The following is a 115,343-nucleotide window of genomic DNA, read 5'->3' as shown; positions in this document are numbered from 1 at the left end:
GAACGCGTACCGGCCGAGAACCGCTTCGAGCGCGAGATGCTGGCGCAAGGCCTGAACGAACCCATCGCGATGGAAATTCTGCCCGACGACCGGATCGTCATCATCGAACGGCGCGGCGACATCAAGATGTACCATCCCGACACCAAGAAGATCAGCGTCATCGCCCACATTCCGGTTTTTAACGGCAAGTACCGCGACAACCGCGACGCCGAAGAAGGCCTTCTGGGCATTGCCCTTTCGCCGAATTACGCGCAGGACCATTACGTCTACCTGTACTACGCACCCGAAGGCGGCGCGGCGCGTAACGTACTGGCGCGCTACACCCTCGAAGGCGACAACCTGGACATGAATTCGAAGGTCGAGATGCTGGAAGTGAAAACGCAGCGCGACGAGTGCTGCCACACCGGCGGTTCCATCGCCTTCGATGCGCAGGGCAATCTGTACCTGTCCACGGGCGACAACACCAACCCGTTCGACAGCAAATCCATGAAGTACAACTCGAACGGGTACGGTCCGATGAACGGCACGCCCGGTCGCGAAGCCTGGGATGCACGCCGCTCGTCGGCCAACACGATGGACCTGCGCGGAAAAGTGATTCGCATCCACCCGGAGGCCGACGGCAGCTACACCATTCCCGACGGCAACCTATTTCCGAAAGATGCGAAAGACGCCCGCCCCGAAATCTACACGATGGGGCACCGCAATCCGTACAAAATCTCGGTCGACCAGAAAAACGGTTACCTCTACTGGGGGGACGTAGGCCCCGACGCCTCGACCGACAGCACCGGTCGCGGACCGCGGGGGTACGACGAACTCAACCAGGCCCGGAAACCCGGCTTCTTCGGCTGGCCGATGTTTGTGGGCAACAACCGCCCGTATAACCATTACGACTACCAGACGGGCGAATCGGGTGAGCCTTACGATCCGAAGAAACCCATCAACGATTCGCCCAACAACACCGGTCGCAAAGAACTGCCGCCTGTCTCGCCTGCTTTCCTCTACTACCCTTACGCCGAATCGCCCGAGTTTCCGATCGTCGGGAAAGGCGGCCGCAACGCCATGGCGGGTCCGGTATTTTACTCGGATCTGTACCAACACACGGAGGGCACGTTCCCGGCCTATTTCGATGGCAAACTGTTTGGGTACGACTGGATTCGGGGCTGGGTGTTGATCGTCACGATGGATGACGAGGGCAACCTGGAAAAGCTGGAGCCGTTCATGGGTTCGACCAAATTCAACAACCCGGTCGACATGAAGTTCGACAAAAATGGCACGCTCTACGTACTGGAATACGGCAACCCGCGCTGGTTTGCCGCCAACGACAACTCCGGCCTGTCGCACATCCGTTACAACGCCGGCAACCGTACGCCGGTGCTGGCCATGAGCGCCGACAAAACCGTAGGAGCTGCGCCGCTGACTGTGCAGTTTAACTCCGAAGGCACGAAAGACTACGACCAAGACGACCTGACGTACGAATGGTATTTTGGCAGTTCGAACGTCGCTTCGACCGAGCCGAATCCGAGCCACACGTTCGACAAGCCGGGGGTCTACAAAGCCATGTTGCAGGTAACCGATGCGCAGGGCGCTACTGCCACGATGGAAAAGGAGATCATGGTGGGCAACGCCCGGCCGGAGGTCACCATCACCGTCCCCAACGGCAACCAGACGTTCTACTGGGACAACCGTTCGCTGGCGTACGACGTGCAGGTGGCTGACAAAGAAGACGGCACCCTGGCCGACGGAAAAATCAACCCCGAAGACGTATACGTCACGGTCAATTATCTCCCGGACGGCTACCAGCCTGTGGCCGAAGGCGAGCAGGAAGAAGAAGCGCTGGGCCACGAGGCCATGATGGCGCAGAGTCAGTTTGCGGTCGGGAAACGCCTGCTGGAAGGCAGCGACTGCCGCGCCTGCCACAGCAACGACCAGAAATCGGTCGGTCCGGCTTACCTGGAGGTAGCCAAGAAATACGACGATAGCGAACAGGCCATCACGTTGCTGGCCAACAAAATCATCAAAGGTGGCTCGGGCGTCTGGGGCGAACAGGCCATGCCGGCCCACCCGCAACTGAGCGTCAGCGATGCTTCGCAGATCGTGCGCTACATCTTCTCGCTCGACCAGCAGGACAACGCGATGGCTCCGTCGAAACCGGCCAAGGGCACGCTGGTGCTGAACGATCATCAGAAGCGCGGCAACGCCGCCACCGGCGATTACGTGATCAGCGCTACCTACACGGACAAGGGTGCTAACCAGATTACCCCGCTGACCGGCAGCAACCAGCTGATCTTGCGCAATCCCAAACTGAAAGCGGCCAGCGCCGACGGGCCCGATAACCTGTTCCTCTACGACGTGCCGGGCATCGGCCAGATCGTGGTCGGGATGGGCGGTGGCTACATGGTCTTTAAAGACATCGACCTGACCGACGTGAACGGCATTACGGTGGGCGTGTCCGCACCGGCCGAACAGACCAAAGGTGGCGACCTGGAACTGCACCTCGACAAGCCCGACAGTCCGGCCATTGTCAAAGCGACGGTCAGCACCACCGAGCAGATGGGCATGCAACAAGTCAACCTGCCGCTTTCCGGCCAGAGTGGCAAGCACGACCTCTACTTCTCGTTTGTCGGCCCGGCCGGGCAAGGCCTCTACGCCGTCTCCACCGTCGAGTTCAAGGTGGGCACCGGCAATACGACGGCCATGCGGTAAACCGCCAGACACAAAACCTACTTAGTAACCAAAATCGCAACGCCGCCGCGGAGTCTCTCTGCGGCGGCGTTGTTTTTAACATTTCATTAACGGACGTTAACGTTTCGTTCACCCACGCACGCAACTGCTCCTCCTAGCTTTGCTGGTGTGAAAAAAGATCCCACTTCGTTCGTATTCGGGCGCCGCAATTACCAACTCCTCTTCCTGGGGCTGGCGCTGCTGATCATCGGCTACGTCGTAATGACGCTCGACCCGGAACCCTATGGCTTTGGCTTCCTGGGCCTGACGCTGGGACCACTCTTGGTCTTGGCGGGCTTCGTGGTGGAGTTCTTCGCGATTATGGTGAAAAAGAAATGAGTGATTGAGTGGATGATAGAATCACTGAATGAATAATAAGCGACCCTCTTCTGTCATCGCCCGTTGCCAAGGGGGCCCCGGCGACCCGACTTGACCATCGTCAGAGATCTCGTTCCAAAACTCGGAGGAGTTCTCACGCTGTTCGAAATGACAAAATGGTGTGCTTATAACCCGTGACTCGCCTCTGCCCTTCGAATCGGCTGTGGCCTGCCACCTTCGACCTGCAACTTTCAACCTCTGATATGAACCTTTCCACTTTCGTGACACGCCACCTCGTTGCTCTTTCCGGCTGGGGCGTGCTGCTGCTGTCCACAGGGGTGTACCTGCTCTCCCTGGAACCGACGGCCTCGTTCTGGGACTGCGGGGAGTTTATCGCCTGTGCGTACAAGTTGCAGGTGCCGCATCCGCCGGGAGCGCCTTTTTTCCTGCTGTTAGGACGGATGTTTTCACTGCTGGCCCTGGGTGACGTGACGCGGGTGGCGTTCTGGGTCAACGTCTTGTCGGCAATGGCGAGCGGACTGACCGTCTTTTTCTTATACGAATCGATTGTGCTGCTGGCGCGGAAGCTGTTGGCGACGCAGCCGGAAGGACGCGCGAAAGACCTGCTGCTGATCGGCAGCGGGGTGGTGGGGAGCCTGGCGTTCGCCTTTACGGATTCGTTCTGGTTTTCGGCGGTGGAGGCGGAAGTGTACGCGCTGTCGTCGTGCTTTACGGCCTTTGTGTTCTGGGCGATGCTGCGCTGGGAAACGAAGGCCGACCAGCCCGGTGCGGACCGCTGGCTCCTGCTGATCGCCTACGCCATCGGACTTTCGCTTGGCGTACACCTGCTGAACCTGCTGGCCATTCCGGCCCTGGCGTTCGTCTACTACTTCAAAAAATTCACTCCGACCCGCATGGGTGTGCTGCTGACGTTGGGTGCGGCCTGCCTGATCCTCGTCGCAGTGTTGTCGGGCATCATGACCGGCCTGCCCAGCCTGGCCGCGCAGGTCGAACTCTTTTTTGTCAATTCCTTGCGGCTGCCGTTCTACTCGGGCGTGCTGGTGGTCGCGCTCGTTGTGCTGGTCGGGTTGGTGTGGGGACTTGTGTGGGCGCAGCGGCACCGGAAGATTTGGGTGCATACCACACTGCTGGCCGTGGTGTTTATCCTGATTGGATACGGCTCCTACGGCATCACGCTCATCCGCGCCCATTACCATCCGCCCATCAACATGAGCGCCCCCGACGATCTGCTGCCCTTCATCTCCTACCTAAAGCGCGAGCAATACGGTGAACGGCCGCTGCTGAAAGGCCCCGATTTCAATGCACCTCTCCTGCGGCAGGAACGTGGTGCGCCCGTCTACGCGAAGAGAAAAGAAAGGTACGAGATTCAGGATTACCGCACCGAGCTGGTCTGGGACCCGAGCCATATGCGCTGGTTCCCCCGGCTGGCCAGCACCGAAAGTCGACACGCCAGTGCCTATCGCCAGTTTTTCGGAATTCCGACGGGACAGGACCTGTCGCAACGCCGCTTCCGGACGGGCGATAACCTGCAATTTTTCTTCCGGTACCAGCTGGGGCACATGTATGGGCGCTATTTCCTCTGGAATTTTGCCGGGCGGGCAGGCGGCGAACAGCACGCGGCGTCACTGTGGCCGTGGGAATGGGGGCTGGATTTGCCGGAGACACTGGCACACGACCGCGCCCGGAATCAGTATTTCGCGCTACCGCTGTTGCTGGGATTGCTGGGCCTGTGGTTTCACTTCCGCCGCCGTGCCCACGATGCCTGGGTGGTCACCCTCCTGTTTTTCTTTACGGGCGTGGCGGTGATCGTCTACCTGAACCAACCGCCAGTGGAACCGCGCGAGCGCGACTACGCCTTTGCCGGGTCGTTCTACGCCTTCGCGATCTGGATCGGGCTGGGGGTGATCGCGCTGGCGCAGCTGATCCAACGCTGGCTGCCCCGCGCTACCCTACGGGCGGGCGTCGCCGGAGCGGTAGGGCTGCTAGTGCCACTGGTACTGCTGGCCGAGAACTGGGACGATCACAACCGCGCCGGACGGTACTACTCGGTCGATTCGGCGCGGAACCTATTAAACTCCTGCGCGCCCCATGCCATCCTGTTTACGGGTGGCGACAACGACACCTATCCGCTGTGGTACGTGCAGTCGGTGGAAGGCTTCCGGACCGACGTGCGCGTCTGTCACCTGAGTCTGCTCGACGTCGATTGGTACGCGAACCAGATGAAAGAGCGGGCGTACCAATCGGCCCCGCTCCCGATTTCCTTTACGCCCGACCAGTTCCAGCGGGGCACAAACGATTACCTTCCCTACGTCGCCCATCCGCAGGCGAAAAACGGCGTCGATCTGGAACAGTACCTCAAGCTGGTGAAAGAAGAACACCCCGCCATTCAGGTCGGGTTGCAGGGCGGAGGCACGGCGAACGTGCTGCCTACCAAGACCCTCCGGCTGGCGGTAAATCGCGACGAAGTCGTCAGCTCCGGTACGTTGCCCGCTTCGGCCGACATTGCCCCCCAACTGGAGATTCAACTCACGCAGAACCACCTGACCAAAGCCGATCTGCTGGTGCTCGACATGATCGCCACCAACCACTGGCAACGCCCGATTTACTTTTCGGCCAGCATGGCGCGCGAGAATTACCTGAACCTGTGGGATTATCTGCAACTGGAAGGCGGGGCGTACCGGCTGGTGCCCGGCACGGCCTCACCGCGCATCGCCCTGGACCCCGTACCGGGTGCGTCCAGCGAAGGTCACGTCGCCGCTGACATCATGTACGACCGGATGATGCACCATTTTTTCTGGCGAAACCTGGACGACGCCACCCGCAACTACGACAGCGAATACCGGCGCAATGCCCTGATTCAGCGGGGAAATTTCCAGCGGCTGGCGACCCAGCTTCTGCAGGAAGGAAAAACGGAACAAGCGCGCGAGGCCATGGTGCGCTGCCTGGAGGTGATGCCCGACGCGGCCCTTCCCTACGATTTTTATTCGGTGCAATTGGTCGCCCCACTCTTGAACGTTGGTGAAGGGGAGCGGGCCACCCACATCGCCACCACCATGAGCCGCCGGGCCGAGGAAGAACTGGCGTATCAGGAGCGCCATCCGGACACCGATGCGATCAATCCGCAATTGCCGCTTTACATCCTCCAGCAACTGGCGCTGGCCTACCAGCAGCACGGCGACGCCACCCAGGCCGAACGCTACCGGCAACTGCTGGAGCGGTACGCGTCGCTGGCGCGGCGCTAATCTATGCGACATTGGTGATTCAGAACGTTTAACCAAGAATGAGAAAGTTACTCCCCCTCCTTTCCTTGTCTCTCAGCCTCACTTCATTCGGGCAATCCAACACCGAACCTTACATACCAGACACGAAGACGGGATGTCTTGTTGTTGCACAAAACTTTTTTCCGTTGGATAGCCTAACCATACGCTGGGACGGAGCATGTAAAAACAAAATGGCCCATGGAATCGGCACGCTAACTTATTTTATAAGCAACAAAGAAGTTGCTACCTACCAAGGCAATGTGGCGAACGGCAGTCCGAACGGTGCAGGAAAATTCTCTTCGCCTAACGGGTTCCGATGGGAAGGGAATTTTGTCAATGGCGTGTTAAATGGCAAAGGCAGGGTGCTGTTTCCGGACAGCACAAAAAAACTCGAAGGCAACTTTTATGATGGTGAAATTTTAGACTTGGAAGAGAAGTACTTACGGGCTCTCAAAAGAAATGTGGTTTCGTCAACCGATAGCACAGCTTTATACACCAACGATCGCAACCAGAACGAGTTATTTTATTATTCACTTATCCCGGAAGGGACCGTGGAGGGAGTGATTGTTTTACTTCCGGGCACCGGGGATAGAGTTGAATACACGCTGAGCAGCACAAAAGAGCTTTGTCAAAACGCATTTGATCACCATCTCGCTGTGATCTCACTATCGCTCAACCAGCGATTGACGCTAAACGACGAGGTGCTACGTTTTATAAATTTAGCGTTCGAAGACGCTATTCGGAATTATAGCGTACCAAAAGACAAATGGATCATCGGTGGATTTTCTATGGGTGGACTTTTCAGTTTACGCTACACTGAATTGTCCGTTCAGGACCGAAGCAAAACCACCGTTATCCCCCTAGCTGCCTTTAGTGTTGACGGACCTACTGACTTAGCGCGTATGTACCATACCTTTGAAGTGGCGTTGGAACGAAGCCCCAACAAAGCTGAACCCACGTACGCGTTGAACGAGTTTAATAAGTACATTGGAGGACCCCCCGAAACAAATAAGGAGAACTACATTTACTTTTCTACTTTTTCACACGCTCAAAAAGATGGCGGGAACGCTGCCTACCTCGCTGACCTTCCTGTCAGAATTTATAACGATGTCGACGTGACTTGGTGGCTAGATAACCGAAATACGGATTTGTACGGGATGAATGCACTAGACCAATCCGCTATGATCCGCTTGCTCAACAGCCTTGGCAATCAAGAAGCCGAGTTCATCAACTCTTTTGGAAAAGGTTATCGACTTGACGGATCGAGACACCCTCATTCATGGAGTATCGTTGACCCCACTGAATTTATTGCATGGATTCAACGCATACTCACTCACTCCCATTAGAAATGCATTGAGTCTGGTGTTCCTTAAAAATTGTACTGTGCCAGATACAGTGTCTGTAGTCAGTCATCATACGGTTTCCCTATATCCTATTCATCTGCGTCCAGGTACTCTTCCCCTTCCTTCGCCTCGTCGAACCGAGCCATCAACTCATCGAGTTTCAGGTAGCGGGATGCCGCCAGATAGGTATCGTCCTTGAAATACGCGAAAATGGCGGTGCGGTCTTTGATCGCTTCGATCACCTCCCGGTAGATGCCCTTGGGCAGCGCCGGACAGCCCTGGCTCCGACCCAGACGACCGTACTTCTTGATCCAGTCTTCGCTGACGTAATCGGCGTTGTGGACGACCACGCCCCGCCGCCGCAGGTTGTCGTTGATGCCCTTTTCCGTGCCGTCCAGCCGCATCGAATAGCCTTTGCTGCCCGTGTAGGTCTCGCCGGTCACATAAAAGCCCAGACTACTCAAATTGGAATTGACCGCATTCCCGAATTTCTCGGCTTTGTCGCCTCCGGTGTTGCGGCCGTGGCTGACGTACGTGTAGAAGAGTACCTTTTTCGTTTCCAGATCGAGGGTGTAGAACCGTTTCTCGCAACTGGATTTGGTAAAGTCGATGATCGACAGCAACGGCCGATCGCTCAAACGTCCTTCCTGTTGCAATCCCCAGAAGCCTATGGCTCCGTAGCGGAATACTTTGTAGTCCAGCTTCAGCTTCTCCAGTTGCAACGCTTCGTAGAGCGTTCGCAACGAATCCTCCAGCGTCACACGGTCGAGCAAACCTCCTTTGGTGGTCGCCTCCATCGTGAGCGAGTCCAGTTCGTGGGTGTCCATCTCGGCCAGTTCTTCTTCCGAAAGCGAGTTGTGAAAAAAGTCTTCCATTTGGCTTTCCAAACGGGCGGCCGTCTCTTCAGGAGTCTCCTGCCGCTCCTGCGTGCAGGCCGAATAACAGAAAGGCACAAGCCACAAAAGCCAGAAACGCATGCGCATAGGAGGTGAGGTGCGGTCTGAGGCCCGGGTCAGACCCTTCTTTTGGTGTTACTGATAGATGGCCGGACCAGCCACGGCGAGATGACGACGTTTTTAACGGAATCCGTTGCACATAAGTTTGTTCTTCACTACCCAGTTAGCGTGCTATCATCAACCCCGGCTCTCCCGTCAGGTGACCGGGGAGCCGGGGCCCAGAACTTACTGCTTCAGGAGGCGTTGGGCAGGCTGGCCCTCGACGTGCAGCATGTAGATCCCGGCCGGCAAGTGCGCCACCGAAAGCTGCACCCGTCCTTCAACCCGACGAGAGAGCACCTCCACCCCCAGTACGTTGTAGAGCCGCACGTGCGTCGGACCCGCCGATTCGACCGTCAGTTGCTCCCGCACCGGATTGGGATAAACCTGAAGCGGCGCCACCTCCAGTAGCGCGGCAGCGGGTAGGGGGGCGCGCGCGCCGTCGGGCGCACACCTGCCGGCCGCTTCACCAAAGCCCGTCGGTAGGCCCGGTTCGGTCGTGATGTACACTTTGTCCAGTTGGGTGTTGGGCTCCCGGAACGCAAAGAACAAGGTATAATTGCCAGGCATCAGTTCGGCTCCCGATAGCGGAAGCATGCTCCACTCGTAGGTCTCGCCGTAGGGTAGCCCATTCCACAGGGTCCACTCATTACCATTGCTCACCCAGAAGGAGTTGCTGTTGCTCGTCAGGCCTCGCACGCGGGCATAAAAGTAGAACGTATCGGCCGTGACGACTGTGTAAGGAAAACTCACGTACGAAGGGGTGCCCCCGTTGGGTTGATAGCCATACCCCCCTCGTCTGACCACAAAAGCGCCGTTGGAGGCCTGGGTGCTCCCCGACTGAATGGTCCAGGCACTGCCCACCTGGGCACATTCGGCCTCCAGCCAGAACGACTGCGCGGCGGGTGGGGGCGTCCCGTCCTGGCTGTACTTCAGCACCAGGGCGTTATAGATGTCACCGTCACCTTCTTCGCTCTTGCCGGTGATGAAAATATTTCCATCATGATCCACTATAATGTCATGACCTCGCTCGTCAGAGCCTTCTGTCTCTTCATCGTCTCGTTCAAATGTACTCAGGTAGGTTTTCTCCCAGCGGAAGGTGCCGTCCGCCTCGAAGGAAAGAATCAGGAGATCGTTCTGGGTCGTGGGGTCCGACTTACTCCCCAGGATGTAGACATTCCCGTCTTCATCGAGTGTTACGTCGTACACCGCGATGCTGAAATTGCCAAACTCATCCGTCTCAATCTCTGGCGCATACGTTTCTGTCCATACCGTATTGCCGTCGGTATCGTACTTAATCAGTTCGATCGTGGTTCTTGTGGCATACGACTTATAGCTTTGTCCGTTTTCACCGAGTACGAAGGCAGTTACGGGCCCAGGGTTGCTCCAGCGTTCTGTTCCATCAGACGCCAGCTTGGTCACTCCAAAGCCTGCGATCCAGATGTTACCCGTCATGTCCAGGGCGATGTCGTCTCCCCCGCCCTGGTATTCCCAGCGTTTGTTCCCGTACGTATCGTACTTCAAGGTGACGGCCGAATCCGAAACAGATCTGTAGTCTAAAATGCCCGTCACATGCACGTTACCGGCCTCATCAACGGCAAGCCCCTCCGGACGGTCGCTAGGCATCTGGCTATATACATCAGGCATGCCGTTATAGGATTGCGTCCATAGCTCGGTCCCATTGGGCGCGTACTTGAGGATGACAAGGTCGTTACGCTCCCCATACTCGTCCAGGCTGTCGGTCCGACTGCTCCCGGCAACGTACACATTGCCCATGCCGTCCAGGTCGATATGGGTGCCTATATCCTGGTAGCCAGGTCCGACGTAATGTTGTTCCCACACCAGCGTACCACCGGTCGTGTATTTGAGGGTCGTCAGGTTTCCGCCACTGCCCGTGTGGTCATCGTAGTAGTCGGGCGTTTGGTCACTGACACCGGTAACGTAGAGGTAGCCATGTTGCTCGTCCAGGACCAGAGCGTACGCTTCATCAATGCTGTACTGAACGGAACCGTTATAGTAGCGTTTCCACAATTCGGTTCCGTCGGGCGCCAGTTTGATGATGAGCATATCCACATTACCAGCCCCAAAACTCGGCTTGCCAGGTTCGATTTGGTGGGGGATGTATCCCACAGCATACGTATTACCGTCTCCATCGACGGCGATGTCTTCGATAGAGGCAGTTTTAAGGCCGATGAGGACAAATTGTTCCGCATAGATTCGTTCCCACACGAGGGAGGGCTGGGCAAGGAGCGACCCGCACATGGCGGCGTTCATCACCAGGAAGAGGGCGAAGGAGAAAAGCTTTTTCATAGGAGGAAAGAAGAGTTTTGAGAGAAGCAAAAAAAGATATAAGGGCACTGGCGCACGCCGAGCGTACTACTCAGGCATCGTGCAGGCACGACGATTTTGTAGCGCGATGCTTACCCAACCCTTTGCGTAATCGGAAGAGAGCGGGTGAGAAAAAGCGCGTCGCTAGAGGTAACCGCAGGGCGGTGCGCCTCCAAGGGTACTAACCTGAGCATTCGCACCCAGGGCCGGGTTGCAGATTCATGCAAGTCTTCTGTTTGCGCACGCTGCGTACCTGCGGCGTAAACGAAGAGAACACAAAAAGAAAAGGCATTTGTAACAGGGAAAGCGTGAGACTCCAATTAAGTCTAGTTTTCCGACAAAAATTACCAGAACCAAGGTAGCGCTTTCGGGGGCACGACGCAAGCGCTCCCGCACTTTATTTTCACACAACCACACTAATTGTCAGCACGTTAGCTTCTTTCTCTAGCTTCCCATAAAAAAGCCGGTCTTTGCAGACCGGCTCCCACGCAAATCAGCTCTGTTAGGGTTGGCTTGTCACTTGCTTGATCAGTGCGGCTTCTTCCTGACTATAGGGCGTGCCGTCTTTCCGGAAAATGTCGTGGAACCAGACGTCCGGCTCCGAGCCGTCGGCGATGGGGGTGTTCCAGGCGTAGATCGTGTTGGTTTTGCCGTTGACCAGTCCCCAGTTGTAGGCACTGATGTTTTCTTCTTTCAGCATGGGCAGGATGTCGGCAAACGTGCTGTTGCGCGTGCGGGCCATGTATTCGGTGCAGAGCATCGGGCGGCCCAGCGGCTTGAGGTCGGCAATCCATTTTTCGTGGTCGGCCTTGTCGCCGTAGTTGTGATAGGTGATCACGTCGGAATGGGCCTTCTGGTACTCGTTCAGGTCTTTCAGGTCCAGGTTCCAGACCCCGGCCGACAGCGGCTGCGACGGGTTCACCTCACGTCCCCACTGAAACATTTTTTCCAACAGCGGCATGCTCCGGTTTGCCCAGCCCGAGTTGCCCGGCTCGTTGTACAGATCCCAAAGCAACACGCGGTCGTCGTCTTTGAAGGTGGTCAGGATGTCTTTCACGTAGGTTTCGAGCAGGGCCGTGGTCGCCGCCGAATCGTCGTGAATCAACTGACCGGGGTCCTGAATCCAGCCGGAATTGTGCGTGCCGGGCTTGGGGTCGGGTTGCTTGCCCGCGGCATACGTGGGGCTCCACACGTCGTCCAGAATGCAGAACATGGTGGAGATGCCGTGTTGGTCGGCAAGGTCGAGGTACTGCGTCATGCGGTCTTTGAAGCCGGCCTTGTCGATTTCCCAGGCGAGGTGGTGCAGGTAGACGCGCACGGAGTTGAACCCGATGGATTCGGCGTAGCCCAGCTCCCGGTCGATGGTTTCCGGATCGAACGTCTCGGCCTGCCACATTTCCAGCTGGTTGATGGCCGTGCTGGGAATGAAGTCACAGCCGACCTGCCAGCCCTTTTCCTGGTACCACTGGTTGGCCCGCTCGGCGGTCCAGCGTTCCCCCGGCGCAGCTGCCTTTGTTGCCATCGCCGAAGTATCGGCCGCCGTGGAATCGGCGTCGGAGTCGGTCGTCGTCGACGTACAGGCGGCGGTCAGCAGAGTAGCGCTCAATAGGTACGAAGTAAGTCTCATATAAATTGGGGATAGTTAAAGGTCTTGATTGATAAGTTGGGTTCTTTTTTCCTTGTTTCTCTTCAATTGTCATCCGCTTTATTCGGTCATCGCCCGGCGACCCGGCTCGACGTTAGGAGAGATCTTCTGGCTTTGATGTTACTAGATTTCTCCCGTAGGTCGAAATGACAAAATAGAGGTTCTTATGACAAGGAAGAGGTTATTCTTCTCCCGAAGGGATGGGCAGTTTTTCGTCCAAAGATACGGGGGTGCCGAAATCGGGCAGTCCGTCGGCAGTCCAGGTAAAGGGCTGCATCCGGGGCGACCGATGCCCACCACACCCCTGCCCTGCCTCCGGATTGGCGTGGTAGAGAATCCAGTTTTCGGTGCCATCAGGTGACGTAAAGAAGGAGTTGTGACCGGCTGCATACGTGCCGTTTTGATTTTCGGCCCGAAACACCGGCTCCTCGTGCTTGTGCCAGGAAGCGGGGTCCATCAGGTCGGCATCCGCGTTGGCCGAAAGCATGCCCAGGGCGTAGTATTCGGTCCAGCACCCGCTCGCTGAGAAAATCACGAACACCCTGTCGCCGTGCAGCAGCGGTTGCGGGCCTTCGTTCACCAGAACTTCGGGCTTGTCGTCCGGTCCCGGATTCGGAATGGTGCCGTGGGTTTCCCAGTCGTACGTGGGGCGGGAGATGCGCACCCGCTCCCCTTCCACCGTCCAGGGGTTAGCGAGCTTCGCGAGGTACAAATCCTGTTCGCCATTTTCGTCGCCTTCCCACCCGGACCAGACGAAGTACATCTGCCCCCGGTGCTCGAACACCGAGCCGTCGATGGCCCAGCGGTCGTCAGGCGTTTTCAACTGCCCTTTGAGGCGAAATTCTCCCTCCAGCGGATCGGCCGACGGGTTTTCCAGGACCCACATGCGGTGATTCCGGTTGTGTCCGTCGTCGGCCGCGACGTAGATGTACCACGCTCCGTTGAGAAAATGGATTTCCGGTGCCCACACCTCTTTCGAGTAGGCTTCTCCCTCGGGCGGAGTCCAGACCACTTTGGAGGGGGCCTTTTCGAGCGCAGTCAGCGAACTTGTCTTCCAGAGGGTCACGTTCCGGCCCGTCGTATGGGTATAATAATAATAGCCCTCGTGGTAAATGCTCCACGGATCGGCCCCGGACGGCAACAGCGGATTGGTAAACGTAGCGGTTGCCGTCGTATCCACATCGGGTTGATCGGTCGTGGCCGGTTCCTGACAGCCAGCCGCCGTGGCGGCAAGCCCAAGACAGAGAAGAAGTTTTTTCATCGTGATTCGTTGGGGACGACCGGAAACGCCACGATCCGGACTTTCGTGCAGCCGTAGGGCACCAGCGTAATGTCTTCTGTTTCAGCGGCTACTTTGCCTTTGTAGATGCCTTCCCGCTCGGTGACGGGTTGGTGCGCAACGCCATTGACGGCCTGCCAGCCCGGAATTTTCTTCGCCGGAGCCGTGATCTCGACAGGCGCATGGGCCAGGTTCCAGACGAATGATTGGGGCATGGGCTTCACCGTCACGTCCAGATTTGCCTGCGGCTGTTCCACGACCTTTCGGAGTAAGCCGTAGTTCCAGTCCCCTTCGGGGAAGACGCTGAAGTAGTCACCTTCTTTTTCGTCGTGCCCTTTTTCCCAGCGCTCCTGAAGTTTCAGGGCGTAGACCAGCGGACCCCGCTCTACCGCTCGGGAATTTTTCGCCCAGTTCGACGTACGAACCGGCATAGGCAGTTGCAGCGTGACGCGATCTCCTTTCTTCCAGGTCCGGTCGAGGGTGATCACCTGGCCACCCGGTTCCCGACGCGCCTCTTGCCCGTTGATCGAAATGACGGCCTCGTCACACCACCCCGGAATGCGCAACTGCAACGGAAACTGTACGGCCTTTTTGGTTACTACCTCAAACTGAATCTGGTCTTCGAACGGATAATTCGTGGTTTCTTTGATGGTCACCGGCGTCTGTGACGTACCCATCTTAAGGGTCAGTTCGTTCGGACCGTATTCCAATGCGGCCAGTCCGCCGTCGGCCGTGGTGTACCAGAGGTGCTGCGCGTACTTGGTCCAGCCCTGGTGCATGTTGGCGAGGCAGCACGTGTAGCCGCTGCGCATCCCCAGCACGTTGTTCATTTCCCGGTTGAAGGGCAGCGAAAAGTCGAAGACGCCCCGGCTGATCTGCACCTGATTCGCCACCTGAAAGTATTGCTTCGCGTTGTAATCGTCAGTGGTTTGGGGCGGCAGGGCGTTGAAGGTCATCCGCTCCAGCGCGTCCATGTAGTGCACGTCGCCCGTGATGCCGATGATCTGCTCTAGCGAAAACATCGACTCTACGATGGCACACAGTTCGGTGCCCTGCGTCGGCTCGTTGCCGTGCAAATCTTCGTCGCCGGAAAAGACGCCCATCGGCAGGCCGTGCAACGTCATCAGGTCCTGAAATCCCGTCTCGATGTCTTTTAAAAACTTCTGGTCGCCGGTCCGCTGGTAATTCACCGCCGGAGATTTCAGCGCCATGCCTACGTTCACGGCGTGGCGGTGCATCCAGTTTTCGTCGGTCTGGTTGGCCGCCGCTGCAATCACCCAGTCGCGACTGCCCAGCCACTCGCTCCATGCAAACGACTGCGACTCAATCAGTGCGGCCAGTTCGAGCAGCTTCGGCTCTTTCGTGAGGCCGTAGAGCCACTGCGCCATCATCACGTTGTCGGCTCCACGCGACTGCGCCCACTCTGTCCACTTCCCGATCGGACACGCCTTCAGCGACTGCAACTGGTAGTCGAAATAGTGCTGCATAAACGGGATCACGCGCTTGTCCTCTGTGGCGGTATAGTATTGCTGAATCACCTTCAGCATCACCATCTTGGGCCACCAGTCCTCTCCCGCGTCACAGTTCGCCACGGTGATTTCCGCCCCCCGCTCCCGCTCCGCCGGGGTGATCGGCCCGAAGTAACCGGAAGGCCGTTGGTGGTCGATCGTCCAGTCGATGTATTTTTTCACCTTTTGCTGCAACTCCTTGTCGTCCAGCAGATACGCCAGCGGCACCGCGCCGTCCAGCCAGTAGGGCGTCTCTTCCCAGCCGTCGCCTTTGCCGCCCAGCCAGCCGTTGTCGTCCTTCACCTTCCCGTACACTTCATCGAGGTGGCCCGTCGTCCCGTTCCGCATGATCACCAGTTGGTCGCGCAGCCATCCCTCCGGCCGGATGCTTCCCAGCGGCACTTCCCCGTAGACCGGCGGCACATACGCCTCCGTTTCGGCCGGAGCGGGTAGATTGAGCGTGAAAGCAGTGAGGGAGAAAGCGGCGGCTCCCGAGAGGAGGGCTTTATAGTTCATGGGTTGGGATATCGGATGTCAATTGGTTGGTTGATAAAGACAGATGATTATTGTATTACCACTGGTTTCAGGCTAGGCCTGAAATCATGTACACAGGGAAGCTTGTAGCTTCCTGCGTAATTTTATTTTATTCAGGAAGCTACAAGCTTCCCTGTGTCTATCAGCTTCAGATATAATCTGAAGCTAGAATGGCTAAATTAAGCGCAGTGAGCGGTAAAAATTCAACGCCACAGGTGATCAGTATCAAAAGTTGAAGCTCAAATATCTTCTACTTTTCTTTCCCTCAAATTAATCATTTTGAATAGCTAATTTTTTCCATATTTACCATCAAACCTAATCTCCATAAATTTATCAAAGCACTCTTCTTTGAAGCCGTACTTCATCAATCTTACAATGATTATCGAATCTAATTGTGTATTGACACTCCCTATGTACTGCCTTCTGTAACTAACTCTGTACTTCTTATCCGATGAAGCAAGAATTCCTTCGGCTCTTCTTATATGAGCTTGATCTGGAGTAAATCTGTTTTGAGAAACTTGAAACGGCGGTTTATAAGAAGCTGGAAAGATGAACCCTTTGTATCCTTTTGCCTCTACATAGATAGAGGTATCGGATGAAAAATTATTCAAGTCAGTACATTCAATTTTTGGTCTTCCATTCACACATCCTCCTATTGATAAAATCCCGATGGCAATCCAAGTATTTCTCATTTTTTGTTGCATATAGCCAACCGCTATCCAAACCACACGTCTTTTATAGTCTCCGAATTCCAAACTTCCCGTTTTCACTTCCACGAAAAGCGCAACAGGGACACACCTTGCCGAGGCAACTGCATCTTGACTGAGACTTTTCCGTCTTTCGCCTTGACCCATTCCGGTGATGTCAACAACGTTAACTGTCCGGCGGCTTCCAGTTCCGTGATCTGTTCGGGGGCGGGGTTTTGCGGCGAGCCCATCGCCTGCCAGAGCGTGTAGGCATTGCTGTGTTCCTGATCGATGCGGTAGTGTTCCATCAGGAGGTTCCCTCCGGGTAGGCCCGTTATTTCCACGGTGACCGGGGCGTCGGGCGCGGGCAGGTTGTCGTCGTGGTAATTCCAGACCATGACCGTGGCGGTCCGCTCGTCTTTCGCGGCCAAGGCGTTGATGTCGTCCGCCTCACGGATGCTGGAGTCGCGCACGGCCATCGCGTCGTAGGCCAGGTCACCGCCGACCTGCACACGCTGCCCCGCCATGAGGCCGTACATGCGGAAGACGTTCAGGACCGGCTTGTCGACGCCGTTGGTCGCCAGGTCGCGGAAGCCGGCAAACCAGGGCTGATTTTCGAACTCGAACGCCCAGGTCACCGCCCCTTCGAAGTTCACGCCGTAATGATCGGCCAGCGCGTATTTCCGAGCGAACGCGGCCGCCGTGTAGCTCGAATACATCGTCCCGTTGCGGTAGGCGTTCTGCGGATTGAACTCGACCGAACAGGCCGCGCATCCTTCCGGGTCCGACTCGCCGATGATGATGGGCAGGTCTTTCCATTCGGGAAAGGAAGCCACAATCTCGAACCCTTTGTCGATGTCGCGAAGCTGCTGCCCCAGGTTCATCTGCACGTAGCCTTTGCCGCTGGCGTCTTCCACAATCTTGGGCGCTCCCTTGGCATGGAAGGTGATGAAGTCGAGCGGCGCGCCGGTTTCCCCGGTCGCATAGTTTTTGCCCCGGGCGCAATGTTCCAGAAACGTGCGCAGGAAATCGGCCGATTTGTCCCAGCCCGGCCCGGTCACTTCCGGTCCTCCGATGCGCGCGTTCGGCAGGGCGCGTTTCACGGCATCAGCGGTATAGTCGTACAGCTTGATGTACTCTTCCGTCGTGCCCATCCAGTAGTCGATGTTGGGCTCGTTCCAGAGCTCCCAGTACCATTGCAGCACTTCCTCCTCGCCGTAGCGTTCCATGCAGTGCTGCACCCACGCATGGACCAGCTTCGCCCATTTCTTGTAGCTTTTCGGCGGATAGGCCCAGCCGGTAAAGATCGTACCGTATTTCTGATCGGGTGTAAAATGGTGGCGGTACGGCTGAGGCTTTGTCGAGAGCGCCTCCGGCATAAACCCGATTTGCGCAAACGGCCGCATCCCCCGCTCCAGGTACGTATCGAAAATGCTGTCGACCAGCGTCCAGTCGTAGACGGGACGGCCGCGCTTGTCTTCCGTATAGGCATTGGTCGAGCCCCACTTCAGGGCGGCTTCGCCATCGCCGGTCGTCAGGAGGTTGTGCGCCCGCACCTGGACGGTCACCGGACTCAGTGCCGCGATTTCCGACAGCAACTTCCGCCCGTCTTTCATGTAGGTGTAGTTGGGCTCGTCGTAGCCGAACCACGCCCACACTGGCCGCATCGGTCCCACTTCTTTTGTCAGATCAACCTGAATCCGTACCGTATCGGCAGGTTGGGCGTACAATGCTACAGGCAAGAGAACTAACCAAAAACAACAAATTACTTTCTGCCGCAAGCTTGATAGCCGGGCCGCGCAGGATTGTGGTATACTTTTTTGCACGCCTGCGCGGCCCGGTTTTCCAACGTGCGTAAGCTGAAAGGCCGGGCCGCGTAGACTTACAACATTTTGACCACAAGCTACAAGCTTGCGGTAAGCTAGAGATAGAAGGTCAAAGCGGATAGTGGATGGCATGAGTGATGGTGGAGAGAAGGTTAAAGCCTCTTTTCCAGCAACTTAATAAAATACCCCCCGACTACCGAACGGGCCCGGAAACCGACCGATCGGGCGTTGGTCGTTTCGTGCCAGTCGCTCAGCGGAATGCGGTCAGGCGTTTCATTGGCGAACTTCCAGACCGGGTGCACCAGTGCCTTGAACTCTTCCGGAGAATCGGCCAAGGTAGCGGTCCAGAGAATCCAGTCCGACTTCGTGTAGGTCTTGCGGCTATCAAGCGGCAGGCCATACGGCTCCTGTTTCGTTTGGTAGTAGGCGAGCTCGGTCTGATGCACTTCCGGCGGGAAAATGTCGAGGCCCATCAGTTTGTCCCACACCAGGTTGTACTTCTGGCTCCAGGTGCCGGGCGAGCCGAACGCCAACACGTAATGGTCCTTGTCTTTGGCCATCTGCACCCACTTTTGTGCCATCTGTTTCGCCAGGGTGGTGTATTTGGTTTCCACGTCCGCTTTGCCGAGCATCCCGGCCAGTTTCCCGTAGGAGGCCAGGCCCATGATGGCCTTGATGGACAGGTTAGCGTTGCGTGCGAGGTGACCGGCGAAATCGTCGGTGCTCAACTGGTTGGCCGGATCGAACCCTTCTTTTTCGAGGAAGCCGGCCCAGGTTGTCAGCGTCTCCCAGTGTTCTTCGGCAAACGCCGCATCCTTTTCTTTTGCGGCGATGGCGGCGGTCAGGATCAGCATGTTCCCCGTCTCTTCCACCGGCATGTCTTCGCCGTAGGTCTGTCCGGTTGCCTGTGGATACGTGCCCACGTCGTGCGCGGCGAACGGTTTGGTCCAGCGCCCCGTCTCGGAGTAGTCGAAGATAAAGCGCAGCATCCCTTTCATCAATTCCGGATTATAACGGATGAACAGCGGGGCCGACGGGTAGGTCACGTCCACTGTGCCGATGGAACCGTTCGAGAAGTTTTCTTTGGAGAAGAAGAACAGGCTACCGTCGGTATTGGCCACGATCTTGTGCGCGGCCACTGCCTGCCGGTATGCCAGGGCACAAAGGTCCGCGTATTCCTTCCCTCCTGCCGCCTGGGCTTCCTGGTAGAGTTGCCGATCAAACGCCGTGCACTCCTTCATCAGCCGGGCGTAGTCGTTTTCGGCGGCGGCAATCATCGAGGTGGCCGTGGCTTTCCCATCGCGCCGCCACCACGGACGCAGGTTCTTGCCAAAGTAATGCACGGAATACAGGTCGTCGTACGCCATCAACACGTGCTCCGTGGTTTTCTGCCGCACCTGCCCCAGGTCCATCGTGACGCCCACAAAGCTTTCGGTCGCGGGTACCGCTGCCGTTTTGGGCGCAGGCATCGCCTTGCCGTTGGCAAAAACCATCATGTCCGTCAACGAATGGGTGGTCGCCGTTACATGCTTTTTCTGCGGAGCGGCCAGGTAGGCATAGCCCCAGTCGATGCGCACGTCGTCGCCCTTCGTTTCCAACACGTTCTGACTCGTTGTGCCGACCGATTGTACCAACAGGCCATTGTGGTTTTCCTGCTGAAACGCGACTTCCTGATAGGGCTGGTTGGTGCTCAACGTACCCGAAAAGCCGAACAGCAACTGCACGGCGTGGGCCGCCCCGTCGTTGGCTTGCACGTCGAACGTCACGTACGACGCCGGACGGGCCGCCACCTCCAGTTGGTCCAGCAGGAGCGGCGAGGTGAACGTTACGGTCACGTCGGCTTTCCCGGCCGACAGTTGGTAAACGGTCTGGGTCGCACTGACCCGTACCGATTGCTGGGTCGCAGCGGTGACTTGGGCCAGCTGGTGTTCGTCGATCAGTCCGGCGTCAATGTAGGCACCTCCCCGCGCGTTGGTGCAGTGCACGGCCAAGAGGTTCTTGCCTTTCTTCAGCGTTTTCTTGGCGGCCTCCGTCAGCGGACGCTGGGCATAATTCAGGACAAAATCCGGATTCTCGAACGCCTTCACGCCGTTGAGGAACACCTCGACCTGATCGTCGTGGCTGATGTACAGTTGCAGGTTTTCAAAATCGGTGTCCTGTAAGGTGAACTCCCGGCGGTACCAGATCTCCTGATCGTACTGCGAACGCGGCTTCATCGTGTTGCTGCCCGCCCCATCGCCAAACGGCGCAGGCCCGGTCTGCCAGCCCTTTGTTTTGAACTTCGGTTGTTCCCACCCGGCGGAGGGTTGTTCGTACGTATATGGCACGTCGTAGGCTTCGGTCGCGGCCGTGGGCAGCACGACTTCTACCTGCGTCGGGCCGGTGCCCAGAAACTGGTATGTCTGTCCGTCGACCCGCAGAAAACCCAGCATTGCTTGGTCCTGCCCGGTCCAGTGCTTCGTGGAGGACGTGTTGATGCCATCGGTAAACGACCAGAGGCTGAAGTACGGATCGTGGGTGATGAGCGGGTACGCGGGGGGCCGCAGGGGTTGCGCCCCGACCGAAAACGTGGCGCAGGCGCACAGGAGAAGGAAGAAAATTTTTTTCAAGATTCGTAAGTGTAAGTACAAACATTAGGCAACCCCAGATGGCAGGTTGGCGTCGGAGGGCTGGAACTTGAAAGGTTGCGCAGCCTTCCGACGACTGCTTCGCGCTTGCGCAGAGGCACTAGCCGTCGGACGGAGTTACAGATCGCCTTCCAACCGTCCGACGACTGGAGGCCGTTCTGGCATCAAGCGTGTTACGGTCGCAGTTGCACCAGCGAAGTATCGTAGAGCTTTTCGTGGACCTGTTTCAGTTTGGCTTCCGGTACTTTGATCACCTTCCGGTCGTAGGTCATCAGGCCATTCACCTCCACTTCCACGTCGGTCGTTTGGGTGTAGACGGCAGCCGAGAGCCCCCGTTTGATCAGGTTCTGCAGCTCGTCGACGAAGGACGAATACTGCGTAAACAGCTCGTCGGCGTTCGGGAAGCTACGGTAGCCCCAGTTGTCTTTCTGCTGCCAGGTGTGTCCTTCCAGTGGTAGGCCCAGCCCGCCGTATTCGCCCAGCACCAGAATCTGATCGTTGCCGAACAGGTCGTGGCGCGGCATGGCAGGCGACGGATAATGGTGCAGGTCGATGATGTGCCCGACGGGATGGAAGTTGCCGCCGCTGGCGCTGTTGACCAGTCGCGACGGATCTTTCTTCATCGTCCACTCCGTAATTTCCTGAGTTTTGAATTGCCCCCACGCTTCGTTGAAGGGCACCCACACGACGATGCTCGGAAAGGGTTGCAGGGCGTCCATGATCGCCTCCCATTCGGTGCGGTAGATGTGTTCCGACTCGGCCGAACGGTCCATGTCGTGGCCTTCGCCCTCGATGCCAGGATGGTTGCCCCAGCGCGCGCCCAGGTCGCCGCTCGGCATGTCCTGCCACACCAGCATGCCCATCTGATCGCAGTAGTAATACCAGCGGGCGGGCTCCACTTTCACGTGCTTGCGGATCATGTTAAAGCCCATCTCTTTGGTCTTTTCGATGTCGAATTTCAGGGCCGCATCGGTCGGAGCGGTGTAGAGGCCGTCGGGCCACCAGCCCTGGTCGAGCGGGCCAAACTGGAACACAAACTTGCCGTTCAGCATCATCCGCTGGATGCCGTCCGCGTCGGGCTTCATCTCGATGCTGCGCATTGCGGTGTAGCTCTTCACCTGATCCAGCACCTTTCCGTTGCGAAGCACAGCCACTTCTAGGTCGTACAAACGGGGATTTTCGGGCGACCACAGTTGCGGATCGGGAATGGTAACTGCGATTTCTCCGGACGCGTCGCCGGTTTGTTCTGCTAACCTGGTCTTACCTTCTGTTACCCGCACGCGGAGCTGATCGCCCTTCTGTGCGCCCTGCAATGTTGCAGCTACGGCCACGCTCCCGTTCTGCACGTTGGGTACTGTTTTCAGATGCTGAACGTAGGTCGGCGGTACGGCCTCCAGCCAGACGGTCTGCCAGATGCCCGTCACGGGCGTGTACCAGATGCCTTCGGGGTTCTTCACCTGCTTGCCGCGGGGCTGCGGACCTTCGTCGGTCGGGTCCCACACGCGCACGGTGATTTCCTGTGCACTGCCCTTTTTCAAAAGCGCCGTGATGTCGAACGAAAAGGGATCGTAACCGCCCCGGTGCGTCCCGGCCGACTGACCGTTCACCCACACTTCCGTTTCCCAATCGACCGCCCCGAAGTGTAGGAGCACTTTGTTTCGACGGAGTTTGGCGGGCACACTGACCATGGTGTGGTACCACAGCGCCTGGTCCTTTCCGACCGTTTTGCCGACGCCCGACAGCGCCGATTCCACCGCGAAGGGTACCAGAATTTTCCCCTGGTAGGCGGTCGGCTGGGGGGCCTCTTTCGCCTGGATGGCGTAGTCCCACAGGCCGTTCAGGTTCTGCCAGGTGTCGCGCGTCAGTTGCGGCCGGGGGTAATCGGGCAGCGGCTGCGCCGGATCGACCTGCCCGGCCCATTCGGTTTTGATCTTGTCGCCCGCCGGTTGCCAGGTAGTCTGGGCACGCACGGTCACGAGCGGCAAAAGAAGGAGTAACAAGGAAAGATAGGTACGCATAGGAAAAGGTTGCATGTTAGGTTAGTTCGCTTCTCGAAGCTTAATGGGAAGTTTCATGGACGTGTGGGATCAGACAGCCAGAAATCGAAAGGGCGGCTGCGGTCGCTTACCAGCGTGCCGTTTTCGAGGGTCAGGGGTGCCACCTGGATGCTCGACCGGCGTTTGGTATAAGGATAGACGTTGTCGGCGTTTCGTTCGCCTTCGAAATGAGTTTTTCGGCCGGGATGGGTGAAGTAGAACACGTAGGCCCGGTCGCCCAGCACCACTACGTCGCCGTGCGCGCCGCTGGGCGTATCTTCCGGTCGGTCGCTGGGCCCATCCAGAATCAGTCCCTGTTTCTCCCACGTTTTCGCGTCTTTCGAGCGGTACACGCGCATGCCTTTCCATTCGTCGGTCAGCATCCAATACCATCCCTGAAAGCGAAATGCCTTCGGTCCCTCGTGCGATCCGCCGCCGATGGCCGGTCCGTCAGCCACCTGCCAGTGTTCCAGGTCCGGGCTGGTGGCGGTCATGGTAATGCTGCCGTTGCCCTGGTCTTTGTACCAGATGTGCCATTGCTGGTCGGGCATTTGCATCAGGGTGGCGTCGATCACGTTGTCGGACGACAGGTGCAGGGGTCCTTTGTACGTCCAGTCCCAGAGGTTCGGGCTGGTGTACTGGACGATGTGCGCCACGCCGCCCCATTCGCTGCGCACGCCCGGCAGGTAGGCGACAAACAGGTGGTAGGTGCCGTTGTGGTAGACGACGTCGGGCGCCCAGAAGGTATTGCGCCCCCGCTCGAACTCCAGGTCGAGGCTGCCCCGGTACGTCCAGGTTTGTCCCTCATCAGCCGACGACGCAATGCCGATATCGGTCCCGAAACAGTAGGAAACGCCGGGGCCGTCCTGGTTGGCGCGGCGGGCGGTGTAGAGCATCCACCACGCTTGTTCTTCGCGGTTCCAGATCAGCACCGGATCGGCCGCGCCGTCGTAAATCGGGTCGCGAAACAGCGGAGCGGGTGCCTGCCGAAGGGCCGGACGGGCGGGTTGGGCCTGCGTGGTTGAAAGTCCGCCGAAGGCTGCCCAGGCCAGCAAAATCAGAAGACGGTACGGGTGCATCATACAAAAACGGGTCAGGTTGTACAGGAGTAGAAGCGCCCCATGGAAAGGCATGAGGCGCTTCGTTCAAACAACCTACCAAAAATGAAGAAAACAACTACTAGCACTACTGGCTTTATTCGCCCAACTGCACTTTCTGGATGGGTGAAAAGATCATGTCTTCGACGTTGACGAGCTTGAGGCCGATGCGCGCAAATACGTAGTTCTGGACCGGCACCATCCCCGGCACCTCGGCACTGAGGCTGATGTTGCCCGGATCGGTGATGTCGCCACCGCCCAGGTCCACGGCCGCAATGTGGTTGCCGCCACCGACGAAGTACGTCTTCGAAACATAGAGCGTGACGCGCTCCACGTCTTTCGCATTGGCATCAGTCACGATTTTCTCCAGACTGCACGACGCCGAAACGGTGGTGCTGGACGGGGCCGAAAACTGGGCGTTACGGACCATGTAGTAGGGCATCACCTCCAGATCGAAGGTGGTGTTGCCGCTGACGCTGACCTGCGTGGTGTCAGCCAGGGTCATGAACGGCCCTTGCCCCGGCCGGAACACCAGCTTGTAAGGCGCGTTGAACAACAGCGCCGAGAACGAGCCGTCTTGGTCGACCGTCACGGTAATCGGCGTGTTTTTCTGCCAGCCGGGTTCGTACAGATCGAACTGCACCTGGTTGAACTCGACCGCGATGGGATCGCCCTGGTAGACGATTCGGCCGGTGAGGGCGGCGTCGGGCGCTTCGTAGTTGTCGTACGCGCAGGACCCCAGCAGAAAACTGAGGGCTACGCCGGCCGCGGCGATGTATTTATGAGTCATGGTGTGTAGCGTTGAAGGGTGATGGACCTACTGATTGGGGTTCCGGACAATTTTCGGGTTGTTGTTGATGATGTTGTTGTCGATGCTCGAGTAGTAGTTCCCGAGGCGGAACCGGTGGGCGCTGCGCACCGGATCGGGTTTCACCACTTCGTACACCCACTTGCCATCGTTCGAGCCGCCGGGGTTGTAGACTTTGTAAGGCCACAGGCCGTACACCATCGCACTGGGCTCGTCGGCTTTGCCGATGTCGTCGGGTAGCTGGGTCGAGCCGTCCCATACTTTGTGGGCCAGTCGCCAGCGCCGCAAATCCCACAGGCGGTGATCTTCGAAGGCCAGCTCGACCTGCCGCTCGTGCACGATGCGGTCGAACGTCATGTCGGCGGCTGTCAGCGGCGTGGTGAGGCCGGCGCGGGCACGTACCTGATTCAGGTACCCGACCGCTTTGTCTGCCTGCCCCAATTCAAAGGCGGCTTCGGCGGCGTTGAGAAGGACCTCTGCGTAGCGGAACCTGATCCACCAGACCGCGCTCTGCGTCCCGATCTGCCCCGCGCCGGGCGTGGGGTCCAGAAACTTGCGGATCAGGAAGCCGGTCTGGGCAGTGCCCTCGTAGTTGTTGATCGGTCCGTCGTCGCCAACCACCTTCACCTGCGTTCCTTCCACATCCCGGAGGGCACCCGGTGCGTCGGCCGTTACTTTGGTGCCGTTGCTCAGCAGCAACCCGGCCCAGATGTCGACTTTCTCGCCCCGGAAGGTGCCGCCCGGATAGATCACGGTTCCTGCCAGGCGGGCGTCGCGTCCCTGGAAAATGTCCTCCTGGTTGTCGTAGTAGATCGGATTGCCCCCGGCGTCGGTCGTGGCGAAGGGTGCGTACGTGTTGTCGAGTAACTCGAACGACTGCACCAGATTCAGCGAAGGATTGAACCGGCCGCCCAGGTTAGCGCCTTCTTCCGACAGGGACAGCGGCTGGTTCAGCACCGTAAAGTCGTGCGTTTTGCCGCTTTTCAGCTTGTAGTCTTCTACAAAAATCACCTCCGGGTTGCTCTTGTCCAGAAACAGGTTGGTGAAGTTCTGCGAGAGGTTCGCGTCCTTCTGGTAGAGCGAGTAGCCGCTGACCGCTTCGGCCGAACGGAGGGCGATCTCGTAGTACTCCTGTGCGCGGGAGGCCGGAATGCCCACTTCTTCGCCCGGCAGCGCGACTTGCGGGGTGGTCTGTCCGTACTTGGCGATGGAACCGGCGTAGAGGGCGGCGCGGGCTTCGAGCGCCAGCGCCAGCCCCCGGGTAGCGCGGGATTTGATGCTCGGGTCGTCGGGCAGCACGTCCTTGACGGCTTCCAGTTCACTGATCACAAAGTCGTACACCTCGTGCTCTTTCGCCCGGGGAAATTGCAGGTAGCTGGGGTCGCCACTGAAGTCGTACACCATCGACTCGGTGATGAGCGGCACGCCGCCCATGCGCTTCGTCAGTTCGAAGTAGATGGCCGCCCGCAAGAAACGTCCTTCGCCCAGAAACCGCTCTTTGGCTTCGTCGCTGAGGCCAGTCGAAGCATCGCACCGTTCGATGAACAGGTTGATCTCGCGAATGTAGGCGTAGTCCCAGTAGTTCCACCAGTTGTAGTCGAAGTCGAGGTGCTGGTCGCGCCAGTAGTCGGCCACAAACGAGCCGAAGGCGTCGTCGTAGTTCACAAACTCCCACCAGGAGCTGACGCTCTGCAGGTCGGGGTAGCGGTCGTAGAGGTCGGCCAGGACCGATACCACCAGGCGCTCGTCCTCGAAAATCTGGTCGTTCAGCAGGATGTTGGTCGGCTCCCGGTTCAGGAAGTCTTCGTCGTTGCAGGCCGTGGTGACGGCCAGGAACGCGAGTAAGGTCAGGGTATATCGTTTCATGGTGGATTTCGCTTCGGTAATTAGAAAGAAAGGTTGACGCCCAGGTTCACCAGACGGTTCTGCGGGTATTGCAGGCCGTTGTCGTTCTCGATTTCCGGATCAATGCCGAACTGCTTCACATTGTCGACCGACAGCAGGTTGTAGGTGTTAATGTAAACCCGCGCGCGGTTCACTTTCACCTTTTCGGTCAGCAGGCGCGGCAGCGAATAGCCCAGCTCCAGGGTGCGCAGGCGCAGGTAGCGTACGTTCACGGCCCACCAGTCGGTCGAAGTGCCGTTGCCGTTCAGTTCGTCGCGGCGGTAGTTGCTGTGGTTACCGTCGTTGAAGCGAAGCGGCGGGTTTTTGCCGGGAATCCACGCACTGTTCGGGTCAAGCGGATCGGCCCGGTGCCAGCGGTCGTCGTACATGTTGGCCAGCAGGTTGCCGGTGTTCTGGTAGGGCCAGCGCATCTCCCAGTTCTGGTTGTAAGTGTACATGGAACCACCCGAGAAGTCGGCCGTCAGGTCGAAGCCTTTCCAGCGGAACGAGAAGTTGGCCCCGTAGCTGATGATGGGCGTGCCGCCCCGGCGGTAGCCGATGGGACGTTGGTCATAACTGTTGATGACCCCGTCGTCGTTTACGTCACGGTAAATGAAGTCGCCCGGCAGCAGCGTGCGGTTGCCCTGTCCGTCGACGTTGATGGGATAACTGTTGACTTCCTCCTGCGACTGGAACTGCCCGATCACCTCGTAGCCCCACAGAATGTCGTTCCAGCGATCTTCGATCGAGTAGCGGTAGTGGTCCCAGGAGTTGCCGAACTGCGGCTTGTACGATTGCAGAAAGCGGCTGCGCGAGTAGCCCAGGTTGCCCCCGACCGTAAACTCAACTCCACGAATCTGCCCTTGGTACGCCAGGTTGCCGTCTCCGCCCATTTGTGCGTCGCTGCTCACGTTTTCTTCCGGCAGCGAGTAGCCCAGTTCCGACGGCAGCAGGATGTCGTACTTGCTGCCACGCAGGCCGGTCCGTTTCCGGTAGAAGCCGTCTACTGCGCCCGACAGGCGTCCGTTCAGCAGCGTGAAGTCCAGCCCGATGTCGGTCAGGTTGCTCGTAAACCAGGAGAGGTTCGTAATCGGCACCCCCCGGTCGCGGGCGGCCAGCACGGTAATACCGTCCAGAATCACCGGCCGAGTGGTCGAAACCGGGTAGGTATACCCCGAGATGTAGGCGAACGGATCCAGGTAACGCGGATCGTTCACGTCGATGCCCATGTTGATGTTGTCGTCACCCAGCTTTCCGTACGAGGCCCGCAGTTTCAGGTCGTTCAGCACGGTGCTGCCGCCCAGCATGTTCTGGAAAAACTCTTCTTCGCTGATCCGCCAACCCGCCGAAACAGAGGGAAAGAAGCCCCAGCGGCGACCGGGTGCAAACTTCCAGGAGGCATCGCGCCGACCGGCCAGCTCCAGGAAATACTTGTCGGCGAAATTGTAGGTCACCCGTCCGACGTAACCGATCCGGGCTTCCTGGTAGTCGCTGTCCACAAAGTCCTGAGCGTCCATTTCGGAGAACTGAAGCACAGGCAGTACGTTGGTCGACGGCACGGCGTGCTGCCGCGTGTAGAGGTCGCGCCGCTGGATGCGTTCGTATACAAAGGTTCCGCCTACGGTGTGCTTGCCGAACGAGTTGTTGTAGTTCAGTTGCAACTGCCCCACGCTTTCGAGCACCTTCCGGCTTTCGCGGAGCCGGTACGGGTTGCTGCTGCCGCCCGTAATGTTGTAGGTGTCGGTGTTGGGATCGTAGGTGTAGACGTCGTAGGTGTATTCGTGGATGTTCGCCAGGTTATCGGCCAGGTAGTAGGAGTACATGCCGCGGGCGGTCAGCCCCTTGATCGGCAGTTCGTACTCGGCGTTGAAGTTGGTCTGCAACACGCGCCAGTCATTGTAATTGTACCCGGAGATGTCGTAGTTCAGGATGGCCCAGTTTTCGGCGTTGTGCCCGATGTCGTTCGGATAGAGGGGATTGTCGTTGGCGTAGGGCCGCTCGGTCGGGCGGTTGCGGAACAGGGCAAAGCGCGGCGCCCAGTAGTCGTCGCCGCCGGGCACGCCGGGGTTTTTACGCGACTCGATCCGTCCGTTGATCTGCACCCCGACTTTCAGGCGCTCGGCAATGCGGGTGTCGATGTTCGACTGAATGTTGGTCCGGTTGAAGTTGTAGCCTTTCAGCACGGCGTCCTGGTTCAGGTGCGTGACCGACAGGTAATAGTTGGTCTTTTCCGAGCCGCCCGACACGTTCGCGTTCAGCGAATACTGTGGCGCATTTTTCCCGACGATGAAGTCGTACCAGTCGAAACTGCGGTAGCCGAGCTCGGTGCCCTGCTGCCACTTTTGCAGCTCTTCGGCCGTAATCACCGTGTTGCCCGTCTGGTTCACTTCGGCGTCGGCCTTGCCCACCATCCAGGAGTAGGCATCGACCCCACGCGGAAAGCGCGTCCAGTTCTGCCAGCCGTAGTAACTGTCGATGTTGATGGTCGGCTTCTCGCCGGTTTTGCCTTTTTTGGTCGTGACGATCACAACCCCGTTGGCGGCCCGCGACCCGTAGACCGACGCTGAGGCGTCTTTCAGGACCGTGATGCTTTCGATGTCGTTCGGCGACAGGTTGTTGAACTGCCCGGCGTCTTTCTGGATGCCGTCGATTACAAACAGCGGATCGCCCATGTTGCGGACCTGCACCAGCGCTCCCGATCCCGGCCGACCTTCCGCCTGCCGAAACGAAACGCCCGGAATTTTCCCGGCCAGGGTGGCACTGACCGTCGAGGCGTGTACCCGGTCGATGTCTTTGCTTTGAATGCTGGCGATGGAGCCGGTGACGGATTCGCGCTTCTGCGCCCCGTAGCCAATCACAACCACCTCGTTCAGCGACTTGATGTCTTCTTCCAGCGTTACGTCGATGGTGGTCTGGTTGCCCACTTCCACCTCCTGCGCGAGGTAGCCGACGGCCGAAATGACAAGCGTCGCGTTGTCGCTCACCGAAAGGGTGTAGCGCCCTTCCACGTCGGTAATGGTGCCGTTGCTGGTGCCTTTTTCCAGGATGTTCACCCCGGGAATGCCTTCGCCACTGGCGTCAGTAATTTGCCCGACGATCCGCTGATCCAGCAAAACCTGCGGAATGCGTTGCAGGGTGACCAGCGCCGGCGAAGGTGCCGGTACGACCAGCGGCTGGGGCATTTTGGTCGGACGGGCGTCGTTCTCCAGCGGCCGGAACAGCAGGAAATTGCGCTCGTCGAGCTGGCGCACCTGCAGGCCGGTCTGTTGCTGAATCTTGCTCAGTTGCTCATCCAGGCTTCCCTGGTAGGGACGATGCAGGGTAACACGTTGGCCCGAGAAATCGTCGGAGAGCATAAAGTACACCCCGTAATCCGATTTGAGTTCCGTGAGCACATCGGCGAGGGAGCGTTTGGCTTGCTGTGGGGAGGCGGCCTCCTGGCGGGCGGCCGGCTCTCGCTGGGTAAGTCGTTGCATCGAAACCACGCTCTGTGCGGAAGCGCCTACGGGCTCCAGGTACAACGCGAGCAGGAAGCCGACCGTGCCCAGGCAGCGACGGGTAGATGTGTGCATGGTGTGGGTGTTTGAGTTGTAGGTTTTTATACTGATAGGAATAGGTTGCTATAGTGGCCGGCGGCGCATGCAGCGCTCCGGGGTAGGCGTTCTCAGGCACCCGGAATAAAGCCCGGTACGCTCCAGGGAGACGGGGCCTTTACCGCCGCTCGTTCAAGTGCTGCGCTTCTGCTTACTCTGTTTTTTTGCGAATCGAGACCTCGTCCTGATCGCGCACAATGTCCAGTTGGTACGAAAGGGCCAGGGCCTGAAGAATGGCGTCGGCGTTGTCCATGTTCACACTGCCGTAAAGCCGCAGGTTGGCTACCGAGGTATCGGGAATGTGGATACTCAGCCCATAGGTCTCTTCCAGAATGGTGGCGACCTCCTGCATGGTACGGTTCTCCAGAATCAGCTCCTGATCTTTCCAGGCGGTGTAGAGGCGCGGATTTGCCTCGCGCTTCACCAGTTGCGCCGGCCCGGTGTATTCCACCAGCTCGCCGGGTTGCATGTACACCTGCTGCCCGTCGGCGGCGATGCGCACCTTCCCTTCTTCCAGCATCACCTGCGTCTGCTGCTGGCGAGTCGCCACGTTGAAGCGCGTGCCCAGCACCTCCACGTCCAGGTCGGCGGTATGCACCACCAGCTTGACCATCCCCGTGTCGGCGTGCAGTTTCTGCACCGCGAAGTAGGCCTCCCCTTCCAGGTAGACATCGCGTTGCCCTTCCCAGCGGTGCGGATAGCGCAACTCAGAATTGGCATTCAAAATCACCTGCGACCCGTCGGGCAGGGACAGGGCCAGTTGCTCGCCGTTGCCGGTCGAGAAGGTGGCGTATTGGTTGAAGAAGTAGACGTAGGCGAAGACGGACATCAGCAGCACCACGGCCGCCGCGGCCACCCACCGCACGGCGGCAAACCGACCCGCAGGACGCATCGGCACCACGGGTGTCTCGAAACGCGCGCGGTTGATGTTCGCCAATGTCTGGTCGATCTGGGCTTTGGAGAGCGTAGCCCGGTTTTGCGCGCGCATCTGCAGAAAAGCGCGGGCCGCTTCTACTTCCCGCTGCTTGTCGGGGTACTCCCGCAACCACGACTCCCAAAAGCGCGACGACGTTTCGTCGGGAGCAAATACCCAGGCGCGGAAACGCTCGTCTTCGATCAGTTCTTTGAAAGTGTAATGCTGGTAATCCATGGCCGCCTTGTGTGCTTGTCATCTCTCTACACACACGCCTTCTGGATTTGTGACAGGTAGCGGCAAAAATTTTCTAAAAAATTTAGCGAAAGCGCAGCGAGCCCAGTGGGAGGTGAGAAGTACGAAGGGCGAAATCTGAAGTGCGAAGTGTGGGCTGCTGTCCGACGGCTGGAGGTGGGCTAGTCGAGGCCGTCCGACGGCTGATAAAGGTATGAAGTGTGAGGTGTGAAGGGCGAAGTACAAGAAACGCAGCGCTGCACACCTCTGAATTCATAACTCTGCACTCATCACTCCTACCTCTAAACTCCTCCCTCGCAACCAACGATTTTCCCCGGAACGTTTACAGCAATTGCAGGCCCAGGAAGAGCATCAGCTCCAGCAAAAAATAGTTGCGCAGCGACTCCACCGCGCGGTCCAGCAGACGATACACCGTCCGGGGACTAACGGCGAGCACGTCCGCGATTTCCTGCGGCGTCAGTTCTTCGAAATACCGCAACATCACCGCCTCTTTCTGGTCGGAAGGCAGCCGCTCGATCTCCGTCATCAACTGCCGGGTGTGGTCCTCCTCCCACTCATGCGCGACCTGTTCGGCTTCGTGCGAGAGCGATAATTTCAGTTCGTGACCGGCTTGCAAGGCTCCGAAAAAAGCAAACGACAGCGGTCGGTGCAAACGACGGTCCAGCCGACGGCGCAGGGCTTTGAACAAGTAATATTTGATGGAACCGGTGGGCCCCAGGTGATCGCGACGCTGCCAGAGGTACACAAACAGATCCTGGATGCAGTCGAGGACCAGTTCCGGGTCGTGGGCGGCGAACCGCAGTCCGTACGAATAGAGCTCCTCGACGTACCGATGGTACATCGTTTCATAAGCGGTGTTGTCGCCGTTTCGAAACTGGTCCCATAGCTTAGCCTCGTCGGTAGGGTTACTCATGTGTGGCCGAATGCATCAAATCCCTAAGTGTACAACAAATCTGCGCACTTTACAAAAAAGGAGGCGATCTGCACGTCGTCCAGTCCCACGAACAACGCCGACCGCCTCCCCTCACCGTAGTGATGTGGAGTGAAAAGATTGCGAGTTGAGAGTGATGAGTGCAGAGTTATGAATTCAGAGGTGTGCGTTTCTTGTACTTCGCCCTTCACACCTCACACTTCATGCTTTTGTCAGCCGACCGACGGCCTCGACTAGCCTACCTCCAGCCGTCGGACGGCAGCCCACTCTTCACACTCAGATTTCGCCCTTCGTACTGCTCACTGCTCACCGCTCACCGGTGCGTGAGGGCATAGCGCAGGCCCCCCACGATGGTGACGGCGGCCAGCACATGCATGACTTCCAACACGGCGATCATCCGCACGGGGGCACCGATGCCCAGCGGACTGATGAACGACCCGGCCAGCACGCCGCCCGCCAGCACGGAAAAAACAAACAAGGGGCGCTCGGAAAAACGCGAGAGCAGCGCCAGCACCAGACCTGCGCCCAGCGAAGGCAAAAACGAAGACACCATGACCGGCCCGAGCCCGAAGGCTTCGCCGGTGGTCGGCATCAGAAAATCGGCGGGAATCCAGGCTAGAAACGAGGCGACCGAAAAGAGCATCCCGTTCAGGACGGCCGCCACGACACCCGCCAGGGGCGCGGCCCACAGCAGCTTGCGCGACGCTGAAACGTGGGTATCGAGGGAGAGTATCATTTTCATCATAAAATAATTTAACACCGTTAAAAGTTAAGGCAAAAAAATTTCCGCACGCGGTTAGCGCAAACCGTCGATCCATCGTTCGACGGCCTCTTGCAGCAGATGCCGCATGTCGTCCTGCGGCTGTTGAAAGCGGTTGGACATCTGCATGGCGATGTAGCCGTGGACCAGCGCCCACCAGTTAAAAAGCAGTGGTTTGTATGGCAGACCGCGGGCATTCACCGCTTCCAGAGCCTCCTGCATAAACTTCCGCTGTCGGCACTCGATGTCCGCACGCTCGCATTTGGGACAGGCCACGCCTTCGAGGTTGAACATGGCCTGGTAGAGGTCGGGATTGTCGAACGCAAAATCGAAATGGACGAGCGACATCCGCACCAGCGTTTGCCGGGGATCGGTCTCCTGCTCCCGGATGCGCCCGAGCTGGTCGTACAACTGCTCAAACCCCTGCCGCTGCATTTCGAGTAGAATGGCCTCTTTGTTCTCGAAATAACTGTAGATGAGCGGGGCGCTGTAGCGGATGCGTTTGCCGATGTTGCGAATCGAAACCGACGACCACCCCTCCTCGCGGGCCAGGTCGCGCGCCTGTTGCAGGATGTTGGCCCGCATCTCCCGAATCTCCTCTTCTCTTCGTTCTCTAATTGACATCGTCAAACAATTTAACACCGTTCAACAAAAGAAGATAATCTTTCGGAGGTGTGCAACTGCTCAGGCTAAAATAATCGTAGTGAAGGGGTTATGACTTGCCGATTCCGACCGCCTGTCCTCTTCTCCTACCGGATGTAAGAAATCAGACAACTATTTAGTTCAAAATATTTTGAACCACAGAAACTAATTGTACCTTTGCCGTGTACTTAGAACGTACCCACCACACGCTAAACATGACCACGACACAAGAAGAACTTATTGAGCGCGTAGGCATCTACTTCGAAAAAGAAGCGAAGCTTCAGCCCATTGCCGGACGCATTATGGCGCTTCTGCTGGTGGCCGATCAGACGGAGCTGACGTTCGACGAGATCCAGGAGCGGCTGCAAATCAGCAAAGGGGCTACCAGCCTGGCGCTGAACCTGCTGATGCGGATGGAAATGGTGGAATACGTCACCAAGCCCGGCGACCGCAAGCGCTACTTCCGTAACCGCCTGAAACAATGGCGGGAACAGATGAAACAGAAACACGAAACTATGGCGAAAGTCAAACACCTCCTGAAAGAGATTTTGGCCATTCGTCCGGTAGAAACGGTCGAGTTCAACAATAAACTCGCCGAACTGATCGACTTCATGGAATTTATGGACCGGGAAATCCCGCTGCTGGTACAGCGCTGGGAAAAACAGCGGTTCGGGTAATTTTTTTGCTCAATCAGTTCAATTACTTATGAACTATTTAAATAGTTGTGAATCAATTAAGTGACATGAAACTTATACGAAGACGCCCTCTTTTCCTTGCTGCCCTCCTGGGGCTATTGGGTCCGGCCTCGGTTTGGGCGCAAACATCGGGTGCTCCGGCCTACTCCATTCGGGAGTGCATCGAATACGCACAGCAGAATAACCACCGGCTGAAAGTAGCCCGGCTCGATCAGGAAATTGCGCAGCAGCAGGTCAACGAAACGCGTTCGCGCGGGCTGCCGCAGGCCAACATCAACGGCTCGTTCGAAGATAAACTGAAAGTTCCGCTTCTGGTCATTCCCGGTTTCTCGGGGGGCCTGGGAGCCGACTCTACTTCCGGTGGGGATACACAGCGCGGTATTCCGATGGGTTACCAGTACAACACGTCCCTGTCGGGCGAAGTCACGCAGATGGTGTTCGATCCCAGCTTCTGGGTCGGGTTGAAAGCGGCCAAAGCCAGCGAGCAGTATTATCAGCAGAACAGCCAGCAGAGTCAGGAACAAACTGCGTATGATGTCGCCAATGCCTACTATCAGGTAATTGTGGTGCAGAAGCAGCTCGACCTGCTGCGGACCAACCTGGCCAGCACACAGAAAACGCTGGAAACCACCCAGCTTCAGTTCGAAAATGGGCTGGCCAAACAGGTGGACGTGAATCGCCTGCGCGTCAACGCCAATACGTTGCAGTCGCGCATCCAGCAGACCGAGCTCAACCTGGCGCAGGCCTACAACCTTCTGAAATTTCAGATGGGCATGGAGCTTTCCGAGCCGATTACGCTGAGCGACACGACGCTGGAATTGCGGAACGAACCGGCGCTGACCGAAGCTGTTGACAACTATTACCAGAACCGCGTCGACTTCCGGCTGTTGCAAACCAACCTGGAGCTGCAACAGCTCGATACCCGCAACCGGGCGGTCGGCTACTCGCCGACGCTGACGGGCTTCGCCAACTACGGGTATGTGGCCCAGGGTGCCGATTTTGGCCTCTTTCCCACGTCCAACAACAACTGGCTTGACTACACGACGGCCTCCATCGGCCTGCGCCTCCGTATTCCGGTGTTCGACGGCTTTGCGCGCCGCTCCCAGATTCAGCAGTCGAAACTGAAGGTACAGCAGCTGGAAGAAAACCTGGCGCTGACCAAGCAGAACATCAGCCTGGAGGTTTCCAACGCCGAAACGCAGTACCGCAACACGCGGCAGCGGATCGAATCAGAACAGGAGAACATCGACTTGGCCAAGCAGGTGTACGAAGTGACGCAACTGGAATTCCGGGAAGGCGTAGGCACCTCGACCGACGTCGTAGAAGCCGAGACTTCGCTTCGCGAAGCGCAGAATACCTACATCACGACGCTCCTCGACCTGTACGTGGCCCGGCTGGACCTGGAGCGCGCCAAAGGCAACATCCTCCCCTACCTCACCACTAAATAAATCCGACTAACTCGATTCAAAACCCATAGTATGAAACGCATTCTCACGATCGTAGCCCTTGTGGTGGTAGTTGGTCTGGTCGCCTTCCGGCTGATCAACAACAAAGAAAAGATCGACGCTAATAATCAGGTCACGGAAGAGCAGACCAAAGTAGCGGTGAACGTCGCCCCGGTGGTCAACCGCCTTTCCGAGAAAAATCTCAAGCTGGTGGGCACCGTTACGGCCAATCAGGTGATCGATATCAAATCGGAAGTACAGGGCAAAATCACGTCCCTGAACGTCGAACTCGGCGATTACGTCAAGCGTGGGCAGGTCATCGCCCGCATCGACAACCGTTTGCAGGAACTGTCGCTCGACAACGCCGAGCAGAAACTGGCCGACGCCAAGCAGAACTTGCAGCGCTACAAGAACCTTTACGAAGGCGGTGCCGCGACCAAAGCACAGCTCGACCAGAACCAACTGGCGTACGATAACGCCGAAAACCAACTGGCCCAGGCCCGGAAGCAGCTTTCGAACGCGGTGGTAACGGCGCCCATCAGCGGGTACATCACGCAGAAGCCGGTCGAAGCCGGTGCCTTTGCCAACCTGGGCACTTCGCTGGCAACCATCGTCGACGTATCGAAGCTGAAAGTGCAGCTGAACGTGGCGGAACGCGACGTCTACGCTCTCAACGAAGGCGACTCCGTACGCATCAGCACGACGGTCTATCCGGGTGTGACGTTCCACGGCACCATTACCTTCATCAGCCCGCGTGGCGACGAAGCGCACAACTACCCGGTTGAAATCTCGCTGCAGAATCAGGACAAAAATCCGTTGAAAGCGGGTACCTACGTCGACGTGGCGTTCAACCGCCAGAGTCAGGTTCCGTCGCTGCAGATTCCGCGCGATGCGCTGGTCGGTAGCATCAAAGATGCCCAGGTCTACGTGGTGAACAACAACGTGGTGACTCTGAAAGACATCACCGTCGGAACCGATAACGGTAACTACCTGGAAGTGCTGAGCGGTTTGCAGCAAGGCGAGCAGGTGGTAACAACCGGCCAGATCAACCTGACCGACAGCGCCCAGGTAGAGGTGATCAACCAGGGAGCCGTTACCAGCGCCGAGTAAGGAAAGAATTGATGATGTAATCCTCCGGTTTTCCGACCTCCGGACTCCGGTCATCCGAACAAAATTATGTCTATAACCGAATTATCCATTAAGCGGCCCGCGCTCATCATCGTGATCTTCACGGTGTTGGGAATCCTGGGCTTCATCAGCTACCAACAGCTGACGTATAACCTGCTTCCTAAATTCGACGCGCCGGTGATGTCGATCGCCACGGTTTATCCGGGGGCCGCCGCCGGGGAAGTAGAGACTTCGGTCACCAAGAAGATCGAAGACGCGCTCTCGTCGCTGGAAAACCTCGACAAGCTAACCTCCGTTTCGCAGGAAGGCGTGTCGATCGTCACGGTGCAATTGCTGCAGTCGGCCGACATCGACCTGGCCATTCAGGATGCGCAGCGGAAGATCAACTCGATCATGTCGACCCTGCCGGACGACGTGGAATCGCCGACGATCAACAAGTTCTCGTCCGACGACATTCCGGTGTTGCAGATGGGCGTAACGGCCAACATGCGCCCGACCGACTTCTATAAGTTGGTAGAAGACCGCATCCAGCCCCAACTGGCGAAAGTAGAAGGCGTCGGGCAAATCCGGCTGGTCGGTGGCGACGAGCGGGAGATTCAGGTCAATGTCGACCCCGATCGCCTGCAAGCTTACGGCCTGTCGCTCAGCCAGGTATCGCAAGCCGTGATCAATGCCAACCAGGATTTCCCGACCGGGAAAGTAGAAGGCTCTGAGCAGCAGTACAGCCTGCGCGTAGCCGCCAAGTTTACCAACCTCGATCAGTTGCGCAACCTCGTCATCGCCACGCAGCCCAACGGCAGCCGCATTACGCTGGACGATATCGCGGAAGTGCAGGACGGCATCGCCGAACGAACCACGATCAACCGCATCAACGGCCGCTCGTCCATCGGGATGATCATCCAGAAACAAACCGATGCCAACGCCGTGGACGTGAGTGAGCAGGTACGCGCGCAGTTGGCAGAACTGGAAAAAACGTATGCTGACGAAGGCATTAAATTCAGCATCGCCAGCGACGGCTCGACTTACACGTTGGCTTCGGCCGAAGCGGTACAGCACGACTTGCTGCTGGCCGTCATCATCGTGGCGGGCGTAATGCTGGTCTTCCTGCACAGCCTGCGGAGCTCGCTGATAGTGATGGTGGCCATTCCGGCCTCAATGATCTCGACCTTCATTTTGATGTACGTGTTCGGCTTCTCGCTGAACCTGATGACCCTGATGGCCCTCTCACTGGTGGTGGGGATTCTGGTCGATGACTCGATTGTGGTCCTGGAAAACATCTACCGCCACATGGAAATGGGCAAAGACAAGCGCACCGCCGCCCTCGACGGACGGAACGAGATCGGCTTCACTGCCCTGGCCATTACCCTGGTCGACGTGGTGGTGTTCCTGCCGATGTCGCTGGTATCCGGACTGATCGGGAACATCGTCCGCGAATTCTCGCTGGTGGTGGTATTCTCGACCCTGATGAGCTTGTTCGTGTCGTTTACCATCACGCCGATGTTGGCCTCCCGCTTCGGCAAGCTGGATCACTTCACCCGTAAAACCCTCTGGGGACGTATTTCGCTCGGGTTCGAAGATCTGTTCGAAAGCCTCAAGGATGGCTACACAAGCATCCTGCGCTGGACCCTCAGCCACCGCTGGGTGGTATACGTAGCGACGGTGGTTCTCTTCATCGGTTCGCTGGCGCTGGTGCCGGCCGGTTTCATCGGTGGTGAATTTATCAAGCAGAGCGACCGCGGCGAACTGGTGATCTCGCTGGAAATGGACCCGCAGGTCACTCTGTACCAGAACAACCAGATCACCCAGCGGGTCGAGAAAATGATCCTGTCCCACCCGGAAGTACGGATGGTGTTTAGCAACGTGGGCTACGCCAGCTCGCAGATGGCCGGTTCGTCGTCGAACTACCTGTCGGAGATGACGGTGATCATGACCGATAAAAAAGAGCGTGACATCAGCGCCGAGCAGTTCGGGGCCGTGTTGAAAAAGGAGATCCAGCAGATTCCGGGCGTAAAGGCCAAAGCCGCGCCGACCTCCATTACGGGGAACGCCAACCAGGCGCCCATCCAGGTGGTGGTGAAAGGCATCGACCTCGATCAGGTGCAGGAAGCCGCGAATGTGGTGCTCAACGTGGTGAAAAAGACGGCGGGTACCAGCGACGTTGAGTTCTCGACCGAAGATCCGAAGCCCGAATTGCAGGTGCAGATCGACCGGGACCGCATGGCCTCGCTGGGCTTGTCGGTGGCCGAAGTCGGGGGTGCCTTGCGTACCGCGTTCAACGGGAACGACGATTCCAAGTACCGCGACGGCCAGTACGAATACGACATCAACATTGCGCTCGACCGCTTCAACCGGACCAGCGCCGAGGACGTGAGTAACCTCACGTTCCGCAACAGCCAGGGACAACTGATTGCCCTGAAACAGTTTGCCGACGTACGGCAGGAACTGGGCGCGAGCAAGCTGGAGCGCCGCGACCGCCTCACGTCCATGACGGTGAACGCGCAGGTAATCGGCAGGCCGATCGGTACCGTAGGTGACGACATCAAAGCAGGCTTGGCCGACAAGCAGTTGCCCGAAGGCGTCACGATTCAGTACGCCGGTTCGCTGGAACAACAGTCGGATGCGTTCGGCAGCCTGGGTACCGCGATGCTCATTGCGATCATCTTCGTCTACCTCATCATGGTGGCGCTGTACGACTCGTTCATCTACCCGTTCATCGTTCTGTTCTCGCTGCCGGTGGCCCTGATCGGTGCTCTGCTGGCCCTGGCCCTGACGATGGAAAGCCTCAACATCTTCTCAATCATCGGAATGATCATGCTAATGGGTCTGGTGGCGAAGAACGCCATCCTGATCGTAGACTTTGCCAACCACCTGAAGGCAGAAGGCATGTCGGTGCGCGATGCGCTGATCGAAGCGGGCCGCGAGCGTCTGCGTCCGATTCTGATGACGACCCTGGCGATGGTATTCGGCATGCTGCCGATTGCCCTGGCGTCGGGGGCGAGTGCCGAGTCGAAAAACGGCTTGGCGTGGGTGATCATCGGTGGCCTGACCAGCTCGCTCCTGCTGACGCTGGTGCTGGTGCCGGCGGTCTACTACACGGTCGAAAAAGCCATCAACAAGATCAAAAAGCGGTTCGGAGGCAAAGGAACGCAGGAAAAAGTGCCGGCCATGCCAGCCGTTCCCGAAACCGTTTGACCTTCTCTCTGTGTTCAAAAAAAGGCGCGCTGTCGAAAGAGAGCGCGCCTTTTTGCGTTGCATGCGTGTTTACTTCACGCCTCAGTGCAAGATCAATTTGCGGCTGTCGACCAGACGCATCGTATCGTCAAACAGTTGTATCGTGTAGACGCCCTGTGCACCCAGTTCCTGAACGGAGATGCGGAACTGGACGGTATTAATCGAGCGTCGGAACACTTCCTGCCCCAGGCTGTTGATGATGACCATCCGGTACGATTGCAAGCGACTGATGTCTCCATTGTCGACAATCACGTAATCTTTGGCCGGATTCGGGAATACCTTAATCGTATGCAGCGCAGGGGCTTCTTCCGCACCGGTAATTTCGATGTCCATGTACAAGGTGTCTGTTACCGCAATGCTAACCGTGTCGTACACCGTTACCCGAGTCGTGTCATAGACGCTCACCGTCACGGTGTCGTAAACCGTAATGGTTTCCGTTACCCGACAGGGCAGGCACTCGAAAGGAGCTTCTTCATCACTCCAGGTTACTTTGCCTACCAGTTCTCCATCGTGTTGATGGCTACTCCAGTCGCGGGCCGTAGTCCCCGTTTTTTCTTCAAATTTCCAGTAGCCGACCAGCCCTTCTTCTTCTCCTGTGGGTGGGCACTCCATGAAATCATACACCGATGCTGAATCGAGCCCTCGATTCCAGAGATGCACCTCGTCAATCAGTCCCACAAAATTCTTCACATTCGGAGAAGCGATTTCGGCCTGGCGATCACCAATCCACAGTTCGTTGTAGCGGATGGGCTGATTGCTGTAATAGTCACCAATTGTACCGGACGCGTAGGCGGACTCTACCAATGCATGATTTAGGTAGATTTTGACCACACGCTCGCCAAGCGAATAGACAAACGCAAGGTGATACCATGTATCAGTCTCTATTTTGACATTAGTCGTGCTCCACTGCCATCCCGGTTGCGTATTTGCCATCGCCCATTTCAGACGACCGTTGGCAGAATTGATGCCAATTTCGTAGCGCCCCTCTTTACTCAGAAGAATATTATCGCCCACCACCAGCGAGTCTAGCTTAAAGGAAGCCATAACTGTCAGGTCTCCGGTGATGTTGTGCACTTCGTGGTTGCCTATGACCACATGTCCTCCGGCCGGCGCAACCGAGCGTGTACTCTGCGCTTCTGCGGGGTGGGCAGTTGCCAGACAAGCCCCAAGTAAGACTGCGCTCCAAAGCGTAGTTGATTTTACCATAGCGTGTTGAAAATGAGATAAGTATGCAATAAAAAATGATTTATGCGACTGGCGACGCACATACGTTTGCCGTAGTATATGCAATCGCCTTGAAAAAGTAGTAAAGGTGAATTCTCCTTTATGCGAGTTAAATTAAAGCAATTAAGTCGAATTTATTGCCGCTATTATGCTATTGGTGTAATATTCAAAACGCTTTTCCCGCGTTGTTTGCCTCTCAAGAATCCACTCGCGATGTCGCAGATGTCCTGCTCAAGTTTTACAAAGCACTTAGAATCAAACGGATGCGCGCCTCTCCTCAACTCGGTCCGTTCAGGAGTTTCTCCAATCGATTATTGGTAGATGTGATCCCGATGATATTGCAGGAACTCCCGCCCGAGGCTATGTTTGGGATGAAGCAGGAGCGACCCGGACAGACTTAGCAGCGAAAAATCATCCGCAATACCAAAGCCCCCGAAGTCGAGCATCACATGGTGGTTAGGACAGAGACACAACAGGTTTTCCAGCACATCGGGACCCGCATGGGGCCTGCCCAACGGCCGGATGTGCGCGGCTTCCGCGTACCCGCCTGCCGTGGTGGGCACCGCAACACCACAGACCTGACATTGAAACTGATAGAGTGCTTTCAGAGATCGTCCCTGTGCCGTATCACGCACGATGCGTTGCACGACCGTCGACAATCTTTGGGGAGAACCATACGTTGCTGATGGCTCCTGTAGCGTCGCCACAGAAGGGGGTTCGATCTTTCGCAACCGAAAGCGCCAGATCAGAAAGCCACTTCGCCCCCGCTCTTTCCAGTACGCTTCGACCCGAAACAGGCCGTCGTACCGGTACCCTTCCTGCGGCGCAAAACGCGACGACGGCCTTTTTCCCCGAATCACCCGCACGGGCAGGCCGGTCTGGCAATTCTTCGCCAGTGCCAGATTGTTGCGATGCAGCAATTGATCGGTGCCCTGCTTTCCAGTGTTCAGGTCACGACCGCCGTGCCCCGTGTAGATGATTTCGTCGCCGTAGTCTTCGTCGTCTTCGTACCCACCTGAAATCACAACAGAATCGGCGCCTTCCTGTTGATTACCGCTGATGCCGGCCTGCCGGGGAGCATGAACGCCACTCAACGACAGTTCCAGCCGGGACTGAAATTCGTACCCTTCGGGGTATCCCGGCATTTCACCAAAGAGGCGGCCGCTCGTCACGCGCCTTTCTTCTTGTCGAGCCAGCGGTCCACTTTCGCTTCCAAAACGGCCAACGGCAGGCAGCCGGACTCCAGTACCTGGTTGTGGAATTCGCGGATGTCGAACTGATCGCCGAGCGTCTCTTCTGCCCTGGCGCGGAGTTCGCGGATTTTGAGTTGGCCGACTTTGTACGACAGCGCCTGGCCGGGCCACGACATGTAGCGTTCGACTTCGGCGACGATGCTTTCTTCGGGTTCGGCTTCGTGATCGAGTGAGTATTGAATGGCCTCCTCGCGCGTCCAGCCTTTGGCGTGTATTCCGGCATCGACCACCAGGCGGATGGCGCGGTGCATCTCCGCACTCAACATGCCGAAGTACTGATAGGGATCTTCGTAAAGGCCCAGTTCCTTGCCGAGCGATTCGCAGTAGAGCGCCCAGCCTTCGCCGTAGGCGCTGTACCAGAGGGTTTTACGAAAGTCGGGCAACCGGTCATTTTCCTGTTGCAGGGAGATCTGGTAATGGTGACCGGGGATGGCTTCATGCAAAAACAGATCTTCGTCCGCAAATACGTTGTAGTGCTGCACGTCCGGAATCGGCACGTAGAAGATGCCGGGGCGGGTGCCGTCGAGCGAGCCCTGGTTGTATTCCGCGCTGGCCGACTGCTCCCGAAAGGCTTCGGTCCGCCGTACTTCGAAAGGTGTTTTGGGGACTAAGTCGAACAACGTCCGCAGGTTCGGTTGCATCCGCTCGTAGATGTCGTTGAAATGGTCGATCACCTGCTGCGGTTCCCGGTACGGCATCAGTTCCTGGCGCGTGCGGACGTGGTCGAAGAAGGCTTTCAGGTCCCCCTCGAAGCCCACCTGCTGCTTGACGGTTTCCATCTCTGCCGACAGGCGTTCCACTTCCCGCTGCCCTAACGCAAATACCTCGTCGGCCGTCATGTCGGTCGTCGTGTACGTCTTGATCTGATGCGCGTAGTACGCCTTCCCTCCCTCCAGCGCACTAATGCCCGCGGTGTTGCGGCTGGCGGGCAGGTACTCGTCCCGGAAAAAGGCGTGCAGTTTTTGAAAGGTCGGGATGACCATATGCTGCACGGCATCTTTGTAGTCCTGCGTCAAGCGTTGCTGCTCTTCTGCCGACAAGCGGTCGGGCAGACGCGTGACGGGCGTGTAGAACAGATGGTGCTCGACCGGCCCCTGCGCCAGCGCCGCCATTTGCGGAATCACCTTCTCGGTCAGGGCGCGGGGCAACACGTACGCCTGCGCAATGCCCTGCCGCATGTTAGCGATGGCCGTATCGGCCCACACGGCAAACGCCTCCAGTCGGCGCAACCAGTTTTCGTAATCTTCCGGCGTTTCGAAGGGTTGTGCGCCCGTTCCCCCCGCCCATTGGCCGATGGTGAGTTGCAGGGAGTAGAACTGGTTGATGGGCGTCAGGTGCGTCGGATAGTGCAGACTTTCCAGCGCGATGTCGCATTCCCATTTCAGGATGTCGTAGCTGATCTGCTGCTCGGGGTCCAACTGCGCCCGGTCGTACCGCTGAAGCTGCTCCCGGTAGCGCGTGAAAAACTGCTGTTCTTCCGTGCGGAACGCCTGCGCAATGCTGTTGGGCAGTTGGTCGTTGTAGCGCGCATCGCCCGCCTGCGTCGCTTCCAGGGGGTACAGGTGCAACCGCTCTTCGTAATACTGCGCAAACAGTGAATCGATGGAGGGCTCGGTTTGCGTCTGCGCTTGGTCAGACGAAGCAGAAGGTTCGGAACAGCCGGAAAGCAGGAGAGACGCCATACAGAAAAGGAGAAGAAAACGTAGCATGAGAAAAAGGCCAGATGACCGCCAATGTTACTTAAAAAGAGGTACTTCCGCCGTTAGCGCAACAGTTTCCGTGCGTTGCTCCGGTACACTTTTTTCAGCACCGCGTCAGGCAGATCCCATCCGGAAAGTACCCAGTGGTAGCCAAACAGGTCGTGCTCGTAGAAGTGCTCGTCAGAGGTTTCCAGCATGCGAAACGTGGTGCGGTACATGGCCGGATCGACGCCCATGTCGGTCCCGTACACGAGCCGGTTAGCGTAGCGTTTGTAGAACGCCGCCACGTAGCGGGGAATGGGGGCCGTTTCGGCATAGCGGGCGGCAATGTCGGCATACAGGTTAGGGTACCGGTCGAACAACCGTCCCAGGATCGTCAGGTCGTAGCTGCAGTTGGCGTAGTGACACGCCACGAAGGTGGTGCGCGGGTGCTGCCGGACCGCGTTTTCCAGAATTTTGATCATACCCGCGTGGTCCACGATGTCGGGTTGGTCGTCGAGCCGCCACGTGAATGCGTTCATCAGGCCGTCGTTGGTCGAGTCCATCGGCTGGTACATCCAGATCGGTTCGGCGACGTGGATGCTGATCGGCATGTGGAGGTCGGCACACTTTTCCAGGAGCGGGGCCATGCGCGGATCGTCAATGTGCATGCCGTAGGCCGGGACCGGCTTGGAGTAGAACAGCCCTTTCCCTTTATCGCCCAACTCACCGACGCCCCGCGCGCCCATCCGGTAGCACCGCTCCAGTTCGGCCACGGCGGCGGGCCCAAAACCGGGTTGGTCGTACCCCGAATAGTCGAAGCCGCAAAAGAGGATAAACCGCTCGGGATACTGCCCGTATACCCCCGCCAGCGAATCGAACAGGGGACCGGTCGCGTAGGTCAGGACCACGCTTTTGTCGATGCCCAGCGAGTCCATAATCGCCACCCAGTCGGCTACCGACACGGCAGGGTCGCGCAACGGATGCGCATGAAAGTCGATGGCGGGGTATTTCGCGCGCTGCACGTGGGTGTGGGGCGTGCGGTAGATCGACACCGGCCGGTAGTCTTTCAACAAAAGTTCCTCCGGCGACCGTTGGGCTTGTGCCCTCAGCGACATGCAGCCGCACAACAGCAGGAGGCACACTCGCCACGATTTCCTGAGCGATCGCATGCTTAGGGGGTACGCCAGAGGTTGGGAAGAAACCGGTAGTAGAGCAGGTGCCGCCACGTGCCCCAGTCGTGCGCTCCGTCGCCACCCACGTAGTACTCGTGTTTGATCTGATGCCGTTGCAGCGCCTCGTGCAGGGCGATGGCCCGCCTGCCGATGGTGTTGACCTCGCCGGTGCCCTGCCCCACAAACAGGTAATCGATTTTCTGGTTGGCGTTGCGGTCGTTGAGAAAAGCCGCTTGCGTGGTTTCGGTATCCAGGTCGCCCGCGCTCAGCACGCCGAACGAACTGAACAAGTCCAGGTTCCGCAGGCCGACCTGTTGTGTGTGGCGTCCGCCCATCGACAGCCCCGACAACGCTCGCCCGCGCCGGTCGGTCCGCACGGCGTAGTGCTGCTCAACGAAGGGAATGATCTGCTGTTTCAGCTCCCGCTCAAACAAGTCGTACGTTTGCTCGACGTGGTCCGGTGCGTTGCGGTGCAGCACCTGGTTGTTGGGCATGGCGATGACCATCGGCACGGCTTTTTTTTCGGCCAGCAGGTTATCCATCATGAAGTTGACGCGCCCGTCGAGGCTCCAGCCCGAGGCCAGTTCGCCACTGCCGCCCAGCAGGTACAGAACCGGGTACGTTGTTGTGGGGTCGTAGCCGGGTGGCGTGTACACGTACAGTTCGCGTTCTCCGTCTAGCACATCCGAGTGGTAGATGTGCCGCGTCATGGCACCGTGCGGCACCGGGCGAGCGTCGTAGTAGGCAGGGCCGTTGCCGTGGACAACCACGCTGCTATAACCGGGCTGTGCGCCGACGCCGGTCAACGTATTGTTCGGATCGGGCACCGCCACGCCGTCGACCATTAGCTTATAGACGTAGATGTCGGGCTTTACTGGCCCCACCGTCAGCGTCCAGACGCTATCTTGCTGCTGAAACGGCACGGGATGTTTCTCGCCCAGCGCCAGGAGCATCGGACCGCCGGTCAGCCGGACGTCGCGGGCGTCGGGTGCTTTCAGGCGAAAGGTGATCGTCTGGTCATCGTGCACTTCCGGCGAGAGGACGTTAGCTCCGTAAGGCAACAGATGGTCGGTATTTTTTTGCGGCTGCCAGTCGAGGTTAACGTGTGATTGCTGCGCGTGTGCCCCTGCTGACATAAGCCATAGCAACGCGGACACAAGCATTGGAAAGCGGTGGTTCATAAAGGAAAGATTAGTCACTTACATGCTGCCTGACAAGCAGCAAAAAACACATAAACTGCTAAGTACCTGCTGATGAGCAAGTTATTCTGCAATAGACTTAAAAAGCTATTCAATGTGATGATAAAAAGAACGTTCCTGTCTCTATCAAGCCGCCCAATCGCTTATTTTCGAGCTTAGTACGCTGTCCGCAGGCCCCACCCGCACGCAGGCGAGGTGTCGCTCCCGAGCGTCACAATTTCGTCCATCGCATGAATATAGATAAATATTTTCAAGCTGAATCGCCCGCGCAGTACCTCCCTTACCTCAACGTCAGCGGGGTCATTTTTGGCTTCCACCTCAACCAGCTAAAAGTGCTTTTGCTGCGCTGGCAAGGCACGCAGGAATGGTGCCTGCCGCTCGGCATCGTCGAAGTAGACGAGTCGGTCGATCAGGCCGCACAACGCATCATGCAACAGCGGACCGGCCTGAAGGAGATTTTCCTGCAACAGTTTCATACGTTCGGCGAAACGAACCGCTACAACCGGGAAGCCACGATTCGCCGGTTACACCTGACCGAGCAACAGGCGCACCTCTGGCCGCCGCGCGTTGTGTCCATCAGTTACCTTGCGCTGGTCGATTACACGAAAGTGGTGGTGCAGCCAGGGCCTTACATGGATCTGTGCGGCTGGTGGCTCTGGAACCAGCTGCCCCCGATGTTGTTCGACCATGCGGAGATCATCCGGATGGCCCACCGTACCCTGTGCCAGCAACTGCACTGGCAACCCATTGGCTACAATCTGCTGGCCGATAAGTTTACGCTACCGGAGCTGCGCCACCTTTACGAAACCATTCTGGGACGCGAACTGGACCCGCGTAACTTTCAGCGGAAAATCTTGAATCTGGGCATTCTGGAGCGGTTGAACGAACGGCGCAAAGGCGTGGCCCACAAGGCACCGTACCTCTACCGCTTTCATAAACAGCGCTACGAGCGCGCCCTGCGCGAGGGCAACCTGTCGTTTCTTTGACCCTTTAGGGCACGATGCTTCTGACTTCCTTTTTCATGGAACGCCGCAACAGTTGTGCATTGATGGCCACGACCACCGTGCTGAGGCTCATCAGAATGGCCCCCACGGCCGGACTGATCATGATACCGGCCCACGCCAGGGCACCCGCACCCAGCGGAATGGCGACTACGTTGTAGGCCGTGGCATAAAATAAGTTCTGGATCATTTTGCGGTAGGTGGCGCGCCCGAAGCGAATCAGTTTGACCACGTCCTGCGGATCGCTCTCTACCAGAATGATGTCGGCCGTTTCGGCGGCCACGTCGGTACCCGACCCGACGGCAATGCCGACGTTGGCCTGCGCTAGCGCGGGCGCGTCGTTCACCCCGTCGCCGGTCATGGCCACAAACCGGCCTTCGTGTTGCAGTTGTTTCACCTTCTCCTGTTTCTGGTCGGGCAACACGCCCGCGAAATAACCGTCCATCTGCAGCTGCTGGCTCAGGTGGCGTGCCACGTTTTCGACATCTCCCGTCATCATGTACGTCTTGATACCCATCGCCTTCAGGGTGCGGATGGCATCGGCCGACGTTGCGCGCACCTGGTCGGAGAGGGCCAGGTAGCCTGCCAGCGTTCCGTCAACCAACACAAACACCAACGTTTCGGCTTCGGTGGCGTCGACCTGCGCGGCTGCGCCGAATCCCCGCTTCGTGGCATAGCCCGGACTGACGACTTCTACGGTTTTTCCCTCGACTTCAGCCCGGATGCCTTCGCCGGTGCGGTTCTCGAACGCGCGACTGGCGGGCAACGTCAGGTTTGCGTCGCGGGCAGTTTTCAGGATGCCCCCGGCAATCGGGTGCTCGGAATCCTGCTCGGCCGCGGCGGCCAGACGCAGGACTTCCTGCGCATCGAACCCGTTCCGTCCCTCGTAGCGCGTCACGGCAAAGGTGCCCAGTGTCAACGTACCGGTTTTGTCGAAGACCAGGGTGTCGATTTTCCGGGCGTTTTCGAAGGCCGTTCGGTTGCGAATCAACAACTGGTTGCGGGCGGCCATGGAGGTAGAGATCGCCACCACGAGCGGAATGGCCAGCCCCAGCGCATGCGGACAGGCAATGACCATGACCGTCACGACACGTTCCAGCACAAAGCTCAACTCGCGACCCGCCAGCAGCCACGCCACGAGCGTCACGGCACCCGCTCCCAACGCCACGAACGTCAGCCAGAAGGCGGCCCGGTCGGCCAGGTGTTGCGTCCGCGATTTCTTCTGCTGCGCATCGTTCACCAGCCGAATGACCTTCGAGAGGTAGGAGTCGTCCTGTGCCGCTTTTACCCGAACGCGCAGCGATCCTTTGCCGTTGATGGCGCCGGCAATGACCGCCTGCCCTTCGTGCCGTTCGACCGGCTTCGACTCACCGGTCAGTACCGATTCGTCCAGAAAACTTTTGCCCTCTTGCACCGTGCCGTCGGCCGCTACCTTTTCGCCGGGCTTGACCAGAATAACGTCGCCCTGTTTCAGTTCCTGCACCGGAACCTCTTCCGTACCACCATCGCTCCGTACCCGATGGGCCGTATCGGGCATCAGCGCCATCAGCTTCTCCAGCGCATTCGAGGCCTGCATCACCGATTTCATTTCGATCCAGTGACCGGCCAGCATCAGCACGATCAGGGTTGCCAGCTCCCAGTAGAACGTCATGCCTTCCAGCCCAAAAGCGATGGCGGTGCTGTAGACGTAGGCCACCGTAATGGCCAGGGCAACGAGGGTCATCATGCCCGGCTGGCGCTGCCGCAGTTCGTCGACCATGCCTTTCAGAAAAGGCCAGCCCCCGTAGCCGTACAGGACCGTGGCCAGCACCGCCACCACGTAACGGTCGCCGGGAAAGCTCAACCGATAGCCGAACCACGCCTGGATCATCGGGGCCAGTACCAACACGGGTACCATCAGTACCAGCGCTACCCAGAAGCGCCGCTGAAAATCCGCCAGCATGTGCTGGTGATGACCGCCGTGCGCACCATGTTGGTGGGAGGGGGCTGAATCGGGTGGGTGCGCTGCGTGTGTGGCAGGCGCGCCGTGGGGATGGGAGGCATGAGGGGTCTGTTCCGCAACGGGCGCGCCGTGCGGGTGGTGTTCGTGTGCCATAAGTGAGGAGAGAAAAAGGGCGCGGAAACACGCCCTTGGTACTGGGGAAAAGGAGGAAATGGGCGGGTCAGAACAGGCTACTGAACAGCCCCCGCTTCTCTTCGATGCGGAAACCGGCTTCCTGTACTTTGGTCTTGACGTCTTCTTCTGAAAAATCGCCTTTCACGGTCAGGATCTTATCCTTATCGCTCGTATCGACGTTCCATTCTTCAATGCCTTTCACGTCGTTCAGGTGAGGCGTCACGGTGGCGATGCAGCCCCCGCAATTGATGTTGGTTTTAAACTTGCTGGTTTTCATAACACTGTAATTATATGAAACAAGTACAGCGACGGCCCAAAGGTCCGCACTGGTAGAAAGCGGCGAAGCCGTGCCTTGAGCGACACCGCTCCGCCGGAAAACAAGAGTTAGACGTGGGTGCCAACGTAGTTTTCGCACGCTTTGGCGCAGGCCTGACACGCGTCGGCACAAGCCTGGCAGTGGTCGTGGTCGTGCTGGCGGCACTCTTTTTCGCAGGCATTGCAAATTTCGATGCACTGCCGCAACAGATCGTCGGTGAACTGCGATTGGCGATTCACAAAGCCGAGGGCAGTCGAACAGATGGCGGCGCAGTCCAGGTCAGTGCGGATGCAACTGGCCATCATTTTCACATTATCTTCTTCGAGGCAGGCCGTGGCACAGTGGTTACAGGCGGCGACACAATCGGCCAGCTTGACCGAAAGTTGTTGGGTTTGCGTATCCATAGGTAAAAAGTTTAGGGTTAAAAATCTTTACCCTAAAATACCCCGAAAGGCCCCGTTGGGTTTTATCAAATCCTGGGAAAGACTTGTCAGATTAGCGCCAGAGGCGGCGAAAGGGAAGATCAGCGTTTCGTCACTCCGTCCAGCGGCCGACGCGGATCGGCCTCGCCACGGGACTGCAACGATTTGCGGTAGGCCGTCGGCGATTCGCCCACGATCTGCCGGAACTGTGACGAGAGGTGCGCGATGGTGCGGTAGCCCAACTGGTACGCAATTTCGCTCATGGACAGCTCGCCGTAGCTGATCAGCTCCTTGGCACGTTCAATCTTTTGGAGAATGGTGTAACGCTCCAGCGTAATGCCTTCGTGCGTCGAAAACAGATGACTCAGGGTGGTGTAGTCGCGGTCGAGCCGTTCGGCCAGGTAGTCGGAGAGTTTGACGTGCAGCGACTCAATGCGCCCCGAACGAATCAGGTCGATCACTTCGGTTTTGATCTGTTCCACCAGGCGGTCTTTAGGGTCGGCCAGCAGTGCAAACCCGTTGCCTTCCAACATTCTGGCAATCTTCGTCAGGTCCGGATCGGCGTCGCTCAGCAGCACTTCGCCCAGCGTCACGTCCCGCACCTGATACCCCAGCCGCTCCATTTCTTCCCGCACCACCCGAATGCAGCGCGGGCAAACCATGTTTTTAATTTTGAGTTGAGTTCCCGGCATGATGTAAAAAAAGAAGGGACGTTTTTGAGTGACCGTACGCGAAGGTAACAATCCTTCGGTAAGATCGGTTTGCCGACCCCCTGGTATTCAATTTTATGCCCGACGTATTTGCAACGTCGTTGTCTCCGCTATGCTCTCTGCGCCAAACGTCCTGCCCCCTCCGTGCACGCAGGGCTCTGCGCTTAGTTGCTCACGAGCGACTCGCGCGTTTCGCCGCAGGTCAGCATTTCGTCGCCGAAGTAGGGATTCTGGATTTTCTCGGTCTGGCTGATCCAGTACGCGCCTTTTTCGTTCTCGGCCATCGGGCAAAACTGGTAATAGACCGTTTGTTCGTTGGCGTGAAAAGCCTTGACGAGTTGGTACACGGTGGGCGAAAGCGTCGCCAGGCGGTTGCGCTGCTTGGCCAGGCCCCCGGCCTTTTCGATGCCTTCGGCCTCTTCTCTCACTTTTGTCGCCACGGCCGTGTAGTAGTCGCGTTGCTCGGCGGTGGTGTTGGCCAGATCAAACTGGCTCAGGGTGCTGACCAGATTCTGCGCGGCGGCTTTGGCCCCATCGGCCTGGCCCGACACGAGCGCATCTTTAATTTTCAGGTACTGCGTCAGGATGGCATCGGCCTGCTCCTGCAGCCGGTCGTTGGGTTGTTCGAAGGTCGGCGTCTCGGCCGTTCCCACTTCGTCTTGTTGGTTGATGGCCTCCGTGTACGTCAGCCGTTCGTCCTGCGGCGGCGCGGGCACCGAGTCGGTTTCGGCAGACGCCTGTTCCGAGGAAGTCGAGTTAGAGGTACAACCCGCCAGAAGAGCGGCACTGCAAAAAAGGGTGGTGAGAAGAAAGGTTTTCATAATCCGTAGCGAATAAGACGGAGGCGCATGCCTACTTCCGTCAGAAAGGTATTTTTCAGGCTATACGCAAAAGTCGGGCGTTGGGGTATGGTGCTTGTCCAGGAGCGTGGTCTACAAAATGGTTTGAGAGGCTGACGCTTGCTTCTCTGGCACGCAGCGCCTGCTCTGACTCCCAATTATTCGACTTGGCCCTGTCAGGATACCGAGGCGCATAACTTTAGGGCCGTCGTTACCAATCTTGCCTGTGCTTCATTAGCTTAGAGGCGGTGACGTATGATCTTTCCTCCCTTTCTATGAAAAAACTTTTTCTCCTCTGCCTCCTGCCGTTGCTGGCGCATGCGCAATCGGACGTGCGCTTTATCTCGTCTCCCACCCTTTCGCCCGACGGCCAGACGCTTTACTTTAGCTACGCCGGCGACCTCTGGCGCATGCGCGCAGGTGAACCGATGGCAACGCGCCTGACCGGCATGGACGGCCAGGAAACCAACGCCCGCGTTTCGCCCGACGGCCAGTGGCTTGCCTTTTCCGGATCGCCCAGCGGGAATCAAGACCTTTATGTGATGCCCACGGCGGGCGGCCCCATTCGCCAGCTGACCTTCCACGAGGCCGACGACGAGCTCAATTCGTGGTCGTGGGACTCAAAAACGCTTTACTTCACCTCCGACCGCATGAGCCGGCAAGCGGGTTTCCGGGTGGCAGTCGAGGGCGGGACCCCGACGCCGGTCTTCACGCATTATTTCAACAACGCGCACGATCTCCACGAGCATCCCACCAGTGGCGAACTCTTTTTCAACGATACCTGGGAAAGCAGCTACTTTACGTACCGCCAGGGCTACCACGGTCCCTACAATCCTGATATTCAATCATACAACCCCAAAACCGGGGCTTATAAAAAATACACGACCTACGACGGGAAGGACTTCTGGCCCACGATCGACAGAAACGGGACGCTTTACTTCGTCTCGACCGAAGGGAACGGCACCTACAACTTGTACACCTGGGCGAACAACCAACCCAAAAGGCTGACCAACTTCGATTCGCCGGTGCGGGAGCCGCAGGTCAGCGCCGACGGGACCAAGGTCGTTTTCGAGAAAGATTACCAGCTTTGGCTCTACGATACACAGGCGGGCACGGCACGCCAGGTGCCGGTGCAGGCCCCGCAGTACAACCCGCTGCCCCAGGCGCAGGACTTCGACGTGAAGGGGGAAATTTCCGATTTCGACGTCTCGCCCGATAATCAGAAACTGGCGTTTGTGTCGCGCGGCGAACTGTTCGTTTCCGACGTGGAAGGGAAATTTATCCGCCAGCTCCGCACCAACCCTACTGAGCGGGTGGAGGAAGTGAAATGGCTCGACGACAACCGTACGTTGCTGTTCAGCCAGACGGCCGACGGTTACCCGAACTGGTTCACGATGGCCGCCGACGGCAGCGGCACACCGCAGCAACGCACGCAGGATACGCAGAGCAACCGCCTGATCTCCCTCAACCCGGCGCGGACGCAGGCGGTGTACCTGAGCGGCCGGAACGAAGTGCGGCTGATGAACCTGAAGAACTTTACCTCCAAGACGCTGGTCAACGACGAACTCTGGGGCTTTTACAACCCGGTGCCCCGCTTTTCGCCCGACGGAGCCTACGTGGCTTTTACGGCCTACCGCGATTTTGAACAGGACATTTTCGTGCACCACCTGGCAACCGGCGAGACGCACAACCTGACCCAGACGGGCGTGTCGGAGTCGGCGCCGTTCTGGTCACCCGACGGGCGCTCGCTCTTTTTCGACGGGAACCTGACGCAACCCAACTATCCGATGGGAGCCGGTGAAGTCCACATCTACCAGATGATGCTGCACCCGTACGACGCTCCGTATCGCTCCGACGAACTGGCACGCCTGTTTACGGCCGAAACACCCGCGCAAGACAACGGCAAAGCCAAGAAGAAAAAGAAAGATGCGGACGCGCAACCGGAGCCGAAAGCGCCCCCCGTGACGATCGACTTCCGTGAGCCGATGGAACGGCTACACCAGCGCGGCCCGGAATTTGGCAGTCAGGCCGATCCGTACGTCATCGAACAGGATGGACAGCTCGTGCTCTTCTACGTGTCGGACCACGCCGAGGGAAACCGCACCCTCTGGAAAACCGTGATCGCACCGTTCGACGAAAACAAAACGAGCCAGGTGACCGGTCTCGACAACGTGGGCAGTTACGCCCTCGCCGGAGCCAAAGGCAGTTATTACCTACTCACGAACGGCAAACTCTACACGCTCAACACGAAAGAAGGCAAAGTTGAGCCCATTACCCTGAGTTACCATTTTGCCCGGAACCTGGAGAACGAGTTTCAGCAGATGTTCTACGAACTGTGGGCGGGCCTGGAAGAAAACTACTATGCGGAGAACTTCCACGGGGCCGACTGGCGGGCCGTCCGCGACCGCTATGCCACTTACTTGCCCGACGTGGCTTCGCGGGCCGACCTGCGCCGCCTGATCACCGACATGCTGGGCGAACTGAACTCTTCGCACCTGGGCTTCTCGTCGTCGGGCGACGAAGAAAAGCCTTTTTATCAGACCAAAACCGCCACGGTCGGGTTGGTGTTCGACCACGAAAATCCGTACCGCGTGCAGGCGTTGGTGACCGAAGGGCCGGCCCTCCAGACCGACAGCACAGGCACCGCTAAAAACATCCGCCCCGGCGATGTGCTGACCCACGTCAACGGCGTGGCGGTTGCCCCCGATCGGAACCGGGAGTCGTACTTCACCGCCCCCACACTTGACCAAGAGATGGTGCTGACGTTTTCGCGCAGCGGGCGCTCGCACGACGTTAAGCTTCACCCCGAATCGTATTATGCCTTTCGCGATCGTCTGTACGAAGAGTGGATCGACAGTAACCAGCGCTACGTCGACCAGCACTCGGACGAGCGGATCGCCTACATCCACATGAAAAACATGGGGCAGGGCGAGCTGGAACGTTTCATGCGCGAAATGGTGTCGGAAGGCTACCGGAAAGACGCCTTGATTCTGGACCTGCGTTACAACACCGGCGGCAACGTCCACGACAAGGTGCTGCAGTTCCTCTCACGCCGCCCCTACCTGCGGTGGAAATACCGCGAGGGCCAGCCGACCCCGCAACCCAACTTCGCGATGGCCGACAAGCCGATCATTCTGCTGACCAACGAGCAGAGCCTCAGCGACGCGGAGGTGACGGCCGCCGGTTTCAAAGCCTTGCAACTGGGAAAAATCGTCGGGACCGACACCTACCACTGGATTATTTTTACTTCCGGCAAAGGCCTCGTCGACGGTTCATTCTACCGCCTGCCGTCGTGGGGAACCTACTCGCTCGACGGCAAAGACCTGGAAGCCACCGGCGTACAACCCGACGTCGAAGTTCCCGAAACCTTCGCCGACCGTCAGCAAGGCAAGCAACCGCAACTGGACCGTGCCATTCAGGAGATCAAATCGATGTGGAAATAGTCGAGAAGCTTTACTTCATCTGCCTGAAAAGCCCCGCCCCCAGCCCTGTTCCCGCGGAGCCGGACGTCAGGTGCAGATGATCGGTAGGCAACGCCTCCGCCTTATTTTCCACGAGCACAACGTCGCCTTTTTTGACCAGGTTCTTCTCGGCCATGGCGGGTTTGGACCGCGCCACCACCTGCTGTTTTTCGCGGGACCAGGAGCCGACATGGTGTTCGTTTCCGGCGATCAGGCTGTTGGTAAACGCTGAAGAGTACGCGACTTCCGGCGGCGCAACCAGGAAAAAGTGACTGTTGGCGATCACGTTGTTGGCGAACGTGAACGGGACGTCGTCGGGCCCGAGCCAGAAGGCGCTTTCGTACGCCCCGTAAACGATGGAATGCGTGATGCTGAAGTCGCGGACGTTCTGGAAGAAGAGCACCGCGTTGCGGCATTCGTAGAAGACACAGTGATCGACCTTGTTTTCCGGGCCGTGCGCCCAGATGCCGCCCTGGATCTTGGCCGCTTCCTTGTCGCCGACGAAGGCACACTGGCTCACTTCCAGATCGCGCAACGCCGGATTTTCTTTTGTAATGGGATAGTAGTACGCCACGTCCGGATGCGGATTGCCCAGAAACTTGAGTCCTCGGATTTTAACGTGCTCGGCACTGACCAGCAAGCCGGTCGCGTGCGGAAACTGTGTCTCCGAATTGTTCACGGAAATGGATTGAATCACCGGCATTTTGGCGGGCGACCAGTCGGGGTCGTCGGGCAGGGTTACGGCCTCCAGAATATAGGCCGCCGTGTCGTGCATCACCCGCACCGGATTGATCGGCAATTTGTCGTGCAACAGGTATACGCCCGGGTACAACCGGATGGTGATGGGACCGATGCCCGTGAGTGCATTGGCCTGTGCTACGGCGTGTTCCAGGGTCGCCAGCGGTTCCTGAGCGGAACCGGAATGGGCGTCATGGCCCAAGGTGGGATCGACATAAAGCGTCTGGGCAGAAACCGCGAACGCAACGAAGAGGCAGACGAAACAGGCAGGAAGGCAAGAAAGACGATAGCGCATAAGATCGTGTGGGTGAAGTGGAGAATGGCACGAAGATGAAAACCCCACCCGACTCCGACGAATCCAACGGCGTTCAAGTTGGTGCATGTTGATGCACAGAGGTCAGGCCGCTGCAAACCAAACTAGTAACCGGAAGAGTATTTTTCACGAAGCTTCTTTAGATCGCTCATTTTTTTCACTAGCTGTTCTATTTTGCGAGTTTGCAATTTCACACCCATCTTAATTTCCTCTTCCATAATGCCAGCTAGTTGATGAAAAGCTCGTGGTTCTCTGGTGCGCTTTAAATGATCCATCATCCTGTAAAAACGGACTTCGTAATGTCTTCTTTGCTTACCGGTCAATCTTCCGGAAAACAGACGCTTGGCCATCGTTCGCACCAAAAAGACGTCGATTTCTAGTTGTGTCTTGCCTTGAAGACGCAGAAGCCAGGTTGTCACTGATACCCACATACGTTTTACATCAGCGCAATGATCGCTCCAAAACCTCGTGTCCCTTTTTATTCAAAAAGTACACATCAGGGGTGATACACAGCAAAAAAAGTCAGGATCATAATGACCCTGACTTTACGCGTTAGCTTCTTGCTTGATTCGTCTTACCGTTGCACCACCAATCGCTGCGTGAACGTCTGCCCGTCGGTTTGCAGGCGACAGAGGTACACACCACTCCGCAGGGAGGCGGGAAGGTCGAAGACCATCCGGTAACTGCCGGGTGCTTGCTCGGCGCGGTGAATTTCGGCTACCTGTCTGCCTTGCAGGTCGATCAGATCGATGGCGACGTGCCGGCGGGCGTTCAGGGCAAGTTGTACCACAAACTGCTTTTGTAAGGGGTTCGGATAGACGCCCAGCAACACCATCGACGTCTCCTGCGGGTTGAGGGCCGTCACGGGACCTCCCGGCGCGGGCGTGTCCTGCATTTCTTTTTCCGGGCTTTCGGGGGCGCTGGTGAGGTGGTTCTGCCCGTTTTCGGTGCGCATGCCCGCCACAAACCGTTCGCCGCTGTTCGGTGCCAGAATCGTGTCCAGGTAGTAGAAGTTGGCCTGGGCTGCCTCGGGCGTTACGTCCAGCAAGAAGTAGCCGTGCCGGTCCAGGTCCACCCACTTCATGTGCGGGTTCGGATTGATGTTCTGATACATCTCCGGTATAGGCGCGAACGGCGGCAGCTGCTGGTTGATAAAAGCTTCGAGCAGGTCCGATTGGCCTTTCCCCACGTTTTCGTCGAAGTTGGCGGAGTTGATGCTGGGCGTCAGGAATTCCACCGCAAAAGACCCTTCGCCCGTGGCCGGATCGTAAGTCACCTCACTGGCCGGAAGCACGCTGGCCGAATCGGTCAGGCGGCTGGGTTGGTAGGCGAGATCGAACGCAAACGAGGCGTGCAAATCGCCCGAAATCACCACAACGTTGTCCACCTCGTTCGTATCCAGGTACGTCAGGAGTTGCTTCCGCTCGGCCGGATAGCCGTCCCAAATGTCCAGAAAGATCGATTCGGTTTGTACGGGCGTGGCGCCTCCGCTGGCCGCCCAGGCCACGTTGAACGGCGCAAACATGACCTGACTGCCCAGGACTTTCCAGGTAGCCTCCGAAGTTTCGAGTTCGTTCAGCAGCCACGCTTTTTGCGACGCGCCCAGCAAGGTGCGGCTTTCGTCGTACAAAGCCGGAGTCAAGACGTTGGTTTCCTGCTGCTCGCGCCCTTCAATGCGGGTATCGAGCATGATCAGGTCGAGCAGATCGCCGTAGTGCAGCGTCCGATACAATTTCTGATCCGCACGGTCGCGAATGGGGAGCCACTCAAAATAGGCCTGCCGTGCGTTGCCCAGCCGGGCATTCCAATTACCCTCCGTTTTTCCTTCGGTGTAGACGTGGTCAGGATTGTGGTTTTCGGCGCCTCCCATCCACGAGTCGTTCGCGCTTTCGTGATCGTCCCACACGGTGATGAAGGGGTGTTGCTGATGGGCGCGAATCAGGTCCGGATCGAGGCGGTAGAGCGAGTAGCGCGTCCGGTAATCGATCAACTCGACAATTTCGTAGGCGGGTTCCAGCGGACGGTCAGCCGCCACCGAATCGTTGCCATAGCCTGCCCCCGGCGCCTCGGTTTTGTCCGGGTATTCGTAGATGTAATCGCCGAGGTGCACTACCGCGTCCAGGTCGTTGCGGTCGGCAATGCGCCCGTAGCCACTGAAATAGCCTGCCTGGTAGTTACTGCACGACACCACGACAAACCGCAGGTGATCGGGATCTGCCGGGGCGGTTTTGGTGCGGCCGGTCAGCGACACAGCGCCCAGTGCCTCAAAATGGTAGTAATACGTGGTACCGGGCGTCAAATCAGTCACGTCTACCTTCACGGTATAGTCGCGATCGGCGTGGGTCTCTACCGTACCGGAAGCGACCACCTGCGTTAGTTCAGGATCGGTGGCCATCTGCCACGCCACCTGCACGGGGCCATCGGTTTCCGGCGTGACGCGTGTCCAGAGGATGACCGCGTCGGGCAGCGGGTCGCCGGAGGCTACGCCGTGGTAAAAGGGCTTCATCTGCTCGTCGAACGCCTGCATGGCGAACGGCGAACGTTTGTTCGGATGCGGCTGGTGCAGGGCAAGGCTGTGGGCCTGTGCGGAGGTGGGACTGATGACCGGCGCATGCTGAGCGTGGAGCGCACCGGCCAGCAGGCTCAGGGCCAGGAAAACGGTAGTTTTTGCCATAAAACGGATGAGAGTAGGAGTGTAAAGGTGAAGGGAATCGGGCAAAGGAAGGTTGCGCGAGTATTATGTGTATGCGAAGGAATGGTTAAGGCAGACGGGGGTTCGGTGGAAAAGGTAAGGAGTTTTGGCGTTAAGTGTGAAAAACTTAAGGCTTAACCTGAACCGCCGGGTGGCGGATCTGTAACGCTTCGCGCAAGAGCCTTGACAGGCTAACAACAGTACTCCCTATGGAAACCGCCTCCATTGCCCTCCGCCCTACGCGCTCTGTTCATGTCTCCCCAGCCAGCGGAAATGGCTCAGCACCAGATTCAGGTCGGTGCTGACGCGGTAGTTTTTGGCGTACAACTGATCGACCCGCCGCAGCGTGGCTTCATCATAGTGACGGTGGAGCGGCCCCATGAGGGGCGAGAGAATTCCCTGCCGAAGGTGCGGCAACTGCCTGGAGCGGGGGCGCGAAAAACCGACCCACGAGCGTTGCCCGAACAAGACGCGGAACAGGTTCCGCACAAAGCCCGATGGGTGTTTCACGAACCAGACCAGCACCGGCAGCAGGAACAGCATGACCAGGCTCGACAACAGGTCGAAAACGCGCTTGTTCCGCAAGTTTTTCGGCTGAATGATGTCCAGCGTCACGTCTACGGTATACAGATCGCCCTGCGAGGTGCGCGAACTGCTGCCGATCACGTAATTGGTGTCGTCGGGCACAATCTTGTAGTCCAGGACGCGCCCTCCGATGGCCGACATCCACGCGATGATCTGCTGGGCCGACACATCTTTCGAACAGAAAACCACTTCGCCTACCTTGTAGATCTCGACGATTTCGCGGAGCTGCCGGATTTCGCCGAGGTAGCCTTCGTCGCGCTCGGCGGCTTCGGTCGGCACTTCCGACACCACCGATGTTCCTGCGGGCGCCGCTGCGGTGCGCGTCCGTTCAGGGAGGGGTCCGCCGGCCTCCGGGTGGGCCGCTCGTTTGGGCACGACATAGCCCAGAATATCGGCTTTCGGGTTGGTTTCGCGCAACAGTTGCCAGACGCGTCGGCCTTCTTGCTGGTTGCCCACCACCACCGTCCGCTTGTCGGGGCGCTCCCCCAGGGTCCACGTCCGGTACCGCAGCCACTGCGCCGCCAGTCGTATTCCCAACAGGGCGATGGTGGCCCAGGTCCCGCCCAGCACAATCAGGGCTTTGGAGTAACGGAACGCATCCAGAAAATTCGAAATGGCCGAAATCAGCACCGTTCCGATGGCCGTTCCGCGCACCACGTTGCCCGTACGGTAGGGTCGGTCGTAGCCGCCGGTAAAATAGACCGACAGGAGCCAGATCGCGATGTAGGCCGGCACGGCAATTTCCATATAAGAAGGCGGATAACGCCCCGGCACCCACTTGTGATTCTCTTCCCAGTAGGTTTTCAAGAAATACATGCCCACGTAAATGGTGGCGCTGTCGAACAGAGGCATCATGGCCTTTTTGACGAGCCGTCCTACCACGGCCATGCCCGCGCGTAGGTAGATCGCCAAGTTGATCAGCAGCGCAAAAATGCCGGCGTGCCGCCCCGAAAAATGCTTCCGGGCGAAGATGATCATGGCCCGGTAAAACACGAAGACGTAGTTCAGGCTGGTCCGTTTGGTACTTTCGCCTTTGTAGTGGATGATGCGCGTTTCGGGGAAGTAGTAGTTTTTGTAGCCGGCCAGCGTAATCCGGTACGACAGGTCGATGTCCTCGCCGTACATAAAATAGTCTTCGTCCAGCAGGCCAATCTGGTCCAGCACCGAGCGACGCAACACCATGAACGCGCCCGACAGCACCTCTACTTCGTGGGTCTCGTCCGCACTCAGAAAGCCCAGGTGATAGCGTCCGAACCGACGCGAGCGGGGAAACAGGGCCGACAACCCAAACACTTTGTAGAAAGCGACCCTGGGGGTCGGGAGGCCGCGTTTCGACTCGGGCAGAAACGTTCCCTGGCCGTCGACCATTTTGATGCCCAGCCCTCCGGCGTCGGGATGCTCGTCCATAAACCGGCAGCACTTTGCCAGCGTGTCTTCTTCCAGTACCGTATCGGGATTGAGCAGCAGTACGTACTCGCCGGTCGACTGGCGAATGGCCTGGTTGTTGGCCCGCGAAAAACCGACGTTTTCCTGATTGGCGATGAGGCGCACTTCGGGAAAGCGGCGGCGCACCATCTCGACGGAGCCATCGACCGAGTTGTTATCGACAACCCACACCTCTACTTCCAGCCCGCGTGCGGCTTTCTGCACCGACAGCAACGCCTGCTCCAGAAAATAAGAGACGTTGTAGTTGACGATGACGACGGAAAGCTTCAAGGGACGGTAGAAACGGTTTGCCCGCAAACATAGAAAAGTTATCGGTGATGCGTCAGGGCGTTGCAGAGGGTGCGTTCCCGACCGCAAGGGGAGCGACTTCCATGCATCGCACACACAAATTCCCCCCTCTCTACTCTGCGTTATTCGCTCGCGTTGGTACGCGCCAAAATGCTGCGGCCCAGCGTAATTTCGTCGGCATACTCCAGGTTGCCACCGATGGGCACGCCCCGCGCAATGGTCGAGATGCGCAACGGATTGCCGGTTCGTGCCTCACGCAGCTTCTTGGTGACGTAATAGGCCGTGGTGTCGCCCTCCATCGTGGGGCTCAGCGCCAGAATGACCTCCCGTACGTCGTGTTCCGTGACGCGGCGCACGAGCGAGGCCACGTGCAGGTCGTTCGGTCCTACGCCTTCCATAGGCGAGATAACGCCCCCCAGTACATGATAGAGGCCGTGATATTGCGAGGTATTTTCGATCGCCATCACGTCGCGCATGTCTTCAATGACGCAGACCGTATGCTGGTCGCGACGCGGGTTGGCGCAGATTGCGCAGATCTCGTGATCGGAGATGTTATGGCACTGACGGCAATACGTAATGTCCTGCCGTAGGCGCGTGAGGGCTTCTGTAAGGTCGGTGGTGGTGCCGTTGTCTTCCTTCAACAGGTGCAAGACGAGGCGGAGGGCCGTTTTCCGTCCGATGCCGGGGAGTTTGGCAACCTCGTTGACGGCATTCTCAATCAGTTTGGAAGAAAAATGCATGTATGATAAAAACCGGAATAGATCAAAACCGAGGCACACGCTACGCAGTGGCTGCACAGAAAAACGAGGGGCACCCCGGTTCTACACAACACAAAAAAAACAGCGAATGTTGCCTGATGCCACGCGCTGCCTCTTATTTTTTCCGGATTCCCTTACACGATTTCGGCACTGATGCCGCGGTCGCATATCCCCTGGCGCATCGGAATCAATTCCGCGAAGGTACCTTGTTTTACAGTACATTTACCTTTGTAATGGATCAGCCAGGTGCATTGCTCGGCTTGCTCCATCGTATGGCGACATACCTTTACCAGGGTATTGATTACATGATCGAAAGTGTTGACGTCATCGTTGAATACGACCAGGTCCCTCACCTCTTCAGCCTCGATTACCTCTTCGGTCAATTCGAGGATTTCCGGATCTAATTCTGCGAAAGGTCTCATGATCAGTCACATGTTGTTTGTAAGGCAAATTTACGAAATTTCAAGCTACTTTTAACGCAATACGCTTTATTTACCCGTATGAATTCTTTGTTAATCCTATCCCTGATTGCGGGATATTTCGCCGTTCTGCTGGTGATTTCGCACGTCACTTCCCGCAAGGCCAACTCCGATACCTTCTTCCGGGCGAACCGCCAGGCGCCCTGGTACGTGGTGGCTTTCGGGATGATAGGTGCCTCGCTCTCAGGGGTTACGTTTATCTCGGTGCCGGGTTGGGTAGGCACCACACAGTTCACCTATTTTCAGTTGGTGCTCGGGTATCTGCTCGGCTATTTCGTGATCGGCGCGGTGCTGCTGCCGCTCTATTATCGCCTGAATTTAACCACGATTTATACCTACCTCGAACAGCGCTTCGGGTTCTGGTCTTATAAAACCGGTTCGGCGTTCTTCCTGCTGTCGCGCACGGTCGGCTCGGCGCTGCGTCTGTTCCTGGTCGCCAACGTGCTGCAACTTGGCATTTTCGACGCGTGGGGTGTGCCGTTCGGCGTTACGGTGCTGATCACCATCGTGCTGATCTGGCTTTACACGTACCGGGGCGGTATGGGCACGGTGGTCTGGACCGATACGCTGCAGACGTTCTGCATGCTGATGGCCGTGGCCGTTTCGCTCTACCTCATTGTGCAGGAACTGCCGGTGGGCTGGGCCGGCTTCGCGAAAACGGTGGCCGAAAGTGATTACTCTACCATCTTCAACTGGAACCCGAAAGAGGGCTCCTACTTTTGGAAACAGTTCCTTTCCGGGGCGTTCATTGCCATCGCCATGACGGGCCTCGACCAGGACATGATGCAGAAGAACCTGACGTGCCGCTCGTTGCGCGATTCGCAGAAAAACATGTTCTGGTTTACGCTGGCGCTGTTGCCGGTCAACCTCCTGTTCCTCTGCCTGGGCACGGCTCTGTACCTCTACGCCAACGCGAAGGGAATTGAAATCCCCGCCCGGACCGACGACCTCTATCCGCTGCTGGCGCTGAATCACTTTACCCTCGTGGCCGGGGTGTTGTTTGTGCTGGGCATCGTGGCGGCGGCCTACTCCAGTGCCGATTCGGCCCTGACGGCCCTCACCACGTCGTTTTGCGTGGATTTCCTGAATGTGGAAAAGAAACCGGAAGAAGAACGGCAACGGACGCGCCGCCGGGTGCACATCGGGTTTTCGCTGGTATTGCTGGTGGTGATCCTCCTGTTCCGTGCGCTGAACGACGCCAGCGTCGTCTCTGCGGTGTTTACGGCGGCGGGCTATACGTACGGTCCGCTCCTGGGCCTCTTCAGCTTCGGGCTGATTTTGCGCCGCCCCGTCCGCGATGCGTGGGTACCTGCTGTGTGCGTCCTGGCTCCCGTCCTCACGTATCTGATTTCCCTCTGGGCCAGCAGCCACGGTCACGACATCGGCTTCACGCTGCTGATTCTGAACGGCGCGCTGACATTCTTCGGCCTCTACCTGCTAAGCCTCGGCCTGCCGCAACCCGCCCCCACCGAAAAAGCCGCCGTCTCCGTTCTGCGCAATTAGGAGGAGCTTTCTTGACCAACAGACGTACCACGTTTACCTTCCTGACGGTGGTGTAAACGTGGTACGTCTCCCAAAACGCGAAGAGCATGCAAAATTACGGTTGGATATTTTTCCTTCTGTGTGCGTGTAGTATCAACCAACAACACTCGGAGGAGGAAAAACTTTCTTCTCAACAACCTGCCTCTGTTTCTGAGTTAAATGCTTTGGATGCTCTTTCTGAGGAGGAAGACCGTTCTGTACAGAAGCCCGCTCCTTTGTACAGCACAATCTACCTAGACCCTGATACTAAAGAGTATGATACGGTAGAGAGCAGCCTGGATGAGATTGAGAAGACTTTATTTGAATTCGTAGGATTCAACTACCCCAAGCTGACACCAACACTAACAGAAAAATCTCTTTCATTGGCCAATGATTCGATCCGCATCGGTATTGAAACGGCTCCTTTTGACACGTTAGCCCACACATTTCTATATACTGATGGTTTTTCTATATACTAATGGTTTTCCTTTTTTATCAAAGATCGATGGGCGGGAGTACTGGGGTACCGATGGAAATGTGCCACTGGAAATGTGCTACGCATCGAAATTGTAGCAATACACTTTTACAAAAATGGTCAGCTCCAACCTTCCATACCGCGTGAGATGTATAGCGATTTATACAATCCAAATCTTCGCTGTTTGGAATCAACAAATGACCCATTTTGCTATACGAATGGCTTCGTGACGGATCATAGTGAAGTTATCCTTACGATGTTGAATGATGATGGGGCAGGTGCCTACACGGTTATCTTTGTATTTGATTTACCAGGTGAAGTCAAAAGAAGGATTGTTGATCACAACCTCTGATTCATATTCACTTAGAGAGTGAAATAGTAGCGTCTTTCCATCTTAATGTGTAGTATTGACGCAATAAATACATCCTTCCCTCCCACCCTCCATGCGTCTACGCTCCCTTCTCTTGCTTCCCCTCTTTTTGTTCACTCCCGCGCTGATCGCACAGTCAGCGATGCAGCTCGATTCGCTTCTGTTCGGCGTGGCCTACTACGACGAGTACATGCCCTACGACCGGCTGGACCAAGACATTCGGATGATGAAGGAGGCGGGCATCAACGTAGTGCGCATTGCCGAATCGACGTGGAGCACGGTGGAGCCGCAGGAAGGGCAGTTTGACTTCACGCACATCGACCGGGTGCTGGACGCCATGCACGCGGCGGGCATTCGCGTGATTGTCGGTACCCCGACCTACGCCGTCCCGACGTGGCTGGTGAAGAAATACCCCGACGTGCTGGCCGTTACGGCACGCGGGCAAAACCAGTACGGGCCGCGTCAGAACATGGACATCTCCAACCCGCACTTCCGGCACCACGCCGAACAGGTGATCCGGGCGATGCTGGAACACGTCAAAGACCATCCGGCCCTCATCGGCTATCAGGTGGATAACGAGACGAAGCACTACGGCACCGCCGGACCACAAGTGCAGGCGCAGTTTGTCCAGTACATGCAGCAGAAGTTTCCGTCGCTCGACAGCCTGAATCGCGCCTACGGACTTGACTACTGGAGCAACCGCATCAACACGTGGGAAGATTTTCCGTCGACGGTCGGCACGATCAACGCTTCCCTCAGTTCGGAGTTTTCCCGATTTCAGCGGAAGCTGGTGACCGACTACCTCGCGTGGCAAACGGCGATTGTCGACGAATACAAGAAACCGGACCAGTTCGTTACCCACAACTTCGACTTTGAGTGGCGCGGTTACTCGTACGGCATCCAGCCCGACGTCGACCACTTTGCGGCGTCGCGAGCGCTCGACATTGCCGGGGTGGACATCTACCACCCGACGCAGGATCACCTGACGGGCGCGGAAATTGCGTTCGGCGGCGACGTGACCCGCTCCATGAAGAACGGGGCGTCGTACCTGGTGCTGGAAACCGAAGCGCAGGGCTTTCCGCAGTGGGTGCCTTACCCCGGTTAGTTGCGGCAACAGGCATTCAGCCACCTCGCGTCCGGCGCGAGCATGCTGGAGTACTGGCACTGGCACTCGATTCACAACTCGGCCGAGACGTACTGGAAAGGGTTGCTGAGCCACGATTTCCAGCCCAATCCGACGTACGAAGAAGCCAAGACCATCGGGCGGGAGTTCCGGCGGTTGAGCCCACGCCTGATCAACCTCAAGAAGTCGAATCAGGTCGCCATCCTGTTCAGCAACGAGGCCCTGACGGCCTTCAACGCGTTTAGTTTCGGGTGGGGCGCCCGGGAGAACTACAACGACGTGCTCCGGCCGATCTACGACGCACTCTACCGCCTGAACGTTCCGGTCGACTTTGTGGACCCCACCAGTGCCCACCTGGAGCAGTACCAGCTATTGGTCGTCCCGGCGCTCTACGCCGCACCCGATACGCTGCTGGAGCGCCTCAACCGGTTTGTGCAAAACGGCGGTCACGTCGTCTACACATTCAAAAGCGGCTTTTCAGACGAACACGTCAAGGTGCGGGCTTCGCAACAACCCGGTATCATCCACGAAGCCTGCGGCGTAGGCTACAGCCAGTTCGTCATCCCGGAGAGCGTCACACTGAAAGACGATCCCTACGGCGTCGCGAAAGAAAACCAGGAGGTCAAGTACTGGATGGAACTGCTGACGCCCACCACCGCGCAGGTGCTGGCGCACTACGACCACCCCGTCTGGGGCAAATACGCCGCCGTCACGCGCAATGCCTACGGCAAAGGCACGGCGACCTATGTGGGCTTTATGCCGGGCCAGACACTCCTGCAGAAAATCATGGAAGAGGCGGTGAAAAACGCCGGGCTGTGGGGCACCGACCAGGCGCTTCGGTTCCCGCTGATTACCCGCTCGGGCGTCAATGCACAGGGTAAGCGCATCCATTATTACTTCAACTATTCCGCTGAGGAACAAACGCTTCGCTACCCGCACGGCACCGGCACGGAGTTGCTGGCCGATCAGCGCATTGCCAAAAACGCAACGCTAACACTACCCGCGTGGGGCGTCAAGATCGTAGAGGAAAAGTAACCGACGCGTTACTCAATTCGGAGGTCGTACTTGGCGAGGAGTCCCGCCACGCCGTGCTGCGAGAAGCGGGCTTTCCGCAAATCGTTTTCTTCCGGGTCGATCCGGTAATTGAATGCCGTCAGAAAGTCCGCCCCTTTGAGGGACGTTCGCTCAAAAACCGCACCGGCCAGGTCGGAATTCTCAAACCGGGCTTTGTCCAGCGTCGTCTTCGCAAATGCTACGTTTTTGAGTGACGTATTGAGAAAAGGCGTCTTCGCCATCTTCTTCCCTTCGAACGAGGCATAATCCAGCTGGCAGTTCTCAAACCGCACTTCGAACAACAGGTCGGCACACTGGCTAAAATCCACGCCGGTCAGTTTGCAATCGCGGAACGTAACGTCCTGCAAGGTCGCCTGCGTCAGTTTCGCCATCGCCAGGTTGCATCCGACAAATTCGCATTCGAGGAAGCGGCACCCCGACAGGTTTCCCTCCGCCCATTCGCACGATTGAAACCTACACTGCTCGAATTCGTGGTGCCGCAGGTCGTTGCCTGCCAAACTGAATTTGTCGAAGGTCTGGTTGTCGTGATAAGTCGTCTCCATGTATTGGGTTTCCGGCGTCAAGTCTGGCCAAAAAGCAAGATTGTTTCGTGGTTGGCTCTTCAGTTTTGCGGCCGATTAATCAGTTTATCCTTTTTCCGTAGGCTTATACCGTTCCTTCAGTAGCAAAAAATACTTCACAAGCCGAGGCTTCGATTCAAAGCGCTTCCACTCCGACCATGTCTTTTTGAATCTGGCAGGCACTGCATAAGCGGACTGCCCACCTAATTCGCTCAGTACCCACAAGAGCGCATTGGAAAAATTACGTGAGATCGAATTCGAAATGAATTTCGATTTTGTCCTGATACACCCAATACGCGATCTCGCCCAGCTCCCTGGAAGTAAACGTCCCTCGGCACTCGTAAAGAGTCCTGTGGTATTCAGACCTAAGCTCTTTCATCGAGGCAATAAAAGCCTCGTGATTTTTAATCGTCTCTTCCGTCGGTGGCTCGTTCGTTGCAGAAAGGAGAAGGCCCGTTTTTTCAAAAAACTTCTTCTGAATAGCAACCAATTCAGGCAACCTGTCTTTCTCAAACCGCATTGTTGCCCCGGCAATTCCACCCATTTCGTTCAGTCGTTGTCGTCTTTACCCCTGAGTTCTGATCTCTACTACCTGAAGCGAGTGCGAAACCAGAGTGTGCTTCTACGAACGAACGCATTTTCCTCTGGGCATCGGCCGTTAGATCCGTCGGTTCCGTACGCCTGCCGTTTCCCGTTACTTCACCGAGGGCGCACTGACTTCCTGGAGGTTGGAGCCGTCGGCAGTGGTAACGTTGTACATTGCCAGCTTGCGACCCATTTTTTCCTCGTAGACTGTTGCCAACCGCGCAAACAACGCCTCGACGGCTTCCTCGCGCACCAGATTGATCGTGCAGCCGCCGAAGCCGCCGCCCATCATCCGTGCGCCGATCACCGCTGCGTCTTGCTTGACCAGTTCCACGAGCAGGTCCAGTTCCGGGCAGCTCACCTCGTAATCGTATTGCAGGCCGGCGTGGGTCTCGAACATGCGGGTGCCGAACGAGGCCAGATCGCCCCGCTGCAGGTCGTCGGTAGCGGCCAACGTGCGGGCAATTTCCTCCACCACGTACTTGCACCGCTTGTAGACGACCGGATCGAGCTCGCCCCGGTGCGCCTCCAGCAACGACAGCGACACGTCGCGCAGGCTTTTGATGGAAGGATCGTACTGTTGCAGGTGCGCCACGCCCGCTTCGCACTCCTGCCGCCGGAGGTTGTATTCCGTCCCGGCCAGCGAGTGTTTCACGCCCGTATCGAACAGCACAATGCGCAACCCTTCGGTGTGGAGCGGGAAGTACTGGTAGTCGAGCGAACGGCAGTCGAGGCGGATCACCTGATTTTCGCGGCCCATCAGGCTGGCGAACATGTCCATGATGCCGCACTGCACCCCGATGAACTGATTTTCGGAACGTTGCGCCAGCAGCGCCAGCGCCGGGCGGTCGTAATCCAACTCGTTCAGGTCCGTCAGCGCATAGGCCACCACACTTTCGAGCGCCGCCGACGAAGACAGCCCCGCCCCGACCGGCAGGTTCCCACCGATGACGCAATGGAACGGCGCGATGGTGTGACCACCCTTCTGAAACTGGTCGATCACGCCCAACACGTAATTGGCCCACTCTTGCGGCAGGGGCGCAATGCGGGTCAGGTCGGGCGTCACCTCCTCGTTGAAATCGAGGGAGATCCACCGTCCCGGCTCACCCGCAGTGGGCAGAATGGCGAGGTAAATGCCTTTGTCGATGGCCGCGGGCAGCACAAAGCCGTCGTTGTAATCGGTGTGCTCGCCGATCAGATTGACGCGGCCGGGCGAAAAGTAGAGGTGCGGTTCGGTAGCGAAGGTGTTCTGAAAATGGTCGTAGACGCGTTGCGCGGTATCGTTCATGAAACGGGGAATTTAACGTGATTCAACCGAAAATTGATAAAGCGTCACCGTGTGGTAGGTGTCACCGGGCTGCAAGATAGTCGATGGAAAGTTGGGTTGGTTCGGTGAGTCCGGAAAGTGCTGGGTTTCCAGGCAAAAGCCCGCGTGTTTCCTGTAGGGCCTGCCGTCTTTTCCGGTAAACGAACCGTCCAGAAAGTTGCCGGAATAAAACTGCACGCCGGGCTGATCGGTCGACACCTCCAATACCCGCCCGCTTTGCGGATCAATCGCGCGGGCCATGCGACGCAGCTGTCTCACGGCGTGGTTCAGCACGTACGTGTGGTCGTAGCCGCCTTCCACCTGCCCGATGCGCACTCCGATCGGATGCGGACTCCGGAAGTCCATCGGTGTCCCGGCAACAGAAGGCAGCGCACCGGTCGGGATTTGCGTGGCGTCGACCGCCACGAAGCGATCGGCGTCGATCAGGAGCGTATGGTTCAACACATCCGGCGCCTTTCCGGCCGTCAGGTTAAAATAACTGTGGTTCGTGAGGTTGACGGGCGTAGCCTTGTCGGTCTGTGCCCAGTATTCCATCTTCAGGGCATTGTCGGGCGTCAGCGTGTAGACCACCGTTACCTGCAACGTGCCGGGATACCCCTCTTCCCCATCGGGACTGGTGTACGTGAGCTTCAGCACCTGGTCGGCCACTTCTTCAGCCTGCCACACAACTTTGTCGAAGCCTTGAGTGCCGCCGTGCAGGTGGTTCGGACCGTTGTTGACCGCCAGCGTGTAGGTCTGTCCGTTCAGGGTGAAGGTGCCGCGGGCGATGCGGTTGCCGTACCGGCCGATGATCGCCCCGAAGTAGGGCACGTTGTCTTGCAGGTAGCCGTCCAGCCGGTCGAAACCCAGGACCACATCGCCCAGACGGCCGTCGCGGTCCGGCGTCAGAAGGGACGTCACGATGCCGCCGTAGTTGGTGATGCTCACCCGCACGCCGTTAGCGTTGGTGAGGGTGTACAGATCGATGGGCATGCCGCCGGGCAGCGTGCCGAAAAAAGTTTTAGTCATAGATCGGACCGAGGGCCGATTGCCGTGCGGGGCGCCCTCCGGTGGGTTTGAAAGTAGCACATGAAACCAAGCTCAACAATAACGAAAGTCGCGGAAGTAGCACAGCTTGCGGCCACATTCGGGAGGGTTTCGCCCTTACTTGAGCCAGACCGGCTGGGTGAACGCTCCGTTTACGGCGGCATCCCATACCTCGACGCGCACCCACGTCCGGTTTTTCAGGTTCGGCGTGAACTGAAACCGTCGGTGCCCGAAGGCTTCAGTATCGGTCAGCGAGATGGTTTCGCGGTAGACGTTTTCGCCATCGCCGGAAATAATTTCCAGGAACTGCAACGGATAGGTCCAGTCGACCTCCAGCGTCAGCGTCGCCCGGCCCCGTGCGTCCAGCGACGCGGTTTCGCCCGCGCCCACGCCGTTCACGGTGAAGGTGGGCAGGAGCACTTCGCCGGTCGAGACGAAGAATTTCCCCCGCTCCATCGCGTCCAGCACCGGCTGCCATCCTTCTTCGAAGGCCGGTAACTGGTCGAGTTGCAGGTAGTTGACGTTCAGGTGGCCGTAGAGTTCGTAGCTGGGTTCGATGCGAAACAGGTCGGCCTCGGCAATGACGTATTTGTGCAGGCCCCAGTTCGCCATGTCGTCCATCAGGTCCAGTACCCGTCGCCCCAGCCGCGGCTGTGACAGGTCGGCAGGCATTGCTTTCCAGGCCGCGCCCAGAAAACGGTCCGACGCGTAGAACGGCTTGTCTTTGTAGCCGTCGGGAAAGCCGGTGGAACCTTTGATACGGGCGTGCGCCGTCCAGGCCAGTCCGCGTTCCGCTTCCAGCAGACGCAGCATCTCCTCGGCGGTTTTAATCCGGTAGACCTTCCCGTAGGGCGGCAGCTCTTCCACGAACGGCTGGCCTTCGGCACGGTCCATCAACCAGTAGACGGGTTTGGGAAAGAGGTTCATCCAGTGCCCTCCAAAAAAGTTGTTGGGCTCTTCGCCGGGCAGCAGCAGAAAATTCCCGTCCGACAGGCGGGCGCACTCGGCAAACTCGGTTTGCAGTTCGGGCCACCGTTTGGCTTCCGGCCCCCGCGGACTGCCCGGCCCGTGAAACTCCCCGAGGTGGACGATGTTGACGCCCGTCCGGCGGAAGGTCTCTACAAAGCCGGGCATGTCGGGCAGCGGTTTGTGGGTCAGCACGTCGTCGCTATGTTCCTGATGAAAGTGGCTCGACATGGTGTAATAGCCGGGCAGCGGTCGGTAGGTATCGTCGTGCGTGAAGGCCTTCACCGCGTCCAGCGCTTTGCCGTCTTTTTCCGTACTCAGCAGGCAGAAGAAATTGAGCCGTTGTGCCGTGCCGGGCGGCGCGTTGAACCAGGGCACCCAGCGGCGGTCGCCCAGCGGGTCGTGGCGGATGCCGAGGCCGTAGCCCGGCGTCATCTCCCGGTAGTCGGTGCCGAACCAGGTGTGTTTTAGGTTGTAACAGTTGTCGAGGGGGTAGAAATACTGGTGCGGCGGCGGAAACACGGCCACGCTGCCCGACGCACTCTGCCCGATGATGGTCCGGTACTTCACCGCCTTTTCCTGTGCAGCCTCTCCGGCGGCCACCCGGTGGGAACGGATCAGGTCGTCGGGATCGGCCCAGGCGATTTTTTCCCACGGTTGCGCCGTGCCCACCAGTCCGGCGTCGTAGAGAATCGCCAGCGAATCCTGTGGGGTCGAGAGCACCGCCGCCAGGTTCAGCAACGGACTGCCGTTGTAGAGGGTGATTTCGTACGCGCCCGAAAACGGCCCGGCGCTGGCCCCCGCCACCTGCACCTTCGTCCGTGTGCCGTCGGTCGTGACCTCCACGCCCTGCTTGTCGAGCGTCACCGGATACGTCTGCGACGGGCGGTAAGCCGTTTCGTCAAAAAAGATGTCCCACCCGCCCCGCTTGGTGAGGTCGCGTTGCCCGACCGTCAGCAGAAAAACGGGATCGAGCGCCGTGGCGATGGCCTTGTTGCCGAGCGACAGGCGTTCCAGTAGTGGCTCCCCTTTCGCCAGGTTCACGACCAGTTCGCCTTGTTGGCTTGCTCCCGCCGGCCAGCGGAGCGTGAGTTGTTCGCCCTGCGTCTGGGCCTGTACGCCGCTTTTGCGATCTATGCCGGATAAATCGACGGGGAGTTGGGCGCGGGCGGTCAGGTGAAGGAAGCAAAGTGCGGTACTGAGAAAAGCGATAAATTTCATGAGAGGTGGATGGGAGTAGGATTCGTTACCGGTTGGAGGGTTTGGGAAGTGGGTGGTCGGTATCCACGGGCTCGTCGAAATGGGGCGTGCCGTCCGCGTGCCACCCAAACGGCTGCATCCGCACGTTCCGCTCCCGGCATTCGCCGTTGGCAGTGGCTTTGGCGTGGTAGACAATCCAGTCTTCCGTGCCATCCGGCGAAGTCGTGAAGCAGTTGTGGCCCGGGCCGTAAACGTTGTTTTTTGCGGACGTGCCGAACACCGGCCGCACCGAACGGGTCCAGGCGGCGGGGTCCATCAGGTCGCTGTCGCCCGAGGCGGTCAGCAACCCCAGCGCGTAGTTATCGTCCCAACAAGCGCTCGCGGAATAGACGATGCACACCTTGCCGTTGCGTCCGACCAGGAACTCCGGCCCTTCCAGGATTTCACGCTCCCCGAATTTTTCCCATTCGTACAGCGGTTGGGCCAGTTCGACCTGAGGGCCGGTCAGGGTCCACGGGTTTTCCATGCGCGCGAGATACAACCGGCTCTGCGGACCGACGTAGGCGGAATACAGAAAATAGAGTTGCCCCTTCCAGGTGAAGACCGAACCGTCGAGACCGGCGTACGTCGTGTTCACCCGGCCCCGGTCCACCCAGGTGCCGGTCTGCGGATCGGCCGACGCATTTTCCAGCACGAAGACGTAGCGCGTGGCATCGCCCGGATTCGCTGCGTCGGTTGCGGTGTAGTAGAGGTACCATTTCCCGTACAGGAAGTGTAGTTCCGGAGCCCAGATCGCTTCCGAGTTGGGGCCAGACTGCGGCGGTTTCCAGACCGTCACCGGCGTGGCCTGCGCCAGTTGCGTCAGGTCCTTCGTTTTCCAGATCGCCAGGCGATTGCCGAGGGTTTGCGTGTAGTAATAGGTTCCGTCTTTCAGGAACACCCACGGATCGGCTCCGTTGTCCAGCAGCGGATTGGTGAACGTTGTCTGCGCAAACCCCGAGCCGCACAGGAACAGCGTCTGCAGTAACGGCAGGAGGATGAATCGCCACGGGCGGTACGGAAACTTAGAGTGTCTGATCAGAGAAGCCAGGTAAGGAAGCATAAAAAGAGGCGTCGATTAGGTTATGGAACGTGCAGCGGGCCGATCTGCGCGTAGACGCGGCAGTTCTTGTTGGCCAGTTGAATCAACTCCGTGCCGTTGGCGCGCAGCAGGAGTTGGGTGCTGTAATTCGTGCAGGGATGCGTGCCGTCGTTCGGCGTTTGCATCGGCGTGGGCCGCTCCTCCCAGGGGCCGCGGCCGTTGGTCCCGTTCACAAAAAATGCTGTCCCGTTGTCGGAGGCGTCTTGTCCGGTCGCTACTTCGCGCAGCACCTGCCCCACCACCACCAGCAATCCGTTCGGAGAACCGTCGGGCATCCACGTGACAGTCGGCGCGTGAGCAAAGTAACGTCCTTCGCCCGACTCGATGCGCGTGCCGGGATCGCTCGGCTCACCCCAGGCAGTGCCGTCGGATGAAAAGCGGATGAATGCATCGCAATGCGAAGAGCCGCAGATTTCGTAGACCATCGCGTAAGTATCATTGGGCAGGCGCGTCACGGTGGGCATCCCCGGCCGCTGCACCCCGCCCCCGATCGCCACGTCGATCGTTTCTTCGCCCCAGGTGGCCCCGCCGTCGGTCGAGACTTTGTGCGCCAGCAGTTGATTGAAGCCCTCCGCTTTATGCTCTTCCGAGGCGTAATACATCACCAGGCGGCCTTTTGCGTCGATGGCAAATTCGGCTTCCCACAGACCAGTCGTGCCGGTGACGGGCGAGGCAAACGCCTGCCAGGTGCGACCCTGGTCGGTACTTCGGTAGATCTTGAGTGCCCGCGCGGCGGGGGCTTTTCCGTTGTGGGCGGATACGGTCCAGAACAGGGTACCAGCGGTGGTATTGCCCAGCGTGTAGGGCACTTCGTACAGTTCGCTGCAACAGGTGTGTCGGTACTGCGCCTCGGGCACGGAGGCCAGGGGCTGCCAGGTGAGACCGTCGTCCCGGCTCTCGAAAAAGTGACCCACGCCGATGCCGTCGAAGCTGGCGATCAGGCGGCCGTTGGCAGCGCCGTTGGCGTGGAGGCGAATCAGGCGCGGATAGAAGGAATCGTCCGACCGCAAGGGCGTCTCCTGCGCCCGGGCAAGCCAGACGCCGCACAGCCAGAAAAACAGAATGCCGATTCGCATGCCGGGGAAACGTGGTGGATGACGGGACGCCCACCGCGGCGCCCTCTACCCTTCTACACACAGCCGGTGGGGATTTGTGACACGCCCCGAAAAGATTTTCGGAAAAAAGCGGTTCACCGCAGCAGGCGCTTCTGCACGGCGTAGGCTTCGGCGGGATTGCGTTCCAGCAACTGCCGACGGTCGGCCGAACGGAAGCCCTGTTGGGTCAGCAACGGCAACAGTCTGTCAAAAATGGCGGTATAAGGCCGAAATTCGCCGCCGTCGGGTTCGCCAGGCCGGTACCATCCGGCGTCGTGCGACAACAACACGCGATGCAGTACCCCCGCTTTTTTCAGCACCGCCAGTCGCGCGACGTAGTCCGCCACGTTGTCGTCGGCCACGCCATCCAGGCTTACCCACGCACCCTGCCGGGCCGCCGCGACGTGTTGCGCACCGTCGGGTTCGTTCTGCGCGTGGGTCCAGACAAAGGCACTTGGGTCCACGCCCTCTTCCCGCAAAATCGTCAGTTGCTGAAAGGCCGGTTCACCCGGTCCGGTATGCGAAACAATGGTCAGACCCGTCTGCCGGTGCGTGCGCGCCGCCGCCCGGATCAGCTTCTCGTGCAGAGGCGACAGCGGCCCCGGCGAGACGCTCGTCTTCAGGAAACCCGGTCGGATGCCCGTCGCCTCGATGCCCCGCTCCCACTCGCCAATCCAGCGTGCTGCCAGTTGGTCGGCCGACTCGGTAAAGGCGTGAGGCGGCAGGTACTTATTGTCGGAGGCGCCGTAGTAGCCCGTGTTGGTCAGGAGGTGGAGGCCGCTCCGCTCGGCCAATTCCCGCAGCAACCGCGGATCACGCCCCAAGTAGGCGGGGGTACATTCGAGTAGGGTTCGGCATCCCCGCGCTTTCAGTTCCTCCAGGTACGGCAGCACCTTCGTCACCACGGCGGCCCGGTCCCACCGCTCGTAGCCGGTTTGCGTCGCCCCGATGAAATCCACCAGTACGTGCTCGTGAATCAGCGTGGTGCCCAGTTCTTTCGGAGGGATCGGTCCGGTCACGGTCATCACCTGCGCCGCTTCCGGCACTGTCGCCCACAGTACGGGGGCACAGGCCACACCCAGCAGGGTCAGCGAGGAAGTGCGTAAAAAATCGCGGCGGGTAAACCGCTCAGATCGAGAATTCATGAGCAGACCAAAAGCGTGGGACTTACTTGTCACAAAATAAATTCAACTTAAAATCGATACGTTTTAGTTAATGCTACTCTTCACTACTTTCCCCCCAAATAGATTTTTCAATAACGAAGCTATCATTGTACACCTCACCGTTCAGGTCACACTCGTAGTGATAATACCCAATGCGTTGAAGACCACGGAGCCATATACCATCAGGATCAGTAACATACATCATAATCACCGTCCGAATAATGGGCTGCTCCGTTAGGTACCACTCGAAAATTAAGTATTGCATATCCTTCTTCAGGATTAATTCATGCGATTTATAGCCGCCAAAATCATCTTTTTCGTTAGCCAACTGCTTGATGATTTGTTGACAACTCTTTATCGCCCGCTCTTCAAGCTCAAACATTTCCGATTGCTCTCGAATGAGCGCTATCATTTCTTCCAGTTTCATCTTCTGCCTCTCTAATTTGCTCTTTACTTATTGTTCAAACGAGAACTCCAGAGCGGCGCGGTCCCAGTTCCCGGTGCGGGCGGCCGCTTCGTAGGTGGATTGCAGGAATTGGAGCAACGCCTCTTCCGGATCGTCGGCCAACCGAACGGCGTCGTAGGGCAAAAGAAACTCGCCCATCTCCTGACTAAAAAAAGCGGCTTCAGGAGCGACCGGTTGTTCGCCGAACGTCGGCGGGGTCGGGTAACAGTACGAGTAAAACGCGGGCTGCGGAAACGCGGGGCTCCCGGCCCAGAAGCCTGCGCTCGACACCTCGTGCGAGTAGGCCTCCTGCATCACGTCGAGTGGCATGTTGGGCGCGCCACCTGGATGTTTCGGCGCTTCGCGACCGGAAAAGCGGGTGACGGCCAGGTCGAACCCACCCCAGAAGAAATGAACCGGACTGCACTTCCCCGCGAACCGCGCCCGAAAACGCGTGAACACCGGCTGCATGCGGACCAGCGCCTGCCAGAATGCCTGCATCTGCTCCGGCGCGTAGGGACGCGGCTGGTCGTCCTGCGCAAACGGAACGGCGGGGTCCACTTCGTTCGGACAGGCATAAATGTCGACCGGGAGGTGCAGGCGCGCCATGCGTTCGCACAGCTCCGCGTAGAAGCTGGCGACGGTACAGGGCCGCAAATCCATCGCCTCGGAGGCGCCCTGGCTGGTACGGATCGCCAGGCGATGGTCGATAAAGTCGAATTCCAGTTCGAACAGCCCGTCGGCGTACGGGATGCTGCCGGTGGTCAGGCCGCGGGGCGAGACGTAGAGCGTCACGTGCCACGAATGGTTGATCCAGGGCATCTGCACGAGGCGGATTTTTCCGACGATTTGCGTCCAGAGTTGCACGGCGGCCAGGGTTTCCTGCAGACGTTCGTAGTGAAGCTCCGGCCAGGGGTGAGAAGAAAAAGTCATAGTTAATAGAGGAGATAAGAAGATCGAACGGAAAAAGTAGGCAAATTCTTTCGCTTCTGTATAGATCGGGACGCCGCTCGCAGAGTGACCGCAGGAAGAAGGCGAAGTCTAACGAGAGCACAGTGAGAATTTGTCAACCGAACTGAAAGTACCAGCAGATGTACTGATTACCTTTATCACGCGAAGCGCTCATGTCCATTGAAAAAAGCCGAAAGTGAAGCACAACAAATAGGAACCGAGATGACTAGAATTGAAGACTTTTGGAGGGTTGACGACTTAATCAAAGAAAGGTACGGCACAAAGTGGTACAACCATGTGGACTATTGCGGCCTGATTCCCGTCAGGCCTTTACAAAACCTAAACTACTTCTGCACGCCCAGGAACTCGATCACGTTCGCTACCACCGGTGGTGATGGCGTCCACTTCGGATTGATGACCGAGGACAATGCAGAAGTCAGCGACGGTCCCGTCGTGATGACAGTACCTATGGCCCCAAAAAACAATGTGATAGTGGCGGAAACCTTTGCAGAATTCTTATCACTGGGCTACCACGTGGGGTGGTCTGCTCTGGAAGAATTGGTTTACGACGAGGAGGAGGCAATTGCCTATTTTTCAAAACCTGATCCTGAACTCGATCAAGAGGAACAACGATTTTTAACCATCATCCGAGAGGAATTGAAGATAGAACTCCAACCCCTCTCAACCAATCGATTAGCCGAATTGCATAACCGGTACTTTCACCGGTTGGTGATCGACGAATTCAAAGGAATCGATTATGCTCTGCTAACCCCTGAACAAAGAAAGCTGGTTGAAGACTTTTTGAACGAAGAGCCAGAGAAAGACACACGCTAACTATGGCAAGCATCAACCACCGCCGAAGCCAAGTCTGACACTGAAAACGGCGGCTAACGCCCATCACTTCACTTTTCATCCTGGTGGAGTCACTCCCCGCTGGGAACAAGGCAATACCGTCCCGCGCTTCGTTTTTGAACACAACGACCCGACTTTCAAACACTTTTCAGTGGGTAGACTCTCCCAACTTTGCTCTGTCAACTTAAAACAAAGTCAATGGACGTTACCTTTTGTTTGACGCAGCATTATCCTCCCGTCGGCTGTCGCGGGGCAGGGCCATCAAGGCGGTGAGGGAATCGGTGCAAGCGCACGAGAAGGAAGAAGCGGGGCGCAACGAATGTCAATGGCAGCGAGACCAACTGCCGGATAAAATTAGAGCGCTGGTGCTTGAGGATCAAAAGTTAAGAAATCACCTGTGTTGGTTGGTGTTCACCTGTTGAGGCACAACGCATCAAGTTTTGCGACTTGCACCACGCTCTTTGAGGATGAGTAGCGGCAGCCATCTCACACCATTCCCCATTTTCCTGTAAGTTGGTCTTTTCATCGGTTGCCTCTCCCATGTTCCGACTCTCCCTTGCCTTGTTGCTCTGCCTGGTGACGTTCGCCGTCCGGGCTCAGTTTCCCGTGTTTACCCACCAGGATACGCTGCGCGGCTCCATCACCCCGGAGCGGCAGTGGTGGGACCTGACGCACTACGATCTGCACCTCGATGTGCATCCGAACGACAGTACGCTGCGGGGCCACAACGTGATTTCGTACCGCGTGCTGGAAACGGGGCAGCGCCTGCAAATCGACCTGCAACCGCCCATGCAACTCACCAAGGCGACGCAGGACGGAAAGACGCTGAAGTTCCGACGCGAGGGCAACGCCTACTTCGTCGACCTGAAAAAAGCGCAGGTGCAGGACAGCCGGCAGGCGGTGACGGTCTATTTTGAGGGCAAGCCGCACGTCAGTACCAATCCGCCGTGGTCGGGCGGGCTGACCTGGCAGAAGGACGCCAACGGGATGGATTTCATCACCACCACCTGCCAGGGCGACGGGGCCAGCCTCTGGTGGCCGTGCAAGGACCACATGTACGACGAGCCAGACAGCATGCTGATTTCCGTCACGGTGCCCGAGCCACTGATGGACGTCTCGAACGGGCGGCTGCGCGCTACGATTCAAAACGACAACGGGACGCGGACGTTTGTGTGGGGCGTGGTGAACCCGATCAACAACTATGGCGTCAACCTTAACATCGGCGACTACGTCCATTTTTCGGAGACGTACGCGGGCGAGAAAGGCCCGCTCGATTGCCACTACTACGTGCTGCGCGGCAACGAGCGAAAGGCCCGTGCGCAGTTCCGGGACGCCACGCGGATGCTGGAGGCGTTCGAGCACTGGTTCGGTCCTTATCCGTTTTACGAAGACAGTTACAAGCTGGTGGAAGTGCCCTACCCCGGCATGGAACACCAGAGTTCGGTCACCTACGGCAACGGCTACAAAAACGGCTACCGTCAGAAAGACGTGAGCGGCACGGGCTGGGGCTTTAACTTCGACTTCATCATCGTCCATGAATCGGGGCACGAGTGGTTCGCCAACAACATCACGTACAAGGACATCGCCGACATGTGGGTGCACGAGGGGTTCACGGCTTACTCTGAAAACCTGTTTGTCGACTATTTCTACGGTACGGAGGCCTGCAACGAGTACGTGATCGGCACGCGGAAAAACATCCTGAACAACCGGCCCATCATCGGGGCGTACGACGTGAACTACGAGGGATCGGGCGACATGTACAGCAAGGGGGCCAACCTGCTCCACACGCTCCGGCAGGTCGCGAACGACGATGAAAAATGGCGCTCGATTCTGCGGGGGCTGAATCAGGAATTTTACCACCAGACCGTCACCACACAACAGATCGAAGACTACATCGCACAGCAGATGGGGATGGACCTTCGGCCGGTGTTCGACCAATACCTGCGCGACGTGCGCATTCCGCTGCTGGAGTACTATACCGAAAATGGCACCGTCCACTACCGCTGGACCAACTGTGTCTACGGCTTTGCGCTGCCGATCCGGCTCCTGTCCGGGAAAAAATCGGCCTGGCTGAGCCCCACCACCGCTTGGCAGGCGCAACCGCTGCCCGCCGGGTTTACCACCTTCCAACTCGACCCGAACTTCTACGTGCAGGGCATGTACCGCACCACCGCCCCCACGACTCCCTGAGGCCAGGGCATAAAAAAACCGCCCCGGGGGGCGGCTTCCTGATTCGGTTCAGCGTTTCTATTCTACCCGCGTCCAGGTATCGGTACGGCCGATCAGCGAAATGCCGATGTAGCCTCTGACTTCCAAAACGTTGGGTTTCACGAGCGTCATTTTGCAGGAGTACAGCTTGCCGCTTTTGGGGTCGTAGATCTCTCCATCTTCCCACACGTTGTCCTCGTCGTATTCAAAATGGCGGAGCATCTGCATGCCCAGCACAGGGTCGTTGCGTTTGCCTTCTTCCGGGTTGTTCTTGTCGACTTTAGGCTTTCCGTTTTCGTCGTTGGGTTCTTTCAGCCAGACGATTTTCCCGAAATACTCGCTGCCTTCTTTGTAGATCTGCACGTGGGCATCGCCCGAGCCGACCTTCCAGATGCCAACAACGGCATCGGGATTATCGGCCGGAAGTGTCGCGGCCGCAGGGGTAGTCATTCCGGAAGCCGCCGCCGTCAGGGACAGCACAAACGCCGGAAAAAAGAAAAGAATTTTCTTCAGCATACTGGTAAATGTTGTTGTTTGGTTAGCCAAATATACGCCAGACGGGCCAATAGCCTCTGCCCGACGTACGACAAAAGGTCCAACGATCATGCCAAAACACAACGAGCACGCTCGGAAGCGTGCTCGTAAGGTCGTGGTTGCCAGTCCCTAATGCTGGTCATCAATTGGCTTGTTTCAGGCGCGCCTTCAGTTCGATCGGCACGTTCTTGAGGGCCACCGATACGGGGCAGTTTTCTTTGGTCGCTTCGGCGATCTTCTGGAATTCGTCGTCGCTGAGGTCGTCGGCTTCGGCTTCGGTGCTCAATTCGATCTTGGAGATTTTAAAGCCCCCTTCCACCGCGGCCAGGTGTACTTTCGCTTCCGTCTCGACGCTCTGCGGCGTATACCCCGCTTTGCCCAACCCCGCCGACAGCGCCATCGAGAAACACGCGGCGTGGGCCGCCCCGATCAGCTCTTCCGGGTTGGTTCCCTTCTCTTCTTCGAAGCGGGTTTTGAACGAATATTTAGCGCCGGTCAGCACACCGCTTTCCGATTTGATGGTGCCGTTGCCTTCTTTCAGGGTGCCGTTCCAGACGGCCGATGCATTACGAGTTGCCATAAGTATAGGATTAGTTAATTGGTGATTTCACTCCTCTGTTATTCGGGAAAGGAGCGCATAAGGTTGGGCAAGAACGTCAAAAAAATGAAAAGAAAAAACCATTATAAAATCGCTGAATCGCCTCTTTATGAGAAACGTATGTCAGCCTTTGCGAACGATTCCCACCACGATTCCACCACGGTCGGTCGCCGAAAATTTATCCAGACGACGGCCCTGGTGGCCGGTGCTGCCACGCTGTTTCCCGCCTCGCTCGTTGCCGGGGCCCGCGCCAACGATCCCGTCCTGCCGACGAAATACGGCAAAGTGCGCGGCACCACGCAGTCGGGCGTACACACATTCAAAGGCATCCGCTACGGCGCCGACACTTCGTCGCGTCGGTTTCGGCCCGCCCTGCCCCCCGAACCCTGGAAAGACACTCGACCGGCCCTCGACTACGGCGCCTCCGCGCCACAAACCGGCGACGCGACTCGCAGCGAAGATTGCCTTTTCCTCAACGTATGGACGCCCGCACTCGGCGACGGAGGCAAGCGGCCGATTCTGTTCTACATCCACGGTGGAGCGTATTCCAACGGCTCCGGGTCCAGTCCCCTGACCGACGGCACGCATGTGTGTACGCGGGGCGATGTGGTGGTTGTCTCGGTCAATCATCGCCTGAATGCCTTCGGTTACCTGTACCTGGCGCCGTTCGGCGGACCTGACTACGCGGCCTCCGGCAACGTGGGGCAACTGGATCTGGTGATGGCCTTGCAATGGGTACAGGACCATGCCGCGGCTCTGGGCGGCGATCCCAACAACGTGACGGTTTTCGGGCAGTCGGGCGGCGGGGCCAAGATCGCGACGCTGATGGCGATGCCCGCCGCGAAGGGGTTGTTTCACAAAGCCTGGACGATGAGTGGCCAACAGGTTACGGCGATGGGACACCGGGCGGCCACCCAGCGGGCCGAGCGCTACCTGGAAGCCCTTCACCTCACACCCGCCGACTACAAAACGCTCACGACGCTGCCCGTGGATGCGCTGCTGGACGCCACGAAGGTGCCTGACTTTTCGCGGGTGGAAGACAAAAGCCTCCACTTCTGCCCGGTGCTGGACAGCACGGTGCTGCCCCGCCATCCGTTTTACCCCGACGCTACCCCGCAGTCGGCCGGGATTCCGATGGTGATCGGCAACACGCACGACGAAACCCGCGCGTTTCTGGGCGGCATTCCCGGCGTACATGAGTTGCAGTGGGAACAACTGCCGGAACTGATTACACTGCACCAATTCGTGGACCTGAAAGCGGACGTGGTGATCGAGACTTACCGGCAACTGTACCCGGACTACTCACCGACCGAGGTGTTCTTCGCCGCTACCACCGCCGGACGTTCCTGGCGCGGAGCCGTGATTGAAGCGGAAGAGCGCGCTAAACAGGCGGAGGCAATGCCCGATGCGGCCGCTACGTACGTCTACCAACTCGACTGGCCCTCGCCGATCCGCGACGGCAAACTGGGCGCTTCTCATGGCATGGACATTCCGCTGGTGTTCGGCACGACCGCCGCCCCCCGCTCTCCTTCGGGCGACAGCGCCAGTGCCCGGCAGATGGCCGACGTGATGAGCGACACGCTGTTGGCCTTTGCCAAAACCGGCGATCCGAACCACGCGGGACTTCCAACCTGGACGCCCTACACATTAGAAAAAAGGGAAACGATGGTTTTCGACGAGCACAGCCGACTAGAGAACGACCCCCGCGGCGGCGAACGCGAACTCTACAGCCGCGTGCCGTTCATGCAGCGGGGCACGTATTGAAAAGCTGCCTCGCCGGGATACGAGCAGATACGCCAATCCCTGACTATTACCCTAGAGAGACCTTTGGTGGACGGTATGTAGTTGAATGGGTTAGTGAAGCTCCGCAAAGAAAAAATCGACCTCATTGACCCCGACAAAAAGCCGATCTCCCGGCTGGGCCTTTTTCCATAGACCCGATAGATCATAGTTTTCTACTTCCCGGTAATCGTCGAACCTCAGTTCCTCTACTTTTTGTCTGTCATGTATTAACATGATTGCCGCCTTGATAGGCTCTCCGTCAGGAAGTACACCGGTGGGATCATTGACTTCGACCGACAAGGTGCCGACGGCATCTAAAAGTAGTGCTTCGTTCATTTTCACCACTTCGCCGTTGTACCGAACCGTGACCCAAGGTAGCCCCTTGGGTGCCATCGAAATATCCACACTTACGTAGTTGCCTTCATCTCCTTCTTCCACAGCCTGAACAGGCTTCAGTACGATCTCGACGCGCTCCGGGTCAAAAAGCTCTAATGCCTCCATGATATGTTGTGTCTCCATCAGCTTCGTCCGGTCAAACCAATCGCCCATCTGCGTGGGGATTTTATTCTCGACCTCAAGCAATACATCCGTCAATGCATCGACAGAAACACCAGAAGACACCTCGGAATCAGTCCTACTAAAGCCATACCCTATGTCCCGGATCTTCAAGGGTTGGTCCTCCTCCAGGTGGAAAGTAAGATCGACCGTATGGTTTTCCCTCTCCGTCACTTCTTCTTCCACTCTGAAAAACACATACTCACCTTTTTTGTAGAAGGAGGCGACATCCTGCCCGCCGGGGTTAAACCAGAGACGCTTTTGGATTTCGGCTTTGTCGTACGGATCGCCTTCCTGGACGCCCAGCACCTGTGTAAGCGTCGCGTCGTCGTACCATGTATTGCCGGTCCAGGTGATGGTGCCGATGCGCGCGCGGGGTTCGACGGAAGAACTGGTTAACGTGGCTACCGGGATTACCTCGTTCGTCAGGGCGCACCCCCAGAGGAGACCGCCGACCAGCGGCAAGGCCAACGCAAATTTGCTCTGTTGCCAGATGGAAGAAGGAGCTTGGGTAAGCTTTCGAATGCGCTTTTTGAGTGGCAAAGCCGCAAAGCTGGTCACCAGCGGAGTAGACGCATGAGCGCGTGATGCCTGAGCCAGTTTGAGCAGCAGATGACTGTACGTGCGCGGATCGCGACGCCCTACCTCCGCATCGGCGATGTACTCGTGGACGGAGCGGAGTTCGCGTTTGAGGTAGTAGAGGGCAGGGTGGAACCAGAATGCGACACCTGCCAGTTCGAAAAACAGCAGATCCCATGTATGACCCTGCGCCAGGTGCACGGCCTCGTGTCGGATCACCTGCGCTCGCTCGGCTTCCGGCAGTTGTTGTTGCGTGCGGCTCAGTACGATCCAGCGCAAAAACGAAAAAGCGGGTCCCTCCTGCGTCAGGTACACCATCCGGTAGGCCCCTTCCCGAACGACGAGGTTGCGACGCAACAACCGGTAGAGATGTCCCAGGTTTCGGCCCAACGCCACCAGTTTGGCAACTGCACCCAACAGGTAGAGCCCCAAGACCGTAAATAACGCAATGCGCCCCCAATCGACGGGAGAAGCAGTGTGAGGAGTTGCCGTTACGTCTGTCGACAGTACCGCCTTCGCCTCCCCTACCTCCGGCAGCTCCTGGATGGGCAGCGCGTTCACCAACGGCAGGAAAACGTCCCGCGAGGGGAGCATCACCGCGTCGGACCCACGCATGGGCCAGGGCATCAGCGGTATGCTCAGGCTCAGCACCACAGCGCTCAACAGGTAGATCCGGTTGGCCTGAAATGTCGTAAGCCGATGCAGTGACAGCCGATACAGCAAGGCAAATGCGGCCAGGCAGAGCGCCGCTTCGCTGAGGTAGAGGAGAAAATCACGCATCGGGATTGGAAGTTTTTTGGTCGATCAACTGTCGGATTTCCTGTACCTCTTCGGGCGTCAGCGCTTCTTCTTCCACCAGGAACGATACCACGTCGCGGGGTGACCCCTGGAAATACTGCGTCATGAACTGCCGGAACGTAAAGCGTCGGTACGCAGCTTTGGAGATCGTGGGAAAATACTCGTGGGTTTTGCCGTACGCCTTGTGGCCGACAAACCCTTTTTTCTCCAGCAACCGAATCAGCGACGAGACGGTGTTGTACGGCGGCTTCGGATCGGGCAGCCGCTCGATTACGTCTTTGACGAAGCCTTTCTTGAGGTCCCAGAGGATCTGCATGATGGGCTCTTCTGTTTTCGTCAGGGGTTCCATACCCATAAGGTATAACGTATTTTTCAGTTACACAACTTATAATTCAGTTTTATTCCTAAAAAATACGTTACAACCCTTATACACTGACAATGAGCCTCTTATAAAACTACTACCATGGCTGCCTACGGACGCCCTACTTCTCGATTGAGGCCAGTACCTGTCGGATAAACTCGTCGATGGAGCCGTTCTCGATCCAGCGCATCACCACAACCAAATCGTGCTCGGGGTCCACGTACACCATGTTGGTGCCGTTTCCGACATGCGCAAACGCGCTGGCCGGAGCCGACGGGATGAACGTGCGGTCGGTGTTGAGAAACCAGTTCATAAAGCCGTACGTTGGTTGCGGCTGGGTCGGAGTGGTGGCCAGTTGCACCCAGTCGTCGGACAGAAGCGGCTGCCCGTTCCACCGGCCGCGACGCAGCGTCAGGTAGCCGAACCGGGCCATGTCGTAGGCGTGGATGAACATGCCGCCGCCCCAGTGCCCTCCCCCACTGACCGACTGGATCAGTTGCCCGTCCAGCACGACCCACGAGTTTTCGTAGCCCCACCACCGCCAGGTCGGCGACGCGCCGATGGGGTCCATGATCGTCTCCTTCAGCACCTGCGGCAACGGCCGACGCCACACGGAAAGGGCGGCCAAGGCCAGCACGTTCACCCGCACGTCGTTGTATTTATAGGTCGTGCCGGGCGCCTGCCGCGCGCGGGTGCGCCACGTGGTGGCATCTTTGTCGGGACGGTCGGCCCAGTCGGGTTTTCCCCAGAGCGTGCCTTCCCAATCGCTGGTTTGCCGCAGCAGATCGTCCCAGGTGATGGTCCGGTTGTGCGGCGTCTCGAAGGGCAGCAGCAGATCAGGCGCATCCACCCCATCGGCGGGGCTGGTCAGGCGTACCGGCTGGTAGACCTGCACCGGAGCGACGTAGGGCCGAACCGTGTCCCGCACGCTGCGAATCATCCCCCGGTCGACCGCCACCCCGACAACCGACGACAGAAAACTTTTCGTCACGCTGTGCGTCATGTCCACCCGCAGGGGCTCGCCCCACTCGGCCACCACGTAGCCATGCCGCACCACCACGCCGGTCGGCTCACCCCGTTCCTTGAACGGCCCGATGCCCTCGCCAAACGGCTCTTTCCCGAAGCTCTGCACCTGGGCCAGTTTCATGTCGCGCGGCGCAGGGTTGTCGTGCGCAATGGCAAAGTCGATGGCCTGTTGCAGTTGCGCCGCGTTCATCCCCACCTCCGCGGGCGTTTTGTGCTGCCAGTCCGGATCAGGACCGGGATAGTACGGAGTTGCGGATTTGCGCGCACGCTGCGCCTCGACCGACGTGGGCTGATGCCACAGGAGAAAAAGAAAGGAGAGGAAAAAAAAGAATCTGATCATTCCGCAAATCATTACCGGAAGGAGAAGTAGAGAATTTCAATACTCACAAGCAAGCTGTTCTGCTCCCTTCTTCCAGGTTGGACATAAGCTTTTGCTCGAAAGTTGAAGCCAGGCAGTTGTCAATCGTGACTCGCCAACTCTTTGATTTTCGCCAATTGTGGGTTTCTCACAGAGTACAGAATGGTGATCTTGTCGTTTTCTGTCAGGATATTTTCTCGATCGATCAGGGAGGTAGTCTCAAATCGTTGCCCTTTCACATAATACGCGGCCTGCACTAGCCAAAGATGCCGATGCCGCCTTTTCTGGTAAACGACACCGGGTACTTCTCTCCCATATCTTTCTAGCTCTTTTTCCGGGTGGAGTTTGGACTTGGCACGCGCACGCAACCCATAAAAAACTGCCACCATACATACGGTACTGTACTTGACTGCCACCAACCAGAGGTATCCAGAAAACAGTTTGCCCCAATTAATATTTAATGGAGTGAAGTATGCTATTCCCCAGAAAATTTCCCATACTAAAGGACTCAAGAAGAAGGCAACCAGACAAATGAGCGAGAACGTCAGAAATTTTAAGAAAGCACTTCTGCTAGTGTTGAAAACACCGAGACGCTTGGTTATTACTAAAATTAGCGTTGATAAAATCAGATGGGAAAGCAGATAGCCCCCTACGAATATGCTGCTGTGTTGCTGATCATCTATCAGGTGATTGAAGATCAATTGATTCACTACATAGGTCTCCACATCTAAAAGAATGGCAAATACTGTAGCCCATATAATTTTACTCACGCCTTCCGACATACAAACCCTTATGAAATGATACTTCCAGCCATATATGTTACAACCACAAAATAAGAACACCTATAGTCACCAAACCTAATCAATCGCCATTTCCAGTACATCCTCTACCACCCACTTCCCTCTCTTCTTTTTCATCAGATAGGTGGCAGAATGTGAACCAAACATGTGTCCTGATACCGCCCTAAACTGTATGAGCGCATAGTACCTATTGTTCGAATAGCGTGGAGCTGTAAATTCACAGTACATATATCCCATCCCGTCTTTTCCCAATCAGTTGATATGCATCTTTCTTCTCAAGGGGTTCTGTGATACGTTCATTTAAGCTATCCGCTATCGCTTTGAAGTTTTCAAGTTCTTGTTTTGTAACCAATGGATACCCTATATGTGTTAGCATGATCTTTTCTGCGTGTGTATCATGCGTGATGCCAAACTGTTTAATAATGTTCACCACCTCTGAAGTATCGAAAGCCACTAACTGATCAAACACTATATACTCATTATCTCTTGTTCTTTCGGCTTCCATCACAGACTGCACCAACTGCTCAGCATCCGTAGTCGCTAAACCTTCGCTTCCTGAGTTCAGCACAGAGAGAAGTATATAGCAGAACAGCTTTGTCATAGACTTGTAAAATTGCTAGCTACATAGTTAGCTTATTTCTGCGGCTCCTCCTCCTCCAGTTTTACCGGTTGCACGGCCAGAATTTTACCATCGGTCGCGTCCTGCAAAAACGTGAGAAGTTCCCATGCTTTGGATGAGAAATCAGTAGGGAGCGCGACCTGCGTTTCGGTCGCTTGGACGGGAAGTGAAGAAAGTTGCCGGACCACGGTGACATGCGTCAGGGTTTTGCCCCGGTTTTCGCCTTTCCCGACGTGGCTGACCGCCTCCCGCTGAACGAAGGCCAGCCACAAGGCCGGTGAAATTACCTCGGTTTTGACTCGGTACTTGAGTTGTAGCTCGCGGGGATTCGTCAGGTACGCGGTCACGTCCAGCGCGGCCGAGGCGGGTTGTTGTTGACTTTCCCGAATGGCGGAACGGAGGGCTGCTTCGTTGGAACCGACAAATTCCTGTTGACCGTTCACCACGATCTGCGGCGTGTACATATTCGAACCTCCTAACCAACGGGTGTACTGCCGCTGCCGTTGTGTGTAGGCCGGATCGCTGTACACATCCTTCCACCCCAACCGGTTCCAGTAGTCGACGTGGTAGCCGAGGAAGTAAACGGGCCGCCCCGCCATCTCTTCCTGCACACGAGCGACCAGCCGGTCGGCCGCCGGACAGCTCGAACACCCCTCCGAAGTGAACAGCTCTATTAAGGCAAAGGCCGGAGCGGACGCATTAGACTCGACGGACGCATGCGGCCGCCATAGCACAAACGCCGTCGCAACCAGCGCCACGAGTACACTACCCAATCCGAATTTCCAGCGTTTCATGAGGGAAAGAAGTACAAATGATTGAATTGCAAATGACAGATTGACAGATTGGCAAATTTCAAATTGGTCCTGTGCGTAGCCTCTTCCAATGAAATAGAACGGACGCTGCGCCACTATACATACCATTCTTCTGTCATGCTGAAAGCATCTTGTTTCACAAAGAATCCTTGTGTACCGGATGCAAAGATCCCTGACGGGATGACAAAGAAGGATCTCCCAATTTCCAGACCAGACTTCCTGATCCTCAGGCCCTTACCCCACACCGACGTACTAGAATTTTCCATCTGCAATTTGCCAATTTGCAATCCCCTTACAGCGCCGAGTCGTAGTCGTAGCCGCGCTCGTACCAGTAGTCGCGGGGGCGCTCGTCGGCAAAGAAGAGGCGACCGATCCGTTTCAGGCTTTTGATGCCGTACTTCGTCGGGATGATCAGCCGCAGTGGCGCACCGTGGTCGGGTGGCAGTTCCTTGCCATTCAACTCGAAACAGAGGATCGTCTGCGGATGCAGCATGCTCTGCATGTCGATGCCCACATAGTATTCGTTGTCCGGCGTTTCCAGTCCGACGTAGCGGTACCAGTCGTCCGGGTTCTCTTCCGTGATGGGCTGGCCCGAGCGGGTGCCGAGGTTGAAGTGCCGCACAAAATCGGAGAAGCGCACGCCGCCGTAGTGGACGATCTGGTCCCACCCCTCGATGCACTTGAAATCGTAGACCAGTTCGGTGCGGGGCAGCGGTTGCAGGTCGCCCACCTGTAGGGTCTGCGACGTTCCACCGGGTTGTTCCACGTTGAGTTGCCAGCTCCCAAAGTCGTAGTTTTTGTCGACACCCAGTCCACCGTTGACGCGGGGCTTGGCGGCGGCCCGCTCCACCGGAAAAGTCTTCGCCAGGTGCGCGTCACTGAAAAAGACGTTGTTGACCTTTTCATTGAATTCCAGCACGCCGCGTGTCAGCGCATCGCGCCGGGCCGCCGTTTTCGGCAAATCGCGGAACCAGCTCCACAGCCCGACGCCCCCGGCGCTGGCCAGGGTAAAGACCGTGAATGACAGAAACGTGCGCCGCTTGATCGTCCGCTCGGTGGCATCCTCCGCCGAGGTCGGTTTGGTCTCCTGCGTGTTCATACTTCGTTGACTTCGTTAACCGTTTCGTGCTCTTCCTGTACCTCAAACCCTGCCACCATCCCCCGAAAATTATTCCACCCGGCGCGGATCACCTGCGCCACGTGAATCACAAAAAAGAGGACGTAGCCCATCGTCAGCGCAAAGTGGATCAGCCGGGCCGAGGCATAGCCGCCGAATAGGTCGCGCAACCACCAGAACTGGAGGGGTTTGTAGATGGCGATGCCAGTCAGCACCGACCCGATGCCCATCACCACCACGGCCGTGTAGGCGATTTTCTGCGCCCCGTTGTATTTCCGGACCGGCGGTTCGGTTTTGCGGATGCCCAGGTCGTGCAGCACCACCAGCCACGCCTCCCGAAACGAATGGCGGTTGGGCACCAGGTGACGCCACTCGCCAGAGAGCAAAGTGTACGCTACGTACAACACGCCGTTGAGGACGAACAGCCACATGAAGACGAAGTGCATGCCCATGCCCTCGGCAAGGCGGTAGCGCATGTTCAGCGCCTCCCAGAACGAATCGGGGAAAAATTTGAGAATCGTCGTGTCGCCCCAGCCGATGCGGTAGACGTCGTAGGCCCAGTAAATCATCAGCCCGCTCCAGATCATCACCAACAGAATGGGGAAGTTCAGCCAGTGGAACCAGCGGATCGCCAGCGGGTGCTTCTCGTGAATGCGTTTTTTCAAAACAGGGTTTGCTTGAGTTGCGATACCTCCATAATGTGAACTATGGGGTCTAAGTGCTTAAAAAAAGGTCGTTCTCTGGCTCCAGCTTGTAGCTGGAGCCGTCATACACAGGGACGCTTGTAGCTTCCTGACACACTAGTATGCAGGAAGCTACAAGCGTCCCTGTGTTAGTGGGTTTCAGGCTAAGCCTGAAACCCGAGTGATACCTTCTTAACAACAAACGAATCTTTTCGTTTGCTGGATTCTCTCTAAAAAACAACGGCGCAAGCTACCGAACCTTACGCCCACGCACTGTCGCATTGCGGACAACAACAAGAGAAAAAGTTAGCTTAGGATATTCTAAATTACTTTTCAACCACGTGTAGTTGTAGGAAGCTTCTCATGTCAACCAATTCATACGCAGTTTTTAGAATTTTCTCAGATGCTAGCCAAGCTACAGAACTTGCTTTGCTGTTACAGGAACACGGCATCGACACACACTTCGAAAACAATGCTCCCGTTTTTGATGTCACGTTCTCGGGGAATCGTCTGCAGGATGAAGTTCAGCTTATGATCAAACAAGAGGACTTTGAACGAGCCAATCGACTTTTGGAGCAGGAGGCTGAGAAGCAACTTGATCAAACACATGCCGAACATTACTTGCACAGCTTTACGAATGAAGAACTTTATGAGATTTTAATAAAACCAGACGAGTGGAGCGTCTTTGATCGTCAGTTTGCTCAAAAGTTGTTAACAGAACGAGGTCAATCCTTAAGTGATGATTTAGTACGACTGTTACAGGAAAAGCGTCTGGAAGAGTTGTCACAACCTGAAACAAAGCAAAACGCCTTAGTATATGCAGGCTACCTCTTTGCATTCTTAGGAGGCTTGTTCGGAATCATCATTGGCTTACACTTGTGGACGACAATGAAAACGTTGCCCAATGGCCAAAAGGTATATACTTACAGCGATCGAGACCGTACACATGGCCGAAACATATTTTTATTAGCTCTGGTCCTGTTGCCAATTATGCTTACAGCTAAACTTTTAAAGTGATCTCTGTCTACTCCTGCCTGTCATTGTACCTACTCGCCCATACACTTTGCCCAACCCTTGCCCAAATAAGTATGGCTGATCCAATTCATAGTTACAGAGCATGTTGTCTCTAATCAACCCTACGTCGTCAGCTCAATCCAGGTCTGGTGGCTGACGGCGCAGAGTTGCTGGTCGGCATTGTAGAGAGCGGTACCGCTGGTGTATTTGCGGCCATCGCGGCTTTTGGGCCAGGCGACCACAACACACTTCTCCCCGGCCTGCACCGGATGCAACACCTGCGCCGTCATCCGGCCCAGCACCAGAATACGCGGCTGGTCGGCCATCTGCGCGTACGCACCGGGGCAATCGAGGGCGGCCCAGATAAATTCGTTGTTGACCTGCCCCGCCGCATCAGCCAGCGAGGCATCGGGTACCCAGGGCGCCGCCAACAGGTCGTGCCGATCGGTCGCGCCCGCAAAAATGTGCAAGCCGTCGCCCGCGTCGCGCTGCACACCACAGACAAAACAGGTCGGAAACGGATTCTCCTGCCGCAGCCCGAGGTAATGCTGCGCGGCGGCCTCGGCTTCGGCGAACGTCGGCGGCGCGGGCGCGGCGATTTCTACCGCCCCCGGCCGGCAGGTGGCAATCAGGGTTTCCCCGTCCAGGAGATGCAGTTGGTCGCCTTCCCACGCCACGGACAAAGCGGTTTGCAGCGGCGGCGGTTTCCGCAGCGTCACTTCCGATACGTAAGGGGTCAGGTGGTCGAGCCGCCCGCAGGTGTAGCCCCCATTCGCTGATTGGGGTGGTCCGCAGAACCGGGCGCCGATCCAAAAGTCCGTCGACACGACTACAATTTATACGCCTGCCGCGCCAGCAGTTTCCAGTCGCTGCCCTGTTTTTGCCAGACGAGCATCACGCCGATCCGCACGTTGCCCGGTTTGCCGTTGTCGTTGGTTTCGCCCGACAGAATGTGGCGCACGATGCCCGTATCGCCCGATACCATGACGGTCTGGTCTTCCAGTTCCATCGACACGAAATCGGACGAGCCGTTGACGAGTGCCGACACAAACTCCGATTTATTTTCGACCCGCCCGCTGGAATGGCCATAGGTCAATTCGTCCGAGGCGAGAGTTTCCAGTTGCGCCTGATTGGCATCGACCATGGCGGTGCGGAGTTGTTCGACGGCATCTTCCAGGGCAGCTTCTTCGTTGTTTTGCGATTGGGCAGAACAGCTGGCCAGTACAACGATCAGCAGAAGCGCGAGTAGGTTTTTCATGGGTGTAAGGTTGGTTCGGCGGCTAATATAGCCCGATCTCCTCAGAATTGGCACGCTTGCGCCGAAATCCGTGCTACTCGCGGCAAACGCCGGTAGGCCTGTTCGTACTGGTGAGGGAAGAGCCTTACAGGATGGACAACTGGTAACGCTGGATGGCACCTTGCCTGTGGCATTTTATTTTTCGACCCGATGGTAACCATCTAGTTTTCAATCAGTTTAATAATCCATAGCCTCTCTACTTTTTTACTTTTTGAGATTCACATGGCAGATGACAACGAGTTACCCGGAGCGCGGTCCGACGGTGCCGCTCCAGCCCCCGCAAGTGAAAGCCGACGCTGGTTCCTGAAACAATCGTCGGCGGCGATGGCGCTGGCGTTCACCCCGCCGACCGTCCTGCAAGCCGCCCAACTGGACGAAAAAGTAGCCGCCGCCTTCGAACAGGTGCCGGTCACGCTGAGCATCAACGGACAGACCCGGAAGCTATCGATCGAGCCACGGGTAACGTTGCTGGATCTGCTGCGCGAGCAACTGGACCTGACCGGCACCAAAAAAGGGTGTGATTACGGCCAGTGCGGCGCTTGTACCGTACACATCGACGGGGAGCGCGTCAACGCCTGTTTGTCGCTCGCGGTGATGCAGGAGGGCAAGAAAATCACGACCATCGAAGGCCTGGCGCAGGGCGACGCGTTGCACCCGATGCAGGCGGCGTTTCTGAAACACGACGGCTACCAGTGTGGCTACTGCACGCCGGGACAGATCATGTCGGCGGTGGCGTGCCTTCAGGAAGGCCACGCCAATTCGGAGGAGGAAGTGCGGGAATACATGAGCGGCAACCTCTGCCGGTGCGGCGCTTATCCCAACATTGTGAAGGCCATTATGGACGTTAAAAACGGAGAGAAATGAATCCATTCCAATACGTCCGCCCCGCGCAGCCACAGGCCGCGCTGGACGCCATCGCCAAAGCGCCTACCGCCCGGTTCATCGCCGGCGGCACCAACCTGCTGGACCTGATGAAGCACGACATCCTGACGCCGGAACGGCTGGTGGACATTACGCGCCTTCCCCTGCGGGAAATCCACTCCTCGAAAGGCGGGCTGCGCATTGGAGCGCTGGCCTCGAACCGACAAGTAGCGGAAGACCCTCAGGTCGTCAAGCACTATCCACTCCTGTCGCAGGCGCTGCTGGCGGGAGCATCGGCGCAGCTGCGCAACATGGCGACGGTGGGCGGCAACCTGATGCAACGCACGCGGTGCCCTTACTTTTACGATACGGCGTTTCCCTGCAACAAACGTGCGCCCGGCTCGGGCTGCGGTGCGCGCGAAGGACTCAACCGGACACACGCCATTTTCGGATGGAGCGAGCAATGCATCGCCGTCCATCCATCCGACATGTGCGTGGCGCTGGCGGCGCTGGACGCGACGGTGGTGGTGGTGGGGCCGAAGGGCGAACGCCGGATTCCCTTTGGGGACTTTCACCGCCTGCCGGGCGACCATCCCGACGTCGACACCACCCTGCAATCCAACGAGTTAATCACCGCGGTCGATCTGCCGGAAAGCGCCTTTGCCGAGCATGCCCATTACCTGAAAGTCCGCGAACGTTCGTCGTATGCCTTCGCGCTCGTGTCGGTGGCGGCAGCGCTGTCGCTGGACGGCGATACCATCCAGGACGCACGGCTGGCGCTGGGCGGCGTGGCACACAAGCCGTGGCGACTGAACGCGGCGGAGCAAAGTCTGCGTGGCAAGCCTATCTCAGAAGCGACCTTTCGACAGGCCGCCGACGTCGCCATGCAGGGCGCCAAAGCCTTCGAGCACAACGCCTACAAGATGAAAATGACGCCTCAGTCCATTGTCCAGGCCCTGAAAACTGCCGCGGGCCTCGCCTAATCCAAAAAATGATGAGTCAAGTTGACATCGGCGATCCGCTAAGTCGCATCGAAGGACGCCAGAAAGTAATGGGGCAGGCCAAGTACGCCGCCGAGTACAATCCGTCTGGCGTGACGTTCGGTGTGATGGTGACCAGTACCATCGCGCGAGGACGCATCCGCTCGCTCGACACCAAAGCCGCCGAACGGGCGCCCGGTGTGCTGGCCGTCATCACCCACCTCAACTCTCCGAAGGTGCCGGGCTACGCCACTACGGAAAGCTCGCGGGTGGAGGGGCATGAGTTTCGGGTCTTCTACGACGACCAGATCTACCACAACCTGCAACCCGTCGCGCTGGCCATTGCCGACACACTAGAGCGGGCTACGTACGCCGCCTCACTCGTGAAGGTGGCCTACGAAAAAGCGCCGCACAACACGAGCCTGCAAGACAACCTGGCGAAGAGTCAGCAACCACCCGAGCCGGACGAACCCGACGAGGAAGAAAATACCCTGCGGGGGAAAGCCGACGCCTACCGGACCGCGCCGGTCTCCATCGAGGCGGAATACCACACCCCGCTGCAGGTGCACAATCCGATGGAGCCGCACGCCACCACCGCTTTCTGGGAGGGTCCTGACAAGGTGATGGTTTACAACAAGACGCAATCGGTCAAGATTTCGCAGGGCGAGATTTGCCGCCTGTTTGGCCTGAAAACCGAGAACGTCCACTGTCACTCGCCGTTTGTGGGCGGGGCGTTCGGCAGTTCGTCACGGTTGTGGCCGCAGGAAATGGCGGCACTGCTCGGAGCAAAGAAAGTGGGGCGGCCGGTCAAGGTGGCGCTCCGGCGCGATCAGGTCTTCAACATGGTCGGCTACCGGTCCGATTCGGTGCAGAAATTGGGCCTCGGCGCGACGCCCGACGGCAAACTGGTTGGCATCACCCACGACGCCTGGGGCATGACTTCCCGCTACGAGCGGTTTACGGAGCGCATCGTCGAACCGACCAAACGGATGTACGCCTGCCCTAACCTCAACACCCGTTACCGGCTGGTACCGCTCGACATGAGCACGCCCTGCTGGACGCGCGGACCCGGCGAGACGAGCGGCGGTTTTGCGCTGGAGTCGGCGATGGACGAATTGGCCTACGCGCTGAAAATGGACCCGGTGCAGTTGCGGCTGGTCAACTACGCAGAGAAAGACCCCGACAGCGGGCTGCCCTGGTCCAGCAAATTCCTGCGCGAGTGCATCACGCAGGGAGCCGAGCGTTTCGAGTGGAGCCGCCGCATGCCTGACCCGCGTTCCATGCACCACGGCGCGTGGCTGATGGGTCTGGGCATGAGCACCGGCATCTACCACGCCGGGCGTTCGGGCGCGACGGCCCGCGCCACCCTCCTGCCCGACGGCCTCGTGCTGGTACAGACTTCGGTAGCCGACACGGGTCCCGGTTCCGCCACCGTCATGGCGCAGATTGCTGCTGATACGCTGGACCTAGATTTCGAAAAGATTCGGTTCGAATGGGGCGATTCGTCGCTGCCCACTGCGCCTGGGCAATTCGGCTCGCACACGACCGCCTCGGTCGGATCGGCGATCTACGACGTCTGCACCGCCCTGAAACAAAAAATCCGGGAGCTCTCATCTTCCAATGAAGGCCTGGCGCGTCTGGACACGACGACATTCCTGCGCCAACACGGCCTGCCCAAACTGGAGGTCACGAAAGAATCGAAAGGCGGTCCCGAAGCCGAAAAGTATTCCAGCATGTCGTTCTGCGCCAACTTCGTGGAGGTGCATGTCCATCCACTCACCGGCATGGTGAAGGTCAGTCGTGTCGTCTCGGCGGTCGACGTAGGCAAAGTGATGAACCGGAAAACGGCGGAAAACCAGGTGTACGGCACGGCAGTCTGGGGCATCGGTATGGCGCTGATGGAAGACGCCCGCATGGACCATCGCTTCGGACGCCACACCAACCACGACCTGGCCGATTACCACGTAGCGGTCCACGCCGACGTCCCGGCGGTAGAAGTGATTCTGATGGACCGGCCCGATCCGATTCTGAACCCCATCGGTGCGAAAGGCATGGGCGAAATCGGGCTGATCGGCTTTGCGGCGGCGGTGGCCAACGCGGTTTACCACGCCACCGGCAAACGCATCCGTCAGTTGCCCATCACGCCCGACAAGTTGGTATGAACAACACTTTTGGAGCACGTTCCTAGGGAATTATTCTCTGACGACCGTCTTTTTTTACGCTCATCCATTCATAGGTGCGATCAGGGCAGTAGCCGGTCCTGGTCAGAAGCTCTGCTGGTCCTGCCGGCAGAGCTTTTTTTGTTTTCGGGCACTTGTGTTTGGGGCGAACGCTACTTCTCCCAATGCAATCCCGTATTTTCGCCACCATGCCGGTTGTTCAGGAGGAACTCGGCCAGCGGGGAGGCTGGCTGTTGTGGGAAATTACGGAGTCGGAAGCTACGTTGAAGCAAGAAGCTGCGGCCTGCGTCGGCAATTGGGCAGAGTGGGAAGAAATTACGCACGCCGAACGCCGACGGGCATGGCTGGCCGCCCGGAGAGCCGCTGTGGTGCTGGCTGAGCACATGGGGGTGACGCCGGCGCCGCTTTACAAAGATGGCTTTGGCAAACCCCGCTGGCCGCACGACGACTGGTCGGTCTCACTCACCCACGCCGGTACCTACGCTGCCGCGCTGATGCACTACCGCCAGCCGTCGGGCATCGACCTGGAGCTGATTCGCCCAAAGCTGGTCCCCCTGGCCCCGAAATACCTGTCGGCGGAAGAGCAACAGGACGCCTGCGATGACCCGACGCGCCTCTGCGTATACTGGTCGGCCAAGGAGGCTTTATACAAACTTCATGGGCGACGTCGTTTGTCTTTTCGAACCGACCTGCACATTACGTTGCCGGGCGACCTCCACGAGCGCGGTGATTTTCGCGGCGCTTACCGCCACGAAACGCAGTGGGAAGATTTGGAGATGTCGTACCGCCGCATCGGCAATTATTTTCTGACTTTCAACGCAGTAGAATGAAACGGACCGGAATCTGGCTACTAGGAATCGTCTTGTGGGGCATGGCCCTGCGCGCACAGGCACAAACCGGCGAGCGCGTTCCCGACTTTACCCTGCACGACGTCATTACCGACCAGGCCTTTACCCTGAGTCAACTCAAGAATCACCGCCTCATCACGGTCGTGTTCGTCAGCAATGCCTGTCCCTTCGTGAAGCTCTACGACGAGCGCCTGCTGCACCTGCAAGCCGATTTTGCGAGCCAGGGTGTCGCGTTTGTATACGTCAACCCCATGACCGGCCACGGTGACGACGAAGAATCGCTTCAGAAAATGACCCGTCGGGCACAGGAGTGTTCCTTTCTGCGGCCTTACCTGGCCGACCCTACGCAAAAAGTGGCCCAGTCGATGAAAGTGACGCGCGTCCCCGAGGCCGTCGTGCTGGAGCCGACCAACGGCACGTTTGTGGTGCGGTACCGGGGGGCCATCGACGATAATCCGCAGGGCGTTAACCCTTCCCGCCAAAAATACCTGCGCGATGCGCTAACGGCACTGCTGCGTAAATCGAGTCCCGTGCTGCCGACCCGCAAGGCCACGGGCTGCCTCATCCGAACGCAGTAAAAAAGAATGGCCGACCACCCCTACAGTAGCCGACCAACTCAAATCAACCTAATCTATCGTGCTGGGCGATAGCGCCATCCGGCCCTATCCTCCAAAGTCATCGCCGCCATGTTCCGCGCCGTTGTCGTCGCGACGCTGCTGGCGGTCGTTATTTTTCATCTGATTGCTGCCGAACCGGTAGCTGAAGCCCAAGTAGGCAATGCGCGATTCGCGTTTGAAGACGTTATCGGAACGGAACCCGGCCCCGTTGGCTTCAAAGCCAAACTTCATGGTGTTGAAAATGTCGCTCACCCGCAACGTCACGGTGCCTTTGCCCGCCAGCACGTCCCGACGCGCCGCGATGTCGGCAAACGCAAAGCCTTTGCGCCGTCCCTGGGCGCGCACTGCGGGAGCCTGGTAGTTGCCCGAGAACTGAATACTGGTTTTTTTCGACAACGTGAACGTCGTATTCAGCTTTCCGTTCAGGCCGAAGTTGCTGGTCGATACCGAACCCTCGGGCAGGTCGCCACTCAACTGGCTGTGGAAGGCCGTCAGGCTTCCGTCGGCACGCCACCAGCGAAACAGGCTCGCCGTAAAAATCAGCTCCGACCCGACCGACGTCGACTGGCCGATGTTCAGGAACGTGAGGTTGGTCGTTCCATCGGGTTGCAGCGACCGGATGTACTGCACCGGATCGGTGATGTAGCGCACAAACACGGTCGGGTTCAGTGTAAATTTATCCCACTGCTGCAGGTAGCCCAGCTCGAACGAGTGGATCAACTCCGGGTTCAGTTGCGGATTTCCCTGCCGGGTATTTTGCGGATCGCTCAGGTCGATGAACGGGTTCAGTTGCCGCATGTTCGGGCGATCGATGCGCAGGCTGTAGCTCAACTGGATTTTCTGAGCGTCGCTCAGGTTGCGGGTCAGGTACACACTGGGAAACAGGTTGAAGTAGTTCCGGCTGAACTTCGCGTCGGTGGTGCGCTCGTGCGAGGCCATGTAGGTCTGCTCGGCACGCAGGCCCAACTGGTAGCTGAAGCGCTCGCGCTCGTGGCTATAACTGACGTACGCCCCGTGAATCTGCTGGTCGAACACAAACTGGTTGCTGACCTGCGGAGCATTGGTCCACTCGTCCGACGCGGGATCGTAATTTTCGAACACGTACGCATTGTCGGTGTGCTCCACGATGCTTTTCATGCCCGCTTCCAGGCGCGTTTTTTCGTCGAACGGATGGACATAATCGGCCTGGACGATGGTCCGGCGCTCGTCTTCGTTGGTGTGGCTGCGCTGCTGGTAAGCCGTCTCTTCGATGGCCGCGCCCTCCGGATTCAGGTCACGCTGGTAAAACGACTCGCGCTCTACTTCGTCGCCCACGGTGTGGGTCGCGCTGGCGGTCAGCATCTGGCCGGGCCGCTCAAACTCAAGCTGGTAGTTCAGGCTGACGTCGGCGTTTGTTTCGTCTTCCAGCTCCGAGCCGTCGCGCCGGAAGCGCCGCAGCAAGGGGCCATCTGCCGCCTGCTCCAGGTAATTGGTGATCTCGGAAGAGTTGCCGTTCCGAATCCGCCACAAACCCGACAGGCCAATGGTCTGTTTGGGCGTCAGCTGGTACTCGCCACCCAGGCGAAACGTGTGGCCCTGCCGCAACCGATTGTCGTCGGTATGTTGCGACAAGAGCGTATCGACCGAGGCGTAGCGCCACCGGTCCGAATCGCGGGTACCCCAGCGGCTTTCGCGCCGGAAGTCGTAGCCCGTAAACACTTTCAGGCGTTTGAACCCGTAGTTCAGGTTGACGCCTGCGTTGTACTTATCGTTCGTCCCGACGTTGACCTGCACGTTACCGTTCAGTCCCGTACGGGTCTGTTTTTTCAAGACGATGTTGATGATGCCCGCCGTACCGCTGGCGTCGTACCGGGCCGAGGGGTTGGTGATGATCTCGACGCGCTCGATGGCGCTGGCCGGAATCTGCTGCAACGCCCCTTCGCCGCGCGTCAGGGCCGACTGACGGCCGTTGATGAAGATGGTCACGTTGCCGCTGCCGCGCAAGCTCAGTTCGCCGTTTTCGTCTACCTGAATGGAAGGCACGTTTTGCAGGGCATCGACCACGCTCCCCCCGAGGCTCACCAGGTTTTTGTCCAGGTTCACCACTTTCTTGTCGAGGTTAAATTCGACCAGATCGCGCTCCCCACTCACCACGACTTCTTCCAGCTGCTGGGCATCGCTGGCGAGGTTGATCGTGCCGATCGAGACCGACGTCTGTCCGGCGCTGACTTCTACCGGGACCTGTTTGGTGGCGTAACTCAGCAGCGAAACCTGCAGATAATACTGACCGGGCTTTACTTTTTCGATGGTGAAGTTCCCTTCCAGGTCGGCATTGCTCCCGCCCAGAATGGTCGAATCGGCTGTGGCATAAAGGGCTACGGTGGCAAACGGAGCCGCCTCATGCGTGGCTGCGTCTAGGATGGTACCGGTAAGTCGGGTTTGTGCCTGTAAGGCAAACGACAGAAAGAAGAGACAGAAGAGTACGGTATAGTACTTTATACTATTCATAAAGTGATATTCCAAACTGGAGAAAAAAATAGTTGCGGGCGATAAGACACCCGCAACTAAGAGGTGAAAAAGTTTGGCTAAAGCTTTATTGAATGCTTATGTCCCGAAAGTACGATAGCATTCTGAAGGAAAACTGAAGTTCAAAAGCTCAGGCTAAATTCATGGAGATTTTTTTCGTAGGCATAGCCCACGCGGATGTTGTTCAGCTCGCTGATCTTCTTGACGATGGCCAGCCCCAATCCCAACGACGCCCGGCTGCGGCCGTTGGCTCCGTTGCGCGCGCAGCCCATACCGTTGCGGGGGAAACGCTCGAACAGCTTTTCGCGGTCGAAGTCGAGCGGCTCGCCAGTGTTGGCGATGGAAAAGTGGTGCGGCCGTAACGAAATCCAGATTTTACCGCCGTGGAAATTGTGGTGCACGGCGTTTTTCATCAGGTTCCCCAGCAGCAGGTCGAGTAAATACGGGTCGAGCCGAACGGCCACGCCCTCTTCCAGTTCGGCGGTCACTTCAATGTCCTTCAGTTCGGCCAGCTCCTTAAAACGGAAAAGCGTCTGTTCGACCGTGGGCTTCAGTTCGATCTGCTGCGCGTTGTTGAATTCCTGGTTGTCGATTTTGCTGATCAGGCTGAGCGTCCGGCTCAGGCGCGAGAGCGTGGAACAGGCTTCGTGGATGGACCCCAGGTTGCGCATCTTGTCCGGATCGGCATTTTCGCTATTGATCAGGTGTTCGGTTTTGGCACGGATGATGGCCAGCGGCGTCTGGATTTCGTGCGAGATGTTCTCCGTATACTCTTTGATGTTCCGGTAGTCGTGCTCGAGGCGCTCGGTCATCTGCGTGAACAGCGAGTTGAGTTCGTTGAACTCGTGCGTCGACGAACCGGGCAGTTGCAGGGGCACCTCCTGCCGGAACGAATACTGGCGGATCACTTCCAGCGTCCGGTAAAAGGGGCGCCACAAAAAACGCGACAGCAGATAACTCGACAGCAACAGAAGGATGGTCAGCGTCACCAACCCGTACGACAGCGTAGCGACCGTCTGGTTCAGAATCTGACTTTCCAGCTCCATCGACCGGTAGATCTGCATTTCGTACTGCCGCCCGTTTATCTCCCGGATGCCCCGAAAGCCCCGGTAAGGCTTCAGTTCGGGCTCGGCCGGCTCGGGAGTGCTGAGCACGTTCTTTTCGAGCGAAAGCGTAGAGCTCCATCCGGCAATCACCGGCTCTTCCCGCATCAGCGTATCGAAAATGCGGTCAGGTCCCGGATTGGCCCAATGGCCCGAGCGCACCTGATATGACCGGTTGTCGGCGTTGTTGCGAGCAAAATCGAGCGTATCGATTTCATCCTCGTGCCGTTCCAGCCAGCCCATCGTCCGGTCGATCCGCCAGGCGAAATACCGCTCCACGGCTTTTTCGGTGCGTTGTCTGGTTTCCTGGTAGATCAACCACCCGCCCAGGGCCAGAACCAGGGTGATGATGAATAAGTACAGCCAGGTGGTTTTGGTGATCAGTTTCATGGCTGATGCAGTTGGTACCCCATGCCGTACACCGACCGGATCGGCAGGCTGCTCCGGTTCGACGAGAGCTTGCGGCGCAGGTTGCGGATGTGGGTATAGATAAAATCAAACGAGTCGGCCGTGTCGATGTGGTCGCCCCACAGGTGCTCGGCAATCGACTCCTTGCTTAGCACGCGATTGGGGTTGCTCAGAAAGTAGAGCAGCAGTTCGTACTCCTTGCGCGTGAGGGTCACGGGCTCGTCGGCGTACCACACCTGCAGGGCACGCGTATCGACGCGCAAATCCCCCCAGTTCAGTTCGTGGTTGTTGCCGAAATGCCGCCGCCGCGCCAGCGCCTGCAAGCGTGCCGACAGTTCGGCGAGGTGAAACGGCTTGGTCAGGTAGTCGTCGGCCCCTTCGCGCAGGCCCGTCACTTTGTCGTCGAGGGAGTTCCGTGCCGAAATGATGAGCACCCCCGCCTCCGCCTGATGCACCCGGATCGGGTCGAGGAGTTTCAGGCCGTTGCCGTCGGGTAAGTTGAGGTCCAGCACGACCAGATCGTAACTATAAACGCCCAGGCGGTAGTCGGCCGACTGGTAGTCTTCCGCCCAGGTGCAGATGTACCCTTCCTCCTGCAGATGTTCCAAGATCGAAGCGCCCAATTCGGCGTTGTCTTCCACCAGTAATAACTTCATAACGAACGAATTTACGCGTTAATTCTGAAGAAATTTTGATGATGATATCCGGCGCGCGTCAGGCGAGCAAACGGCGATGCGTGGCCTAACGCATGTTGCTTTTCGGCAAGAGCACTTTTTCGTCGTGTTGGTTGAGTTCGTGCAACAGCTTGCGGATCAGCCGGGTCTTGACCGTTTCGGCTTCGTGCGGTTTTACCACGTAGCGCACAATGGCTTCTACCCACGTGTTGTCGCTGACGGTAAAAAACACCAGCGGCCCCAGTGGCGAGGCCGTTTCGCCCAGCATGGTCCGGTTCAGCAGATCGCGGTAGGCGGTCAGGCGTTCCTGCAGGGCGGGCCCCAGTTCGCGCTCCACCACTTCGGTCATGAGGCGCGTCACCAGTTCCAGGTCGCTCTGATACGCCAGTTGCACCTTGATCTCGTTCCAGATGAACGGGTACGAAATGGTGGTGTAGTTATAAACCGCTTCGCTCAACACCGTCAGGTTCGGAAATTTAATGATCCGTCCGCTCGGGTGGTCGCCCGTCAGGTAATCGCCCCGCACCTCCAGAATGGTCGTATCCAGGTAGCTCAGGTCAATAACGTCGCCCGTGATGTCGCCCACCCGAATGCGGTCGCCCACCCGAAACGACTTCCGCACCAGAATGTAGATCCAGCCGATAAAGCTCGTGATGGGCGTTTGCAGCGCGAACCCGAGGATCACCGACAACAACCCAAGCGACACCGCCGCCGTGTACCAGTCGGAGAACAGGAGCGTCATCAGCACAAAAAACAGAACCAGCCCCAGCGTCAAGTCCAGCACCCGCTCCAGGTTGAACCGTACGGACGCGTCGACGACCTGTCGCGACAGCGCTCCCTTCAGGAGCCGACGCAGCACCAGAAACAGCAGCGCCAACGCGCCCCCCTGAAGAATTTTCTTGGCAAATCCTTCGGCCGTTTCGGGTAAAGACACCAGGCGGGTTTCGATGACGATGAAAGCGATGGCCAGCACCCCGACTCCCAGGACGGTCAGCCAGGTGGCCGTATGCGACGCAGCGGAGGCGGCGGCGGGCGACGGCGAAGCGGTCGTTTTGCGCTCGTCGTCCGGCATAAAATCGTCGCTGTACGAAGTAGGTTCATTCATAGAGTGCCAAAGTACAAAGATCAGGTCAAGGGCAGCGATGGTTCCGCGGCTATCCGTGCCGCACCAGCTCAGCCAGAACGGTGCGCGTCTCCTCCCCTGGCACCAAATTATATTTTACACAATTGCCTGACAACCAACCAAATAGATTGACATGCATTAAAATAATATTTATTTTACCACTTCATGAGCCAGTCTGTTGAAAGTTTCCGTGATGCCTCATAGAGCGGGTACTTTACAATTTTTCCTCCCCGCCGATCACACACAGTGATCACCCTTTAACTCTACTTAATTCTTGATGCGGTATGGAACAAGTAGTTGCTTCCGGGCTGGTTACTCAGCTATTACGACAGGTGAACGAAGGCGACCGGGTGGCTTACGATCAACTCTTCCCCGTTGTCTACCAACAACTAAAGCAGGCAGCGCACAACGCCCGGTTTCATGTGACCGGGTCGGAGACGCTACAAACCACGGCCTTGGTACACGAGGCTTACCTGAAGCTGGTTCAGCAAGAACAGCCCGGCTGGCAGAGTCACAGGCATTTTATGGGCGTAGCGGCCAAGGCGATGCGCCACATTCTGGTGGACTACGCCCGCCAGAAGCTGAGCAACAAACGGGGCGGCCACGTGCGCAAATTCTCCCTGCAGGATTTTGACATTGATATTTCGGACGAAACGTCAGAACATATTCTTTGCCTGGAGGACGTGCTACGGCGGCTGGAACAAGCCGATCCGCAACGGGGCAAGCTGGTGGAATGCCGTTTTTACATCGGCCTTACCATCGAGGAGACTGCGGGGGTACTAGGGCTGTCGCCCGCTACGGTAAAACGGAAATGGACGGTGACCCGCATCTGGCTGTACGAAGAAATGCGGAGGGCAGGTTTATAACGAGCGACAACCATGGACGCACAGGAGTGGGAGCGACTAGAGACGTTGTACACACAGCTTCTGACGCTTGAAGGCCCTGAACGCGACACCCTGCTCCGCCATACGGAAGAAGAGTCGCCCGACGTCTACGCGGCACTGCTGCGGTTGCTGCATTCTGAACATGCCGCTACCCATTTCTTCCAAAGGTTTCGCCAGTCTGTTGCCGGAAGTCTGCACGAAAAACCGTTTGCGCCCCTCCAAACCCACGACCGGGTAGGTCCCTACCGCATCGTTCGTGAGTTGGGTCGCGGTGGCATGGCCGTGGTGTACCTGGCCGAACGCGTCGATGGCGAGTTTGAGCAACAGGTCGCACTGAAAGTCATCAAACGGGGGGTGGACACCGAAGAAGTTGTCCGGCGGTTCCGTTACGAACGGCAAATCCTCGCCCGGCTGGAGCACCCCAACATTTCGCGGCTCTACGGAGGTGGCGTTACGGAGCAGGGCGTGCCGTATTTTGTGATGGAATACGTGGATGGAGCACCCATCGACCGGTACTGTGATCAGCACCAGCTTGCCCTGTCCCAACGCCTCGCCCTCTTTACTACCGTCTGCCAAGCCGTACAACACGCGCATCAGCATCTGGTAGTGCATCGTGACCTAAAGCCCTCCAACCTGCTGGTCACTCCGGAAGGCGAAGTAAAGCTACTCGACTTCGGCATTGCCAAAGTGCTGGGCGAAGAAACAGGGGCCGATGCGTTGCACACGCGCACGGGCCTGCGGCTGTTCACCCCCGACTACGCCGCCCCAGAACAAGTACTGGGCCAGCCCGTGACCATTACGACCGATGTGTATCAGTTAGGGCTTATTTTGTACAAGTTATTGACGGGTCAGGCGGCACAGGCCGTTGCAGGCGGATCGCTCCGTCAGTTGGAAGAAGCGGTCCTCGAAAAAGACCTCCCCTCGCCCAGCCGCGTGGTGACCGACGAAGCCGCTGCCGCCCAGGGCACGACGGGCGCAAAACTGCGCCGAACCCTACGAGCGGACCTGGATCTGATTGCCCTGAAAGCCCTGCGCAAATCTCCGGATCGGCGCTATCAGAGTGTGGCTCACCTTGCCGACGACCTCTATCGCTACCAACATCACTTGCCCATTGCCCTGCGAGGCGATGCGTGGGGCTATCAGCTCCAGAAATTTGTCCGACGCCACCAGACGGCCGTAGTCACCGGCAGTACCCTCCTGCTGCTACTCTTGGGGTTCAGCTTGTTCTATACAGAAAAGGTAACTGCCGAGCGCAACCGGGCACAGGTTATGCAGGGCGTCTTGAGCGATATGTTCACCAGCCTCGATCCTTACGGTCCTTTACACGTAGAAGACCCGGGACAACTCACCGTACGGCAATTTTTAGACGCACAGTACACGCGCATTTCGGACACACTTGCCCGGCAACCCGAAATCAAAGCGGCGCTTCTGGCCCTACTCCAGAAAGCGTATCTGAACCTGGAGTTGTTTGAAGAAGCCGATCAGGTGGGCCAAGAGCGCGAAATGCTGGTGGGCCGTTTGTATGGTGCCACCAGCACACACATGGCAGAGGTACTGACCCTCCGTGGCATGGGGTTTCGCGACCGCAATCTGGACAGTGCCGAGCACTACCTCCGCCAGGGCGAGCAACTTTACCGTCGTTATCTGCCGGAAAAAGAGGTAGAACAGGCCGTAGGGCAATCGTACCTCGCCTTAGTATTTACCATGCAGCACCGCCCGGCAGCAGCCGATTCTGTCATCGAAAAAGCGGTATCGACCCTACGCTCCTCTCCCGAATTGCCCGAATACCTGGATGTAATGACGATGCGCATTCACCTGCTTGCAGAAGCCGGAAAAATTCAAGAGGCCATTACACAAGAGAAAGTTTTGGTAGACAGAAGTGCAGCACAGTACGGGGAAAATTCCCCGCACTACGCCGTGCAACTAGGTATGCTGGCGTATCTGCTGAGTTTGGTGAGTGACAAAGAAGCCGAGCCGCATTTCAAGCGGGCAGATCGGTTGCTAACCCGTACGCTAGGCGCCGACCATCAGGAAACCGAACTCAACTTACAGAACTACGCGCTGATGCTGCAATACGAAGGCCGTTACTATGAATCGATCCCACTGTTGCGAAGTCTGGTGCGTTCCAACGAGGCGAAGTTCGGAGATCCGAGCCTCCCCCTCGCCAAAGCCCTGCAAAATCTGGGGGTTTCTCTCACCAACGATCCGGCCTCCGATCCGCTCGAAGCCGAACGCGTGTTGAATCGTGCCTCTGCACAATTCACAAAGCTTTTTCCGGAGGGTCATTACATTCAGGGAACCTCTTATGCTACCCTGACGGACCTTTACGTACGCATGGCACGGTACGCAGAGGCACAAATTGCTGCCAACGAAAGCATCTGCTTGTACCGCCTGTACCGCCCAGAAATGCCCGTTTTGCAGAGCATATGCAACCTGCGCCTGGCCAAAGCACTGGCCGGGCTGGGCGATTCCCTCCCCGCCGATACACTGGTGCAAAGCCACCTCCCGATCATCAAAGAGGTTTTCGGCGAAAAACACAACCGTTACCGACTCGCCTTACACGATGCAATTCAAGTGTACAAGTTAACCGGTCAGCTCGCCCCGGCTGATTTCTGCCGTCAACAAATTCCTTCCCTCTAAACCTCATACACATGGACGATCTTCCTGCCTTCTTTTGTCGCTGGGGGCTGCTTTGTGCCCTGTACTTCGCAAACTTTTTTATGCTTTTAGGTCAGGATGCGACCTTTGACGCCCCGGATACCGTCGAATTTGAGCTATCCCCATGCCTGTGTCCTGACGACAGTTGCCTGAAAAGGTGTAGCCCCCAGGCCATTCTGATCGGGGGAATCAATTTCCAATACCACCATATGAAAAAGAAGGGCAGTATAAAGTTCAAAAAAGATTCTGTTCAACTCGATGAGCCCATGCAGGTAAAGCTGCGTGTTAGCGATACGTATGGCCTGAAACAACTGCAATTGCAAGGCATGCACAAGAGCGAATCTCCTTTAACGATCGCGTGCCAGGGTACTCCGTCCGACAGCGTAATCCTTTACATGGACATTCCTCAACGGGGCACGGCCCTCAGCAACACCATGACGGTAGAGAACCAAAAGGGAGATATCAGGCACTTTAGGATGACGATGTACACGACACGTGCCCGAAGAGTCAAACTAAAAGCGCATTACCTGAAGCCGACGGCGGCTACAACGTCAAAATAAAAGAGAGACGTTTATAAGGATGGACCATCTGAAACAGGCCAGGATTTACTCCCGGCCTGTTTTTTTGTCTCTTAAAAAATACTACAGGAGTGCTGAGCCAATTCGGGGTGAGTTGCCGTGATTCTTTACAAAAGCACAAGATTCCCACTCAACTCCCTCACTCCTATGTACCCACTCGCCCTTCCCCCCTCATGCAAACAATTCCTGGTTTGTATCGCCCTTTTTGCCCAGACCACCAGTAGTCTGATGGCACAAGAGAAAGAGGTTCACCGGGTGTATCCCGACGCAGGCCGCGGCTACTGGAGCCTCTTTACCGACCCTGTCAAGCGCCGGACGGTCGTTAAGTTTTTTGACAAGGACGACATCCTGATGTATGAAGAGGCGCTGCACGAACGCTACCTGAAGCTAACGCCCCGCACCCTGCGGTCACTGAACGACCTGCACGCATGGTACGTGGCAGGGCGACTGGTTTCCGAGCACGTACGGGCGCTTGCGTTACCTCCCGCAGAAACCCCGCTCGACCCTTCGGTTAAGCAATTGCAGAGTAATATTTTCGCCATTCCCGGTACCTGTAAGTTCAAAATTGCGCTGGAAAACCCAACTAAGAAGTGGGTCTACATCAAACTAAAAGATGCGCAGGGCCGGGTGATGCAGCTGGACCTTGTCAAGACACCCAAGTACATACGTACGTTCAACATGGAAGGCATGCGAGCCGGCATTTACACGCTAAAGCTACGTGTCGGCACCCACGTCGTCGAACGAGCGATTGACCTCCGGCACCTCTCTCAACGGTTTGTTCAGATCCACACGCCCTCCCTCCCCGATACGCTTATCGCAGAAAGTAAGCGAAACCCACAGCGCTAAGCGTAGTCCTGAATACGTTGAGAAAACGGACAGGTCCGACGTCAGATCGGCTCGTCCGTTTCTTGCTTGTATAGCGGCTCGGCCAGAAGCTGCCGGACAGGTTGCGAGAGTCGTGCTGGGTACTGTATCTTTCCCGATGCATTTTCGCACCGAACTGCCGGTGTCACCGGCCTCCTTCCGCATCCAGCTGGCCGACCCTCTGCTGTCGCTGGGGTCGTGTTTTGCCGATCGCCTCGGTCAGCGGCTACACGACTACAAATTTCAAGTACTGCACAACCCCTTCGGGATCGTCTACAATCCCCTGTCGCTTCACCGGCTGTTGCAGCTCGCTGCGCACCGTCAGCCTTTTGCAGAGGCAGGGTATCTGGAGCGCGAAGGACAATGGTTTCATTACGATGCACATTCGGAAGTGACGGCCGGGAGCCGCGAGGCACTGGCCCAGCGGTTAACGGAAACGGTGGCGCAGATGCACCATTGGCTGCGGCAGACCCGCGTCCTGCTGCTGACCTGGGGGACGGCGTTTGTCTACCAACGTGTGGATACGCCAGCCATCGTAGCCAATTGTCACAAACTTCCGGCCCGGCAGTTCCGGAAAGAGCTCCTGTCGGTAGACCGGATTGTGGACGACGCCACTGCAACCCTGCAAGCAGCACGCCGACTTGCGCCCGACCTAGAGGTGATTCTGACAGTCAGCCCGGTTCGACACGTGAAAGACACCCTTCCGCTGAACAGCGTGAGCAAAGCCACGCTGCGGCTGGCCGCCCATCAGTTGCAGGAACGCCACCCTTACGTCACGTACTTTCCCAGCTATGAGCTCCTGATCGATGATTTGCGCGACTACCGCTTTTACGGTTCGGACCTGCTTCATCCTACCGAAATGGCAGAAGCTTACGTGTGGGAAAAATTCGATCAGACATTTTTGAGCGAATCGGCCCTGGCTTTTGTAAAAGAGTGGGAAGGCATCCGGCGAGCGCTGGCGCATCGTCCCTTCCAGCCCGATTCGCCGGCGCATCAGCAATTTCTGCGTTCATTGCATACAAAACTGCAAAGCCTGGCGCACGCGGTGGACGTCAGTACAGAACTGCACCACATTGGCCAGCAACTGCATTAAAGGCTATTGCCGGTGTCCTGCCAGCGCCACTCGCGCAGCACCAAGCGGACACGCGGTCCAAAACCCTCGCTCATTTCGGACGGATACTCCTCCATAAAATAAAAGTAACGACCTTGGTAGGTTCCCAGGCGCACGCTCCGGGTGTGTGCTCCTCCCGGCGCAGTGTGAAGGTAAAAGGCCCGCATCCAGGGCAGGTCTGTAGGCAAGGTATCGGGCGAGGTCTCCCCACCCCCGGTGGCGACCTCTTGCGCCCTCTGGGTTGCCTCGGCTTCAGAAGTCCGTTCCGGAAACACGAAGAAGGTCAATCCCGCCTGGGGGCCGTCGGCTTCACCCGACGGATTGCTCGTCAGCCGGAGGGCATCGCCTTCGTCCGAACTTACCGGCTCAGCCGACATGTCCTCTGGTAGGTAGGTGCTAAAGCCCAGCGGAAAGTCTTCCGGAGCGGTGTACAGGTGCAGGCGGACGGGCTCCATCATCCCTTCGATCTGCAGGGAATCCACCAGCCTCTCGGGGCGGGGTTCACGGGCGACCGTAGCCGCTTGCCGTGTGGTGTCTGTTCCTTCGTCGGAAGCTTCCCGGGAGGCACATGCAACCGACAGACCCACCAAGAGACTAAACAGAATAGTGCGCATTGCGTAAAGAGGTAAGAGAAGCAAAGTCCTGTACTGCGCTGTTCAACCCACAGCCTGCACGTTACCCACCCTAAACGTAAAACAGTTTAAAAGGATTACGCACCAAGCTGGCACGCTGCTTGCCAGTTGTATGCTGACTTATTATTACATCGCTATGAATACGCTCCGACTACGCACACTTGCTTTTTTTCTGACCTTGTTCACCATGAGCCAGCTAGGCTACGCTGATCCGCCAAAAGATGAGGTAAAAATCAATATCGATCCACAACGAGGAATAAGGTCCATTGAATATGGCGATACGGAATTTTTGAACAATGGCCAGTTCAAAGTACTTGGTGCCAGTTTATTCGATGCTGCAACAGGGAAAACCGATTCACCTGAAGTAAAATCGTTTGAAAAGAAGATCGACGTCGCCAAGAATCAAGTGAGCTATGTCTATCCCTGGGCAACCTACACCTGTACGTATACGCCCAAAGGCAATGAGTTAGCACTTGAGGTTTCTGTTAAGAATACCTCCAACCTGACGTTGCAGTCACATACATTAAACATCATGGCCCTGCGGCTTCCCACGCCACCGGAAGAATACAAGGGCAATAATGTAATGCTGGCTTCTAACAAAGGGGGGTTGTCCATTAAGCCTCTGACCTTTCAAGGGGGTAAAATTGTGCTCACAAACAATGATGTAAAAGAAGACTTATTGATCGGGTTTCCCTGGGCCAACAACCGCGCCAAGAACACGGTGTTTCCACTATGGATTCTGACGGGAAAACACCCCTGGCTCCCGACCAGTTTGCCTTACATTGATCGTCCCATTGCTCCGGGCAAAACGGATACGTATCACCTCTCCTTACGTTTCGGAGGCGAAAAAGACGATCCTGACCAATTGGCCAGTGATGTGTACGAAACCTTCTCCAAGACGTATCCCATGCAACTCAACTGGGAGGACCGTCGTCCTATTGGCACTTTATTTTTAGCAACCGCCAACCAGAAGTATCCCACCAATCCACGAGGATGGTGGAATGACAAAAAGATCAACGTCACGACTCCTGAAGGGAGAGCGGAGTTCCAAAAGCGTGTTTTGGCGTATGCCGATCAAAGCATTAAAATTCTGAAAGACATGAACGCCCAAGGTATGATTACCTGGGATATCGAAGGAGAAGAGTCATGGCATCCTAATACGTATGTAGGCGATCCGCGTCTGGTAAAAGAACTCGCTCCAGAGATGGAAGAGGTAGCCGATGCCTACTTCAAAAAGTTTACGGATGCTGGTTTTAAAGTAGGTGTCTGCCTGCGTCCGCAGCGCCTAGACCTGAACGCTTTCCGGAAAGGCAAGCCTGCACAAAGAGAACTTAAAACGACCGATCAACTCATCGACACAAAGGCGGTGGCCGATTTGCTCATTGATAAAATAAGTTATGCCAAAGATCGCTGGGGCTGTACCCTATTTTATGTGGACTCGAACGGCGATCCCAACAACCCTTATGACGTCGAAATCTTTCGCCGGGTATTGGAAGCGCATCCGGACGTCCTGGTCATACCCGAACACGAAACCCTTCTTTATTACGCGTATACCGCCCCTCTGATTTCCCTGCAACACGCCGGTCAAACGTCTACGCCGATGAACGTTCGCAGAATTTATCCACAAGCGTTCACCGTCAATCTTTCCAGTACAAATAAAGAACTTGAGTCAAAGAGAGCGGCATTGGTCAATGCGGTCGATAATGGAGATATTCTGACCTTTAATGCCTGGTTTACCGGACCGGCAAACGAAAAAATCAAGAACATCTACAGAACAGTTTCCAGATCGAGCAAGGGCGTAAAAAGACGCGTGGAAGAGTAGGAATCATTTCTTTGCCGAATGGTGTTATGGCGGTAGCAACTCATTCCGAAGGAAGAGAATTAGCTTATATCTCTGAGGGCACGCCCCTTCTCACTTTTACGAATTTTTAAATTTTTACATATGCTACGTTGGATTGATGTCATCCGGTTTGCCAACCAGGGCAACCCCAAACCCGATAAAGTAGTCGAGAAATCAGAGGCTGAGTGGAAAGCACAACTCACGCCGGAACAATTTTACGTCACGCGCCAGAAGGGCACCGAGCGGGCCTTTTCCAGTGAAATGTGCAGCCGGTTCGAGCCCGGTCAATACGCTTGTGTCTGCTGCGATACGCTGTTGTTCGACTCGGACGAGAAGTTCGAGTCCGGAACGGGATGGCCGTCGTTTACGCAACCCGCGAAGGAAAATGCCATTGCTTACCACATCGACAATGCTTACGGCATGAAGCGGGTGGAGACGGTTTGCAACACGTGTGGTGCGCACCTGGGACACGTTTTTCCGGACGGACCGGCCCCAAGCGGCCTGCGTTATTGCATGAATGCCGTAGCGCTGCAAAAGGTGGAAGCTACTACAACGTTGGAGAAAGCAACCTTCGGAGGTGGCTGTTTCTGGTGCACAGAGGCCATTTTCCAGGACCTGGAGGGAGTAACCAGCGTGGTGTCCGGTTACAGCGACGGGCAATTGCCCAACCCTACCTATAAGGAAGTGTGCAGTGGCCGGACCGGCCATGCGGAGGTGGTGCAGATCACCTTCGATCCCGAGAAAATTTCGTATGCGGACTTGCTACGGATTCACCTGACCACGCACGACCCGACGACACTGAACCGCCAGGGTGCCGACGTCGGGACGCAATACCGCAGTACGATCCTGACGCACAACGACATGCAACGGGCAGAAGCGCTTAAGATCATCGAGGAGATACAACCTAATCTGGAGGAGAAAATCGTAACGGATGTGAAGCCATTCGAGGTCTTTTATCCAGCGGAGGCGTATCACCAAAACTACTACCGTAACAATCCGGGACAGGGCTATTGCGCGGCGGTGATTTCGCCGAAACTGGCCAAATTCCGGAAGCTGTACCAGAGCCGCCTGAAGAAAGCTTCTGTCGCTGAATAAAGCTTAGCCCTCAGGCTTTTACCTTTACGCTGCCGGGTAATGTCTACCTGGCAGCGTTTCTGTTTTATGCTACGCCATGCCTAAACTCAAACTCCCTTCGCTGGTACCCGACTTCGAACACAAGGAAGAAATCAGTCTGCGCGACTACCTAGCCCTGGAGCGCAC

90 protein-coding genes and 1 pseudogene (2 of these 91 running past the window's edge) are annotated in these 115,343 nt (G+C 57.5%); 31 read left to right on the top strand and 60 right to left on the bottom strand.

Annotated features, from left to right (window positions below; translation table 11 throughout):
• The 4 genes from BLR44_RS04370 to BLR44_RS04355 form a co-directional block, all read left to right on the top strand.
• Nucleotides 1–2,703 carry the 3' portion of a ThuA domain-containing protein gene (locus BLR44_RS04370; RefSeq protein ID WP_089679659.1) on the top strand. 798 nt of this gene lie to the left of the window's left edge, so the window shows 2,703 of its 3,501 coding nt (coding positions 799–3,501); its start codon lies off the left edge, out of view; its stop codon occupies nucleotides 2,701–2,703.
• Between the two features lie 147 nt (nucleotides 2,704–2,850).
• On the top strand, nucleotides 2,851–3,060 hold the full coding sequence (locus BLR44_RS04365) for a DUF3098 domain-containing protein (protein WP_089679657.1): 210 nt from the start codon (nucleotides 2,851–2,853) through the stop codon (nucleotides 3,058–3,060).
• A gap of 242 nt (nucleotides 3,061–3,302) precedes the next feature.
• The gene (locus tag BLR44_RS04360; RefSeq protein ID WP_089679655.1) at nucleotides 3,303–6,302 is read left to right on the top strand and encodes a glycosyltransferase family 117 protein; all 3,000 of its coding nucleotides are present in this window, start codon (nucleotides 3,303–3,305) and stop codon (nucleotides 6,300–6,302) included.
• 38 nt (nucleotides 6,303–6,340) lie between these two features.
• Nucleotides 6,341–7,666, top strand: coding sequence for an MORN repeat-containing protein (locus BLR44_RS04355; protein ID WP_143017105.1), 1,326 nt, complete (start codon nucleotides 6,341–6,343; stop codon nucleotides 7,664–7,666).
• An 86-nt stretch (nucleotides 7,667–7,752) separates the two neighbouring features.
• On the opposite strand, the gene BLR44_RS04350 is transcribed toward BLR44_RS04355, so the two are convergent.
• The 17 genes from BLR44_RS04350 to BLR44_RS04270 form a co-directional block, all read right to left on the bottom strand.
• Nucleotides 7,753–8,640 (bottom strand): murein L,D-transpeptidase catalytic domain family protein, encoded by an 888-nt coding sequence (locus tag BLR44_RS04350; RefSeq protein WP_176955893.1) that lies wholly within the window; start codon nucleotides 8,638–8,640, stop codon nucleotides 7,753–7,755.
• Nucleotides 8,641–8,844: 204 nt separating this feature from the next.
• Nucleotides 8,845–10,968, bottom strand: a complete 2,124-nt coding sequence (locus tag BLR44_RS04345) for an SBBP repeat-containing protein (RefSeq protein ID WP_089679648.1) — start codon at nucleotides 10,966–10,968, stop codon at nucleotides 8,845–8,847.
• Nucleotides 10,969–11,488: 520 nt separating this feature from the next.
• The gene (locus tag BLR44_RS04340) at nucleotides 11,489–12,613 is read right to left on the bottom strand and encodes a cellulase family glycosylhydrolase (RefSeq protein ID WP_089679646.1); all 1,125 of its coding nucleotides are present in this window, start codon (nucleotides 12,611–12,613) and stop codon (nucleotides 11,489–11,491) included.
• Between the two features lie 199 nt (nucleotides 12,614–12,812).
• Nucleotides 12,813–13,892 (bottom strand): glycoside hydrolase family 43 protein, encoded by a 1,080-nt coding sequence (locus BLR44_RS04335; protein ID WP_089679644.1) that lies wholly within the window; start codon nucleotides 13,890–13,892, stop codon nucleotides 12,813–12,815.
• Complete coding sequence (locus BLR44_RS04330; RefSeq protein ID WP_089679643.1) at nucleotides 13,889–15,934, bottom strand: beta-L-arabinofuranosidase domain-containing protein; 2,046 nt, start codon at nucleotides 15,932–15,934, stop codon at nucleotides 13,889–13,891. Before BLR44_RS04330 ends, BLR44_RS04335 begins: the two co-directional genes overlap by 4 nt.
• A gap of 305 nt (nucleotides 15,935–16,239) precedes the next feature.
• Nucleotides 16,240–16,707 carry a hypothetical protein gene (locus tag BLR44_RS04325; protein ID WP_089679641.1) on the bottom strand — a complete coding sequence of 156 codons (468 nt, stop codon included), beginning with the start codon at nucleotides 16,705–16,707 and terminating at the stop codon, nucleotides 16,240–16,242.
• An 11-nt stretch (nucleotides 16,708–16,718) separates the two neighbouring features.
• Nucleotides 16,719–18,380, bottom strand: coding sequence for a GH39 family glycosyl hydrolase (locus BLR44_RS04320; RefSeq protein ID WP_245705970.1), 1,662 nt, complete (start codon nucleotides 18,378–18,380; stop codon nucleotides 16,719–16,721).
• A gap of 236 nt (nucleotides 18,381–18,616) precedes the next feature.
• A complete protein-coding gene (locus tag BLR44_RS04315) occupies nucleotides 18,617–21,073 on the bottom strand; it encodes a glutaminase family protein (protein ID WP_089679639.1) in 2,457 nt (818 codons plus the stop codon).
• A gap of 191 nt (nucleotides 21,074–21,264) precedes the next feature.
• Nucleotides 21,265–23,109: a glycoside hydrolase family 2 protein gene (locus tag BLR44_RS04310; protein WP_089680728.1), complete on the bottom strand. Its 1,845-nt coding sequence runs from the start codon at nucleotides 23,107–23,109 to the stop codon at nucleotides 21,265–21,267.
• A 53-nt stretch (nucleotides 23,110–23,162) separates the two neighbouring features.
• On the bottom strand, nucleotides 23,163–24,209 hold the full coding sequence (locus BLR44_RS04305) for a family 43 glycosylhydrolase (protein ID WP_218127008.1): 1,047 nt from the start codon (nucleotides 24,207–24,209) through the stop codon (nucleotides 23,163–23,165).
• Nucleotides 24,210–24,321: 112 nt separating this feature from the next.
• On the bottom strand, nucleotides 24,322–25,014 hold the full coding sequence (locus BLR44_RS04300; RefSeq protein WP_089679637.1) for a DUF3823 domain-containing protein: 693 nt from the start codon (nucleotides 25,012–25,014) through the stop codon (nucleotides 24,322–24,324).
• 27 nt (nucleotides 25,015–25,041) lie between these two features.
• The gene (locus BLR44_RS04295; protein WP_089679635.1) at nucleotides 25,042–26,898 is read right to left on the bottom strand and encodes a RagB/SusD family nutrient uptake outer membrane protein; all 1,857 of its coding nucleotides are present in this window, start codon (nucleotides 26,896–26,898) and stop codon (nucleotides 25,042–25,044) included.
• 20 nt (nucleotides 26,899–26,918) lie between these two features.
• On the bottom strand, nucleotides 26,919–30,488 hold the full coding sequence (locus BLR44_RS04290) for a SusC/RagA family TonB-linked outer membrane protein (RefSeq protein WP_245705969.1): 3,570 nt from the start codon (nucleotides 30,486–30,488) through the stop codon (nucleotides 26,919–26,921).
• Nucleotides 30,489–30,660: 172 nt separating this feature from the next.
• Entirely contained in the window at nucleotides 30,661–31,659 is a 999-nt protein-coding gene (locus BLR44_RS04285) for a FecR family protein (protein ID WP_089679633.1), read from the bottom strand.
• 340 nt (nucleotides 31,660–31,999) lie between these two features.
• On the bottom strand, nucleotides 32,000–32,590 hold the full coding sequence (locus tag BLR44_RS04280) for an RNA polymerase sigma factor (protein ID WP_089679630.1): 591 nt from the start codon (nucleotides 32,588–32,590) through the stop codon (nucleotides 32,000–32,002).
• A gap of 331 nt (nucleotides 32,591–32,921) precedes the next feature.
• Complete coding sequence (locus BLR44_RS04275) at nucleotides 32,922–33,353, bottom strand: DUF6069 family protein (RefSeq protein WP_143017103.1); 432 nt, start codon at nucleotides 33,351–33,353, stop codon at nucleotides 32,922–32,924.
• 51 nt (nucleotides 33,354–33,404) lie between these two features.
• Nucleotides 33,405–33,992 (bottom strand): TetR/AcrR family transcriptional regulator, encoded by a 588-nt coding sequence (locus BLR44_RS04270; RefSeq protein WP_089679626.1) that lies wholly within the window; start codon nucleotides 33,990–33,992, stop codon nucleotides 33,405–33,407.
• Nucleotides 33,993–34,225: 233 nt separating this feature from the next.
• On the opposite strand from BLR44_RS04270, the gene BLR44_RS04265 reads away from it, so the two are divergent.
• The 4 genes from BLR44_RS04265 (at nucleotide 34,226) to BLR44_RS04250 (ending at nucleotide 40,470) form a co-directional block, all read left to right on the top strand.
• On the top strand, nucleotides 34,226–34,687 hold the full coding sequence (locus tag BLR44_RS04265; protein WP_089680722.1) for a GbsR/MarR family transcriptional regulator: 462 nt from the start codon (nucleotides 34,226–34,228) through the stop codon (nucleotides 34,685–34,687).
• A 65-nt stretch (nucleotides 34,688–34,752) separates the two neighbouring features.
• Nucleotides 34,753–36,153 carry a TolC family protein gene (locus BLR44_RS04260; protein WP_089679624.1) on the top strand — a complete coding sequence of 467 codons (1,401 nt, stop codon included), beginning with the start codon at nucleotides 34,753–34,755 and terminating at the stop codon, nucleotides 36,151–36,153.
• Between the two features lie 30 nt (nucleotides 36,154–36,183).
• Complete coding sequence (locus BLR44_RS04255; protein WP_089679622.1) at nucleotides 36,184–37,260, top strand: efflux RND transporter periplasmic adaptor subunit; 1,077 nt, start codon at nucleotides 36,184–36,186, stop codon at nucleotides 37,258–37,260.
• 66 nt (nucleotides 37,261–37,326) lie between these two features.
• Nucleotides 37,327–40,470, top strand: a complete 3,144-nt coding sequence (locus tag BLR44_RS04250; RefSeq protein WP_089679620.1) for an efflux RND transporter permease subunit — start codon at nucleotides 37,327–37,329, stop codon at nucleotides 40,468–40,470.
• Between the two features lie 81 nt (nucleotides 40,471–40,551).
• On the opposite strand, the gene BLR44_RS04245 is transcribed toward BLR44_RS04250, so the two are convergent.
• The 5 genes from BLR44_RS04245 to BLR44_RS04225 all read right to left on the bottom strand — a co-directional run bounded on the left by BLR44_RS04245 (nucleotide 40,552) and on the right by BLR44_RS04225 (nucleotide 47,021).
• On the bottom strand, nucleotides 40,552–41,715 hold the full coding sequence (locus BLR44_RS04245; protein ID WP_089679617.1) for a LamG-like jellyroll fold domain-containing protein: 1,164 nt from the start codon (nucleotides 41,713–41,715) through the stop codon (nucleotides 40,552–40,554).
• A 329-nt stretch (nucleotides 41,716–42,044) separates the two neighbouring features.
• Nucleotides 42,045–42,878: a YDG/SRA domain-containing protein gene (locus tag BLR44_RS04240; protein WP_089679615.1), complete on the bottom strand. Its 834-nt coding sequence runs from the start codon at nucleotides 42,876–42,878 to the stop codon at nucleotides 42,045–42,047.
• 23 nt (nucleotides 42,879–42,901) lie between these two features.
• Nucleotides 42,902–44,668 carry a DUF885 domain-containing protein gene (locus BLR44_RS04235; RefSeq protein WP_245705967.1) on the bottom strand — a complete coding sequence of 589 codons (1,767 nt, stop codon included), beginning with the start codon at nucleotides 44,666–44,668 and terminating at the stop codon, nucleotides 42,902–42,904.
• Between the two features lie 80 nt (nucleotides 44,669–44,748).
• Nucleotides 44,749–45,837: an amidohydrolase family protein gene (locus BLR44_RS04230; RefSeq protein WP_089679611.1), complete on the bottom strand. Its 1,089-nt coding sequence runs from the start codon at nucleotides 45,835–45,837 to the stop codon at nucleotides 44,749–44,751.
• A 2-nt stretch (nucleotides 45,838–45,839) separates the two neighbouring features.
• Entirely contained in the window at nucleotides 45,840–47,021 is a 1,182-nt protein-coding gene (locus BLR44_RS04225) for an alpha/beta hydrolase (RefSeq protein WP_089679609.1), read from the bottom strand.
• A 248-nt stretch (nucleotides 47,022–47,269) separates the two neighbouring features.
• Here BLR44_RS04225 and BLR44_RS04220 point away from each other — a divergent pair, with 248 nt between their 5' ends.
• On the top strand, nucleotides 47,270–48,025 hold the full coding sequence (locus BLR44_RS04220) for an NUDIX hydrolase (RefSeq protein WP_089679607.1): 756 nt from the start codon (nucleotides 47,270–47,272) through the stop codon (nucleotides 48,023–48,025).
• 4 nt (nucleotides 48,026–48,029) lie between these two features.
• On the opposite strand, the gene BLR44_RS04215 is transcribed toward BLR44_RS04220, so the two are convergent.
• The 5 genes from BLR44_RS04215 to BLR44_RS04195 form a co-directional block, all read right to left on the bottom strand.
• Entirely contained in the window at nucleotides 48,030–50,135 is a 2,106-nt protein-coding gene (locus BLR44_RS04215; protein ID WP_089679605.1) for a copper-translocating P-type ATPase, read from the bottom strand.
• A gap of 67 nt (nucleotides 50,136–50,202) precedes the next feature.
• Nucleotides 50,203–50,433, bottom strand: a complete 231-nt coding sequence (locus BLR44_RS04210; RefSeq protein ID WP_089679603.1) for a heavy-metal-associated domain-containing protein — start codon at nucleotides 50,431–50,433, stop codon at nucleotides 50,203–50,205.
• Between the two features lie 107 nt (nucleotides 50,434–50,540).
• Nucleotides 50,541–50,876 (bottom strand): four-helix bundle copper-binding protein, encoded by a 336-nt coding sequence (locus BLR44_RS04205; RefSeq protein WP_089679601.1) that lies wholly within the window; start codon nucleotides 50,874–50,876, stop codon nucleotides 50,541–50,543.
• 119 nt (nucleotides 50,877–50,995) lie between these two features.
• Nucleotides 50,996–51,586: a helix-turn-helix domain-containing protein gene (locus tag BLR44_RS04200; protein ID WP_089680720.1), complete on the bottom strand. Its 591-nt coding sequence runs from the start codon at nucleotides 51,584–51,586 to the stop codon at nucleotides 50,996–50,998.
• A gap of 182 nt (nucleotides 51,587–51,768) precedes the next feature.
• Nucleotides 51,769–52,425: a DUF3347 domain-containing protein gene (locus tag BLR44_RS04195; protein ID WP_089679599.1), complete on the bottom strand. Its 657-nt coding sequence runs from the start codon at nucleotides 52,423–52,425 to the stop codon at nucleotides 51,769–51,771.
• 293 nt (nucleotides 52,426–52,718) lie between these two features.
• Here BLR44_RS04195 and BLR44_RS04190 point away from each other — a divergent pair, with 293 nt between their 5' ends.
• Nucleotides 52,719–55,886: a S41 family peptidase gene (locus tag BLR44_RS04190; protein WP_089679597.1), complete on the top strand. Its 3,168-nt coding sequence runs from the start codon at nucleotides 52,719–52,721 to the stop codon at nucleotides 55,884–55,886.
• Between the two features lie 10 nt (nucleotides 55,887–55,896).
• On the opposite strand, the gene BLR44_RS04185 is transcribed toward BLR44_RS04190, so the two are convergent.
• From BLR44_RS04185 to BLR44_RS04160, 6 genes are all read right to left on the bottom strand, one after another.
• Nucleotides 55,897–56,937, bottom strand: coding sequence for a right-handed parallel beta-helix repeat-containing protein (locus BLR44_RS04185; RefSeq protein ID WP_143017102.1), 1,041 nt, complete (start codon nucleotides 56,935–56,937; stop codon nucleotides 55,897–55,899).
• Nucleotides 56,938–57,059: 122 nt separating this feature from the next.
• Nucleotides 57,060–57,386 (bottom strand): hypothetical protein, encoded by a 327-nt coding sequence (locus BLR44_RS04180; RefSeq protein WP_089679593.1) that lies wholly within the window; start codon nucleotides 57,384–57,386, stop codon nucleotides 57,060–57,062.
• A 143-nt stretch (nucleotides 57,387–57,529) separates the two neighbouring features.
• Nucleotides 57,530–59,629 carry an alkaline phosphatase D family protein gene (locus tag BLR44_RS04175; RefSeq protein ID WP_089679591.1) on the bottom strand — a complete coding sequence of 700 codons (2,100 nt, stop codon included), beginning with the start codon at nucleotides 59,627–59,629 and terminating at the stop codon, nucleotides 57,530–57,532.
• A 255-nt stretch (nucleotides 59,630–59,884) separates the two neighbouring features.
• On the bottom strand, nucleotides 59,885–61,948 hold the full coding sequence (locus tag BLR44_RS04170) for a glycosyltransferase family 2 protein (protein ID WP_089680718.1): 2,064 nt from the start codon (nucleotides 61,946–61,948) through the stop codon (nucleotides 59,885–59,887).
• A 140-nt stretch (nucleotides 61,949–62,088) separates the two neighbouring features.
• Nucleotides 62,089–62,706, bottom strand: a complete 618-nt coding sequence (recR, locus tag BLR44_RS04165; RefSeq protein ID WP_089679589.1) for a recombination mediator RecR — start codon at nucleotides 62,704–62,706, stop codon at nucleotides 62,089–62,091.
• Between the two features lie 152 nt (nucleotides 62,707–62,858).
• Nucleotides 62,859–63,146, bottom strand: a complete 288-nt coding sequence (locus BLR44_RS04160) for an ATP-dependent Clp protease adaptor ClpS (protein WP_089679587.1) — start codon at nucleotides 63,144–63,146, stop codon at nucleotides 62,859–62,861.
• Nucleotides 63,147–63,224: 78 nt separating this feature from the next.
• On the opposite strand from BLR44_RS04160, the gene BLR44_RS04155 reads away from it, so the two are divergent.
• The 4 genes and pseudogenes from BLR44_RS04155 (at nucleotide 63,225) to BLR44_RS29110 (ending at nucleotide 67,727) form a co-directional block, all read left to right on the top strand.
• The gene (locus BLR44_RS04155; protein WP_089679585.1) at nucleotides 63,225–64,706 is read left to right on the top strand and encodes a sodium:solute symporter; all 1,482 of its coding nucleotides are present in this window, start codon (nucleotides 63,225–63,227) and stop codon (nucleotides 64,704–64,706) included.
• An 86-nt stretch (nucleotides 64,707–64,792) separates the two neighbouring features.
• Nucleotides 64,793–65,203, top strand: a complete 411-nt coding sequence (locus BLR44_RS04150; RefSeq protein WP_089679583.1) for a hypothetical protein — start codon at nucleotides 64,793–64,795, stop codon at nucleotides 65,201–65,203.
• A 439-nt stretch (nucleotides 65,204–65,642) separates the two neighbouring features.
• Nucleotides 65,643–67,496: pseudogene (locus tag BLR44_RS29115) on the top strand (beta-galactosidase); the annotation flags it as partial.
• Entirely contained in the window at nucleotides 67,479–67,727 is a 249-nt protein-coding gene (locus tag BLR44_RS29110) for a Beta-galactosidase C-terminal domain (RefSeq protein WP_245705997.1), read from the top strand. The pseudogene BLR44_RS29115 and the gene BLR44_RS29110, both read left to right, overlap by 18 nt.
• Before the next feature lie 8 nt (nucleotides 67,728–67,735).
• On the opposite strand, the gene BLR44_RS04140 is transcribed toward BLR44_RS29110, so the two are convergent.
• The 10 genes from BLR44_RS04140 to BLR44_RS04095 form a co-directional block, all read right to left on the bottom strand.
• The gene (locus BLR44_RS04140) at nucleotides 67,736–68,308 is read right to left on the bottom strand and encodes a pentapeptide repeat-containing protein (RefSeq protein ID WP_089680716.1); all 573 of its coding nucleotides are present in this window, start codon (nucleotides 68,306–68,308) and stop codon (nucleotides 67,736–67,738) included.
• A gap of 259 nt (nucleotides 68,309–68,567) precedes the next feature.
• Nucleotides 68,568–68,870 (bottom strand): hypothetical protein, encoded by a 303-nt coding sequence (locus BLR44_RS04135; RefSeq protein ID WP_089679581.1) that lies wholly within the window; start codon nucleotides 68,868–68,870, stop codon nucleotides 68,568–68,570.
• Nucleotides 68,871–69,020: 150 nt separating this feature from the next.
• The gene (gene galK / locus BLR44_RS04130) at nucleotides 69,021–70,199 is read right to left on the bottom strand and encodes a galactokinase (RefSeq protein ID WP_089679579.1); all 1,179 of its coding nucleotides are present in this window, start codon (nucleotides 70,197–70,199) and stop codon (nucleotides 69,021–69,023) included.
• 12 nt (nucleotides 70,200–70,211) lie between these two features.
• Nucleotides 70,212–71,246, bottom strand: coding sequence for an aldose epimerase family protein (locus BLR44_RS04125; RefSeq protein WP_089679577.1), 1,035 nt, complete (start codon nucleotides 71,244–71,246; stop codon nucleotides 70,212–70,214).
• A gap of 135 nt (nucleotides 71,247–71,381) precedes the next feature.
• Nucleotides 71,382–73,451 carry a CehA/McbA family metallohydrolase domain-containing protein gene (locus BLR44_RS04120; RefSeq protein ID WP_089679574.1) on the bottom strand — a complete coding sequence of 690 codons (2,070 nt, stop codon included), beginning with the start codon at nucleotides 73,449–73,451 and terminating at the stop codon, nucleotides 71,382–71,384.
• Nucleotides 73,452–73,476: 25 nt separating this feature from the next.
• A complete protein-coding gene (locus BLR44_RS04115; RefSeq protein WP_089679571.1) occupies nucleotides 73,477–74,532 on the bottom strand; it encodes a glycoside hydrolase family 43 protein in 1,056 nt (351 codons plus the stop codon).
• A 20-nt stretch (nucleotides 74,533–74,552) separates the two neighbouring features.
• Complete coding sequence (locus BLR44_RS04110) at nucleotides 74,553–75,647, bottom strand: sialidase family protein (protein WP_089679568.1); 1,095 nt, start codon at nucleotides 75,645–75,647, stop codon at nucleotides 74,553–74,555.
• 113 nt (nucleotides 75,648–75,760) lie between these two features.
• Nucleotides 75,761–76,810 (bottom strand): phosphotriesterase family protein, encoded by a 1,050-nt coding sequence (locus BLR44_RS04105; protein WP_089679565.1) that lies wholly within the window; start codon nucleotides 76,808–76,810, stop codon nucleotides 75,761–75,763.
• Nucleotides 76,811–76,883: 73 nt separating this feature from the next.
• On the bottom strand, nucleotides 76,884–77,255 hold the full coding sequence (locus tag BLR44_RS04100) for a hypothetical protein (protein WP_089679562.1): 372 nt from the start codon (nucleotides 77,253–77,255) through the stop codon (nucleotides 76,884–76,886).
• A 27-nt stretch (nucleotides 77,256–77,282) separates the two neighbouring features.
• Nucleotides 77,283–78,206, bottom strand: coding sequence for a DUF5996 family protein (locus BLR44_RS04095; protein ID WP_089679560.1), 924 nt, complete (start codon nucleotides 78,204–78,206; stop codon nucleotides 77,283–77,285).
• Between the two features lie 198 nt (nucleotides 78,207–78,404).
• On the opposite strand from BLR44_RS04095, the gene BLR44_RS04090 reads away from it, so the two are divergent.
• Together BLR44_RS04090 and BLR44_RS04080 are read left to right on the top strand one after the other, a co-directional pair.
• Complete coding sequence (locus BLR44_RS04090; RefSeq protein ID WP_143017101.1) at nucleotides 78,405–79,058, top strand: hypothetical protein; 654 nt, start codon at nucleotides 78,405–78,407, stop codon at nucleotides 79,056–79,058.
• A gap of 558 nt (nucleotides 79,059–79,616) precedes the next feature.
• Nucleotides 79,617–81,266, top strand: a complete 1,650-nt coding sequence (locus tag BLR44_RS04080) for a M1 family metallopeptidase (RefSeq protein WP_089679552.1) — start codon at nucleotides 79,617–79,619, stop codon at nucleotides 81,264–81,266.
• A gap of 57 nt (nucleotides 81,267–81,323) precedes the next feature.
• Here BLR44_RS04080 and BLR44_RS04075 read toward each other — a convergent pair whose 3' ends face one another.
• Both BLR44_RS04075 and BLR44_RS04070 read right to left on the bottom strand, forming a co-directional pair.
• A complete protein-coding gene (locus BLR44_RS04075; RefSeq protein WP_245705966.1) occupies nucleotides 81,324–81,800 on the bottom strand; it encodes a DUF2147 domain-containing protein in 477 nt (158 codons plus the stop codon).
• Between the two features lie 160 nt (nucleotides 81,801–81,960).
• Nucleotides 81,961–82,398, bottom strand: coding sequence for an OsmC family protein (locus BLR44_RS04070; RefSeq protein WP_089679549.1), 438 nt, complete (start codon nucleotides 82,396–82,398; stop codon nucleotides 81,961–81,963).
• A gap of 138 nt (nucleotides 82,399–82,536) precedes the next feature.
• On the opposite strand from BLR44_RS04070, the gene BLR44_RS04065 reads away from it, so the two are divergent.
• Nucleotides 82,537–84,180 carry a carboxylesterase/lipase family protein gene (locus BLR44_RS04065; protein ID WP_089679546.1) on the top strand — a complete coding sequence of 548 codons (1,644 nt, stop codon included), beginning with the start codon at nucleotides 82,537–82,539 and terminating at the stop codon, nucleotides 84,178–84,180.
• Nucleotides 84,181–84,270: 90 nt separating this feature from the next.
• On the opposite strand, the gene BLR44_RS04060 is transcribed toward BLR44_RS04065, so the two are convergent.
• From BLR44_RS04060 to BLR44_RS04025, 8 genes are all read right to left on the bottom strand, one after another.
• The gene (locus tag BLR44_RS04060; protein ID WP_089679543.1) at nucleotides 84,271–86,112 is read right to left on the bottom strand and encodes a M56 family metallopeptidase; all 1,842 of its coding nucleotides are present in this window, start codon (nucleotides 86,110–86,112) and stop codon (nucleotides 84,271–84,273) included.
• Nucleotides 86,105–86,479 carry a BlaI/MecI/CopY family transcriptional regulator gene (locus BLR44_RS04055; protein WP_089679540.1) on the bottom strand — a complete coding sequence of 125 codons (375 nt, stop codon included), beginning with the start codon at nucleotides 86,477–86,479 and terminating at the stop codon, nucleotides 86,105–86,107. The genes BLR44_RS04060 and BLR44_RS04055 overlap by 8 nt, the downstream gene beginning before the upstream one ends.
• A gap of 133 nt (nucleotides 86,480–86,612) precedes the next feature.
• Nucleotides 86,613–87,857 carry a serine hydrolase domain-containing protein gene (locus BLR44_RS04050; protein WP_089679535.1) on the bottom strand — a complete coding sequence of 415 codons (1,245 nt, stop codon included), beginning with the start codon at nucleotides 87,855–87,857 and terminating at the stop codon, nucleotides 86,613–86,615.
• Nucleotides 87,858–87,976: 119 nt separating this feature from the next.
• Nucleotides 87,977–88,657: a hypothetical protein gene (locus tag BLR44_RS04045; protein ID WP_089679532.1), complete on the bottom strand. Its 681-nt coding sequence runs from the start codon at nucleotides 88,655–88,657 to the stop codon at nucleotides 87,977–87,979.
• A gap of 235 nt (nucleotides 88,658–88,892) precedes the next feature.
• Nucleotides 88,893–89,276 carry a hypothetical protein gene (locus BLR44_RS04040; protein WP_089679529.1) on the bottom strand — a complete coding sequence of 128 codons (384 nt, stop codon included), beginning with the start codon at nucleotides 89,274–89,276 and terminating at the stop codon, nucleotides 88,893–88,895.
• A gap of 32 nt (nucleotides 89,277–89,308) precedes the next feature.
• Nucleotides 89,309–90,088, bottom strand: a complete 780-nt coding sequence (locus BLR44_RS04035) for a DUF1223 domain-containing protein (protein WP_176955892.1) — start codon at nucleotides 90,086–90,088, stop codon at nucleotides 89,309–89,311.
• Nucleotides 90,089–90,398: 310 nt separating this feature from the next.
• Nucleotides 90,399–91,205 carry a molybdopterin-dependent oxidoreductase gene (locus BLR44_RS04030; protein WP_089679524.1) on the bottom strand — a complete coding sequence of 269 codons (807 nt, stop codon included), beginning with the start codon at nucleotides 91,203–91,205 and terminating at the stop codon, nucleotides 90,399–90,401.
• Nucleotides 91,202–91,888, bottom strand: coding sequence for a cytochrome b/b6 domain-containing protein (locus tag BLR44_RS04025; protein WP_089679521.1), 687 nt, complete (start codon nucleotides 91,886–91,888; stop codon nucleotides 91,202–91,204). The genes BLR44_RS04030 and BLR44_RS04025 overlap by 4 nt, the downstream gene beginning before the upstream one ends.
• Nucleotides 91,889–92,269: 381 nt before the next feature.
• Here BLR44_RS04025 and BLR44_RS04020 point away from each other — a divergent pair, with 381 nt between their 5' ends.
• Entirely contained in the window at nucleotides 92,270–92,923 is a 654-nt protein-coding gene (locus BLR44_RS04020; RefSeq protein WP_089679518.1) for a hypothetical protein, read from the top strand.
• A gap of 119 nt (nucleotides 92,924–93,042) precedes the next feature.
• On the opposite strand, the gene BLR44_RS04015 is transcribed toward BLR44_RS04020, so the two are convergent.
• Nucleotides 93,043–93,747, bottom strand: a complete 705-nt coding sequence (locus BLR44_RS04015; protein ID WP_089679515.1) for a hotdog family protein — start codon at nucleotides 93,745–93,747, stop codon at nucleotides 93,043–93,045.
• A 2-nt stretch (nucleotides 93,748–93,749) separates the two neighbouring features.
• The gene (locus tag BLR44_RS04010; protein WP_089679512.1) at nucleotides 93,750–94,178 is read right to left on the bottom strand and encodes a nuclear transport factor 2 family protein; all 429 of its coding nucleotides are present in this window, start codon (nucleotides 94,176–94,178) and stop codon (nucleotides 93,750–93,752) included.
• Between the two features lie 261 nt (nucleotides 94,179–94,439).
• On the opposite strand from BLR44_RS04010, the gene BLR44_RS04005 reads away from it, so the two are divergent.
• The 5 genes from BLR44_RS04005 to BLR44_RS03985 all read left to right on the top strand — a co-directional run bounded on the left by BLR44_RS04005 (nucleotide 94,440) and on the right by BLR44_RS03985 (nucleotide 99,664).
• Entirely contained in the window at nucleotides 94,440–95,081 is a 642-nt protein-coding gene (locus BLR44_RS04005; protein ID WP_089679507.1) for a (2Fe-2S)-binding protein, read from the top strand.
• A complete protein-coding gene (locus BLR44_RS04000) occupies nucleotides 95,078–96,061 on the top strand; it encodes an FAD binding domain-containing protein (RefSeq protein ID WP_089679504.1) in 984 nt (327 codons plus the stop codon). Before BLR44_RS04005 ends, BLR44_RS04000 begins: the two co-directional genes overlap by 4 nt.
• An 8-nt stretch (nucleotides 96,062–96,069) precedes the next feature.
• Nucleotides 96,070–98,220, top strand: a complete 2,151-nt coding sequence (locus BLR44_RS03995; protein WP_245705965.1) for a xanthine dehydrogenase family protein molybdopterin-binding subunit — start codon at nucleotides 96,070–96,072, stop codon at nucleotides 98,218–98,220.
• A gap of 182 nt (nucleotides 98,221–98,402) precedes the next feature.
• On the top strand, nucleotides 98,403–99,068 hold the full coding sequence (locus tag BLR44_RS03990; protein WP_089679501.1) for a 4'-phosphopantetheinyl transferase family protein: 666 nt from the start codon (nucleotides 98,403–98,405) through the stop codon (nucleotides 99,066–99,068).
• Nucleotides 99,065–99,664 (top strand): redoxin domain-containing protein, encoded by a 600-nt coding sequence (locus BLR44_RS03985; RefSeq protein WP_089679497.1) that lies wholly within the window; start codon nucleotides 99,065–99,067, stop codon nucleotides 99,662–99,664. The genes BLR44_RS03990 and BLR44_RS03985 overlap by 4 nt, the downstream gene beginning before the upstream one ends.
• Nucleotides 99,665–99,748: 84 nt before the next feature.
• Here the strand turns inward: BLR44_RS03985 and BLR44_RS03980 are convergent, their stop codons facing one another.
• The 4 genes from BLR44_RS03980 to BLR44_RS03965 form a co-directional block, all read right to left on the bottom strand.
• Nucleotides 99,749–102,190 carry a TonB-dependent receptor gene (locus BLR44_RS03980; RefSeq protein WP_089679493.1) on the bottom strand — a complete coding sequence of 814 codons (2,442 nt, stop codon included), beginning with the start codon at nucleotides 102,188–102,190 and terminating at the stop codon, nucleotides 99,749–99,751.
• Nucleotides 102,191–102,330: 140 nt separating this feature from the next.
• Nucleotides 102,331–103,701, bottom strand: coding sequence for a sensor histidine kinase (locus tag BLR44_RS03975; protein WP_089679490.1), 1,371 nt, complete (start codon nucleotides 103,699–103,701; stop codon nucleotides 102,331–102,333).
• The gene (locus tag BLR44_RS03970) at nucleotides 103,698–104,375 is read right to left on the bottom strand and encodes a response regulator transcription factor (RefSeq protein WP_089679486.1); all 678 of its coding nucleotides are present in this window, start codon (nucleotides 104,373–104,375) and stop codon (nucleotides 103,698–103,700) included. The genes BLR44_RS03975 and BLR44_RS03970 overlap by 4 nt, the downstream gene beginning before the upstream one ends.
• Nucleotides 104,376–104,460: 85 nt before the next feature.
• Nucleotides 104,461–105,498 (bottom strand): mechanosensitive ion channel family protein, encoded by a 1,038-nt coding sequence (locus tag BLR44_RS03965; RefSeq protein WP_089679481.1) that lies wholly within the window; start codon nucleotides 105,496–105,498, stop codon nucleotides 104,461–104,463.
• Between the two features lie 302 nt (nucleotides 105,499–105,800).
• Between BLR44_RS03965 and BLR44_RS03960 the strand changes: the two genes are divergently transcribed.
• From BLR44_RS03960 to BLR44_RS03940, 5 genes are all read left to right on the top strand, one after another.
• Nucleotides 105,801–106,382 (top strand): sigma-70 family RNA polymerase sigma factor, encoded by a 582-nt coding sequence (locus tag BLR44_RS03960; RefSeq protein WP_089679477.1) that lies wholly within the window; start codon nucleotides 105,801–105,803, stop codon nucleotides 106,380–106,382.
• A 12-nt stretch (nucleotides 106,383–106,394) separates the two neighbouring features.
• On the top strand, nucleotides 106,395–109,040 hold the full coding sequence (locus BLR44_RS03955; protein ID WP_089679474.1) for a serine/threonine protein kinase: 2,646 nt from the start codon (nucleotides 106,395–106,397) through the stop codon (nucleotides 109,038–109,040).
• 11 nt (nucleotides 109,041–109,051) lie between these two features.
• Nucleotides 109,052–109,618: a hypothetical protein gene (locus BLR44_RS03950; RefSeq protein WP_089679470.1), complete on the top strand. Its 567-nt coding sequence runs from the start codon at nucleotides 109,052–109,054 to the stop codon at nucleotides 109,616–109,618.
• 246 nt (nucleotides 109,619–109,864) lie between these two features.
• A complete protein-coding gene (locus BLR44_RS03945) occupies nucleotides 109,865–110,482 on the top strand; it encodes a hypothetical protein (protein ID WP_143017100.1) in 618 nt (205 codons plus the stop codon).
• A 136-nt stretch (nucleotides 110,483–110,618) separates the two neighbouring features.
• A complete protein-coding gene (locus BLR44_RS03940; protein ID WP_089679462.1) occupies nucleotides 110,619–111,593 on the top strand; it encodes a GSCFA domain-containing protein in 975 nt (324 codons plus the stop codon).
• Here the strand turns inward: BLR44_RS03940 and BLR44_RS03935 are convergent.
• A complete protein-coding gene (locus tag BLR44_RS03935) occupies nucleotides 111,590–112,225 on the bottom strand; it encodes a hypothetical protein (RefSeq protein WP_143017099.1) in 636 nt (211 codons plus the stop codon). The two genes, BLR44_RS03940 and BLR44_RS03935, sit on opposite strands and share 4 nt — an antisense overlap.
• Nucleotides 112,226–112,379: 154 nt before the next feature.
• Between BLR44_RS03935 and BLR44_RS03930 the strand changes: the two genes are divergently transcribed.
• The 3 genes from BLR44_RS03930 to BLR44_RS03920 all read left to right on the top strand — a co-directional run.
• Nucleotides 112,380–114,065: a hypothetical protein gene (locus BLR44_RS03930; protein WP_143017098.1), complete on the top strand. Its 1,686-nt coding sequence runs from the start codon at nucleotides 112,380–112,382 to the stop codon at nucleotides 114,063–114,065.
• Between the two features lie 120 nt (nucleotides 114,066–114,185).
• Nucleotides 114,186–115,178: a bifunctional methionine sulfoxide reductase B/A protein gene (locus tag BLR44_RS03925; RefSeq protein WP_089679453.1), complete on the top strand. Its 993-nt coding sequence runs from the start codon at nucleotides 114,186–114,188 to the stop codon at nucleotides 115,176–115,178.
• 76 nt (nucleotides 115,179–115,254) lie between these two features.
• Nucleotides 115,255–115,343, top strand: partial view of a DUF202 domain-containing protein gene (locus tag BLR44_RS03920; protein ID WP_089679450.1) — the 5' portion only. It continues 226 nt past the right edge of the window; only the first 89 of its 315 coding nucleotides appear in the window; its start codon is at nucleotides 115,255–115,257; the stop codon falls past the right edge of the window.

The organism is Catalinimonas alkaloidigena, assembly GCF_900100765.1.
GTDB classification, from domain to species: domain Bacteria; phylum Bacteroidota; class Bacteroidia; order Cytophagales; family Flexibacteraceae; genus Mooreia; species Mooreia alkaloidigena.
Note: the sequence above shows the minus strand (reverse complement) of the source record. Positions and strands in the feature narration are given on the sequence as shown.

What these genes read in the sequence shown, in the direction of transcription:
- BLR44_RS04360 (WP_089679655.1), top strand. Translation starts at nt 3,303, where the DNA reads ATGAACCTTTCCACTTTCGTGACACGCCACCTCGTTGCTCTTTCCGGC.
- BLR44_RS04355 (WP_143017105.1), top strand. Translation starts at nt 6,341, where the DNA reads ATGAGAAAGTTACTCCCCCTCCTTTCCTTGTCTCTCAGCCTCACTTCA.
- BLR44_RS04350 (WP_176955893.1), bottom strand. Translation starts at nt 8,640, where the DNA reads ATGCGTTTCTGGCTTTTGTGGCTTGTGCCTTTCTGTTATTCGGCCTGC.
- BLR44_RS04345 (WP_089679648.1), bottom strand. Translation starts at nt 10,968, where the DNA reads ATGAAAAAGCTTTTCTCCTTCGCCCTCTTCCTGGTGATGAACGCCGCC.
- BLR44_RS04340 (WP_089679646.1), bottom strand. Translation starts at nt 12,613, where the DNA reads ATGAGACTTACTTCGTACCTATTGAGCGCTACTCTGCTGACCGCCGCC.
- BLR44_RS04335 (WP_089679644.1), bottom strand. Translation starts at nt 13,892, where the DNA reads ATGAAAAAACTTCTTCTCTGTCTTGGGCTTGCCGCCACGGCGGCTGGC.
- BLR44_RS04330 (WP_089679643.1), bottom strand. Translation starts at nt 15,934, where the DNA reads ATGAACTATAAAGCCCTCCTCTCGGGAGCCGCCGCTTTCTCCCTCACT.
- BLR44_RS04310 (WP_089680728.1), bottom strand. Translation starts at nt 23,109, where the DNA reads ATGCGTACCTATCTTTCCTTGTTACTCCTTCTTTTGCCGCTCGTGACC.
- BLR44_RS04305 (WP_218127008.1), bottom strand. Translation starts at nt 24,209, where the DNA reads ATGATGCACCCGTACCGTCTTCTGATTTTGCTGGCCTGGGCAGCCTTC.
- BLR44_RS04300 (WP_089679637.1), bottom strand. Translation starts at nt 25,014, where the DNA reads ATGACTCATAAATACATCGCCGCGGCCGGCGTAGCCCTCAGTTTTCTG.
- BLR44_RS04295 (WP_089679635.1), bottom strand. Translation starts at nt 26,898, where the DNA reads ATGAAACGATATACCCTGACCTTACTCGCGTTCCTGGCCGTCACCACG.
- BLR44_RS04290 (WP_245705969.1), bottom strand. Translation starts at nt 30,488, where the DNA reads ATGCACACATCTACCCGTCGCTGCCTGGGCACGGTCGGCTTCCTGCTC.
- BLR44_RS04285 (WP_089679633.1), bottom strand. Translation starts at nt 31,659, where the DNA reads ATGGATTACCAGCATTACACTTTCAAAGAACTGATCGAAGACGAGCGT.
- BLR44_RS04280 (WP_089679630.1), bottom strand. Translation starts at nt 32,590, where the DNA reads ATGAGTAACCCTACCGACGAGGCTAAGCTATGGGACCAGTTTCGAAAC.
- BLR44_RS04275 (WP_143017103.1), bottom strand. Translation starts at nt 33,353, where the DNA reads ATGATGAAAATGATACTCTCCCTCGATACCCACGTTTCAGCGTCGCGC.
- BLR44_RS04270 (WP_089679626.1), bottom strand. Translation starts at nt 33,992, where the DNA reads ATGTCAATTAGAGAACGAAGAGAAGAGGAGATTCGGGAGATGCGGGCC.
- BLR44_RS04265 (WP_089680722.1), top strand. Translation starts at nt 34,226, where the DNA reads ATGACCACGACACAAGAAGAACTTATTGAGCGCGTAGGCATCTACTTC.
- BLR44_RS04260 (WP_089679624.1), top strand. Translation starts at nt 34,753, where the DNA reads ATGAAACTTATACGAAGACGCCCTCTTTTCCTTGCTGCCCTCCTGGGG.
- BLR44_RS04255 (WP_089679622.1), top strand. Translation starts at nt 36,184, where the DNA reads ATGAAACGCATTCTCACGATCGTAGCCCTTGTGGTGGTAGTTGGTCTG.
- BLR44_RS04250 (WP_089679620.1), top strand. Translation starts at nt 37,327, where the DNA reads ATGTCTATAACCGAATTATCCATTAAGCGGCCCGCGCTCATCATCGTG.
- BLR44_RS04245 (WP_089679617.1), bottom strand. Translation starts at nt 41,715, where the DNA reads ATGGTAAAATCAACTACGCTTTGGAGCGCAGTCTTACTTGGGGCTTGT.
- BLR44_RS04240 (WP_089679615.1), bottom strand. Translation starts at nt 42,878, where the DNA reads ATGCCGGGATACCCCGAAGGGTACGAATTTCAGTCCCGGCTGGAACTG.
- BLR44_RS04235 (WP_245705967.1), bottom strand. Translation starts at nt 44,668, where the DNA reads ATGGCGTCTCTCCTGCTTTCCGGCTGTTCCGAACCTTCTGCTTCGTCT.
- BLR44_RS04230 (WP_089679611.1), bottom strand. Translation starts at nt 45,837, where the DNA reads ATGCGATCGCTCAGGAAATCGTGGCGAGTGTGCCTCCTGCTGTTGTGC.
- BLR44_RS04225 (WP_089679609.1), bottom strand. Translation starts at nt 47,021, where the DNA reads ATGAACCACCGCTTTCCAATGCTTGTGTCCGCGTTGCTATGGCTTATG.
- BLR44_RS04220 (WP_089679607.1), top strand. Translation starts at nt 47,270, where the DNA reads ATGAATATAGATAAATATTTTCAAGCTGAATCGCCCGCGCAGTACCTC.
- BLR44_RS04215 (WP_089679605.1), bottom strand. Translation starts at nt 50,135, where the DNA reads ATGGCACACGAACACCACCCGCACGGCGCGCCCGTTGCGGAACAGACC.
- BLR44_RS04210 (WP_089679603.1), bottom strand. Translation starts at nt 50,433, where the DNA reads ATGAAAACCAGCAAGTTTAAAACCAACATCAATTGCGGGGGCTGCATC.
- BLR44_RS04205 (WP_089679601.1), bottom strand. Translation starts at nt 50,876, where the DNA reads ATGGATACGCAAACCCAACAACTTTCGGTCAAGCTGGCCGATTGTGTC.
- BLR44_RS04200 (WP_089680720.1), bottom strand. Translation starts at nt 51,586, where the DNA reads ATGCCGGGAACTCAACTCAAAATTAAAAACATGGTTTGCCCGCGCTGC.
- BLR44_RS04195 (WP_089679599.1), bottom strand. Translation starts at nt 52,425, where the DNA reads ATGAAAACCTTTCTTCTCACCACCCTTTTTTGCAGTGCCGCTCTTCTG.
- BLR44_RS04190 (WP_089679597.1), top strand. Translation starts at nt 52,719, where the DNA reads ATGAAAAAACTTTTTCTCCTCTGCCTCCTGCCGTTGCTGGCGCATGCG.
- BLR44_RS04185 (WP_143017102.1), bottom strand. Translation starts at nt 56,937, where the DNA reads ATGCGCTATCGTCTTTCTTGCCTTCCTGCCTGTTTCGTCTGCCTCTTC.
- BLR44_RS04180 (WP_089679593.1), bottom strand. Translation starts at nt 57,386, where the DNA reads ATGTGGGTATCAGTGACAACCTGGCTTCTGCGTCTTCAAGGCAAGACA.
- BLR44_RS04175 (WP_089679591.1), bottom strand. Translation starts at nt 59,629, where the DNA reads ATGGCAAAAACTACCGTTTTCCTGGCCCTGAGCCTGCTGGCCGGTGCG.
- recR (WP_089679589.1), bottom strand. Translation starts at nt 62,706, where the DNA reads ATGCATTTTTCTTCCAAACTGATTGAGAATGCCGTCAACGAGGTTGCC.
- BLR44_RS04160 (WP_089679587.1), bottom strand. Translation starts at nt 63,146, where the DNA reads ATGAGACCTTTCGCAGAATTAGATCCGGAAATCCTCGAATTGACCGAA.
- BLR44_RS04155 (WP_089679585.1), top strand. Translation starts at nt 63,225, where the DNA reads ATGAATTCTTTGTTAATCCTATCCCTGATTGCGGGATATTTCGCCGTT.
- BLR44_RS04150 (WP_089679583.1), top strand. Translation starts at nt 64,793, where the DNA reads ATGCAAAATTACGGTTGGATATTTTTCCTTCTGTGTGCGTGTAGTATC.
- BLR44_RS29110 (WP_245705997.1), top strand. Translation starts at nt 67,479, where the DNA reads ATGGAAGAGGCGGTGAAAAACGCCGGGCTGTGGGGCACCGACCAGGCG.
- BLR44_RS04140 (WP_089680716.1), bottom strand. Translation starts at nt 68,308, where the DNA reads ATGGAGACGACTTATCACGACAACCAGACCTTCGACAAATTCAGTTTG.
- BLR44_RS04135 (WP_089679581.1), bottom strand. Translation starts at nt 68,870, where the DNA reads ATGGGTGGAATTGCCGGGGCAACAATGCGGTTTGAGAAAGACAGGTTG.
- galK (WP_089679579.1), bottom strand. Translation starts at nt 70,199, where the DNA reads ATGAACGATACCGCGCAACGCGTCTACGACCATTTTCAGAACACCTTC.
- BLR44_RS04125 (WP_089679577.1), bottom strand. Translation starts at nt 71,246, where the DNA reads ATGACTAAAACTTTTTTCGGCACGCTGCCCGGCGGCATGCCCATCGAT.
- BLR44_RS04120 (WP_089679574.1), bottom strand. Translation starts at nt 73,451, where the DNA reads ATGAAATTTATCGCTTTTCTCAGTACCGCACTTTGCTTCCTTCACCTG.
- BLR44_RS04115 (WP_089679571.1), bottom strand. Translation starts at nt 74,532, where the DNA reads ATGCTTCCTTACCTGGCTTCTCTGATCAGACACTCTAAGTTTCCGTAC.
- BLR44_RS04110 (WP_089679568.1), bottom strand. Translation starts at nt 75,647, where the DNA reads ATGCGAATCGGCATTCTGTTTTTCTGGCTGTGCGGCGTCTGGCTTGCC.
- BLR44_RS04105 (WP_089679565.1), bottom strand. Translation starts at nt 76,810, where the DNA reads ATGAATTCTCGATCTGAGCGGTTTACCCGCCGCGATTTTTTACGCACT.
- BLR44_RS04100 (WP_089679562.1), bottom strand. Translation starts at nt 77,255, where the DNA reads ATGAAACTGGAAGAAATGATAGCGCTCATTCGAGAGCAATCGGAAATG.
- BLR44_RS04095 (WP_089679560.1), bottom strand. Translation starts at nt 78,206, where the DNA reads ATGACTTTTTCTTCTCACCCCTGGCCGGAGCTTCACTACGAACGTCTG.
- BLR44_RS04080 (WP_089679552.1), top strand. Translation starts at nt 79,617, where the DNA reads ATGTTCCGACTCTCCCTTGCCTTGTTGCTCTGCCTGGTGACGTTCGCC.
- BLR44_RS04075 (WP_245705966.1), bottom strand. Translation starts at nt 81,800, where the DNA reads ATGCTGAAGAAAATTCTTTTCTTTTTTCCGGCGTTTGTGCTGTCCCTG.
- BLR44_RS04070 (WP_089679549.1), bottom strand. Translation starts at nt 82,398, where the DNA reads ATGGCAACTCGTAATGCATCGGCCGTCTGGAACGGCACCCTGAAAGAA.
- BLR44_RS04065 (WP_089679546.1), top strand. Translation starts at nt 82,537, where the DNA reads ATGTCAGCCTTTGCGAACGATTCCCACCACGATTCCACCACGGTCGGT.
- BLR44_RS04060 (WP_089679543.1), bottom strand. Translation starts at nt 86,112, where the DNA reads ATGCGTGATTTTCTCCTCTACCTCAGCGAAGCGGCGCTCTGCCTGGCC.
- BLR44_RS04055 (WP_089679540.1), bottom strand. Translation starts at nt 86,479, where the DNA reads ATGGAACCCCTGACGAAAACAGAAGAGCCCATCATGCAGATCCTCTGG.
- BLR44_RS04050 (WP_089679535.1), bottom strand. Translation starts at nt 87,857, where the DNA reads ATGATCAGATTCTTTTTTTTCCTCTCCTTTCTTTTTCTCCTGTGGCAT.
- BLR44_RS04045 (WP_089679532.1), bottom strand. Translation starts at nt 88,657, where the DNA reads ATGTCGGAAGGCGTGAGTAAAATTATATGGGCTACAGTATTTGCCATT.
- BLR44_RS04040 (WP_089679529.1), bottom strand. Translation starts at nt 89,276, where the DNA reads ATGACAAAGCTGTTCTGCTATATACTTCTCTCTGTGCTGAACTCAGGA.
- BLR44_RS04035 (WP_176955892.1), bottom strand. Translation starts at nt 90,088, where the DNA reads ATGAAACGCTGGAAATTCGGATTGGGTAGTGTACTCGTGGCGCTGGTT.
- BLR44_RS04030 (WP_089679524.1), bottom strand. Translation starts at nt 91,205, where the DNA reads ATGAACACGCAGGAGACCAAACCGACCTCGGCGGAGGATGCCACCGAG.
- BLR44_RS04020 (WP_089679518.1), top strand. Translation starts at nt 92,270, where the DNA reads ATGTCAACCAATTCATACGCAGTTTTTAGAATTTTCTCAGATGCTAGC.
- BLR44_RS04010 (WP_089679512.1), bottom strand. Translation starts at nt 94,178, where the DNA reads ATGAAAAACCTACTCGCGCTTCTGCTGATCGTTGTACTGGCCAGCTGT.
- BLR44_RS04005 (WP_089679507.1), top strand. Translation starts at nt 94,440, where the DNA reads ATGGCAGATGACAACGAGTTACCCGGAGCGCGGTCCGACGGTGCCGCT.
- BLR44_RS04000 (WP_089679504.1), top strand. Translation starts at nt 95,078, where the DNA reads ATGAATCCATTCCAATACGTCCGCCCCGCGCAGCCACAGGCCGCGCTG.
- BLR44_RS03995 (WP_245705965.1), top strand. Translation starts at nt 96,070, where the DNA reads ATGATGAGTCAAGTTGACATCGGCGATCCGCTAAGTCGCATCGAAGGA.
- BLR44_RS03990 (WP_089679501.1), top strand. Translation starts at nt 98,403, where the DNA reads ATGCAATCCCGTATTTTCGCCACCATGCCGGTTGTTCAGGAGGAACTC.
- BLR44_RS03985 (WP_089679497.1), top strand. Translation starts at nt 99,065, where the DNA reads ATGAAACGGACCGGAATCTGGCTACTAGGAATCGTCTTGTGGGGCATG.
- BLR44_RS03980 (WP_089679493.1), bottom strand. Translation starts at nt 102,190, where the DNA reads ATGAATAGTATAAAGTACTATACCGTACTCTTCTGTCTCTTCTTTCTG.
- BLR44_RS03975 (WP_089679490.1), bottom strand. Translation starts at nt 103,701, where the DNA reads ATGAAACTGATCACCAAAACCACCTGGCTGTACTTATTCATCATCACC.
- BLR44_RS03970 (WP_089679486.1), bottom strand. Translation starts at nt 104,375, where the DNA reads ATGAAGTTATTACTGGTGGAAGACAACGCCGAATTGGGCGCTTCGATC.
- BLR44_RS03965 (WP_089679481.1), bottom strand. Translation starts at nt 105,498, where the DNA reads ATGAATGAACCTACTTCGTACAGCGACGATTTTATGCCGGACGACGAG.
- BLR44_RS03960 (WP_089679477.1), top strand. Translation starts at nt 105,801, where the DNA reads ATGGAACAAGTAGTTGCTTCCGGGCTGGTTACTCAGCTATTACGACAG.
- BLR44_RS03955 (WP_089679474.1), top strand. Translation starts at nt 106,395, where the DNA reads ATGGACGCACAGGAGTGGGAGCGACTAGAGACGTTGTACACACAGCTT.
- BLR44_RS03950 (WP_089679470.1), top strand. Translation starts at nt 109,052, where the DNA reads ATGGACGATCTTCCTGCCTTCTTTTGTCGCTGGGGGCTGCTTTGTGCC.
- BLR44_RS03945 (WP_143017100.1), top strand. Translation starts at nt 109,865, where the DNA reads ATGGCACAAGAGAAAGAGGTTCACCGGGTGTATCCCGACGCAGGCCGC.
- BLR44_RS03940 (WP_089679462.1), top strand. Translation starts at nt 110,619, where the DNA reads ATGCATTTTCGCACCGAACTGCCGGTGTCACCGGCCTCCTTCCGCATC.
- BLR44_RS03935 (WP_143017099.1), bottom strand. Translation starts at nt 112,225, where the DNA reads ATGCGCACTATTCTGTTTAGTCTCTTGGTGGGTCTGTCGGTTGCATGT.
- BLR44_RS03930 (WP_143017098.1), top strand. Translation starts at nt 112,380, where the DNA reads ATGAATACGCTCCGACTACGCACACTTGCTTTTTTTCTGACCTTGTTC.
- BLR44_RS03925 (WP_089679453.1), top strand. Translation starts at nt 114,186, where the DNA reads ATGCTACGTTGGATTGATGTCATCCGGTTTGCCAACCAGGGCAACCCC.